Source organism: Mammaliicoccus vitulinus (genome assembly GCF_029024305.1).
In the GTDB taxonomy this organism is placed as follows: Bacteria; Bacillota; Bacilli; order Staphylococcales; family Staphylococcaceae; genus Mammaliicoccus; species Mammaliicoccus vitulinus.
Genome location: NZ_CP118974.1, coordinates 519,043 through 634,385, shown reverse-complemented (window position 1 = coordinate 634,385; position 115,343 = coordinate 519,043). Strand labels below are relative to the sequence as shown.

General features: G+C 32.6%; 116 protein-coding genes (1 of these 116 running past the window's edge). 31 read left to right on the top strand and 85 right to left on the bottom strand.

Annotated elements, in window-relative coordinates:
• The 14 genes from rplE to rpsJ form a co-directional block, all read right to left on the bottom strand.
• Positions 1-42: the beginning of a 50S ribosomal protein L5 gene (gene rplE, locus PYW35_RS03025; RefSeq protein WP_016911104.1), read on the bottom strand. Its footprint begins 498 nt before the window's first position; only the first 42 of its 540 coding nucleotides appear in the window; the start codon lies at positions 40-42; the stop codon falls past the left edge of the window.
• Between the two features lie 25 nt (positions 43-67).
• Complete coding sequence (gene rplX / locus PYW35_RS03020) at positions 68-388, bottom strand: 50S ribosomal protein L24 (protein ID WP_016911103.1); 321 nt, start codon at positions 386-388, stop codon at positions 68-70.
• Between the two features lie 43 nt (positions 389-431).
• Entirely contained in the window at positions 432-800 is a 369-nt protein-coding gene (rplN, locus tag PYW35_RS03015; protein ID WP_016911102.1) for a 50S ribosomal protein L14, read from the bottom strand.
• Positions 801-833: 33 nt separating this feature from the next.
• Positions 834-1,097 (bottom strand): 30S ribosomal protein S17, encoded by a 264-nt coding sequence (gene rpsQ / locus PYW35_RS03010; RefSeq protein WP_016911101.1) that lies wholly within the window; start codon positions 1,095-1,097, stop codon positions 834-836.
• A gap of 23 nt (positions 1,098-1,120) precedes the next feature.
• Positions 1,121-1,336 (bottom strand): 50S ribosomal protein L29, encoded by a 216-nt coding sequence (gene rpmC, locus PYW35_RS03005; protein WP_016911100.1) that lies wholly within the window; start codon positions 1,334-1,336, stop codon positions 1,121-1,123.
• The gene (rplP, locus tag PYW35_RS03000) at positions 1,326-1,760 is read right to left on the bottom strand and encodes a 50S ribosomal protein L16 (protein WP_016911099.1); all 435 of its coding nucleotides are present in this window, start codon (positions 1,758-1,760) and stop codon (positions 1,326-1,328) included. Before rplP ends, rpmC begins: the two co-directional genes overlap by 11 nt.
• Positions 1,761-1,762: 2 nt before the next feature.
• On the bottom strand, positions 1,763-2,416 hold the full coding sequence (gene rpsC, locus PYW35_RS02995; protein WP_016911098.1) for a 30S ribosomal protein S3: 654 nt from the start codon (positions 2,414-2,416) through the stop codon (positions 1,763-1,765).
• 28 nt (positions 2,417-2,444) lie between these two features.
• Positions 2,445-2,804, bottom strand: coding sequence for a 50S ribosomal protein L22 (rplV, locus tag PYW35_RS02990; protein WP_016911097.1), 360 nt, complete (start codon positions 2,802-2,804; stop codon positions 2,445-2,447).
• A 25-nt stretch (positions 2,805-2,829) separates the two neighbouring features.
• The gene (rpsS, locus tag PYW35_RS02985; RefSeq protein WP_016911096.1) at positions 2,830-3,108 is read right to left on the bottom strand and encodes a 30S ribosomal protein S19; all 279 of its coding nucleotides are present in this window, start codon (positions 3,106-3,108) and stop codon (positions 2,830-2,832) included.
• 64 nt (positions 3,109-3,172) lie between these two features.
• Entirely contained in the window at positions 3,173-4,006 is an 834-nt protein-coding gene (gene rplB / locus PYW35_RS02980) for a 50S ribosomal protein L2 (protein WP_016911095.1), read from the bottom strand.
• 30 nt (positions 4,007-4,036) lie between these two features.
• Positions 4,037-4,315 carry a 50S ribosomal protein L23 gene (rplW, locus tag PYW35_RS02975; RefSeq protein ID WP_016911094.1) on the bottom strand — a complete coding sequence of 93 codons (279 nt, stop codon included), beginning with the start codon at positions 4,313-4,315 and terminating at the stop codon, positions 4,037-4,039.
• The gene (gene rplD / locus PYW35_RS02970) at positions 4,315-4,938 is read right to left on the bottom strand and encodes a 50S ribosomal protein L4 (RefSeq protein ID WP_016911093.1); all 624 of its coding nucleotides are present in this window, start codon (positions 4,936-4,938) and stop codon (positions 4,315-4,317) included. Before rplD ends, rplW begins: the two co-directional genes overlap by 1 nt.
• A 29-nt stretch (positions 4,939-4,967) precedes the next feature.
• Positions 4,968-5,630 (bottom strand): 50S ribosomal protein L3, encoded by a 663-nt coding sequence (rplC, locus tag PYW35_RS02965; protein WP_016911092.1) that lies wholly within the window; start codon positions 5,628-5,630, stop codon positions 4,968-4,970.
• 31 nt (positions 5,631-5,661) lie between these two features.
• On the bottom strand, positions 5,662-5,970 hold the full coding sequence (rpsJ, locus tag PYW35_RS02960; RefSeq protein WP_016911091.1) for a 30S ribosomal protein S10: 309 nt from the start codon (positions 5,968-5,970) through the stop codon (positions 5,662-5,664).
• 316 nt (positions 5,971-6,286) lie between these two features.
• Here rpsJ and PYW35_RS02955 point away from each other — a divergent pair, with 316 nt between their 5' ends.
• Positions 6,287-6,655: a hypothetical protein gene (locus PYW35_RS02955; RefSeq protein ID WP_016911090.1), complete on the top strand. Its 369-nt coding sequence runs from the start codon at positions 6,287-6,289 to the stop codon at positions 6,653-6,655.
• A 51-nt stretch (positions 6,656-6,706) separates the two neighbouring features.
• On the opposite strand, the gene PYW35_RS02950 is transcribed toward PYW35_RS02955, so the two are convergent.
• Both PYW35_RS02950 and PYW35_RS02945 read right to left on the bottom strand, forming a co-directional pair.
• Complete coding sequence (locus PYW35_RS02950) at positions 6,707-8,041, bottom strand: NCS2 family permease (RefSeq protein WP_103322225.1); 1,335 nt, start codon at positions 8,039-8,041, stop codon at positions 6,707-6,709.
• 214 nt (positions 8,042-8,255) lie between these two features.
• The gene (locus tag PYW35_RS02945; protein ID WP_016911088.1) at positions 8,256-10,391 is read right to left on the bottom strand and encodes a DNA topoisomerase III; all 2,136 of its coding nucleotides are present in this window, start codon (positions 10,389-10,391) and stop codon (positions 8,256-8,258) included.
• 142 nt (positions 10,392-10,533) lie between these two features.
• Between PYW35_RS02945 and PYW35_RS02940 the strand changes: the two genes are divergently transcribed.
• The 3 genes from PYW35_RS02940 (at position 10,534) to PYW35_RS02930 (ending at position 13,220) form a co-directional block, all read left to right on the top strand.
• Positions 10,534-11,400 carry a GNAT family N-acetyltransferase gene (locus tag PYW35_RS02940; protein ID WP_016911087.1) on the top strand — a complete coding sequence of 289 codons (867 nt, stop codon included), beginning with the start codon at positions 10,534-10,536 and terminating at the stop codon, positions 11,398-11,400.
• A 147-nt stretch (positions 11,401-11,547) separates the two neighbouring features.
• Positions 11,548-12,405 carry a GRP family sugar transporter gene (locus PYW35_RS02935; protein ID WP_016911086.1) on the top strand — a complete coding sequence of 286 codons (858 nt, stop codon included), beginning with the start codon at positions 11,548-11,550 and terminating at the stop codon, positions 12,403-12,405.
• A gap of 29 nt (positions 12,406-12,434) precedes the next feature.
• On the top strand, positions 12,435-13,220 hold the full coding sequence (locus tag PYW35_RS02930; protein WP_016911085.1) for a glucose 1-dehydrogenase: 786 nt from the start codon (positions 12,435-12,437) through the stop codon (positions 13,218-13,220).
• Positions 13,221-13,438: 218 nt separating this feature from the next.
• Here the strand turns inward: PYW35_RS02930 and PYW35_RS02925 are convergent, their stop codons facing one another.
• Both PYW35_RS02925 and ybaK read right to left on the bottom strand, forming a co-directional pair.
• Positions 13,439-14,350, bottom strand: coding sequence for an AEC family transporter (locus PYW35_RS02925; protein WP_016911508.1), 912 nt, complete (start codon positions 14,348-14,350; stop codon positions 13,439-13,441).
• Positions 14,351-14,454: 104 nt separating this feature from the next.
• On the bottom strand, positions 14,455-14,937 hold the full coding sequence (gene ybaK / locus PYW35_RS02920; protein ID WP_103322226.1) for a Cys-tRNA(Pro) deacylase: 483 nt from the start codon (positions 14,935-14,937) through the stop codon (positions 14,455-14,457).
• Between the two features lie 47 nt (positions 14,938-14,984).
• On the opposite strand from ybaK, the gene PYW35_RS02915 reads away from it, so the two are divergent.
• Complete coding sequence (locus PYW35_RS02915; RefSeq protein ID WP_016911506.1) at positions 14,985-15,152, top strand: SE1832 family protein; 168 nt, start codon at positions 14,985-14,987, stop codon at positions 15,150-15,152.
• A gap of 15 nt (positions 15,153-15,167) precedes the next feature.
• Positions 15,168-15,488, top strand: coding sequence for a membrane stabilizing protein MspA (gene mspA, locus PYW35_RS02910; protein ID WP_016911505.1), 321 nt, complete (start codon positions 15,168-15,170; stop codon positions 15,486-15,488).
• A 36-nt stretch (positions 15,489-15,524) separates the two neighbouring features.
• Here mspA and PYW35_RS02905 read toward each other — a convergent pair whose 3' ends face one another.
• From PYW35_RS02905 to PYW35_RS02885, 5 genes are all read right to left on the bottom strand, one after another.
• Complete coding sequence (locus tag PYW35_RS02905; protein ID WP_103322227.1) at positions 15,525-16,685, bottom strand: aminotransferase class I/II-fold pyridoxal phosphate-dependent enzyme; 1,161 nt, start codon at positions 16,683-16,685, stop codon at positions 15,525-15,527.
• 298 nt (positions 16,686-16,983) lie between these two features.
• A complete protein-coding gene (locus tag PYW35_RS02900; protein ID WP_103322228.1) occupies positions 16,984-20,148 on the bottom strand; it encodes an efflux RND transporter permease subunit in 3,165 nt (1,054 codons plus the stop codon).
• Positions 20,149-20,273: 125 nt separating this feature from the next.
• The gene (locus PYW35_RS02895) at positions 20,274-21,524 is read right to left on the bottom strand and encodes a lipid II:glycine glycyltransferase FemX (RefSeq protein ID WP_026023202.1); all 1,251 of its coding nucleotides are present in this window, start codon (positions 21,522-21,524) and stop codon (positions 20,274-20,276) included.
• A 367-nt stretch (positions 21,525-21,891) separates the two neighbouring features.
• Positions 21,892-22,659, bottom strand: a complete 768-nt coding sequence (locus PYW35_RS02890) for a VOC family protein (RefSeq protein ID WP_103322229.1) — start codon at positions 22,657-22,659, stop codon at positions 21,892-21,894.
• Between the two features lie 27 nt (positions 22,660-22,686).
• Entirely contained in the window at positions 22,687-23,886 is a 1,200-nt protein-coding gene (locus tag PYW35_RS02885) for a putative multidrug effflux MFS transporter TcaB (RefSeq protein WP_103322230.1), read from the bottom strand.
• A gap of 150 nt (positions 23,887-24,036) precedes the next feature.
• Here PYW35_RS02885 and PYW35_RS02880 point away from each other — a divergent pair, with 150 nt between their 5' ends.
• Positions 24,037-25,077, top strand: a complete 1,041-nt coding sequence (locus PYW35_RS02880; RefSeq protein ID WP_103322231.1) for an SDR family oxidoreductase — start codon at positions 24,037-24,039, stop codon at positions 25,075-25,077.
• Between the two features lie 94 nt (positions 25,078-25,171).
• Here the strand turns inward: PYW35_RS02880 and moaA are convergent, their stop codons facing one another.
• From moaA to PYW35_RS02850, 6 genes are read right to left on the bottom strand one after another with little or no spacing between them, the layout of a single operon-like run.
• Positions 25,172-26,194: a GTP 3',8-cyclase MoaA gene (gene moaA, locus PYW35_RS02875; protein WP_103322232.1), complete on the bottom strand. Its 1,023-nt coding sequence runs from the start codon at positions 26,192-26,194 to the stop codon at positions 25,172-25,174.
• A gap of 27 nt (positions 26,195-26,221) precedes the next feature.
• Positions 26,222-26,812 carry a molybdenum cofactor guanylyltransferase MobA gene (gene mobA, locus PYW35_RS02870; protein WP_103322233.1) on the bottom strand — a complete coding sequence of 197 codons (591 nt, stop codon included), beginning with the start codon at positions 26,810-26,812 and terminating at the stop codon, positions 26,222-26,224.
• A gap of 7 nt (positions 26,813-26,819) precedes the next feature.
• Positions 26,820-27,053: a molybdopterin converting factor subunit 1 gene (gene moaD / locus PYW35_RS02865; protein ID WP_016911496.1), complete on the bottom strand. Its 234-nt coding sequence runs from the start codon at positions 27,051-27,053 to the stop codon at positions 26,820-26,822.
• Entirely contained in the window at positions 27,053-27,502 is a 450-nt protein-coding gene (locus PYW35_RS02860; RefSeq protein ID WP_016911495.1) for a molybdenum cofactor biosynthesis protein MoaE, read from the bottom strand. Before PYW35_RS02860 ends, moaD begins: the two co-directional genes overlap by 1 nt.
• Positions 27,503-27,510: 8 nt before the next feature.
• Positions 27,511-27,972: a molybdopterin-guanine dinucleotide biosynthesis protein B gene (gene mobB, locus PYW35_RS02855; RefSeq protein ID WP_103322234.1), complete on the bottom strand. Its 462-nt coding sequence runs from the start codon at positions 27,970-27,972 to the stop codon at positions 27,511-27,513.
• Positions 27,969-29,228 carry a molybdopterin molybdotransferase MoeA gene (locus PYW35_RS02850; protein ID WP_103322235.1) on the bottom strand — a complete coding sequence of 420 codons (1,260 nt, stop codon included), beginning with the start codon at positions 29,226-29,228 and terminating at the stop codon, positions 27,969-27,971. The genes mobB and PYW35_RS02850 overlap by 4 nt, the downstream gene beginning before the upstream one ends.
• Positions 29,229-29,296: 68 nt before the next feature.
• Here PYW35_RS02850 and moaC point away from each other — a divergent pair, with 68 nt between their 5' ends.
• Positions 29,297-29,776 (top strand): cyclic pyranopterin monophosphate synthase MoaC, encoded by a 480-nt coding sequence (moaC, locus tag PYW35_RS02845; RefSeq protein WP_103322236.1) that lies wholly within the window; start codon positions 29,297-29,299, stop codon positions 29,774-29,776.
• On the opposite strand, the gene PYW35_RS02840 is transcribed toward moaC, so the two are convergent.
• The 13 genes from PYW35_RS02840 to modA form a co-directional block, all read right to left on the bottom strand.
• Positions 29,777-30,277 (bottom strand): MogA/MoaB family molybdenum cofactor biosynthesis protein, encoded by a 501-nt coding sequence (locus PYW35_RS02840; RefSeq protein ID WP_103322237.1) that lies wholly within the window; start codon positions 30,275-30,277, stop codon positions 29,777-29,779.
• Between the two features lie 11 nt (positions 30,278-30,288).
• A complete protein-coding gene (locus PYW35_RS02835) occupies positions 30,289-31,290 on the bottom strand; it encodes a ThiF family adenylyltransferase (RefSeq protein WP_103322238.1) in 1,002 nt (333 codons plus the stop codon).
• Positions 31,291-31,395: 105 nt separating this feature from the next.
• A complete protein-coding gene (locus tag PYW35_RS02830; protein ID WP_103322239.1) occupies positions 31,396-32,556 on the bottom strand; it encodes a nitrate/nitrite transporter in 1,161 nt (386 codons plus the stop codon).
• A gap of 204 nt (positions 32,557-32,760) precedes the next feature.
• Positions 32,761-33,414 carry a nitrate respiration regulation response regulator NreC gene (gene nreC, locus PYW35_RS02825; RefSeq protein WP_016911488.1) on the bottom strand — a complete coding sequence of 218 codons (654 nt, stop codon included), beginning with the start codon at positions 33,412-33,414 and terminating at the stop codon, positions 32,761-32,763.
• A gap of 16 nt (positions 33,415-33,430) precedes the next feature.
• Complete coding sequence (locus PYW35_RS02820) at positions 33,431-34,465, bottom strand: sensor histidine kinase (RefSeq protein WP_103322240.1); 1,035 nt, start codon at positions 34,463-34,465, stop codon at positions 33,431-33,433.
• The gene (nreA, locus tag PYW35_RS02815) at positions 34,462-34,905 is read right to left on the bottom strand and encodes a nitrate respiration regulation accessory nitrate sensor NreA (protein WP_016911486.1); all 444 of its coding nucleotides are present in this window, start codon (positions 34,903-34,905) and stop codon (positions 34,462-34,464) included. The genes PYW35_RS02820 and nreA overlap by 4 nt, the downstream gene beginning before the upstream one ends.
• Positions 34,906-34,936: 31 nt before the next feature.
• Positions 34,937-35,617: a respiratory nitrate reductase subunit gamma gene (gene narI / locus PYW35_RS02810; RefSeq protein ID WP_016911485.1), complete on the bottom strand. Its 681-nt coding sequence runs from the start codon at positions 35,615-35,617 to the stop codon at positions 34,937-34,939.
• Positions 35,610-36,185, bottom strand: coding sequence for a nitrate reductase molybdenum cofactor assembly chaperone (narJ, locus tag PYW35_RS02805; RefSeq protein ID WP_016911484.1), 576 nt, complete (start codon positions 36,183-36,185; stop codon positions 35,610-35,612). The genes narI and narJ overlap by 8 nt, the downstream gene beginning before the upstream one ends.
• Positions 36,178-37,734, bottom strand: coding sequence for a nitrate reductase subunit beta (gene narH, locus PYW35_RS02800; protein ID WP_016911483.1), 1,557 nt, complete (start codon positions 37,732-37,734; stop codon positions 36,178-36,180). The genes narJ and narH overlap by 8 nt, the downstream gene beginning before the upstream one ends.
• Complete coding sequence (locus tag PYW35_RS02795; RefSeq protein ID WP_103322241.1) at positions 37,724-41,395, bottom strand: nitrate reductase subunit alpha; 3,672 nt, start codon at positions 41,393-41,395, stop codon at positions 37,724-37,726. The genes narH and PYW35_RS02795 overlap by 11 nt, the downstream gene beginning before the upstream one ends.
• Before the next feature lie 205 nt (positions 41,396-41,600).
• Complete coding sequence (locus PYW35_RS02790) at positions 41,601-42,200, bottom strand: ATP-binding cassette domain-containing protein (RefSeq protein ID WP_103322242.1); 600 nt, start codon at positions 42,198-42,200, stop codon at positions 41,601-41,603.
• Between the two features lie 6 nt (positions 42,201-42,206).
• The gene (gene modB, locus PYW35_RS02785) at positions 42,207-42,875 is read right to left on the bottom strand and encodes a molybdate ABC transporter permease subunit (RefSeq protein ID WP_016911480.1); all 669 of its coding nucleotides are present in this window, start codon (positions 42,873-42,875) and stop codon (positions 42,207-42,209) included.
• An 11-nt stretch (positions 42,876-42,886) separates the two neighbouring features.
• A complete protein-coding gene (modA, locus tag PYW35_RS02780; protein ID WP_103322243.1) occupies positions 42,887-43,654 on the bottom strand; it encodes a molybdate ABC transporter substrate-binding protein in 768 nt (255 codons plus the stop codon).
• A 238-nt stretch (positions 43,655-43,892) separates the two neighbouring features.
• Between modA and fdhD the strand changes: the two genes are divergently transcribed.
• The gene (fdhD, locus tag PYW35_RS02775; RefSeq protein ID WP_103322244.1) at positions 43,893-44,687 is read left to right on the top strand and encodes a formate dehydrogenase accessory sulfurtransferase FdhD; all 795 of its coding nucleotides are present in this window, start codon (positions 43,893-43,895) and stop codon (positions 44,685-44,687) included.
• A 59-nt stretch (positions 44,688-44,746) separates the two neighbouring features.
• Here the strand turns inward: fdhD and PYW35_RS02770 are convergent, their stop codons facing one another.
• The 5 genes from PYW35_RS02770 to PYW35_RS02750 all read right to left on the bottom strand — a co-directional run bounded on the left by PYW35_RS02770 (position 44,747) and on the right by PYW35_RS02750 (position 48,324).
• Positions 44,747-45,493 (bottom strand): GNAT family N-acetyltransferase, encoded by a 747-nt coding sequence (locus PYW35_RS02770; protein WP_204107799.1) that lies wholly within the window; start codon positions 45,491-45,493, stop codon positions 44,747-44,749.
• A gap of 14 nt (positions 45,494-45,507) precedes the next feature.
• Positions 45,508-46,059, bottom strand: a complete 552-nt coding sequence (locus PYW35_RS02765; RefSeq protein ID WP_103323555.1) for a biotin transporter BioY — start codon at positions 46,057-46,059, stop codon at positions 45,508-45,510.
• 73 nt (positions 46,060-46,132) lie between these two features.
• On the bottom strand, positions 46,133-46,993 hold the full coding sequence (locus PYW35_RS02760) for an ROK family protein (protein WP_103323554.1): 861 nt from the start codon (positions 46,991-46,993) through the stop codon (positions 46,133-46,135).
• 9 nt (positions 46,994-47,002) lie between these two features.
• Entirely contained in the window at positions 47,003-47,641 is a 639-nt protein-coding gene (locus PYW35_RS02755) for a FadR/GntR family transcriptional regulator (RefSeq protein WP_103323553.1), read from the bottom strand.
• Positions 47,641-48,324: a FadR/GntR family transcriptional regulator gene (locus PYW35_RS02750; protein ID WP_016911817.1), complete on the bottom strand. Its 684-nt coding sequence runs from the start codon at positions 48,322-48,324 to the stop codon at positions 47,641-47,643. Before PYW35_RS02750 ends, PYW35_RS02755 begins: the two co-directional genes overlap by 1 nt.
• A gap of 151 nt (positions 48,325-48,475) precedes the next feature.
• Here PYW35_RS02750 and PYW35_RS02745 point away from each other — a divergent pair, with 151 nt between their 5' ends.
• Both PYW35_RS02745 and PYW35_RS02740 read left to right on the top strand, forming a co-directional pair.
• On the top strand, positions 48,476-49,345 hold the full coding sequence (locus tag PYW35_RS02745) for an N-acetylneuraminate lyase (protein ID WP_103323552.1): 870 nt from the start codon (positions 48,476-48,478) through the stop codon (positions 49,343-49,345).
• Between the two features lie 30 nt (positions 49,346-49,375).
• Positions 49,376-50,884 carry a sodium:solute symporter family protein gene (locus PYW35_RS02740; RefSeq protein WP_103323551.1) on the top strand — a complete coding sequence of 503 codons (1,509 nt, stop codon included), beginning with the start codon at positions 49,376-49,378 and terminating at the stop codon, positions 50,882-50,884.
• A gap of 107 nt (positions 50,885-50,991) precedes the next feature.
• Here the strand turns inward: PYW35_RS02740 and PYW35_RS02735 are convergent, their stop codons facing one another.
• Together PYW35_RS02735 and PYW35_RS02730 are read right to left on the bottom strand one after the other, a co-directional pair.
• Positions 50,992-51,927: an ABC transporter substrate-binding protein gene (locus PYW35_RS02735; protein WP_103323550.1), complete on the bottom strand. Its 936-nt coding sequence runs from the start codon at positions 51,925-51,927 to the stop codon at positions 50,992-50,994.
• A gap of 197 nt (positions 51,928-52,124) precedes the next feature.
• Positions 52,125-52,496, bottom strand: a complete 372-nt coding sequence (locus tag PYW35_RS02730; RefSeq protein WP_016911821.1) for a YbaN family protein — start codon at positions 52,494-52,496, stop codon at positions 52,125-52,127.
• A gap of 143 nt (positions 52,497-52,639) precedes the next feature.
• Between PYW35_RS02730 and PYW35_RS02725 the strand changes: the two genes are divergently transcribed.
• Positions 52,640-53,578: a DMT family transporter gene (locus PYW35_RS02725; RefSeq protein WP_016911822.1), complete on the top strand. Its 939-nt coding sequence runs from the start codon at positions 52,640-52,642 to the stop codon at positions 53,576-53,578.
• A 50-nt stretch (positions 53,579-53,628) separates the two neighbouring features.
• Here the strand turns inward: PYW35_RS02725 and PYW35_RS02720 are convergent, their stop codons facing one another.
• The 14 genes from PYW35_RS02720 to PYW35_RS02655 form a co-directional block, all read right to left on the bottom strand.
• Complete coding sequence (locus tag PYW35_RS02720; protein ID WP_103323549.1) at positions 53,629-54,798, bottom strand: acyl-CoA dehydrogenase family protein; 1,170 nt, start codon at positions 54,796-54,798, stop codon at positions 53,629-53,631.
• 151 nt (positions 54,799-54,949) lie between these two features.
• Positions 54,950-56,341 (bottom strand): L-cystine transporter, encoded by a 1,392-nt coding sequence (locus tag PYW35_RS02715; RefSeq protein WP_103323548.1) that lies wholly within the window; start codon positions 56,339-56,341, stop codon positions 54,950-54,952.
• 167 nt (positions 56,342-56,508) lie between these two features.
• Entirely contained in the window at positions 56,509-57,177 is a 669-nt protein-coding gene (locus PYW35_RS02710) for an ABC transporter ATP-binding protein (protein WP_103323547.1), read from the bottom strand.
• Positions 57,178-57,188: 11 nt separating this feature from the next.
• Positions 57,189-58,109, bottom strand: coding sequence for an ABC transporter permease (locus PYW35_RS02705; protein ID WP_204107798.1), 921 nt, complete (start codon positions 58,107-58,109; stop codon positions 57,189-57,191).
• The gene (locus tag PYW35_RS02700; protein ID WP_103323546.1) at positions 58,106-59,272 is read right to left on the bottom strand and encodes an ABC transporter permease; all 1,167 of its coding nucleotides are present in this window, start codon (positions 59,270-59,272) and stop codon (positions 58,106-58,108) included. Before PYW35_RS02700 ends, PYW35_RS02705 begins: the two co-directional genes overlap by 4 nt.
• A 19-nt stretch (positions 59,273-59,291) precedes the next feature.
• Entirely contained in the window at positions 59,292-60,791 is a 1,500-nt protein-coding gene (locus tag PYW35_RS02695) for a DUF6583 family protein (protein WP_103323559.1), read from the bottom strand.
• Between the two features lie 77 nt (positions 60,792-60,868).
• Positions 60,869-61,477 carry a C39 family peptidase gene (locus PYW35_RS02690; protein ID WP_016911829.1) on the bottom strand — a complete coding sequence of 203 codons (609 nt, stop codon included), beginning with the start codon at positions 61,475-61,477 and terminating at the stop codon, positions 60,869-60,871.
• Between the two features lie 91 nt (positions 61,478-61,568).
• The gene (locus PYW35_RS02685; protein WP_016911830.1) at positions 61,569-61,925 is read right to left on the bottom strand and encodes a transcriptional regulator, SarA/Rot family; all 357 of its coding nucleotides are present in this window, start codon (positions 61,923-61,925) and stop codon (positions 61,569-61,571) included.
• A 341-nt stretch (positions 61,926-62,266) separates the two neighbouring features.
• Entirely contained in the window at positions 62,267-62,620 is a 354-nt protein-coding gene (locus PYW35_RS02680; protein WP_016911831.1) for a DoxX family protein, read from the bottom strand.
• The gene (locus tag PYW35_RS02675; RefSeq protein WP_103323586.1) at positions 62,620-63,672 is read right to left on the bottom strand and encodes an LLM class flavin-dependent oxidoreductase; all 1,053 of its coding nucleotides are present in this window, start codon (positions 63,670-63,672) and stop codon (positions 62,620-62,622) included. Before PYW35_RS02675 ends, PYW35_RS02680 begins: the two co-directional genes overlap by 1 nt.
• Before the next feature lie 416 nt (positions 63,673-64,088).
• Positions 64,089-64,454 (bottom strand): hypothetical protein, encoded by a 366-nt coding sequence (locus tag PYW35_RS02670; RefSeq protein WP_103323585.1) that lies wholly within the window; start codon positions 64,452-64,454, stop codon positions 64,089-64,091.
• Positions 64,455-64,483: 29 nt separating this feature from the next.
• A complete protein-coding gene (locus PYW35_RS02665) occupies positions 64,484-65,032 on the bottom strand; it encodes a tubby C-terminal domain-like protein (protein WP_103323584.1) in 549 nt (182 codons plus the stop codon).
• A gap of 33 nt (positions 65,033-65,065) precedes the next feature.
• Positions 65,066-65,812: a transcriptional regulator, SarA/Rot family gene (locus PYW35_RS02660; protein WP_204107797.1), complete on the bottom strand. Its 747-nt coding sequence runs from the start codon at positions 65,810-65,812 to the stop codon at positions 65,066-65,068.
• Between the two features lie 13 nt (positions 65,813-65,825).
• Positions 65,826-67,835 carry a helix-turn-helix transcriptional regulator gene (locus PYW35_RS02655; RefSeq protein WP_103322669.1) on the bottom strand — a complete coding sequence of 670 codons (2,010 nt, stop codon included), beginning with the start codon at positions 67,833-67,835 and terminating at the stop codon, positions 65,826-65,828.
• Between the two features lie 489 nt (positions 67,836-68,324).
• On the opposite strand from PYW35_RS02655, the gene PYW35_RS02650 reads away from it, so the two are divergent.
• Positions 68,325-69,116, top strand: coding sequence for a CHAP domain-containing protein (locus PYW35_RS02650; RefSeq protein ID WP_016912152.1), 792 nt, complete (start codon positions 68,325-68,327; stop codon positions 69,114-69,116).
• Between the two features lie 55 nt (positions 69,117-69,171).
• Here PYW35_RS02650 and nhaC read toward each other — a convergent pair whose 3' ends face one another.
• Positions 69,172-70,566: a Na+/H+ antiporter NhaC gene (gene nhaC, locus PYW35_RS02645; protein ID WP_103322668.1), complete on the bottom strand. Its 1,395-nt coding sequence runs from the start codon at positions 70,564-70,566 to the stop codon at positions 69,172-69,174.
• 360 nt (positions 70,567-70,926) lie between these two features.
• Between nhaC and PYW35_RS02640 the strand changes: the two genes are divergently transcribed.
• The 3 genes from PYW35_RS02640 (at position 70,927) to PYW35_RS02630 (ending at position 73,535) form a co-directional block, all read left to right on the top strand.
• Entirely contained in the window at positions 70,927-71,490 is a 564-nt protein-coding gene (locus PYW35_RS02640) for a CHAP domain-containing protein (RefSeq protein ID WP_103322667.1), read from the top strand.
• A 117-nt stretch (positions 71,491-71,607) separates the two neighbouring features.
• Positions 71,608-72,006, top strand: coding sequence for a DUF4870 domain-containing protein (locus tag PYW35_RS02635; protein ID WP_192977768.1), 399 nt, complete (start codon positions 71,608-71,610; stop codon positions 72,004-72,006).
• Positions 72,007-72,233: 227 nt separating this feature from the next.
• Positions 72,234-73,535, top strand: coding sequence for a cation:dicarboxylate symporter family transporter (locus PYW35_RS02630; protein ID WP_103322666.1), 1,302 nt, complete (start codon positions 72,234-72,236; stop codon positions 73,533-73,535).
• Positions 73,536-73,576: 41 nt separating this feature from the next.
• On the opposite strand, the gene gmpC is transcribed toward PYW35_RS02630, so the two are convergent.
• From gmpC to PYW35_RS02615, 3 genes are read right to left on the bottom strand one after another with little or no spacing between them, the layout of a single operon-like run.
• The gene (gmpC, locus tag PYW35_RS02625; protein ID WP_016912157.1) at positions 73,577-74,419 is read right to left on the bottom strand and encodes a dipeptide ABC transporter glycylmethionine-binding lipoprotein; all 843 of its coding nucleotides are present in this window, start codon (positions 74,417-74,419) and stop codon (positions 73,577-73,579) included.
• A gap of 37 nt (positions 74,420-74,456) precedes the next feature.
• On the bottom strand, positions 74,457-75,116 hold the full coding sequence (locus tag PYW35_RS02620; protein WP_016912158.1) for a methionine ABC transporter permease: 660 nt from the start codon (positions 75,114-75,116) through the stop codon (positions 74,457-74,459).
• Positions 75,116-76,135 (bottom strand): methionine ABC transporter ATP-binding protein, encoded by a 1,020-nt coding sequence (locus tag PYW35_RS02615; RefSeq protein ID WP_103322665.1) that lies wholly within the window; start codon positions 76,133-76,135, stop codon positions 75,116-75,118. The genes PYW35_RS02620 and PYW35_RS02615 overlap by 1 nt, the downstream gene beginning before the upstream one ends.
• Before the next feature lie 260 nt (positions 76,136-76,395).
• On the opposite strand from PYW35_RS02615, the gene PYW35_RS02610 reads away from it, so the two are divergent.
• Both PYW35_RS02610 and PYW35_RS02605 read left to right on the top strand, forming a co-directional pair.
• Positions 76,396-76,707 (top strand): DUF485 domain-containing protein, encoded by a 312-nt coding sequence (locus PYW35_RS02610; RefSeq protein WP_103322664.1) that lies wholly within the window; start codon positions 76,396-76,398, stop codon positions 76,705-76,707.
• Positions 76,704-78,251, top strand: coding sequence for a solute symporter family protein (locus PYW35_RS02605; protein WP_103322663.1), 1,548 nt, complete (start codon positions 76,704-76,706; stop codon positions 78,249-78,251). Before PYW35_RS02610 ends, PYW35_RS02605 begins: the two co-directional genes overlap by 4 nt.
• Positions 78,252-78,318: 67 nt before the next feature.
• Here PYW35_RS02605 and PYW35_RS02600 read toward each other — a convergent pair whose 3' ends face one another.
• The 4 genes from PYW35_RS02600 to fdhF form a co-directional block, all read right to left on the bottom strand.
• Positions 78,319-79,446: an FAD-dependent monooxygenase gene (locus PYW35_RS02600; RefSeq protein ID WP_016912162.1), complete on the bottom strand. Its 1,128-nt coding sequence runs from the start codon at positions 79,444-79,446 to the stop codon at positions 78,319-78,321.
• Between the two features lie 109 nt (positions 79,447-79,555).
• Complete coding sequence (locus PYW35_RS02595) at positions 79,556-80,323, bottom strand: N-acetylglucosaminidase (RefSeq protein ID WP_016912163.1); 768 nt, start codon at positions 80,321-80,323, stop codon at positions 79,556-79,558.
• Positions 80,324-80,636: 313 nt separating this feature from the next.
• A complete protein-coding gene (locus tag PYW35_RS02590; RefSeq protein WP_016912890.1) occupies positions 80,637-81,107 on the bottom strand; it encodes a helical membrane plugin domain-containing protein in 471 nt (156 codons plus the stop codon).
• Complete coding sequence (gene fdhF, locus PYW35_RS02585; RefSeq protein WP_103322662.1) at positions 81,107-84,046, bottom strand: formate dehydrogenase subunit alpha; 2,940 nt, start codon at positions 84,044-84,046, stop codon at positions 81,107-81,109. Before fdhF ends, PYW35_RS02590 begins: the two co-directional genes overlap by 1 nt.
• 221 nt (positions 84,047-84,267) lie before the next feature.
• Between fdhF and PYW35_RS02580 the strand changes: the two genes are divergently transcribed.
• The gene (locus tag PYW35_RS02580; RefSeq protein WP_016912892.1) at positions 84,268-85,713 is read left to right on the top strand and encodes a carbon starvation CstA family protein; all 1,446 of its coding nucleotides are present in this window, start codon (positions 84,268-84,270) and stop codon (positions 85,711-85,713) included.
• Between the two features lie 214 nt (positions 85,714-85,927).
• Here the strand turns inward: PYW35_RS02580 and PYW35_RS02575 are convergent, their stop codons facing one another.
• A complete protein-coding gene (locus PYW35_RS02575) occupies positions 85,928-86,461 on the bottom strand; it encodes a PadR family transcriptional regulator (protein WP_103322661.1) in 534 nt (177 codons plus the stop codon).
• Positions 86,462-86,579: 118 nt separating this feature from the next.
• Here PYW35_RS02575 and PYW35_RS02570 point away from each other — a divergent pair, with 118 nt between their 5' ends.
• The 5 genes from PYW35_RS02570 to PYW35_RS02550 all read left to right on the top strand — a co-directional run bounded on the left by PYW35_RS02570 (position 86,580) and on the right by PYW35_RS02550 (position 91,922).
• Positions 86,580-87,095, top strand: a complete 516-nt coding sequence (locus PYW35_RS02570) for a phenolic acid decarboxylase (RefSeq protein WP_182475353.1) — start codon at positions 86,580-86,582, stop codon at positions 87,093-87,095.
• A 302-nt stretch (positions 87,096-87,397) separates the two neighbouring features.
• Positions 87,398-88,690 carry a D-serine ammonia-lyase gene (locus PYW35_RS02565; protein WP_103322660.1) on the top strand — a complete coding sequence of 431 codons (1,293 nt, stop codon included), beginning with the start codon at positions 87,398-87,400 and terminating at the stop codon, positions 88,688-88,690.
• Between the two features lie 3 nt (positions 88,691-88,693).
• On the top strand, positions 88,694-89,626 hold the full coding sequence (locus PYW35_RS02560) for a DMT family transporter (RefSeq protein ID WP_016913084.1): 933 nt from the start codon (positions 88,694-88,696) through the stop codon (positions 89,624-89,626).
• A gap of 24 nt (positions 89,627-89,650) precedes the next feature.
• A complete protein-coding gene (locus PYW35_RS02555; protein ID WP_103322659.1) occupies positions 89,651-90,112 on the top strand; it encodes an NUDIX hydrolase in 462 nt (153 codons plus the stop codon).
• 337 nt (positions 90,113-90,449) lie between these two features.
• The gene (locus PYW35_RS02550; RefSeq protein ID WP_016913086.1) at positions 90,450-91,922 is read left to right on the top strand and encodes a catalase; all 1,473 of its coding nucleotides are present in this window, start codon (positions 90,450-90,452) and stop codon (positions 91,920-91,922) included.
• Between the two features lie 529 nt (positions 91,923-92,451).
• Here PYW35_RS02550 and PYW35_RS02545 read toward each other — a convergent pair.
• Both PYW35_RS02545 and PYW35_RS02540 read right to left on the bottom strand, forming a co-directional pair.
• Positions 92,452-93,651 (bottom strand): MFS transporter, encoded by a 1,200-nt coding sequence (locus tag PYW35_RS02545; RefSeq protein ID WP_103322657.1) that lies wholly within the window; start codon positions 93,649-93,651, stop codon positions 92,452-92,454.
• A complete protein-coding gene (locus tag PYW35_RS02540) occupies positions 93,651-94,082 on the bottom strand; it encodes a MarR family winged helix-turn-helix transcriptional regulator (protein WP_016912568.1) in 432 nt (143 codons plus the stop codon). The genes PYW35_RS02545 and PYW35_RS02540 overlap by 1 nt, the downstream gene beginning before the upstream one ends.
• Positions 94,083-94,247: 165 nt before the next feature.
• Between PYW35_RS02540 and PYW35_RS02535 the strand changes: the two genes are divergently transcribed.
• The gene (locus PYW35_RS02535) at positions 94,248-95,441 is read left to right on the top strand and encodes an amidohydrolase (RefSeq protein WP_103322656.1); all 1,194 of its coding nucleotides are present in this window, start codon (positions 94,248-94,250) and stop codon (positions 95,439-95,441) included.
• Between the two features lie 112 nt (positions 95,442-95,553).
• Positions 95,554-96,783 (top strand): ammonium transporter, encoded by a 1,230-nt coding sequence (locus tag PYW35_RS02530; RefSeq protein ID WP_016912570.1) that lies wholly within the window; start codon positions 95,554-95,556, stop codon positions 96,781-96,783.
• Between the two features lie 110 nt (positions 96,784-96,893).
• On the opposite strand, the gene PYW35_RS02525 is transcribed toward PYW35_RS02530, so the two are convergent.
• On the bottom strand, positions 96,894-98,198 hold the full coding sequence (locus PYW35_RS02525; RefSeq protein ID WP_016912571.1) for a Na+/H+ antiporter NhaC family protein: 1,305 nt from the start codon (positions 98,196-98,198) through the stop codon (positions 96,894-96,896).
• A 120-nt stretch (positions 98,199-98,318) separates the two neighbouring features.
• Positions 98,319-101,399, bottom strand: coding sequence for a YhgE/Pip domain-containing protein (locus PYW35_RS02520; RefSeq protein ID WP_239102395.1), 3,081 nt, complete (start codon positions 101,397-101,399; stop codon positions 98,319-98,321).
• 250 nt (positions 101,400-101,649) lie between these two features.
• Between PYW35_RS02520 and PYW35_RS02515 the strand changes: the two genes are divergently transcribed.
• Complete coding sequence (locus PYW35_RS02515) at positions 101,650-102,318, top strand: hypothetical protein (protein WP_103322654.1); 669 nt, start codon at positions 101,650-101,652, stop codon at positions 102,316-102,318.
• Between the two features lie 464 nt (positions 102,319-102,782).
• On the opposite strand, the gene PYW35_RS02510 is transcribed toward PYW35_RS02515, so the two are convergent.
• Together PYW35_RS02510 and PYW35_RS02505 are read right to left on the bottom strand one after the other, a co-directional pair.
• A complete protein-coding gene (locus tag PYW35_RS02510; protein ID WP_016912946.1) occupies positions 102,783-103,622 on the bottom strand; it encodes a helix-turn-helix domain-containing protein in 840 nt (279 codons plus the stop codon).
• A 212-nt stretch (positions 103,623-103,834) separates the two neighbouring features.
• Positions 103,835-105,382: a M4 family metallopeptidase gene (locus PYW35_RS02505; protein WP_103322653.1), complete on the bottom strand. Its 1,548-nt coding sequence runs from the start codon at positions 105,380-105,382 to the stop codon at positions 103,835-103,837.
• Between the two features lie 208 nt (positions 105,383-105,590).
• On the opposite strand from PYW35_RS02505, the gene iadA reads away from it, so the two are divergent.
• Complete coding sequence (gene iadA, locus PYW35_RS02500; protein WP_016912944.1) at positions 105,591-106,736, top strand: beta-aspartyl-peptidase; 1,146 nt, start codon at positions 105,591-105,593, stop codon at positions 106,734-106,736.
• Between the two features lie 90 nt (positions 106,737-106,826).
• Here the strand turns inward: iadA and PYW35_RS02495 are convergent, their stop codons facing one another.
• Positions 106,827-107,198 (bottom strand): winged helix-turn-helix transcriptional regulator, encoded by a 372-nt coding sequence (locus PYW35_RS02495; RefSeq protein ID WP_016912943.1) that lies wholly within the window; start codon positions 107,196-107,198, stop codon positions 106,827-106,829.
• Between the two features lie 118 nt (positions 107,199-107,316).
• On the opposite strand from PYW35_RS02495, the gene PYW35_RS02490 reads away from it, so the two are divergent.
• A complete protein-coding gene (locus PYW35_RS02490; RefSeq protein WP_103322652.1) occupies positions 107,317-108,510 on the top strand; it encodes an MFS transporter in 1,194 nt (397 codons plus the stop codon).
• Between the two features lie 448 nt (positions 108,511-108,958).
• Here PYW35_RS02490 and PYW35_RS02485 read toward each other — a convergent pair whose 3' ends face one another.
• Positions 108,959-109,675 (bottom strand): tyrosine-protein phosphatase, encoded by a 717-nt coding sequence (locus tag PYW35_RS02485; protein ID WP_103322650.1) that lies wholly within the window; start codon positions 109,673-109,675, stop codon positions 108,959-108,961.
• A 197-nt stretch (positions 109,676-109,872) separates the two neighbouring features.
• On the opposite strand from PYW35_RS02485, the gene PYW35_RS02480 reads away from it, so the two are divergent.
• Positions 109,873-110,475: a nitroreductase family protein gene (locus tag PYW35_RS02480; RefSeq protein WP_103322649.1), complete on the top strand. Its 603-nt coding sequence runs from the start codon at positions 109,873-109,875 to the stop codon at positions 110,473-110,475.
• Positions 110,476-110,559: 84 nt separating this feature from the next.
• The gene (locus PYW35_RS02475; RefSeq protein ID WP_016913112.1) at positions 110,560-110,742 is read left to right on the top strand and encodes a hypothetical protein; all 183 of its coding nucleotides are present in this window, start codon (positions 110,560-110,562) and stop codon (positions 110,740-110,742) included.
• On the opposite strand, the gene PYW35_RS02470 is transcribed toward PYW35_RS02475, so the two are convergent.
• From PYW35_RS02470 to PYW35_RS02450, 5 genes are all read right to left on the bottom strand, one after another.
• Positions 110,739-111,305 carry a GNAT family N-acetyltransferase gene (locus tag PYW35_RS02470; protein WP_016913113.1) on the bottom strand — a complete coding sequence of 189 codons (567 nt, stop codon included), beginning with the start codon at positions 111,303-111,305 and terminating at the stop codon, positions 110,739-110,741. The two genes, PYW35_RS02475 and PYW35_RS02470, sit on opposite strands and share 4 nt — an antisense overlap.
• Positions 111,306-111,319: 14 nt before the next feature.
• A complete protein-coding gene (locus tag PYW35_RS02465; protein WP_103322648.1) occupies positions 111,320-112,189 on the bottom strand; it encodes an ROK family protein in 870 nt (289 codons plus the stop codon).
• A gap of 87 nt (positions 112,190-112,276) precedes the next feature.
• Positions 112,277-113,221 carry a magnesium/cobalt transporter CorA gene (corA, locus tag PYW35_RS02460; RefSeq protein WP_016913115.1) on the bottom strand — a complete coding sequence of 315 codons (945 nt, stop codon included), beginning with the start codon at positions 113,219-113,221 and terminating at the stop codon, positions 112,277-112,279.
• 270 nt (positions 113,222-113,491) lie between these two features.
• Entirely contained in the window at positions 113,492-114,334 is an 843-nt protein-coding gene (purU, locus tag PYW35_RS02455) for a formyltetrahydrofolate deformylase (RefSeq protein WP_103322647.1), read from the bottom strand.
• A gap of 114 nt (positions 114,335-114,448) precedes the next feature.
• Positions 114,449-115,315 carry an SDR family NAD(P)-dependent oxidoreductase gene (locus tag PYW35_RS02450; protein ID WP_103322646.1) on the bottom strand — a complete coding sequence of 289 codons (867 nt, stop codon included), beginning with the start codon at positions 115,313-115,315 and terminating at the stop codon, positions 114,449-114,451.
• Positions 115,316-115,343 lie beyond the last annotated feature (28 nt).

The window sequence follows — 115,343 nt, the reverse complement described above, 5'->3', positions numbered from 1 at the left end:
AGTAGAAATTTCATTATTAAACTTTTCTTTTAAACGTGTCAAAGTGGATCCTCCTTTCACTTAATAATTATTCTTGTGATGATTTAATTTCTTCGCCAGATTTTTTAGCGATACGAACTTTTTTACCATCTACTACTTTAAATCCAACACGAGTTGGTTCATTTGTCTTAGGATCAAGTAATTGAACGTTTGATACGTGGATAGTACCTTCTGTTTCTAAGATACCACCTTCTGGATTGAACTGAGTTGGTTTTTGGTGTTTTTTAATAATATTGACACCTTCTACAACTACGCGTTCTTTCTTAGGTAATGCTTCTAAAACTTTACCAGTTTTACCTTTATCTTTACCTGAGATAACGATTACGTTGTCACCTTTACGTACGTGCATGTGTAGGCACCTCCTTAGGAATTTTGTTTTTTATCATTATAGATTAAAGTACCTCTGGCGCTAGAGAAACGATCTTCATGAAGTTACCTTCACGTAATTCGCGCGCTACAGGACCGAATATACGTGTACCACGTGGACCTTTGTCATCACGGATGATTACACATGCATTTTCGTCAAATTTGATGTAAGAGCCATCTTCACGACGTACACCTGATTTAGTACGTACAACAACAGCTTTAACAACTTCACCTTTTTTAACAACGCCACCTGGTGTAGCATTTTTAACAGTAACGACGATAACATCACCAATGTTAGCTGTCTTACGACCAGATCCGCCTAAAACTTTGATTGTTAATACTTCACGAGCACCAGAGTTATCTGCTACTTTTAAGCGTGTTTCTTGTTGGATCATCTTTGTTTGACCTCCCTTATCTTTATACTTCTATTAAATAATTACTGATTCTTCAACAATTTCAACTAGACGGAAACGCTTAGTTGATGATAAAGGACGTGTTTCTGCAATCTTAACGATATCGCCCATTTTTGCTGAATTATTTTCATCATGAGTTTTATATTTTTTTGAATATTTTACACGTTTACCATATAATTTATGAGTTTTGTAAGTTTCTACAACTACTGTAATAGTTTTATCCATTTTATCTGAAACTACTTTACCAACGTAAACTTTGCGGTCATTTCTTTCACTCACAGTAATGAACCTCCTCTACTTGATTATTTATTATCTGCTGCTTTCTCTTCTTCGATTTCTCTTTCGCGAACGATTGTTTTAAGACGAGCAATCGTTTTTCTAACTTTTCGAATGTTAGCAGTCTCTTCAAGTTGACCAGTTGCTAACTGAAAGCGTAAGTTGAATAATTGTTCTTTAGCTTCTTTGATTTCTTTTTCAAGTTCAGTAGTGGTTAAATTTCTGATATCCTTAGCTTTCATTTGTGTCACCACCCAATTCTTCACGTTTTACAAACTTAGATTTAACTGGAAGTTTGTGTGCAGCAAGACGTAATGCTTCGCGGGCTACTTCTTCTTGAACACCTGCGATCTCGAACAAGATACGTCCTGGTTTTACTACTGCTACCCAACCTTCAACTGCACCTTTACCTGAACCCATACGTACTTCTAAAGGTTTTTTAGTATATGGTGTATGTGGGAATATTTTGATCCATACTTTTCCGCCACGTTTCATATAACGTGTCATTGCGATACGAGCTGATTCTATTTGACGAGATGTAATCCAAGCTGCTGTTTGTGCTTGTAAACCATACTCACCAAATGTTACTTCATTTCCGCCTTTTGAACGACCAGTTGTTTTAGGACGATGTTGACGACGGAATTTAACACGCTTTGGTAATAACATTATTATTTTCCTCCTTCACTAGACTTCTTTGTAGGAAGAACTTCTCCACGGTAGATCCATACTTTTACACCTAATTTACCGTAAGTAGTATCGGCTTCTTCATGTGCGAAATCAATATCTGCACGTAGTGTATGAAGTGGAACAGTTCCTTCTGAATATTGTTCTGCACGAGCGATATCTGCGCCACCTAAACGACCAGATACTTGTGTTTTGATACCTTTAGCTCCCAATTTCATTGCGCGTTGGATAGCTTGTTTTTGAGCACGACGGAAAGAAACACGGTTTTCTAATTGACGAGCAATGTTACTTGCTACCAATGTTGCATCTAAATCAACTTTTTTGATTTCGATAACGTTAATGTGTACTTTTTTGTTAGTCAATGCGTTTAATTTGTTACGTAATTTTTCTATTTCAGAACCGCCTTTACCAATAACCATACCTGGCTTACCAGTGTGGATTGCAATGTTGATGCGGTTTGCTGCACGTTCAATTTCAACACTTGAAACTGAAGCTTCTTTTAATGCTTCTGCTATATATTTACGAACTTTTAAGTCTTCATGTAAAAGTGTTGCGAAGTCTTTACCTGCGTACCACTTTGCTTCCCAGTCACGAATTACACCGACACGAAGTCCGATTGGATTAATTTTTTGACCCACTATATTCCCTCCTTAATGATTTAGTTAATTATGCTTCTTTAACTTCTTCTTTAGATTCTTTTTCGCCAACTACTAGTGTAATGTGGCTAGTACGTTTGTTAATCGCACTTGCACGACCTTGTGCACGTGGACGGAAACGTTTTAATGTAGGTCCTTCATTAGCGTAAGCTTCTTTTATAACTAATGTGTCAGGATTTAAATCATAATTATGTTCTGCATTTGCTAATGCTGACATTAATAATTTTTCAACTACAGGTGATGTTGCTTTGTTAGTTAATTTTAAGATGGCAATCGCATCTGCCACTTCTTTACCTCTAATAAGATCTAAAACTAATCTCACTTTACGAGGTGCGATTCTTATTGTTCTAGCAACCGCTTTTGCTTCCATTGTGACTTCCTCCTCTTTTTAGAAATTAGCGTTTAGTCTTCTTGTCGTCTGCAGCATGACCTTTATAAGTACGTGTCGGTGCAAACTCTCCTAATTTATGTCCAACCATATCTTCAGTAATGAAAACTGGAACATGTTTACGGCCATCATATACTGCTATTGTATGTCCGATAAAGTTAGGAAATACTGTTGAACGACGAGACCATGTTTTAATAACTGATTTTTTTTCACCTTCGTTTTGAGATTCAACTTTTTTCATTAAATGATCATCAACGAAAGGTCCTTTTTTAAGACTTCTAGCCATTATGGCGCCTCCCTTCTTATTTATAGCGCGCGGCATCTAAGCCGCACACGTAAATAAGGTATTATTATTTTTTCTTACGACCACGAACGATAAATTTAGATGAACGTTGGCTTTGTTTACGAGTTTTCTTACCAAGTGTTGGTTTGCCCCATGGAGACATTGGTGATTTAAGACCGATTGGTGTACGACCTTCACCACCACCGTGTGGGTGATCGTTAGGGTTCATTACAGAACCACGAACTGTAGGACGTTTACCCATCCATCTAGAACGACCAGCTTTACCAATTGTGATTAATTCGTGTTGTTCATTACCAACTTGACCGATTGTAGCACGGCAAGTAGCTAAGATCATACGAACTTCACCTGATTTAAGACGAACTAATACGTATTTACCTTCTTTACCAAGTACTTGAGCACTTGTACCAGCAGAACGGACTAATTGTCCACCTTTACCTGGTTTTAATTCGATATTGTGAATTGTAGTACCAACTGGAATATCAGTTAGAGCTAATGCATTACCAACTTTGATATCTGCATCTGAACCATTGAAAATTTGTTGTCCTACTTTTAAGCCTTTAGGAGCAATGATATATTTTTTTTCACCATCTGCATATACAACTAATGCAATATTAGCTGAGCGGTTTGGATCATATTCTATAGTTGCTACTTTAGCTGGAATTCCATCTTTGTTACGTTTGAAATCAATTACACGGTATTGACGTTTATGACCGCCACCTCTGTGACGAACTGTCAATTTACCTTGGTTGTTACGTCCCGCTTTTCTCGGAAGCGGTTGTAATAGTGACTTTTCAGGAGTCGTTGATGTAATCTCAGCGAAATCTGAAGATGTCATATTACGACGACCATTTGTAATTGGCTTATACTTTTTAAGAGCCATTGTCGTTTTACCTCCTTAGTGGTAATTGTTTTAGTTAAATAGGTCTATTGAAGAACCTTCTTTTAGAGTTACGATTGCTTTACGACGTTTGTTAGTGAAACCACTGTGACGACCAACACGTTTAGCTTTCGCTTTAACGTTCATGATATTTACAGTGTCTACTTTTACGTCGAAAATTTCTTCGATTGCGATTTTCACTTGTGTTTTATTAGCACGTGTATCTACATCAAATGTGTGTTTATTTAAAGCCATACCTGATGAAGATTTTTCTGTGATTACGGGGCGCTTAATAACATCTCTTGCTTCCATTATGCGAGCACCTCCTCTACTTTATCCACTGCTGCTTTAGTTATTACGACTTTACTAGAATCTAAGATATCTAATACATTTAAACTGTGTGCGTCAATAACTTTAACACCTGGAATGTTACGAGCTGATAATTCAACATTGCTTTCAACTTTATCAACGATGAATAATACTTTTTTAGAAAGTTCTAAATTGCTCATTACATTTTTAAATTCTTTTGTTTTAGGAGTTTCGAAATTGAAAGCTTCTAAAACTGCTAATTCGTTATCACTTACTTTAGCTGATAATGCTGAACGTAATGCTAAACGACGCATTTTCTTAGGCATTTTGTAAGAATAACTTCTTGGTGTAGGACCGAATACAATACCACCACCACGCCATTGTGGCGCACGGATTGTACCTTGACGAGCACGACCTGTACCTTTTTGTTTCCAAGGTTTACGTCCACCACCACGAACTGCTGAACGATTTTTAACTGCATGAGTACCTTGGCGTAATGAAGCACGTTGTAAGTTGACTGCTTCAAATAAAACGTGTTGGTTTGGTTCGATACCAAATACACTTTCATTTAATTCGATAGTTCCTGATTTTGAACCATCTACTTTTAATACATCAATATTAGCCATAATGTTGTTTCCTCCTTTCACATTAATAATTATTTATTACCTTGTTTTATTGAAGTTGTAAGTTTTACTAAACCTTTTTTAGGGCCTGGTACGTTACCTTTAACTAAAATTACGTTATGTTCTGCATCAACTTTAACTACTTCTAAGTTTTGCATTGTAACTGTATTTCCACCCATGCGGCCTGGTAATTCTTTACCTTTAAATACTTTAGAAGCATCTGAAGCCATACCCATTGAACCAGAACCTCTATGGTAACGAGAACCGTGACTCATTGGTCCACGTGAGAAACCGTGACGTTTAATTGAGCCTTGGAAACCTTTACCTTTAGAAACGCCTGTTGCATCAATAATGTCTCCTGCTTGGAAAGTATCTACAGTGACTTCTTGACCTGCCTCGTATGCTGAAACGTCAACGTTTCTGAATTCACGAGTGAAGCGCTTAGGTGCTGAGCCTGCTTTTTTAGCATGTCCTTCAGCAGCTTTAGTTGCATATTTATTAGATTTACGATCTTTTTTATATGCTTTTTTGTCTTCAAAACCGATTTGAACAGCGTTGTAGCCGTCTACTTCTTCAGTTTTAGTTTGTAATACTACGTTTTGACTAGCTTCTACTACAGTTACCGGTATTAATTCACCGTTTTCTGCGAATACTTGAGTCATTCCAATTTTTCTTCCTAAGATTCCTTTGGTCATCGAAAGTCGCACCTCCTGTTATTTTAATGAATTATAATTTGATTTCGATGTCTACACCAGATGGTAAGTTTAAGCCCATAAGAGCATCAACTGTTTTAGGTGTAGGGTTAAGAATGTCGATTAAACGTTTATGCGTACGTTGTTCGAATTGTTCACGTGAGTCTTTATATTTATGAACGGCACGGATTACAGTATAAATTGATTTCTCAGTTGGTAATGGAATCGGGCCAGACACTTGTGCTCCTGAACGTTTAGCTGTTTCAACAATTTTCTCTGCTGATTGATCAATCATGCGGTGATCATACGCTTTTAAACGGATACGAATTTTTTGTTTTGCCATAATTTTCCCTCCTTGTTCGTCTACTTTATAGTGATAGACTTCTCCACGAAAACTCTCTTACACATCGCCATGGCAAAGCGGCCTGGTGTGTCAGTAACCTCTCGCTTCATCGCTTTTTAAAGTCCAACATTAGATATGATACATGATTATTGACTATTTAGCAATAGATAATCAAATATTTTTTCTAAATCCATCTAACACATACCAAAGTATTATAACGAATATTACTTCTCATTTCAATAGATAATATTTAATTAGATAATTTGTAATCTAAATGTTATAATATAACAAGCAATTTTTAACAGGTGGTGAAATCATGAAAAGAGGAATTAAGTCTGTGTTACTTGTTCTTTCTATTATATTAGTGATATCTGAATTTTTATTAGCAACACCATTTCTAGGTGGTGGCATTGTACTTTCAACAGGCTATAATGCTTTAGTACTTAATGGTACATTATATTTTATTGCTACTCTCATTCTATTAATAGATAACCAGAACTCTGTAAAAGTCATTTTTGTCATTCCACTTATAGGGTTAATAGCTAGTTTTGTTGCAATCATTCCAATTATTGGTTGGTTACTACATATTGTAATGGTCGTTCTAATGATTATATTCTTATTTACTATTATAATAGCGCCAGTATATGTACCATCTAAATATTACAAGACGACATATAAAAGTTAATCTCTATATATAAAACAAAACGCCACGTGATTTCACGTGGCGTTTTGTTATTTAAGCATGTACAAATACAAAATATGCGATGAACACAAAGAATAAACCATACATTATAGGATGAATTTCTTTATGTCTCTTTGCTACTATCATTGTAATAGGATAGAAAATAAATCCACATGCAATACCTGTAGCTATTGAATATGTTAATGGCATCATGATCATTGTTAAGAAAGCTGGAACTGCTATCTCAAATTTTTGCCAATCAATTCTGCCTAAGTTACTTACCATAAGAACACCAACAATAACTAACGCTGGTGCCGTTACTGCACTTGTAACGACTCCCATTAAAGGTGAGAACAATAAAGCTGCTAAGAAACACATACCAGTTACAACACTCGCAAAACCAGTTCTTGCGCCTACTGCTACACCTGCACTTGATTCAATATAACTCGTTGTAGTAGAAGTACCAAATATAGCACCTACTATTGTAGCTAATGAATCTGCGAATAATGCTTTCCCAGCTCTAGGTAATTTATTATCTTTCATTAATCCAGCTTGGTTTGCAACTGCAACTAATGTACCTGCTGTATCAAAGAAGTCTATAAATAAGAATGTTAAAACGACAATTAAGAATTGTACATTAAATATTGTTGATAAATCACCAAACGCTTCGAAAGCTGCTCCAAATGTTGGCGCAACACTTGGCATTTTTCCTACAACACTATCAGGCATTGCGATTAATCCTGTAATTAAACCTGCTACAGCTGTTAATACCATACCTATAAATATTGCACCTGGTAATTTTTTAGCCATCAATATAATTGTAATAATAATACCAAATACTGCGAGTAATACTTCTGGGTTATGTATAGACCCTAGTGTAACTAACGTAGATTCTTCTTTTTTAACGATTCCCGCTCCTTGCAAGCCTACAAAAGTAATAAATAATCCAATACCCGCTGATACAGCCATTTTCAATTCAAATGGTATTGCATTTATAATAACTTCCCGTAAACCACTCATCGTTAATAATGCAAATATCAATCCTGAGAATAACACACCTGTTAAACCAGTTTGCCAAGGAATACCCATTGTTAATACTACTGTAAAGGCAAAAAATGCATTTAATCCCATACCTGGTGCCAAAGCTATCGGATATTTGGCAATAATACCCATGAATAAACAACCGACTAACGCCGCTAAAGCAGTAGCAACAAATACTGCCCCTTGATCCATTCTCATTGAATCAGGTACATTTTCTACACTTGCTAAACTTAACATAGATGGGTTAACGGCTAATATATAGGCCATTGACAGGAAAGTTGTTAAACCACCCAATATCTCTCTTTTATAATTAGTTCCCAATTCATCAAACTTAAAGTAACGTTTCATAGTATGACTCCTTTTTTAATTTCAACACTGTACATTGTATTACTCAGCACATTAAAAATCAATACTATCACGAACATTTAATAAAGCTATTTTATTTTCGTTCGTGTTATTGACACATACCTTTATTGCAGTGATGTGATTTCAAGCGAACTATGATCACTATGTAACAAAAAGCACCAGTACTTTCAACTTAAGTACTAGCGCTTTTATGATGTTATAATTTCAAATCTTTTAACGCATCTTTAAATGGATTGTTTTCTACTTCATCATTCTTCATATATTGTTTCATTTCTTTTTTGCCTATCTTACCAGTTTTTCTGTTTTTAAGTCTTTCATCCATATGTTCTTGTGTTTCCGTATGACCACATACACAACGGTAAGTTGCTTTTTTACCTGTACCATATAGCGTTAATTTTTTCTTACAATTTGGACATCTAGCGTTTGTTTGTCTTTGTTGGTTCTTTTTAGTCTTACAAGTAGGATCCTGACATACAAGCATTTGACCATTTTTAGTTTTGACTTTAAGCATGAATTTACCACAAGTTGGGCACTCAGTTGTCGTTATATTATCATGTTTGAATTTGTCTTCGCTATTTTTAATGTCTGCAATGATTTCTCTCGTAAAGTCTCTCATCTCTTTCATGAACGTTCCTTTAGAATACTGTCCTTTTTCAATTTGGTTTAATTTCATTTCCCAATTTGCTGTAAGTTCAGGAGAAGTTAGTTGCTCAGGTGCTAAATTCAATAACTGCTTACCTTTAGGTGTAATTTTAATTTTACCTTGAATCGCTTCTATCACATTAGAACTATATAACTTTTCAATGATATCCGCTCTCGTTGCTACAGTACCAATTCCACCTGTTTCATTTAATGTTTGTGCCATTTTTTTATCTTTAAGTTTAAAGAACAATTGTGGTGATTCCATCGCTTTAAGCAACGTTCCTTCATTAAAGTATGCAGGTGGTTCTGTATCTTTAGTAGAAATGTTTACTTTTTGTATTTTTAGTTGTTGTTGTTCTTTGAAAGGTAATTCTTTAACAATCGCTTTTTCTTGATGAATAGCTTTAAACCCTAATTCAGTTGCTACTTCTTGAACAAGCTTAAACTTCTCACCTTCACATGTTAATTCTACAGTTGTTTCTTCATATTGATATGGTGGTAATAACACTTCTAAAAATCTTTCAGCTACGATCATATAAATTTTTTCTTCTCTTGGTGATAATTGATCCATGTTAGGTCTTACTTCAGTTGGAACAATTGCATGGTGATCTGACACCTTATTATTATCTATGAAATGCTTACCTGCTTTAATTTGTTGTTTTAGTAATGGAACTGCATATGATTTTAGTGATGTTGCACTTAGTGAAGAAACTCTTTCTTTTAATGAAGAAACCATATCATCCGTAAGATAATTTGAATCTGTTCTCGGATACGTTAATACTTTATGTTGTTCATATAATGACTGCATTGTATTTAACGTTTCTTTCGCACTCATTTTATAACGTTGATATGCAGTTTGCTGTAGACTTGTTAAGTCATATAACTTCTGTGGGTATTTCGTTTTCTTTTTCTTGTAAACTTTATGAATCGTTCCAATATTATTCTGAACTTTTTCTTTAATTTGTTCTATTAATTCTGAATCAAATGTTTTATCTCCATTTTGATGAATCCAATTAAATTTGTAACCATCTATATCGATATTCATTTGATAGTATTCTTTCGGTTTAAACGATTGTATTTCATTTTGTCTCATTTGTACTAGATTCAATGTTGGTGTTTGAACTCTACCACATGACAATTGCGCGTCATATTTCGTCGTTAAAGCTCTCGTCGCATTGATACCAACAATCCAGTCTGCTTCACTTCTACATAGTGCAGCTTGATACAAATTGTTATATGCTTCTCCAGGCTTTAAATTTTGAAAACCTGTTTTAATTGCTTTCTCAGTAACCGAACTGATCCATAAACGTTTTAAAGGCTTTTTAACTTTAGCTCGCTCGATAATTAATCTTGCTACAAGCTCTCCTTCTCTACCGGCATCTGTCGCAATGATAATCGAGTTCACATCATCTCGCTTCATTAAATGTTGAACTGTATTAAATTGACTTCTCGTCTTCTTAATAACGACATGTTTCATATATTCCGGTATGATCGGCAATACATTTAAATCCCATTCTTTGAACTTTTTATCATATTCTTCTGGTGTGGCATTTGTTACAAGATGTCCTAATGCCCATGTTACGATATATTGTTTATTCTCAAAATAACCTTTCTTCTGATCATGAACACCTAATGCTTTGGCTATGTCACGACCGACTGAAGGTTTTTCCGCAAGAACTAATGCTTTCATATTATTTCACCCATTCTTTTTTACATTCGTATCATTATAACACGAATAAATACTGTTCTAAAGTTATCAAAAACTTTTATAAAGTTTCATTAAATTGTATAATAGAATATAATAATCGATGAATATTAAAGGAGTGACTGTCATGCAAATACTGCCACTTAAGCAAATCGAGCCTATAGCCTCTTATTTATACGAAAAAAATCTTCAAAACAGTAACTATGTCGAGTATATACCTACAACATTAGAAGATATAAAGTCAGCATTAATGAATAAATTTAATGACCAATCTTTCTATTACATTGAAGACGATAATCATATTATTGGTATTTTAGGATTCGAAAAAATTGATGCTGAGTCTGTCAATGTATGGGGACCAATCGTAAATAATACAAGTGAAGAATATTTAACTGCTTTAAAAGAAACATGGGACACATTATTAAATAACCATCCTGACATTAAATATTGCCATATATCACTACATAAAGATCATATTTTGAATAATAGTAAACTAAAAAGACTGCATGCTGGATATGTCGAAACACAGTACACATTAGAAATTCAACAACCACCACTTCCAATAGATCAACAACATCAAATGACGCCTTTTAGTAAACCTTATTACTATTCATTTGATAAGTTACATTCAAATAGTTTTAAACATAGTGACATTAGTTCAGATGATATCATTCAATCTCTTGGAGAAAATCATGCTTTATATTTATATATAGCTGAAGGGCTTGTTAAAGGATATATCTACCTATCTATAGATACACCTAAAAAATTAGCAACTATACCTAACTTAGCCTCTCACCATGATTATAGAAAACAAGGCATCGCTTTTCAGATGATACACTTTGCAACAACGAAAGCATTTAATCATGATGATGTGGAAACAGTAAGAATTTATGTCGATAGTAAAAAACATGAACAAATACAGTTGCTTTATGAAAAAGTCGGCTTCAAAATTGTTAATGAGACGCACCACTTCAAATATGTAAGAACTTTTTAAACAGTACACATGTACTGTTTTTTTGTTGTAAAATTACGTTTATTTACATATACTTTGAGCTATATGGTTTACAACTAATTTGTTTCACACGTATAATACACGGGTACTGTTTAAAATACAAATAAATAAAGAAAGCGAGTCGTGTGTATGGAATATCTTATAGCTCTGCTACCAGCATTGTTCTGGGGGAGCGTAGTATTAATCAATGTAAAAGTTGGTGGAGGTCCTTATAACCAAATATTAGGTACAACTATCGGCGCATTCATCATTGGATTATGCCTATTTGTCTTCGGTGATGTTCACTTCACATCAACTACAATCATCATCGGTATGGTTTCTGGTGCTTTCTGGGCATTAGGACAAGGATTTCAACTTAGAAGTGTTGAATTAGTCGGCGTTTCAATTACAATGCCTATTTCAACAGGTCTACAATTACTTGGAACAACATTATTTAGTGCTGCATTCTTAGGAGAATGGTCTACTGGTACTCAAGTAGCACTTGGATTATCTGGTTTAGCATTATTAATAATCGGTGTTATCTTTACTTCTGTACAGAAAAAAGGTGCTGGAAATAGTGGTAATACTAAGAAACTTGCTAAAGCCATTCCACTTTTACTTCTATCAACAGTTGGTTATGTTGTATATGTCGTAATCGGTCAAGTCTTCGGAGTTGAAGGATGGGATGCCCTATTCCCTCAATCAATAGGTATGGTAATTGGTGGTATTGTTTTATCATTCAAACATAAACCTACAGTGAAATATACGACATTTAACTTATTACCAGGTATCGTATGGGCATTAGGTAATATGTTCTTATTCATTTCACAGCCAAAAGTTGGTGTCGGAACAAGTTTCTCATTCTCTCAAATGTTAGTAATCGTATCTACATTAGGTGGAATTTACTTATTAGGAGAACAAAAATCAAAACGTCAGATGACATTTATCTGGATAGGTATCGTGTTAATTATATTAGCAGCATTCATTATTGGTGCAGCTAAAGGTTAGATTTAATTAAAAATATAGGAGTGTTTAATATGTATGAAGATTTAAAAGATAAAGTTGTTATAATCACTGGTGGTAACAGTGGTATTGGTAAAGCAACTTCTGAACGTTTTGGTAAAGAAGGTTCTAAAGTTGTGATTGGTTATCTTGATCACGTTGAAGAAGCTGAAAAAGTTGTTCAAACTATTAAAGATGCTGGTTCAGATGCAATCGCAATTAAAGCAGACGTATCAATAGAAGAAGACATCAAGAACTTAATCCAACAAACACATGAAAAATTCGGACGTATTGATGTTCTAATCAATAACGCAGGTTTCGAGAAACCAATCCCAACTCATGAAATGAGCTTAGCAGAATGGTCTAAAGTAATTGATATCAACTTAACTGGTGCATTCATCGGAAGTAGAGAAGTTATTAATTATTACTTAGAACATGACATTAAAGGTCAAATCATCAATACTGCAAGTGTCCATGACGTTATACCATGGCCAAACTACGTCAATTATGCTGCAAGTAAAGGCGGATTAAAATTGATGATGGAAACAATGTCTATGGAATATGGTAAAAATGGTATTAGAATCAATAACATTTCTCCAGGTGCAATTGTTACAGAACATACACGCGAAAAATTCTCAGACCCAGCAACTAGAGAAGAAACGTTAGAAATGATTCCATTAAATGAAATTGGTGAAGCGGATCAAGTAGCTAATATCAATGTATTCCTAGCTTCAGAACAAGCAAGTTACATTCACGGTACAACACTTTATGTTGACGGCGGAATGACAAACTACCCTGCATTTATGGGCGGTAAAGGTTAATATTATAAATTAGCAAAAATAAAAGAGCGCAAATTCTTATTTCCGAAGAATTTGCGCTCTTTTTAATTTATCTTTTGAGTCTTCGTGCGATTTGGCCTTGAATTTATCATGTCAGGCTCCACTTGATAAATAGCAAAAAATCTCTTCACTAGGCTATTACCTAATGAAGAGATCATTTATTTTGAGAATGGGTATTTATATCCCAAGCTCTTCCTAATTTAAACAAAGAAAAATTGATACACATATAATATGACGATAGAAATGACAATACTAAGATTCGTTGCCATTCCCACTATTGGCAGGGTCTTATATTTAAATGTAATGGCATAGGATAATACAGAAACACCTATAGGCAATAACCAACCAATTAATAATGTTGTTTTAATCATTGGATCATCTACTGGTAAAAAGAAATGAACGAGTATACCCATTAATAACCCAAAACCATAATGAAATAATAAATATTTAACAACAATTGGTAAGTATGCTTTTTCTATTTTAAAATTCAAAAATAGTCCGAGTAATATCATAGAAAGAGGCATATTTGCATTAGCGATTACTTCAAAGAAATCTATAGCTTTTCCTGGTATTTTAATACTCATTATATTTAATACAAACATCAACATATATGTCATAAGTGGAACTGTTTTTAATAAATTTAAGCCCATTCGTTTGAAGTCAAATTGATCTCCACCATCATTGAAATAACTTCCTACAAAGTATGTTACACCGAACATAATAATTGCAGTACCTATATCTAACATACCGAAATACAACAATCCATTTTCTGGCCAAATTTGCGCTACCAGTGGATATGCAAATAATCCAATGTTTACAGATGCTGCCATCATACCGACAGTACCTCGTATTTGATTATTATAATTTTTCTTAAATAACCAAATAATTAAAAGTTTCGCGGTAATTCCATATATAAGCATCAAAATAGGTAACCAACCTAAAGATAAATCTAAATCTGATCCATTTAAGTTTACTATTACTAATGAAGGCAAAGTAACATTTAACACAAGTGTTGCAAGTACATTACCATCAGAAGCTTTAAAGAATTTCAGCTTCTTTAGTACGTAACCTAAAGCAATTAATAGTATAATCATTATAAATTTTTCTGTCACTTTATCACTTCTCTCGTTAGACTCACATTTATATATATTAACAACTGTTTATATTCTATGCACACTTTTTGTTTGAAATATTAAGGAAATATACTAAAATGAGTTTAGTTATACTTAATAACATCTTCGAAGTCTACATCAATGACTTTGATTAATTCTTGTGGATTCACTTCTATTTGGTAACCTCGTTTACCTGCACTCACAATAAATGATGATAATGATTGAGCAGTTGTATCAATAATCGTTCGAAATGTTTTTTTCATACCTACTGGTGAACATCCACCTCTCACATAACCCGTTACTTTTGTAAGCTGGTCAAGAGGTAATAGTTCGAGTTTTTTCTGGCCAACAGCTTTACTGGCCTTTTTCATATCTAAATGTTCAACGACAGGTATAACAAAAACAAAGTATTCATTTTTACCATTCATCAATACGAGTGTTTTATATACTTGGTTTTCTGGTTTTTGAATAAATTGAGCTACTTGATGTCCATCCATATGATCTTTTCCTATGCTATATTCATGAGTATGATAAAATATATTATATTGATCGAGGATGCGCATTGCATTGGTTTTTACTTTTTTCAATTTATCACCTACTTCAAGATAAAGTTAATTTAAAAGGAGTGTTTAAAATGGATTTAAACCAACAACTTTCAGAACTGAAATATGATTATGTACGTATACAAAATGATCTAGAAAAAAGAGAGTCTACTGGTCATGCAACTGATTTATTAGAAAAACAACTTGTTCAAATTGAAGAAGAAATCAGCAAAGTCCGCTCTCAACTCAATCAAGATTAACGAAAGGAAAACACTATGTTAATTCTCATACTTTTATTATTTACCCTTATTTATCTTATTATAAGTTATTTAAGTATATTTCAACTACATACAATGCTTACTCAAGCTTTAAGATTCATAATGGGTTTGATGCTAATCGTCTTTCTTGGAAGTATCGTCATTGGATTCGCTACTCAAATTTGGTGGATTTTAGCGGTTCTTGTTTGCTTAGTCATCAATATAGAAATCACAGCATTTAAATACCGAATTAAAGATAAGAAAGCCGTCAAACTCTTAAATTATATGACAATATTTATACTCGTTATTTATGTCATATTACTATTTATCACTTTTTAATAAGACAAAATCGTATGACTCAGTCATGCGATTTTTTTATTTGTATAAATGAGCAAGATTTTGTAATCTTTTAGCACCTTCTGCTAACTCTGAATCGCTCAGTGCTAATGAAATTCTTACATAATTTTTGCCATTATCACCAAATGGGATACCAGGTGCTACTAAAATGGACTGCTCTTGCAATAAATATTCGACAAACGCTTCTCCATCATATTGAGCAGGCGTCTGTAACCATAAGAAAATACCACCTTTCATCGGTTCAAAAGGAATATCCACTTCTCTTAAAGCAGCTTCAAAGTGATTTCTTCTATTTTTGAATATTTCATTTTGTTCAACAAGAAAATCATCACATTCATTTAAAGCGACAGTACTCGCATCTTGCAAAGCCCCAAACATACCAGCATGCGTATGTGTTTGATACTTTTTCAAAGCAGCTATCATATCTTTATTCCCTACAGCAAAACCAACTCTATAGCCTGACATGTTATACCCTTTAGAAAGTGAGAATATTTCTATAGCTGTATCTTTCGCACCTTCAGACTGAAGTATGCTTGGGTTCTTCTTATCAAAGCCGAAAGCACTATATGCAAAGTCATGTACGATATTTGTTTTACTATTCTTGAACTTGTTTATAGTATCATCAAAAAATTGCTCACTTGCAACAGAACCAGTCGGGTTATTCGGATACGTTAAATAAATAAGTTTCGTCTTATCTAAAATTTCATGATCTATGTCATCCCAGTTAGGTAAATAATGATTTTCTGAAGTGAGTTCTAAAGAATATGGATGAGCTCGAGCAAGTAATACCCCCGCTAAATAATCTGTGTATCCAGGGTTTGGTAATAATACATAATCATCAGGATCAACGACGCAAATAGGTAAAGCAACTAAACCATTTTTCGTACCAAATAATATACAAACTTCTTCTTCTTGATCTAATTCCACGTCATATTGCCTTTTATAAAAATCTACTATAGCCTTTTTAAAAGATTCTTTACCATGAAAAGCACCATACTTTTGATTTTCAGGCTTTTGAACTGCATGCTTAAATTCATCGACGATAACTTTAGGTGTTTCACCATCTGGTATACCCACTGCCATATTAATAAGGGGTAGTGAGCCATGTTCAACCTTACGCCCCATCGTCTTTCCAAAGTAACTGTCTGGTATTTCTGATAATAGTTTTGATATCGGCACAATAACGACTCCTCAAAATAAAATTTCATCTAGCTAAAATTATATATGCATATATTCTATCAAAGTATGAAGTACACACAAGTATTTTCTTATTACATCACTAAGAAATAAAAGTGCAAAATTGATTCTTATTACATTATTTAGTGTTGATATTAGAAGTTACATATACGTTTACTACCTTATTCTAAATGAAATATGCTCTAATAAAAATATAAAAACCTTCCAATCCGTAGGTTCATGCCACCGGATTGGAAGGTTTATTTGAGAAAGGATTGTCTATCCTATACTTCATTACAACTTAGTCTATTTGTTCTTTAGGACTTTTAAATATTTTCTTTTTGAATTTCATTATAATTTCATAAGTAATTGGTACGACTAGTAAAGTTAGTATTGTAGATGATACTAATCCGCCTATTACTGTAATGGCTAATGCTTTAGAGATTAATACTGAACTGCCTCCACCAAATAACAGTGGCACTAATGCTCCAATTGTCGCTAACGCTGTCATAAGAATAGGTCTTAAACGTGTACCCGCTGCTTCTATTAATGCTTCTCTTGTCGACATGCCTGCTTGTTCCATATTAATTACTCTATCAATTAATACAATAGCATTTGTCACAACTATACCGATAAGCATCAACATACCGATCATACTTGGTACTGAAATCGTTTCTTGTGTAACTAACAATCCAGCGATAACACCAATGATAGATACTGGTAATGAGAATAATATTGAAAATGGTGCTAATCCACCTTTAAATGTTAATACGATAACTAAATATACTATAAGTATTGCTGCTGCCATTGCTAATACTAACTGTTCGATTGCTTCATTTATATCATCATTTGTACCCCCAACATTTAAATCTACGCCAGCGGGAGTATCCACTTTAGATACTTTTTGATTTACATCAGTTGTCACTTTTGCAACATCGTCAGCAGTAATTTTGGCATCTACAGATACTGAGATTTTATCATTCTCTCTCGTAATCGTATCTGGAGAAGTTGTTTTCTCTAATGTAGCAATATCACTTAATTTAACATCTTTACCTAGAGGTGAAGTGATTTTTGTATTTTCCAATTTATCTTCTGACCAGTCTGTCTCTTCTTTCTTAGTCAGTTTTACATCGATTGATTTACCATCATCATTTAATTTAGTGACTACTTTATTTTGAGTTGTTTGGTTAAGCGTCATAGCGATTTGTCCGGCTGATAGACCTAGTTTACTCGCTTTGTTTTGATCTACTTTTACATCGAACTGCTCATATGACTCAGAAAGGTTTGAACTAACGTTTTCAACACCTTTAACTTTCTTCATTTCTTTTTCAACGTCTTTAACAGTACCTTCTATGGCATCTGTTGTTGGTCCAGATACTTTCACAGAAACTTCATTAGCTGTTCCACCTGTTGAGAAGTCTTGTTGTTTCCACTCACCTTTATGGTTAAATGCGCCTATATGATCCATTACATCTTTACCAACATTATCCCAATCAGGTGTGTCTTTATCATATTTCACCATTAAAGCCATATCATTTTTAGCTGATGGATTGAATGGATTTTCTCCACCTACACTATATTGTACAAATTCTACGTTTTTATCTTTTGATAAATATTTCTCAGCTTGTTCTCCATTTTTAACTACTTGTTCTTCTTTTTCACCTGGAGATGGTTTATATGTGAGGGCTAACATCTTGTCTTCCCCTGTATCAATAAATGATTTACCAATATAAGGCGTAAATACAAGTGCAATACTTGCAACTACAAGTACTAAACTTAATAAAATAACTACCCATTTATGGTTTAAATTCCATTTCAAAATGCCTTTATATTTATGAGCTAACCAATGTCCTTTTTCCTTCTTAGCCTTTTTAATGCCGTTTTTAAAGAACATGTGGGATAACACTGGAACGATTGTTAACGCGATAAGCAATGAAGCTAATAAACTAAATGCAACTGCTAAAGCGAACGGTCTAAACATTTCTCCAATTTGTCCTGTTACAAATGCTAATGGTAAGAACACGACAATTGTAACAATCGTTGAAGACATGATTGGAATAAACATCTCTTTTGTTGCACTTGTGATGAGCTTACTGCCTTTAAGTGTCTCACCTTTATCTGTCATTCTTCGATAAATATTTTCAATAACAACAATAGAATCATCAATAACACGTCCAATTGCGACTGTTAATGCTCCTAACGTTAAGATATTTAAGGAGACATCCATTGCTTTTAATCCTATTAATGCCATTAACAACGACATTGGAATAGAGACCATTGCTATAATGGTTGATTTAATATCTCTTAAGAAGAACATAATAATGATTACAGCAACGATTGAACCAATCAATGCTTTTTCAACCATCGTAGATACTGAATCTTTAATCGTAGATGCTGTTTCCATCAACTGAACAGATTCTATATTTTTATGATCTTTTTTATATGCTTCTACTTCTTTATCTACATTATCTACAACATCTACTAAGTTAGCATCAGTAGCTTTAGTAACTTGTAAAGCTAATGCATCTTTACCATTTGTTTTAGAGATAGAGTCCCGTTTCTTCTCTTTTTTAACATCTGCTATGTCAGATAATTTCACAGATGGAATGCTTTGTGTTGCACTAGATTCTTCGTCACCTGATGATTGACTACTTTGTCCACCTTGTTGTGCCTGGCTTGCATCACCTTGGGAAGCTTGCTGTCCACCACTGGAAGCACCACCAGTCATCGGGATTTCTAAATCGTTTAATGCTTTGATTGACGTAAATCTTCCATCTACGACAATAGATTTCAAATCATCGCCAAATGTGTATAACCCTAGAGGTGATTCTTTCGTAGCACCATCAATATATTGAAGTACTTCATCTTCGGTCATACCTCGTTTTGATAATTCATTTTGATCAAACTCTAAATTGACTTCTTCTAATGTTTGTCCGGATAACGAAACATTTTGAACACCATCTACTTTTTCTAATTTAGGAATTAAGTCAGATTGCATTTGCTTCGTAGCTTTTTTTAAGTCGTTATTTTTGTCGGAAATAGAGTAACTTACAACCGGAAATGAGTACATAGACATACGACTCATGTCAGGATCTTCTACACCTTCTGGTAATTTAAGTGCTTCTAATTTCTTTTTCAATTCTGTTTCAGCTTCATCCATGTCTGTTTGATATGTATATTCCAATGTGATTGCTGAAGCATTTTCTAACGATTGACTAGTTACATTTTGTACACCTTCCAGATTTTGTACTTCTTTCTCCACTGGTTCGGTGACATTTTCTAACACACTTTCTGGAGTAGCACCTGGATATGGTGTTGTAACAGTAATAACAGGTGTTGTTACATCAGGTAATAACTCTAGTTTCATTTTAAATGCTGAATAAATACCGCCTAGTAAAATAATTAATGTCATTAATAAAATCGCAAACTTATTATTCAGCGAAAACTTAATCATTTTTTGAACCACTTAATTTCCCCCTAATTTATCATTTGTAAATAATTGTAATATATATTATTTGTAAATCAAACCTCTACATAAAGAAAGCACTAAAATTTAAATAATTTAAAGTTTTAGTGCTTTTTATTCTATGTTTATTTTCTTTTGATTTTCTTTTCAATCTTACGCTTATAAGTTGAGACAGCAGGTTTAACCTTTTCAATCGCTGTATATAGTGGTTTGTTTAATACATAATCAAACTCACCAATTTTTTCACTTAAGTATGTTCCCCATACTCTCTTAAATGCCCATAAGCCATAATGTTCATGATCTTGATCAGGGTCATTATCTGTACCACCAAAGTCAAACTTATCAGCACCTTTTTCTTTCGCAAAGCGCATCATTTCAATAATCATACGATGGTTTGGTAAGAACTCGCGGTATTCATTTGATGAAGCACCATATAAATAATATGATTTCTTACCGGAGAATATAAGTATGCCTCCAGATAAATAAACACCATCTGGCTTTTGTTCTTTTAATTCTTCCATTTCTTGAATACGTTTCTCAAAATTGCCTAATTTTTCTTCCGCATCATTCAATTGGTTAACAACTTTTTTAGTTTGTCTTCTATTTGTAAGTTTCTCTTTTTCTTCTAATAATGCATCTCTTTCTTTAAACAAATCTTTCAACACATTATCAGGAACAACTTTAACTAAGAATAACTCACAATCACCGTCAGGATGTAAATGATCATAAATATTTTCAAAATATGACACATCTCTCGTTAAGAAATTGTCTCTTTCCCCTGTTTCTTCCATAATTTGTGCAAAGATTTTTAAATCATCACGATTCCCAATAATTAACTCTGTTCCTCGTTTTAAAGAGTTTCTTACACGTGAACGATTTCGTTTATCAAAACTTTGCATTAAATCTTCTTCAGGTTGATCAATTTTCGTAATCATAGTCATACGTGGTTGAATATAAGATTTGCTTAGGCCATCTTCAAACCCTTTATGTTCAAATCCTAAAGATGTTAAATATTCAAGCACACCTTCTGATTGGTCCACTTCTATGTCTGGATCAATTTTGATTGCGTAACTTTTCTCATTTCTCGCCATTTCTTTAGATAATTCAAATAGTACTTTAACAGAAGTTTCATCTTTATAGTCCACAACAAAACCTCTAGATATGTAACATAAAGTATATGGTAATTTTGGCACTTTTTTAAATAACAGTTGTGCGACTCCTGTTAACGTTTCGCCGTCACCAACAGCTATACGACGAGAATACCAACCTGTAAGCTTTTTGGATTCTGCCCACTTTGTAAGTTGCAACATATCACCATTTGGATGTTGCTTTACAAATTCATCATGTTGCTCATGAGTGATATTCATTTTCTTTATCGTCATTTATAAATCTCCTTTTTGTCAATTCGTCTATTAATTATACAATGAAACATACTATAATTTCACGCAAAAGACCAATATTTGTTATACTTGTTAAATAAACCATTATAGTTAGGATTGAAATATATGAGACAATTATTTCTAACGCTTTTTATTCTCCTAAATATTATCATGATTATCATCAGCCTTAATTTTGATATCACTATTAATTATTTAAGTTATCGCATTATCATCGTGGCCTTTACCTTCTTGTTAAGTATCGTTTTCATACTGGAAAATGCCCGAAAATCCGTTTTACTTATAGCGATTCTCAGTGCCATTATAGCATTAATTCATTTAGCACTTATTATTCAAAGTGTTTACTTTAATGTTTATGCAAATTAGGCTTAAATAAGTAGTACGCGCCTTTGTAAAAAGTGCGCGTTTCTTTTTTTATGTGTGCAGAATTTAATGATAACGTCGTATATTGTTCATCATTATTTTTCTCTAACGTAATCACGACATTGTCGTCAGTAAATCCTAAGTTAACATATTGTTCATCTTCTTCAAATACTACTAGACCATACCATGATTGCCAATTTTCACTCGTTTTTTTGATGTTCTTCACTTGAACAGTTACACCCTCTATTGATAAATCATGATGAAAATACGCTTTGAGTGCAGACTTTCTTTCTTCATCGCTTTCACCCCACTGAATAATAAAAGGTAAATCAAGATCACTATCATCATCCAAATAGAGTAATTGCCAATTGATAACAGTGCCATCAGGTTTTGTGCGCGACATTTCTATTGGTCCTACTACATCAAGTTCAAATTGCATAAGGTGTTCTTTTACTTTATGGATATCATTTGTCCTCAAGCATATTCTTTTAAATCCTTCACATACGTTACGCACTTTAAAAGTATTGGCAAAACTTAGTCTACCTTCTTCTGTTTGAGCGTAAGATTGTGCTAAAGGTTGATCAAATACATCAATCCATTCTATATAATGTAAATCGATATAACTCAGCTGATTATAAGTACCTAACTCCGTATGCTTACCACCTTGAATGCTTTTAATATGATGATTAGGAAAATCGATTGATGCTATACCATTTACGTAGTGAATAATATGATCGAAATATAAAGGCATTTATAAAACCCCTCTCACATTCATATATTATGATGCTCTAAAAACTTTACTATTTATGAAATATAATATGATCAGTAAAATAGAAACAATAACAATCGTAAAGACATATGGGAAGACATCATGCTCGCCATTAATACCTACTAATGGTGATACTAGACCACCAAACAAGAATTGAGATAATCCTAATAAACTAGCAGCACTTCCAGCGCCACCTTTATTGTTGGACATAGCTATCGAAAATCCAGTCGCACCTATTGCTGAAACTGGGCTAACAAGTATGAAGAACCCTATCATCAACAACCATATTGGCCAACCATTTATCAGTGTTATTGAGACGATAATGACTCCAAATATTTGAATCATACCGAATAAACGCATTAATAGATGTTCGTCATAATGATCAACTAATTTATTGATGATTTGACCTGATAATATTAATCCAAGTCCATTAAAGGCAAACATCCAACTGAATGACAAAGGTGAAATGTTGTATACAGACTGTGTGATAAACGGTGAAGCAGATATGTAACTAAAGAGTAATACATATGTACAGCCTTGTATAAATAAAGGCATTAAGAACTTTGGACTTTTTAGTAGGTTTTTAAAATCACTTAAAACCTCGCTTATTCTACCTGATGAACGTTTTTCTTCCGGTAAAGATTCTGATAATTTTAATGATGACAAACTAAACATCATTAACCCAAAAGCTGTTAACAAAATAAACACCATTTTCCAAGTTGAAAACGATAAAATAATACCTCCCAATACTGGCGCTAATATAGGCGCTACACCATTGACTAACATTAAAATAGCTAGAAATTTCGTCAACGCTTTACCTTGATATAAGTCGCTTGATATTGCCCGGGAAATAACTGCTCCTGCACCACCTGTAAAACCTTGAATAAATCTTAATGCCATCATAATGTATATATTTGGTGCAAACACACATAAAATAGATGCGATTGTATAAACAATTAAAGCAACCATTAATGGCTTTTTACGACCAATAAAGTCTGAGAGTGGACCAACAAATACTTGTCCAATCGCTAATCCTACCATGAATAGCGTTAACGTTAGTTGAGTATTTGAAGTCGTCGTATCAAAATCACGACTAATTTCAGGTAAAGCTGGTAAGTACATATCAATTGAAAATGGTCCGAAAGCTGTTAACAAACCTAGAATAATAATTAAAAACAGTGACGGCTTTGCCATCTTTTGCTCATTCATGAAATACGCTCCTTTTAGCTCTATTATTTAACATTATATGCCTCTTAAAATTCAAAAGGCAATGTTATATATAATCAATTGTTAAATTGCTTTACTTTCACTATATCATCATTCAAAATATAGTGAGAAACTTAGAATCGGAGTGGAAACATGAATATCTTTTTAACTGGTGCAACGGGATTTGTAGGTGCTGAGTTAATACAATCACTTGCAAAAGATTTACACAAACATTTTTACGTATTATATAGGTCTAATCATAAAAAAATGTTATTACTAGAAAAATTAGACCCATCATTTCATTCAAGAATTCATTTTGTATATGGGGATATAACAAATGAATGTTGTGATGTTAATGATCATGACATTAACAATATACCTCAAATAGATAAATTTTATCATTTAGCTGCATTAGTGAAATTCAACTTTGAATTAGCAGATGAGCTATACCACATTAATTATATTGGAACAAAACATGCTTTGGATTTAGCTGAACGATTACAAACGAAACATTTCCTTTATGTCTCAACCGCTTATACAGTTGGCAAAAAAGACAAAGCTGAAGAAACATTACATTCACTTGAGTCGCCAACACATAACCCTTATGAAGCAACAAAAATAAAAGCAGAACACATCGTGGCACAGTGCACAACTATGGCAACTTCAATCATTAGGCCAGCAATTATTATAGGAGATTCTAAAACTGGAGAAGCGGATTCTAACTTTACTTTATATGGTTTTATGAAAGCATTAAAAGTATTTAAACGTAAAGTTCAAAGACAACAAGACAATAATTCATATAGATTATTTGGAGATGCGAGCCATTCATCCAATTTCGTTCCAGTTGATTACGTTGTTGACGTACTGACTGTAGCGTGTGATTATGCTGAAAATCATAAAATATATCATGCAACCAATAACAATCCGCCATCGAATGATTTTATATTCCAAACAATTAAGCATCATTTAGACTTTCATCAATTAGAAGTTGCGCCTCTTACAGAGATTAATACAATTACAGATGATGAAAGAGTTCTTAATAGTTTCATCGATGTATTCGCACCATACTTCTCAAAGTCCATTGAGTTTAATGATGACAATACAGCAGCAATGATGGAAAAAGCAGGACAAAGCACATTGAACCTTACAGATGATACTTTAGATATGATAATTGGAATGTATTTCAAAAAATAATACAACATACAACAAACCTAAGATGGGCTACATCTTAGGTTTGTTGTTTATTCTGTCAGTCGTTTAGAAAATAATATTACTTGAAATACATTTCTTATCCGCCTATATAATTCATATTAATTTTATTGTTTTTTCGTCTCGCTACGGTAGCTTCTGTACGTTCATCTGAATATTTATCATCTCTAATGTTCCATAAATGTTTCAATATAGATAATATTTCATCGTCTGTTTTACCGCTTCTTAATTCGGACTTAATGTCATATCCATTTTTCTCAGCAAATAAGCATCCGTAAAATTTACCGTCTGATGAAATTCTTGCTCGCGTACATGATGAACAAAATGAAGCAGACACACTCGTAATGAGTCCAAACTGTGCACCGTTATCTTTATGACGATAATACGTTGCAACTTCGCCAAAATAATTAGCATCTACTGGCTCTATTTCAAATGTTGACGCTATTTCATCCAGCATTTCTTTCTTAGTTACTACTTTATCAAAGTTCCATCCATTATCATTTCCTACATCCATAAATTCAATGAATCTCACAATAATATTTTTATCTTTAAAATATTGAACGAGTGGCAATATTTCTTGATCATTAATCCCTTTTTGAATGACAACATTAACTTTAACTTTCAAACCAATAGAGACCGCATAATCAATTTGTTCAAGTATTTGAGATGCCGATATATTTCGATTATTAATAGATTTAAACAACTCATTATCAAGCGCGTCTATACTAACATTGACTCTTCTTAACCCAGCTTGATATAATTTCAAACCATGCTTTTTTAATAAAAGGCCGTTTGTTGTTAAACCTATATCTTCAATACCTTCGATGTTGTTTAACTCTTGAATCAATTTATATAAGTTACGTCTTAATAGTGGCTCTCCACCCGTAATTCTTATTTTTTCAACACCTAAAGTGCTATACATTTTAGAAAGCCTTACAATCTCTTCAAAGCTCAGCAATTCTTGTTTAGGTAAAAATACAAAATCGTCTCCAAATATTTCTTTTGGCATACAATAATCACAGCGAAAATTACAACGATCAGTAACAGATATTCTTAAATCTCTAATCGGTCTTCCTAATTTATCTTTGATAGGTTGATTCATCGTAACGCCTCCTTACCTAAACAATAGCTAAAGCTCCGTTGTTTCTAGGTCTTCAATGTAATTAATATTTTGATACCAATTCGTTGGATCATTAATAAAGTCTACATTTAACCACTGTGAAGGTTTCTTTTGATATATCTCTTTCATTCTATACTCTTCTTGATCTAGAGCATCTTTAATATCCTCTACTACACGATGACTGTAAAAAGCTAATATCGGCATCTTCTTACCATCAGCTTCATATCCAGCAATATCTAGCTGTTCTTCCATTACGCGTGATATGAAAAATTGATACAGATGACTAATTGCTTTTTCTGTTATCTTCGGTGTATCACAAGCGATAACAAAGTAGCATTCTGTATCATATTGTTGCATCACGCTGTATATACCGCCTAAAGGTCCATTGTTCTCATATTCAGGAAGATCTACAACAATGTCTTGATAGTCAAACGAATCTTTCAACTCTTCACTAGAACTAATAACGATTTTTTCGAATAAATTCGTTTGATTTAAAGTTCGAATGATTTTTTCATAAAATACTTCCCCGCTTATTGTTGCTAATGCTTTTGGCGAACCAAATCTACTGGATTTTCCTCCAGCTAGAATTATTGCTATCATTTTCTCTTTACCCTCCACTAACTGGTGGAATAAGTGCAACGACATCTTGATCTGATACAACATTTGTATCTTGCACAAATTCCTCATTTACAGCAATTTGAAAAGTTTCATCCTTTAATTCAGGATGCTTTTCAATTAAATATTGCTTAAATTTTAACACAGAGTATGCCTCGTTAAGAGAGATTTGCTCTTCATTTATGTTCATTATTTCTTTTAAATGAGCAAAATACAATACTTTCATCATTCACCCTCCATTTTAATCGAAGAATGGTATCTTTTTTGACTGCCTTGCCATTCTTCTCCATCTTCCCATATTTCTTTTTTCCATATAGGGACTATTTCTTTAATTCTTTCAATTGCATATTCATTAGCTTCATACGCATCATGTCTATGAGGTGATGAAACACTAATAACAACGGCAATATCAGAAATTTGTAATTCACCAATTCGATGCGCAATTGCCACAATAGTTCCTGGCCATCTCTCGCATATTTCATCACCTATTTGTGACAATTTTTTCTCTGCCATTGGTACATATGCTTCATAAGCTAAATATTCAGTTTTAATACCTTGCGTCCATTCTCGAACATGACCTGTGAATACAACAATTGCACCTTGTTTTTCATTTAATGTCCATTCTCTATATTCTTCTGGATTTATAGGAGCGTGAACAACTTCAAACTGTTTCATATCGTCACCTACTCTTTTTCTAACCAATTTTGAAACCATTTTATAAATATTTTGTTTTCCTCAATATCAAACGCATTTAATGAATATATAACATTTTCCAATTCTTTTTCTAAAGTATCCGCTTCTTTTGTTAATAATACTTTTGGATACTGCTCATGTTTAAATCCTTCGATTAGAAGTATATCTGGTATCACAGATAAATCTTCAGCTATTATTTGTTCTAATGATTTATCTACTTTAGTGACTCTCTCCATTAATTGTTTACCGAGAACTATACTTTCCTGTGCACCATTTTTCATAAAAGATAAACTATCTACTTCTTTATGGTCCATTGAAATATCTTCAACGCCATGTCCATGATGTTTGATGGTCGATACCGTTAGTTGGTTATCATGGCATACTTTAATTAATTTATTAATTAAAGTTGTTTTACCACTATTCTTATACCCTACTATTTGTAAACATTTCATAGATTCAATGCTCTTTCATATGATTGATGATCGGTTAATAATACTTTTACTTTATCACCTTCAGCGTATCCTCTAGTCCCACTCGGTAATATAATCATGCCGTTACTTTTTACAATTGCAACGACTGCATTTGATTTGTTAAAACCAGATGGTGCCGCATATACACCATCGTTAGAGAATGAGATTTTTGCTCTTATAAATCTCGTGAAAGGGTTAGCTTTCTTAAAATCCTCATTAAGTATCGCTTCTATTATGACTGGATAAATTTCTTGAGCTGCCATCATTTTTTGTATAGCCGGCTTCGTAAATAAATGAAACCCTGAATAGCATGCAGATGGATTACCAGATAAACCAAATAATATATGATTATCTTTATACGCTACCGTCGTTACACTACCTGGTCTCATTTGTACTTTATTAAATAACACTTCTGCATCGATTGCTTCATAAACTTTCGGCAAATAATCAAAGTCACCTACAGATACACCGCCAGTTGTTATTACAATGTCATGCTGCATCATTGCCTTTTTCACGATATCTATACACCCTTGAAGATTATCTTCTTGAATTTCATATGTAGTTGTTTCAATATTTATATCACGACATAAGGCTTCTATCATTGGACCATTAGAATTTCTAATCTTTCCTGGTTCTAGTGGGTCTTTTGGACCTACTAACTCGCTTCCTGTTGCAATGATAGCTACTGTAGGCTTTTGAAAAACTTTAACATGTTGGTATCCAAAAGTTGCTAATACAGCAATAACGCCACTATTGATTTGTTGTCCTTTATCCAAGACAATATCCTGTTCTCTACATTCTTCACCTTTAAATGAAATGTTTTCACCTTGTTCAAAAGACTTACGAATGGTAAAACCATGCTCATTTTCCACCGTTTGTTCAAACATGACAACTGCATCAGCGCCATCTGGTATAGGCGCACCAGTCATAATTCGAACAGCTTCCCCATTTTTCAGTTTTACATTTGATGGTGTGCCAGCTCCAATATGGTCAACAACTTTAAACGCAATTCTGTTATCTCCAGTGGCCCCTTGTGAGTCTTGACTATTTATAGCGAATCCATCATATGGTGATTTATTAAACCTTGGAATATCATACGTAGCTTGTACATCTTCAGCTAATATATAATTCAAGCTTTCTTCTACAGATAGCGTAAAGGGTTCTTTATGTTTTACGACTTGAATGACGCTTTCTATTGCTTCTTTAACAGGTATTGGTGTTCGCATTTCAACTGACATTTATTAACGCTCCTTGTCATTTTATCTTTGCTTACATGTTATAATATTTTTTAGAAAGGATGATCATAATGTCTGATTTCACACATTTTAATGAGCAAGGCCATGCAAAAATGGTCGATGTTTCTGATAAAGAAACAAGTACACGCATTGCAATCGCAAACTCTAGTATTAAAGTTAATCAAACCATTTATAACCAAATAAAAAATGCAACTAATAAAAAGGGAGATGTACTTGGTACAGCTCAAATTGCAGGTATTATGGCTGCTAAAAATACGAGCCAACTCATACCAATGTGCCATCCTCTCCAATTAACAGGTATTGATATCGAATTTGACTGGGATAATGAACATTCATACACATTAAACATCTCTGCTACTGTTAAGACAAAAGGTCAGACAGGTGTAGAAATGGAAGCATTAACTGCAGCAAGTGTAACAGCTTTAACGATTTATGATATGTGTAAGGCTGTAGATAAAGGCATGATCATCGGTGAAACGTATTTATCACATAAATCCGGTGGGATAAACGGTGATTTCAATCGACAATAATTATTTATTAAGCTCATGTACTAAATGATTGATTTCTTTAGTGATGAGCTTTTCCATTGCCAATTTAACAGCACCGGTTGATCCTGGAATAGAAATGATGACTTGTTTACCTTTAGTTCCAGCAATTGCTCTAGAAAGCAAAGCTCTAGAACCTACATCTTCTGTGTAACTTAAATACCTGAATAATTCACCAAAACCTTCAATTTCTTTCTCTAATAAAGGTTTAATTGCTTCAATCGTTACATCTCTCTGACTTATGCCAGTTCCACCTGTCGTGATGATGACATCAAGTTCTGCATTTAACCACTTCGTAACTTGAGATTGAATTGATGCGATATCATCTTTAACAATTTGATAATTTTCATCAGAGAGGTTAACGTTTAAAGGCTTTAAATAGTCTTGAACAAGTTGACCACCTTTATCCGTTTCTTTCGTTCTCGTATCACTTACAGTCAATATTGCGACTTTAATATCTCGCTCGATTCTATCAACGATACTCATCCCAACAGCTCCTATCCAAACATATTCTCAACAAATTGTCTTCCTTCTTCAACAGATTCAATATCATGAATTAATAATCTTCCATTACTAAAAGCGACAACTCTATGATCATCATATAAATATTGAATCATATAAGCATTGGATCTATGTAATAATCCATTTTGCGCAACAAACTTTTCAATTGCTGGTCGATTTAATTTTTCATTTATATATTGGACAGTATGACGACCACATAACTCTGTAATTTGTTGATCTGACGCAGCAAGTTTTGAATATGTTGGATGCTCTCCACACGTTTCACAATCATTTCGTCTCATTTGTTCAAAACCAAATGTTTGATGTTCACCATCCCAAACATCACCATAAGTGATTTTAGGCGTAAATTTATAACCAGATAATATTTTTAATGCATCTACAACTTGTAAACTTGTTGCCATCGTTACAGCTGGATTGATGACGCCAACCGTATCACACGTTCGATTGATAACGGGTAACTGAGGTAGTACACAATCAAAACAAGGTGTTTCGCCTGGTATAAATGTAGCTTGAACATAATTAGATTCTAAGCAAGCACCATAAATCCAAGGTATGTTCATTTTAAAAGCAAAGTCGTTGATCACAAGCCTTGTATTAAAATTATCCGTTGCATCTATAATAATGTCAGAATAACTCGCTACTTCTTGTAATAACTTTGCATCACACTGCGCTATATATGTTTTTATTTGGATATCTTCGCGTATCTTTTTTAAATGTCTTTCTGCTGCCACGACTTTTGGCAACATTTCTTTAATATCTTTTTCTACAAATAGTGTCTGTCTCTGTAGATTAGAAGATTCTACATAATCTCTATCAATAATGTTAAGTCTACTTACACCTGATCTTGCAAGCTGTTCTGCAACGTGAGTACCTAATGCACCCATTCCCACTATAGTGACGTTGCTCTTTTCAATTCTTTCTTGTCCTTGTTCTCCAATTTTATCGAATAAAATTTGACGAGAATAACGTTCGTTCATTTTTATCAACCTTTCACGAATCTCTTTAACTCTATTATAGATTGAAAGCACTTTATCCTCAATTAATAGAGAACCTACTCTTCCTTAAAAGAGCAGGTTATACTATTATAATATCTTTTTTTCTAGTTTTGTCATATGCATCATCGTAATAAGTGCAATAATTCCAAATAAAGCTAACAAGAAAAATGCTAAATGATTTGAACCTGTTAAACTCGTCACGAATGTAATGATTAGAGGTGGGAAAAATCCTCCTAGTCCACCCATCATAGAAACAATGCCATTCACAACACCTGCTTCTTTATTGAAATAAGTCGGAACAAGTTTGAAAATCAAACCATTACCTATACCTGCACATATACTGATTGTTAAACACCCTACTGTAAATAATAAGATGTTATTTGAAATCGAAAGTAATAAAGCACCTACAATCATTCCAACAAAGAAAACTTTCAATACATTTAAAGCGTTATATTTATCTCCTAACATACCACCGATAGGCCTCAATAAAGTGGCTATCGCAATAAACACACCTGTTCTAATCCCTGCATCGACTTTATCAATTTCAAAGTGTCCAACTAAAAAGTTTGGTAAAAATAACCCAAAGGCTACAAAAGCACCAAACGTAATAAAATACCAAAAACTAAAATAATGTAGCTTATAGTTATTCATAACTTGTTTAGTTTGTGACATCATTGGAATTTTAACTTTAGCCTCTTCCTTATCACCAAAGATAAACATAAGTACTGCAAATGTTGCCATAACAATTAAATATAATTGCACAGTATGTTGCCATCCTATAGTTCCTGCAATGGGAGGTGCTAAAAATGATGATACCGCTGTACCTAAATTACCCATTCCATATACACCATTAGCAAAACCATGTTTTTCTTTAGGATAATATTTAGGTATAGACGTTACACCCACTGAAAACACTGCGCCACCTAGCCCAATAAAGAATCCAGCTATCATTAACCCACCTGTTGATTGTGCTTGACTCAAATAAAATACCGGGAATAATAAAATAATAAAACTGCTTAAAAAGACTAACCGAGAACCTAATAAATTTGTATAGTATCCAATTGGTATTCTTAAAACGGATCCTAATATGACAGGTATAGCTAAAATTATGGCTTTCTGTCCTTCTTGCACACTAATGTCTTGCGTAATATAAGGCATTAAAGGTGCTAGTATACTCCAAACCATAAATCCTGCCATTAAACTAAAGGTTTGAAGCGGTAATTGAACTTTCCCTATGTTATTTCTCATTTTTTCACCCTTTTTGAACATTGTTAACTTTCATTTCATGCTTATTGTAGGTTATTTGTGAAAAAATGCACATAAGGATATACCCTTAGAAAAATATGTAAACTCCCTATATTAAAAATGCTATCGCATTAAATTAAGACATAAAAAGGCCTGACAACTATAACGAGATTAACATCGTTCATTGTCAGGCCTTTTTAATACATTTTAAAAATCTAATAATTTTTTCTTCATTGCATATTCAACGAGTTCAGGGCGAGATTTCAACTCTAGTTTGTCCATAATTCGTGCTTTATGTGCTTCTATCGTTTTAACTGAAACGAATAATTTTTCAGCTATCTCTTTATTACCATATCCTTTTGCAATCAAAGGAAGAATTTCTAGTTCTCTTTGAGATAATATTTTAAATGGATCTTTAGAGCTATGTTCGCCATTTTGTTTTGGATTCACCAACTCATTTACTAAAGAACTTGTTACTTTTGAATCAATATACATGTCTCCTCTATGGATCGTTCTTACAGCATGTATGAGCTCTTCATCTGGCGCATTTTTTAATATATAACCTTTAGCACCATTTCTCAAAACGTGAAATAAATACTCTTCATCATCAAACATCGTGAGTATTAATATTTTTGTGTTTTTAAAGTCTTCTGATATCTTACCTGTAGCTATTAAACCAGATTCTCCCGGTGGCATACTCAAATCCATAATTAACACATCTGGTTCATGTTTAGCGACCATTTGGTATGCTTCTAGCCCATCCGCTGCTGTAGCTACTACTTCCATATCCTCTTGATAATTTAATATCATTGAAAAACCAGTTCTCACTACAGCATGATCATCCGCAATTACGAGTTTCATGTTTCTTCCCCCAGCATTATACTATTGGTACATTTAATTTTATGTTCGTACCTTTTCCGAGCTTGCTCTCAATATTCACTTTACCACCGACAATTTCAGCACGTTCTTGCATACCGTAAATACCGAGTCCCGAACCTTTAGGCTCACTGCCTAGTACGAATCCAGTCCCTTGGTCAGCAATTTCAACTTCAATAACATGACCATCACACGTCATATGAACATCCACACTGTCTACATTAGCGTATTTTAAAGAATTAAATACGGCTTCTTGTACAATTCTATACACGACAGTTTCTATTTCTGAATTAAAACGTTCTACTGATGAATCATAATGATAATGAACAATGAATCCAAAGTTTTTCTCTAGTTGTTTAAAATATGATTTAAATGCTGCATTTAAACCTAAATCATCTAAAGAAGATGGTCTTAGTTCCAATGATAAATTTCGTATATCGTCAATCAAACTAGACATTAAATTTTCAATTTGGTGTGACTGCGTTTTTAATTGATCAATGTTGTCTTGATACTTAAGTAATCTTAATTCAACACTTACATTTATTAATTCTTGAACAACGCCATCATGTAATTCTCTTGAAATTCTTTTACGTTCATTTTCTTGTGCGGAAATCGTTTTTTGCATCATCGTCTGTTGATGAAGCTTTTGTTGTCTTTCAATTTGTGGAGATACATTTTGTAATGTATAAACTTTAATATCATCTTCTTGACTGATCGTTTGATAAGTTGCTGTAAAAGGCTCAACAGTACCACTATTCGTTTGCATAAACACTTGAAAACTCGTATTTCCAATTTTAGAAGATTCTAAAAAGCAATCTCTACATGATTGAAGTGCATACTCATTAGAATACCCTTCGCAACGGCTACAAATCGGGTGTGTTAATGATGATTGATTATCTTCTGAGATCACTTTTCTAGCAGCTTCATTCATATTAATAATTTGACCTTTACTATTTAAAAACACTATCATCTCGCTTGTTTTTTCATAGTATTGTTTAAGTATATTCGTCAAAATAGATGAATCTTCTGAGCTCATGAATTAATCATATCCTTTCCATAAAATGGTCCAAAACGTTTAAAATGGGTAACATCATTTTCAGGTAATGGTTTATTATCACGTTGTCCAAACAAAAGCACGCCACACACTCTATTTTGTCTCCATAAAGGCATAGCTACAAGTGCCGTTAATTGTTCGCTCTGAATAATTGGATAGTTAAATAACTGATCCTGATATGGACTATTTGTCATATCTTGAATCGTTATTTGTTTACCACTTTTTATGACAATACCTGCAATTCCTCGACCGCTTCTTAATACAATGTTTTTATATCTATGATTCAAATTTCCAGATACATATCGCCATTTTATGTGAAAAGGCGCAGACTGCTCAGAAGACATAGCTAATCCTACAAAATCATATTCATAAGTTGCACGAATTTGATTAAGTTGTTCCTGAAAATTAAAATCATTAGACATTTTAAACACCCCTTCATATTTTAATTATAGTTTAATTCGTTTTATGCTTTCTGTAAATAATATAACTTCTGCTAAAATAGTTTAAAGGAACGCTCCAAACATGTACCAATCTAGTAAATGGCCAAATGCTCGTTATGAACAACCCTAATATAATATGCGCTTTAAATGTCCATGGTACATGAGTCATTAATGCAGCATCAGGTTTAAAAATTAGCAAACCTCTAAACCATACTGATATCGTTTGTCTATAATCGAATTCTGGCGTTGTCGCATTCGTCCATAATGTTGCGACACACCCCATAAATACAATTGCTAGTAATAATAAATTTACAAGAATGTCTGAAGCTGAGCTCAATCTTCTAACATTTTCTTTCGTAATTCTTCTAGCAGTTAACAAAAACATCCCGATTAACGTCACAATACCGAAGATACTTCCGATATATACAGCTCCAATATGGTACATATGATCATTCACACCGATAGCACTTAGCCATTCTGCAGGCACACCTAAACCGACGATGTGCCCAAAAATGACAGGAATAATACCTAAGTGAAATAAAATACTCCCCCACATTAATTGCTTTTTCTCTATAAATTCACTAGATTTTGCCGTCCAAGAAAATTGATCGTATTTAAATCTAAAGATATGGCCAACTATAAATATTGCAACACATAAATAAGGGAAAATAACCCATATAAATTGATTAATCACAATTTGTCACCTTCTCTTGTTCTACAACACATGATTTCAAAGTTTCTCGCAGTGCTTTTATAAGGTGGAAGTATGGACTGTTTTGTTCTCCTAGTGCTTTTAATAATTCATAAGTACCATCTTCTATCACCATCACGACCAGTGTTAAGCTTTCTTGTGCTCTGCTGTCACCTCTCCATTCTGCAGCATACAAAAACTCCAGCATCAGAGGCAAAAAGTCAGATAGTTCACTCTTAGGCATCTCTAAACCAAACATTTCATATAATACTTTTAATCTCGCTAACATTTGTCCTCTTTCTTTTTGTTCAGTTAGTTTATTATATGTCATATATAAAGTCGTCTTTTTTTCAAAATCAAATGTTCGCGTATATACTTCTTGAATATCATCTAATGATATGTCGTGCATATTCTTCCAATATTGTTGAATTTCCGCATAACCAGGATGCTGTTCATCAAATGCGCTTTCAAAGGCTTTAGGATGAAAATCTAATTTTTCTGGATAAGTTAGCTGATTACTGAAGAAGCCAAAGCTTTCTTTTAATTGATATAAAGCATCTAAATTAATCACGGAAAATCCCTCCATAGAAGTTTTCGTTATAAATTTCCTGTCCAGATTTATTTTCTGGTAATCCTTGAACACCACAGCCGTCACAATTGGAACCAAACATTTCTCCTCCGTAGCCTTGGCTACCTTGTGCTCTATACGTATCCATGTATCCTTCTTTATGTGAAGTCGGAACAACGAAACGATCTTCATGCTTTGCAATGGCAAGTAGTCTGTACATATCTTTCGTTTGTCTTTCTGAAAGGCCTACACGTTTTAATCTAGATATATCAAATTCTTTACCGCTAGATTTTGCTCTCATATAACTACGCATCATCGCCATTCTTTGCAACGCTTCTTTAACTGTTTTCGTATCACCAGCAGTTAACATATTAGCTAAATACTGAACTGGTAATCTCATTTCTTCAATTGCTGGGAATATCATATCAGGATTTCTAATTGAATCTTTACCTTCAAAATAATTCATAATCGGACTTAATGGCGGGCAATACCAAACCATTGGTAATGTTCTATATTCTGGATGTAATGGAAATGCTAATTTATATTCAATGGCTAATTTGTATACTGGTGAATTTTGAGCTGCTTCAATCCAGTCTTGAGTTATGCCATCTTTTTCTGCTTGTTGGATAATATCTTCATCAAATGGATCTAAAAATAAATCTAGTTGTTTTTGATATAAGTCTTGTTCATTTTCAGCGGAAGCCGCTTCTTGAACTTTATCAGCATCATAAAGCAATACACCTAAATAACGCATACGACCTGTACAAGTTTCAGAACAAACTGTCGGTAAGCCCGCTTCCACTCTTGGAAAACAGAATGTACATTTTTCCGCTTTATTTGTTTTCCAGTTAAAATACACTTTTTTATAAGGACAACCTGTCATACAATATCTCCAACCACGACATGCATCTTGGTCTACAAGTACTATGCCATCTTCATCTCTTTTATACATTGCGCCTGAAGGACATGAAGCTACACAGCTTGGATTTAAGCAATGTTCACATAGTCTTGGTAAATACATCATAAATGTTTGGTCAAAATTAAATTTGATTTCTTCTTCTATTTTTTGAATGTTAGGATCAGTTGGTCCAGTTACATGCGCACCAGCTAAATCATCTTCCCAGTTTGGTCCCCATTTAATATCTAACTTCTTACCAGAAATAACAGATTCTGCTTTTGCTACTGGAGAATGCTCGCTTTCTTTAGCTGTCGTTAAATGCTTATAGTTATATGTCCATGGTTCATAATAGTCTTTCATTTCAGGCATATCTGGATTGTAGAATATTTTACCAAGCGCAATTTTAGACAATTTACTACCTGATTTTAATTCTAATTTCCCTTTTTTATTAAGCACCCAGCCACCTTTATATGTTTCTTGATCTTCCCAACGTTTCGGATAGCCTATCCCTGGTTTCGTTTCTACGTTATTGAACCAAATATATTCAGCACCAGGTCGGTTCGTCCATGTGCTTTTACACGTTACACTACACGTATGGCACCCGATACATTTATCTAAATTCATTACCATAGCTACTTGTGCTTTAATCTTCAAGCCAATCTACCTCCTTCATTTTTCTAATCGCAACATATACATCTCTTTGGTTACCGATAGGACCATAGTAATTAAAACCGTAACTAATTTGCGCATAACCACCGACTAATTGTGTTGGTTTCAAATGTATACGGGTTGGTGCATTATGAGAGCCTCCACGCGTATCTGTAATTTCAGAACCTGGTGTTTCAATATGTTTATCTTGAGCATGGTACATAAACATTGTTCCTCTTGGCATTCTATGTGATACAACTGCTCTTGCCGTTACAACACCGTTTCTGTTATATACTTCGAGCCAATCATTATCATTAATATCATTTGCCATCGCATCTTCTTTTGAAATCCATACTGTCGGTCCACCTCTAAACAGCGTTAACATATGAAGGTTATCTTGATATGTTGAATGTATATTCCACTTTCCGTGAGGCGTTAAATATCTCAATACAAGCGTGTCAACACCGCCTTTTATTTGTTTGTCTTTCGTTCCAAACACCATTGGAGGCAATGTCGGTTTATAAACAGGTAAGTTCTCTCCAAACTGTAAGAATACTTCGTGATCAATATAATAACTTTGTCTTCCAGTCAATGTTCTAAATGGTACATAACGTTCAATATTCGTAGTAAATGGCGAATATCTTCTACCTAATTTATTTGACCCTGGGAAGACTGCTGTAGGTATCACTTCTCTAGGTTGAGCCGTAATATTTTGGAATGTAATTTTTTCAGAAGCACGTTCAGCTGAAATATCTTTAAGTGTCATGCCTGTTTGTTCTTCCAAGTCGTCGTATGATTTTTGAGACACTTTCCCATTTGAAGCTGATGAAACGTTTAATATAACGTCTGCTACTTTTCTTGCTGTATCCATTTTTGGCAAGCCGTTTTTAACTGTGTCATCTTCCCAAGTATCTAACATAATTTTTAATTCATCATACTGTTCTTTAACAGAAAAGCTTATGCCGTGAGCGCCAATTTTCCCTTTTTCTAATAACGGTCCAACAGAAATGTATTTATCGTATATAGCCGTATAGTCTCTCTCAACTACTGCAAATCCAGGCATCGTTTTACCTGGTATTGCGTCTATTTCACCTTTTGACCAGTCTTTTACGATACCGTATGGTGTTGAAATCTCTTGTTTAGAATCATGCGCTAACGGTGTTGTTACAACGTCTTTAAATGTCCCTTTCATATGCGTCTTAGATAATTCTGATACAGATTTAGATAAAGTTTTGAAAATATCCCAATCTGATTTAGATTCCCATAACGGATCGACTGCTGGGTTAAATGGATGAATAAATGGATGCATATCCGTTGAAGAAATATCATGCTTTTCATACCAAGTTGCTGCTGGTAGAACGATATCTGCATATAAAGGTGTCGCTGTCATTCTGAAATCTAAAGCAACTAACAAGTCTAATTTGCCATTTGTTTCTTCTCTCCAAATAATTTCTTCTGGCTTTTCAGTTTCATTAGGATTTGCTAACAAACCAGATTTAGCACCTAATAAATGCTTCATGAAATATTCTTGTCCTTTGGCAGAACTTGAAATTAAATTTGAACGCCAAACAAATAATGTTTTAGGATGATTTTGTTTCGCATCTGGATCTTCTATAGCAAATTTTGTCTTTTTCTTTTTCACAGATTCTACAGCATTTTTAATGATTGTGTCGTTTGAATCGTCACCTGCTTCTTTCGCTTCTTCGCCAAATAATAAGCTATTACAATCAAATTGTGGATATGATGGTAACCAGCCTAATCTCGCTGCCAACACATTGTAATCTGCAGGATGCTGATGCTTTAATTCATTTGATAACGGTGATTGTAATTTATCGACACCCGATTCTTCGTATTTCCATTGGTCAGTAGCAAAATAAAACCAACTTGTCGCATTCTGTAATCTTGGTGGACCTTGCCAATCTTTTGCAAAGGCAATTGTTGACCAACCTTCTATAGGTCTACACTTTTCTTGTCCTACATAGTGCGCCCATCCACCACCATTTACACCTTGGCAACCACACAGCATAACGAGGTTTAAAATCGAACGATATATTGTATCTGAGTTAAACCAATGATTGATGCCAGCTCCCATAATAATCATTGAACGCCCTTGTGTATCAATTGCATTTTGAGCAAACTCTCTTGCAACTTGAGTGACAACAGAAGATTTAACACCTGTTATTTTTTCTTGCCATTTAGGTGAATAGAATGAATTTTCATCTTCATAACTTGAAGCTTCAAGAGGATGATTAAATCTTTTTACACCGTATTGGCTTGTCATTAAATCATATATCGTTGCTATATAAATTTTTTCACCGTGTTGATTTTCAATTTCTTTAGCTAAAATCGGTCTTTCAAAAATGCCATTTCCTGTATTATCAAAATAAGGAAATTGAATCGTCATCAATTTTGAATTGTGTTCTTTCAACGTTAATGCTGGATCAATCTTTGAACCATCTTCGTTTTCTAAGTTAAGATTCCACTTAACGCCTTCTTCATATCGTTGTCCCATTGTTCCATTAGGTATCACAAGCTTTTCAGTATTTTGATCATATACAACAGGTTTCCATTCAGCATGTTCAGTTTCCATACCTAAATCACTGGATCTTAAAAATCTGCCTGCTTTATATCCTTCTCCATGCTTTTCTAATTGAATAACGAAAGGCATATCTGTATATTGTTTCGAATAATTTATAAACATTTCTTCTTGCTTATCTTCATAATATTCTTGAAGTATGACGTGTGTCATCGCTTGAGCCAATGCTGCATCAGTACCTGGATTTGGAGCTAACCAATTATCAGCGAATTTCACATTTTCAGCATAATCCGGTGCTACTGATACAACTTTTGTACCTTTATAACGAACTTCAGTCATAAAATGCGCATCAGGTGTTCTTGTAAGTGGCACGTTTGAGCCCCACATAATAATATAACCAGCGTTATACCAATCACTAGATTCAGGTACGTCTGTTTGTTCACCCCATATTTGTGGAGATGCAGGTGGCAAATCGGCATACCAGTCATAAAAGCTCAACATTTCTCCACCTAATAAAGAGATAAAGCGAGCTCCAGAAGCATAACTGATCATAGACATCGCAGGTATAGGCGTAAATCCAGCTATTCTATCAGGACCAAACTTTTTAACCGTATAAATAATTTGTGCGGCGATGAGTTGTGTAACGTCTCTCCAATTAACTCTTACGTGCCCACCTTTACCTCTAGCGCTTTTGTATATTTCCGCTTTGCTTTCATCTTCTACAATAGATGCCCAAGCAACAACAGGATCACCAAATTCACTTAAAGCAGCTTTCCATAATTTCCAAAGTTTCCCTCTAACATAAGGGAATTTCACACGTAACGGGCTATATTCATACCATGAAAAAGAAGCACCACGAGGACATCCTCTCGGTTCAAATTCAGGCATGTCAGGTCCACATGAAGGATAATCAATCTGTTGATTCTCCCATGTTATAACACCATTTTTCACGAAAACTTTCCACGAACATGATCCAGTACAGTTAACACCATGTGTAGTCCTAACCACTTTGTCATGACTCCATCGCTCTCTATACATCTTTTCCCATTCTCTACTTTTCTCTTCTAAAATCGACCAGTTACCATTAAATTTTTCAGTTGGCTTAAAGAATTTCAAACCTAATTTAGACATCGATAGAACCTCCTAATAATTGCCCTTTATTATCTAAATTAATTGTATTTTTTTTCACAAACTTTTTATATTAGGGGATTACCTATAGTTCCTTATGAAATCCCTATTCTCATGATTTTGTATAATGCTGTCTGAGGAATACGTGAGCAAAAAAAGACTGCCGACAAGTTCACTTTAAGTGACTTTATCGACAGTCTGAGATTTTTTATTTTATTTCTATTATTTCATCTGCTAATGTTTGAACTTCTTTTTTAGAATGAGATACAAGAATAATTGGAATTTGCCACGTCCTAAATATAGATTTTATAAGTGCCATTCCTTCTTCTTTAGTCTCATCATCCAAACTCGAAAATGGCTCATCTAATAACAGCAAGTTCGGCTTTACGCTTAATACCCTACATAATGCTACTCTTTGGGATTCTCCACCCGATAACGTTGAAGGGTATTGATTTAAACAATTACTGATTCGTAACTGATTGATCAACTGTTCCGTTTCTTTGCTTGCTGACTTCATATAATGAATATTTTCTTGAACGGTCATATGTGGAAATAGTTGATAGTCTTGAAATAAATATCCAATTTTTCTTTCTTGAACTTTTATAAGATGGTTACCGTCACTTAATGTTTTGTTCTGTATAATAATTTTACATTCATCTGCTTCTGTCAGACCTGCAATGATATTTAACAAAGTAGATTTGCCAATACCAGATTTACCTACAACTGCATAAATTTTAGGTTGTGAAGACTCGATATTTAATTTGATTGTTCTATCTTTAATGGATTTTTTTATAGAAATATTAATCATAAATATCTACTCCCACTTATGATGCTTTTGATTTAATAAATTAATCGTACTTATTACACATATAGCAAAAGTTATCAATACTATTACCCATAGCCATGCCTTATGTTCTTCGCCTGACTGCACTAAGAAATATATTTCTAAAGGAAGCGTGTTCGTTAATCCTGGAATGTATCCAGCAATCATAAGTGTAGCGCCAAATTCTCCGAGTCCTCTAGCAAAACTCATGACAACACCTGAGAATATAGACCGCTTCGCCAAAGGTAATACAATCGTTCTAAATATCTTTCCTTCACTCGCTCCCATAGTTCTAGCTGAGTTGAGCATTTTTGGATTTATCGCTTGAAAACCATTGATAACATGTTGATACATTAAAGGTAAGCTCACAATAATGGCTGCAATGACAGCACCAATCCACGAAAAAATGACATTAATATGAAATACATTATCTAACAGTTGTCCGAAAAATTGATTTTTTGAAAATATAATAAGCAATATAAAACCCATAACAGTTGGTGGTAATACAATTGGTAACATGATGACACTTTCGATAATGGGCTTTAATTTACCTTTATAGTTAAACATCAGTTTAGCCAGAGTGATACCTAGGATACATACGATGATCGTACTAATTAATGTTACTTTAACGGATATCCATAATGGTGTTAAGTCTGGCATAGCTTTATCTCCTAACCTTCAAAGTGATATTCTTTTAAAATTTCTTTCGCTTCTTTAGATTTTAAGAAATCAAACCATTCTTTCGCTTCTTTATTATCTGTAACGAGTCCTGCTCTATATATAATTGGTTCATTTAAAGGTGCATCTGATAATTTAACAACATTATCTGCTTTTTTATCTTTTCCTTTATATAAATCAGTTTCATATACAAAGCCAGCTTCGGCATTTTCTTTTTGAACATAATTCAATACTTGTTTCACGTCTTTAGCAAATACAAATGTACTTGTCATACCTTCATATAAATCTTCTTTTTTCATATACTCAAGAGCATAATGGCCTGCTGGCACACTTTTTTCTTCTCCAAGAGCCACTTTTTTAGGTGAAGTAATATCTCTCAATTCTTTTATATCAGAATTTTTATATTTTATAATAATTAATTTGTTTTTAGCATAATCATAAACTTCAGATACTTTATCATTATCTTGTAGTTTATCGACATCTGATGTATTTGCTGACATTATCACGTCTACATCTGCTCCAGCCTCTACTTGTTTACGTAAACTTCCTGAACCACCATAATTAAATTTAATATGCGTATTAGGATGCTTTTTATTGAATTCCTTTTCTAGCGCTTTCGATACATCTGTTAAACTTGCTGCTGCCGAAACTGTTAAAGTCTTACTTTCAGTTTCTTTTTTAGCTTTATCCTGATTAGATTCCGTACTACAACCAGCTAATACAAGAAGTAATGCTACGGCAAATATTAATAACTTTTTCATTTTCTCGTTCCTCTCTCATGTAAAATATGTATAAACTTAATTTACACCTTTCAATATATTAATGAAAGCCTTGTGTTTATTTTTTCACAAATACTCCTTAATTGATATAGCTTATTTATAAAACAAGGGATATCCCCTACACATTTATTGCATCGTTCGAAAGTGCTTTCACTTTATATATGCTTCTTTTAACAGTAAAATTAATATATATTAATTAATGACTAAGTGAGGAATTCTTATGAAGCATAATATGGCTTACAATCAACCTATTTTAAAATATCAAAACAATAAGTTTATAGAAACAACCGATTGCTACGTTACAGAATTTCCTCTCACAATCATGATAAACGGTGAAGAGTTTGCGACAATCATATGTTCTCCAAATAATTTAAGAGAACTCGTTATAGGTTTTATAGCATCAGAAGGCGTCATCATGAAAAAAGATGAAATCAAAAGAATCACAATAGACGATTCAAAAGGATTTGCACATATAGAATTAACTAAAATAATAGATCCTAATTATAAAAAGTACACACAAAGAATGATTTCATCATGTTGCGGAAAAAGTAGAGAATTCTATTTTAATAACGATGCTGCTACAGCCAAAATATCTCATTCAAAGTTAAAAATAAATCCACAACAAATTATCTCAATGATGGATAAACTGCATACAGAAAGCAAAACATTCAAAGAAACCGGTGGATTACACAATGCGGCAATCAGTGATGGTGATAACTTTTATGAACATCGCTCAGATATCGGCAGACACAACGCTCTCGATAAATTGTATGGACACTGTATAGAATACAATATTCCGATTCGAAATAAAGTGCTCATTTTTAGTGGTCGTATTTCCTCGGAAATATTGATTAAAGCTGCGAAAATTGGCGTAGGCATTATTCTGTCTAAATCCGCACCTACTAACTTAGCAATTGACTTAGCAGACGATTTAAATATCACATCTGTCGGTTTTATTAGAGACGGTAGCTTCAACGTTTATAGTCATTCAGAAAGAATCATTAGAAGTCTTTAAATGAATCAAACAACTAAGCGCCTACTAAACCCTATAAAGGTAAAGTAGGCGCTTATTTATTATTCATTTTCTTTTAAAGCTTCGTATTGATAGCCACTATATACATAACCTTGTTTCTTGTACATATCTTTTGCGGTATCTTCTCCATCTGCTACTAATATAATCGGCTTGTCTTGAGCAAAGTCCGCAACGAAAGCTTGCATCTTAGTACCGATACCGAGCTTTCTATAAGGTTCTCTTACTGTAAAACTATCTAATTCTACATATTTCTCATGGTTCCAAATGAGTAATGTACCAACTGGCTTGCCTTGATAATATGATAATACTTGTACAGGATTATCTTCATATAATTGTTTTTTACTCACTTCAATTTTAAGTTCTGCATAATCTGTACCGTACTTCTTATCATATTCATAAGATACATTTAAAAAATCTACAAGATTATCTTCATTAGTTGTTACAACATCTATATCGTCATTATCTTTACTCACAAAATCTTTATCTACATTAATGTATAATTCAATCCAACTATATTCATAACCATTTTCTTTTAAGTATCCTTCTAATTCAGAATCTATTGAATGATTTTCAGGAAACACAAATTTTAGAAAAGGTTGTTTATGTTGCTCATGTAACGTTTTCAACATCTGTTCGTCTTTTTTAAAAGTATTTAAATCAGGTATAACTTTGTACACTATTTTATTAGAGTCATACTGAATACGTTTATTCAAAGTATGATATTGGATATATCGATCTGTCTCATTCAATATGTCTCCATCTGTTACTATGTCTATAAATGAAACCATGTTAAGTCACCTCATTAAGTTTTTCTTAACCTTTTAATTTCAGGTATATTCTTCAAACTAAATAATAACATAGTTGCCAATATTGCTTTAACAATATCCCCAGGAAGGAAAGTAGCTGCTAGTATATATCTTTTAGAAATTGATATATTCATGAATTCTCCCATGAAATAACCACCAACTAAGTTGAGTAATAACACACCAATAATGATATTAACGGTTAATGCATATGTAAATGTTAGCTTATTCCATTTTTTATCTATCAATAAACCTATTAAAAATGCCACAACTGGATACCCAAATAGATAACCTGCAGAAGGTCCGAAGAATACACCTAAGCCGCCTCTTCCTCCAGATAATAACGGTAGACCAGTAGCTACAAGTAGTAAAAATATAACAACGCTCAATGTACCTCTCTTATAGCCTAGTAAACAGCCAGCCAATATAATTCCAATATTTTGTAATACAATTGGCACTGGCATAAATGGTAATGGTATCGGTGGTATGAATGCCATTACTGCAATAAAAGCTGTAAACATTGCTATCATAACGATATCTTTAGTCTTCACTTTCTTCACTCCTAATATTAAGATATCGTAAATTATACCACATTGTTAACCTATTCGTAACATAAGTTAACAATTAATCGAAAAATGTTGAGACTGCTCCATAGAGTGCCGAATCATTACCTTTAGAAGTTGTTTCTATTTTTGCATGCCCATATGCTTCTGGAAGGAAATTATCGATAAATGGTTCAATTAAACTTATTAATTTCCCTTCCTGTTTAGAAATACCGCCACCAATTAATATGACTTCTGGATCAAACATTATTTGAACTTGAGCAATACCTTCAGCAACATATTTAGCCCATTCGTTTAATATTTTCAGCGCTTTGTCATCTTGTTCATATGCTCTATCAAATAAATTTTCAACCGTGACAACTTCTTTATAATGTTCTTGAATTAATGCTTTCAAAGCGGTAGTTGACCCTCTATCTTCATATGTCTTATCAGTTTGTTCATCATATAATAAGTATCCAATTTCACATGCTCTATATTGTTTGCCTTCTAGTAATTTATCTTCGTAATAAGCGCCCCCGATACCAGTACCTATTGTCATTAAAAATATAGATTTTACATCTGTACGATATTCTAACAATTCACCTAGCAATGCACTAGAAACATCATTATTTATCACAACATTTCCTGCTATATCTGCTAAAGATTCTTTGAAATTTGTGCCATTATAATATGGAATTGTAGGTCCTGCATATGTAATTTCACCTTTTTCAGAATCAACCACACCTGCTGTAGAAATACCAACATCTGGGTTATTTAAGTGAAAGGTTTCTTTATAATCTTGAATGATGCGTATAACCTCTTGAAGAATACCACCATTTTTATTGTGAGGTGTCTTTACTTTCTGATAACCATGTAAGCTTTGAGATTTATCTATAACACCAGACTTTATAAAAGTGCCTCCAATATCAATTGCAATTTTCATAATATCCTCCTATTTAGACAAGTGCTGTGTCATGAGTTCTTTCGCTAATTTAACATCTTTATTCGATATGGCATCTACAATTTGTTTATGTGTTTCGTTTGTTTGAATATAATCTATATCCTGCCCTTCTTCTTCAATATGATAAAAATATGAATGAATAACTGAACTCAATTGTTCAAACAATACATTGCCAGTCGAATGCAAAATAGATTGGTGGAATGCTTTATCGTTCTCATAATGATTTGTAACATCTTCGTTAACGATAGCTTTCATCTGACTGATGTCTTTATTTAATTTTACGATTTCTTCGATAGCAGCACATTCAAAAATAATTCTTAGCGAGAGCAAATCTTTTTTCGATCCATTCGCAACTCGGAAACTAAATAAGAAACCTTCTACTAAACTGGAAACATCAGGTGCTTTAATTAACGTGCCTCTACCTTGTACCGTCTCGATAACACCAGTATGTTCAAGATAACTCAACGCTTCCCTTACAACCGATCGACTGACGCCATACATTTCCGTAAATGCCCTTTCTGTCGGTAATCTATCCCCTTCAGTTAAACCTTGATCTAAAATATATTGTTTGATTTCTTGTAAAACTTGAGTCTTTAAACTTTGAACTTCAATTTTATTTAATTTTCCCATCATTTTTGCTCCAATTCTTCTATCCATTCAATAACTCGAGACAGATGTTTATTAATAATTGTATGTGCTAAAGACAAATCTCTCGATTCTATTGCTTGTATAATATCCCTATGTTCTTTATAAGATTTTTTGATATCTTCCTTATCAACCACTTGATTGAATTGATTTTTTACAAAGTACTCTTTGATAACTTTACTCATTGTAATTAACGTTTGATTTTCCGTGAATAATATAATCGTTTCATGAAAAGCTGAATCATATTGAGCTAATTTTTGAGAATGCTCTATAGATTTATAATAAACTTCATTTATTTCTTTTAACTTATTGGCATCTATCGGAATTGCATTTTCGATGAGTAGACGTATCGCACCTAGCTCTAATATTTTACGAACTTCTAACAACTCTTTTATTTTGAAGCCGTGTACTTTCATATGTGACTCAAATAACATAGATAAATGTTTATTTTTCTCTGTAATAAACATACCGCTTCCTGACTTAACTTGAATAAGTCCACTTTGTTGCAAACGACTAATAGCTTCTCTTACTACAGTTCTACTAACACCTAATTGGTCTATAAGCATTTTCTCTGAAGGCAGTTTATCCCCATTTTCAAATTGATGTTCAGCTATATATTCTTTTAAATTTTCTACTGCTACATCAACTAACGATGTTCGTTTCATCATGATTTTCTACCTCCCTTTAATAATTTATTTTATCATAATTGCCATGACAAATAATAAAAACGATTGACATAGACAAATGTATTCGCTTACAATATGATTATAAATTGGTCTGACAATATTATCAATATATAAATAAAAAGGAGTTTTTTAAATGAAAGGTTTATATTCAGCGTTATTAGTACCATTTGATGAAGAGGGAAATATTTTAGAATCAGGATTAAGACAAATCATTCGTCAAAATATCGAAGAACAAAAAATTGATGGCTTATATGTAAACGGTAGTTCTGGAGAAAATTTCTTAATGAACACTATTCAAAAGAAAAAAGTATTTGAAATTGTTAAAGATGAAGCTGGCAATGAAATAAAACTTATTGCACAAGTTGGTGCCTTGGATTTAAAAGAAGCCATTGAATTAGGTCAATATGCGACTGAATTAGGTTATGATGCTTTATCAGCTGTTACACCTTTCTACTATCCATTCAACTTTGAAGAAATCAAATATTATTACGATGCAATAATTGAAGCAACTGGTAACGATATGATTATCTATTCTATACCTGCTTTAACAGGTGTTAACTTATCTATTCAACAGTTTGATGAATTGTTTAAAAATGAAAAAGTTATTGGAATTAAATACACTGCAGCTGACTTCTTCTTATTAGAAAGAATTAGAAAAGCATTCCCAGATAAACTTATACTTTCTGGATTTGATGAAATGCTCATACAAGCAGCTGTTTCAGGTGTAGATGGTGCAATTGGATCTACTTATAACATTAACGGTCGTCGTGCTAGACAAATTTTCAACTTAGCAAAAGAAGGAAACATTCAAGAAGCATATGAACGCCAACACGAAACAAACGATATCATCGAGCAAGTCCTAGCTTTAGGTATCTATCCAACATTAAAAGCTGTTCTATCAACTAAAGGTATTGAAGCTGGCTCTGTAAAACGCCCATTAGCACCATTAGACGATGATTCATTAGAAAAAGTTAAAGAACTCGTTTCTAAATACAACTTATAATTTATTGATGAACGAAGGGGATGTCATACTATGAATGAAGTAGGTTTTGGTACAGGAAACTGGATAGCGTTATGCATCTATTTATTAATAACGTTATTCATCGGTGTATATTTCTCGAAAAGAGCCGGGCAAGATACAGAAGCATTTTTCAAGGCAAAAGGGAGAGTCCCAGCTTGGGCAGTAGGTTTCTCTATATATGCGACAACTTTAAGTGCTATTACATATATGGGAACACCTGAAAGAGCATTTAATACGGATTGGTCATATGCGGCAGGTAATATAGCAATCATAGCTATTATACCTTTACTTATATACTTCTATATTCCGTTCTTTAGAAAGTTGGATGTTACAACTGCTTACGAATATTTAGAAGAAAGATTTGGCATCGTTATGCGTGTCATCGGTTCACTCGCATTTACTTTATTCCACATTGGTCGTGTTGCAATCGTTATTTATTTACCAACACTCGCCATTACATCAGTTTCAGATATTAATCCATATTTAATCGCTGCATTAGTAGGATTACTTTGTATGATTTATACATTTATGGGTGGTATCGAAGGGGTTATCTGGAGTGATGTTATTCAAGGGATTATTTTAATCGGTGGTGCCGTTGCCGTGATTTTCTTAGGCGCATTTCAAATCGACGGAAATTTTGCAACGATCGCACAAGAAGCTATGCAAGATAAGAAATTGATATCAGTAGAGAATTGGAAATTTGGAACAGCTGCAGCTGCCATTCCAATTATATTCATAGGCTCTATCTTTAATAACTTACATCAATATACAGCCAGTCAAGATATCGTTCAACGTTATCAAACAACTGGTTCTATATCATCAACAAATAAATCATTATGGACTAACGGATTTCTAGCTCTTATTACAATTCCAATTTTCTATGGAATGGGAACAGTACTGTATTCTTTTTATAATAATGTTTCTTCATTACCAGAAGGATTTAACACTTCAGCAATCGTACCGTATTTCATTTTGACACAAATACCACCATTTGTTGGAGGATTATTAATAGCAGCAATATTCGCGGCAGCACAATCTACAATTTCATCAAGCTTGAACTCAATTTCAGCTTGTGTTGTAGTAGACTTGAAACAAAGATTTTCTAAAAATAACAACTCTAAAAATGATGTGCTATTAGCTAGAATCATCATCATTATCGCAGGCATTTTTGGTACGTTAGCATCATTATACTTAATCAATCAAGAAACAAACGAGACATGGGATTTATTCTTACTTGTAACCGGATTATTCGGAGTACCAATTGCCGGAGTATTTGCAGTAGGTATCTTTACTAAGAGAGCAAATACGTATGGTGTTATAATCGGATTAATCGTAGCAGCAATCGTATCTTACTTTATTGGAAAAACTGAAATCACACCATTTACAGTATCCGTGATCGGTTTCTTCATAGCTTTTATCGTAGGATATTTAGCAAGCTTACCATTCTCAAAACACAATAAAAATATCGTAGGTTTAACTATTTATACAATTAATGATCAATACGTAAAAGAAACTAAATAGCTTTGATTATACCGAAAGAAAAAACAGAGAAAATCCTTGTTCTCCCAGGATTTTCTCTGTTTTTGTATATTTATATTTGAGACTGGATTGTTCAACCTCATAACACTTTATTTATCAGCGTTTTTAAGTAATTGTTCTTTTAAGTATTTACGTTGCATTTCTAATGAGTACGGATCATTGTACCAGAATGTTTGTGCATCTAATTCTATTACTTTGTCATTCTTAACTGCAGGTATAGATTTCCAAGATTCTGTCTTAGTGAATTCTGGTTTAGCTTTTCCTTTAGTTAATGGTAAGAATAAATAGTCTCCTGAGTATTTTTCAATTTCTTCTTGAGATATTTTTTTCCAACCATCTTTCTTAACGTCTTTTTCTACACTTTCAGGCATTTTCAAATCAAATGCTTGGTATAAAATTTCTGTTCCTCTACCCCAGTTTTCACCATAGCTGTAAATATCTTTTTCGAATGCTTCAATAACTGAAACTGTTGTATCTTCACCGATTTTTTCTCTAATTTCTTTACCGTCTTTAGCTGTTTCTTTTTTCCATTTTTCTACCCATTTTTTGGCTTGATCTTCTTTACCTACTAATTTACCAAGTTCTACTTGCATATCTAAGTAGTTATGTTTTACGTAATCATATGGAATGGTTGGTGCTATTTTTTCATATTTTTTTAAGTTTTTATCTGCATTATATGTAATGATTAAATCTGGTTTTAATTCTGCAACTTGCTCAACATTATCTTCACTGACTTTCTTAATGTCTTTAATTTTATCTTTAAGAATCGGTGTTTGCTCTGTTGAAGCTGGAACCCCTATTGGTTTAACGCCTAAATGTAATAATCCACCAACATATGATGGTGCTAAAACAACAATACGTTTAGGTTTCTTCGGTATATCTATTTTTTTCCCGTCATCTAATTTATAGCTCACTGTTTCTTTGCTTGATTTAGTCTTGCTATTGCTATCTTTATCTTCTGATTTGTTCCCGCATGCAGCAACCATCAAAGCTAAAGCCATAACTAGCATTAAAATTTTTCTCATAATTGTCCTCCCAATTGATAATGACTCTCATTTTCATCTCTGTTTATTATATAACCCTTAATCACTTATAGCAATAACATTTTTTAATTTACATTTTATTTTAACGATTCATTTATTTTACAATCTGCTTCTCGCAAAATAATCCATAAAAAAAAACTGTCCACAAAGTTATAAACTTCATCGACAGAATATGAAAACTATTTATTTTTGGCAGGCAATGTTTTAACAAAAGTAAATAAGACGACTGTTTGGAAAAATAGCATAATGCATAATCCAATTCTAATATAAAAATGATCGATCATCCAAATTGAAAAACCTACTACGATATATACACTTATTAACAATTCGAATTTCTTCTTTAACGTATAACCTCTATATTTTTGAAAATCTTCTACATATTCTTTATACACTTTAGTACTTACAAGCCAACTATGAAATCTATCAGAACTTTTTGCGAAACAAAATACTGCCAATAATATGAATGGCGTTGTTGGTAGTAAAGGCAACACTGCGCCTATAAAACCTAGAACAGTTGCAAGTATACCTACCGATATTAACATGAATTTCATGTAGTAACCTCTCTTCAAACTCATTATGTTCATTATAAGAACGCGTAATATGAAATTGCAAGCAAAAGAATTTCAACTTATTGTTTCTTAATATTTCCAATGCTAAAATTAATTAACATCATTTAGAATTGGGGGGACTATCATTGCAAAATAATCAGTTGAAAGGTACCTTGCTCGTTATGCTTGGTGCTACATTTTGGGGATTAGGTGGCACTGTTACAGAGAAGCTCTTTACCGAATATAGTTTGCCTGTTTCTTTATTTGTAGCTGTACGATTAATTTTAAGTGGATTTTTCTTATTATTAATTGCTAAGTTCATCCAGAAACAATCTTTATTACATATTTTCAAAGTTAAACATGCCTTATTACAACTTATCATTTATGCCTTATTTGGTATGTTAGGTGTGCAATATACTTTTATGGCTACGATTGATAAAGGAAATGTTGCGATTGCCACGCTCCTACAATTTTTGGCACCTGTCGTGATATTGATTTATTTACTTTTGGCTAGAAAAAGTAAATTTAGATGGACAGATATTATGATTATTTTATGTTCATTATTTGGTACAAGCTTACTTTTAACAAATGGTGACTATTCAACTTTATCAGTTCCTCCAAACGCGATTTTTTGGGGATTATTAACAGCTTGTGCAGCTGCTTTTTACACAGTTTACGCAGTGAAATTATTTTTGAATTGGCCGTCGCTCGTTGTAATAGGATGGTCCATGTTTATAGGTGGCATCGCATTGTCTATAATCAATTTAGATTTCTCATTCCCATGGTATTTGCTTGATTTAAAAGGGGCTATTTACTTTAGTTTTGTCATTACCTTTGGAACGATGTTCGCATTTTGGATGTATTTAGAAAGTGTGAAATATATAAGCCCTCAAACAACTGCATTATTTGGTGTGCTTGAACCTGTCACGGCTGTTATTTCTTCTGTTCTATGGTTGAAAGTTCCTTTTGGTATTTGGCAACTCATCGGCATGATCGTGATACTCATTGTCGTACTTTACATGTCGATTGGTATGAAACCTAGACGTAAAAAACGATTAAAGGCTACGCAAAACACCGGATTATAATAATAAAAAAGACGAAAAATTATTTAATGTTAATTTTTCGTCTTTTTTGATTATTGAGCATTGCTTCTTTCTTCTCTAGCTTTCTTAGCTAATTTCGTAATAGTTACATCATCCATAGGTGGGTTATGTAAGCCAGCACGAATATCTCTATAATACCTTTGTAAAGGTCTTTCCATTTGCAAACTTTTCGCGCCTACGATTCTCATTGCAATATCGATTATTTTAATCGAATGATTCACGACAACATGTTTAGCTGCTCCAAGTTCAACATCTATTTGTGCATCCGTTATTGAAGGATTTAAATACTTATCAATCACGCTATAAATATAATGTCTTGCTGTCGTTAACTCTAATTCCATATTACCTATATTTTGTTGTACTGCTGGAATATCAGCTATAACACCTTCAACACTTCCTGGGCTATATTCATTCGCAAAATCTATTGCATAGTCACGTGCTGCTTGACCTATCCCTAAATAAACTGCAGGTATGTGAAGATTCCAAGGATTTATATTGTTTCCTCTTGGTCCATTAGCAACTTCTACTAAATATTTTTCATGAACTTTAACATCATTTAATACTAAATCATGACTTTCAGTAGCGCGCATGCCAACCATATTCCAATTTTCAGCAATTGATAAGCCTTCTGCATCTCTAGGAATTAAAAAGAATCCTAACGCTTCTTTTTCAGGAACATATGCTCCTACTAAAAAGTGCGTTAATCTTTGACTCATTGTCGTAAATGTTTTCACACCATTGATTATATAGTGTTCTCCTTCTCGATCAGCGTGTGTACTTGGTCTTGCACCTCTCGTCGGACTACCAGTGTCCGCTTCACTTACAGCTCTATTAACAATTGCTCCATTCATAACTTCTTGAGCAAATTCATCTAATAATGCTTTAGTCCATAATTTTTCTTGATAAATTTGTCCGACTACACCCATGTGCCAACCTATTGCTAAAGCTGTAGCACCATCCATTTTACCTAATGTTTCTTGAAATAAAATGACATCTTCTGGTGTTGCGCCTTCTCCACCATATGCTTTTGGAAGTACAATTTTTGTGTATCCTTCTTCTATTAGCCAATTAATATTTTCATATGGAAATTCTGAATTCAAATCATTTTCCTCTGCATGTTTCTGTAATGCTTCTTTATGATTCTCTATTTTGTCGACCCATTTTTTCTGGAATTCATTTTTAATAAATAAATCTCTACTCATCGTGTCCACACTCCTTAATAACACTTTATCATTGTACTTATTTGCTTTCAATATTATTCCGACTGTATTAATAAGTTTTTTAATAAATAAAGGCAAACTTGATAATGCTTATGATTATCGCAGTTTGCCTTTTATATACAGTATTTAAATATTAATAAGACTCTCCTAATTCATTGAAGTCTTCTTCATTATATTTTTCTTCATCTAATTGTCCAGTGATTTTAGCAGTAGCTGTTCCAGCTAACATTGAATCATTAACATTTAATGCTGTTCTACCCATATCAATAAGTGGTTCAACTGATATTAATACACCAGCTAAAGCAATTGGTAAATTCAATGTAGAAAGAACAAGTATAGCAGCAAATGTTGCACCGCCACCTACACCGGCTACACCAAATGAACTAATGACAACGACACCTATTACAGATAAGATAAATGGCAAGTCAATATCGATACCTACACTTGGTGCAATCATCATAGCTAGCATAGCAGGATAAATACCCGCACAACCATTTTGTCCAATAGATAATCCGAATGAACCAGCAAAGTTAGCAATACCTTCTGGAACACCTAAACGGCCTGTTTGCGTTTGAACATTTAACGGTAATGTTCCCGCACTTGATCGAGATGTGAACGCAAATAACATTGCTTCACCTGTCTTTTTAACGTAAGTCACAGGGTTTAAGCCCACTACTGAAACTAAAATTAAATGGATGATGTACATCGTAATTAACGCTGCATAAGAAGCTAAAACGAATTTACCTAATGTCCAGACAGCCGCAAAGTTACTTGTCATAACCGTTTTAGTCATAATCGCTAAAATACCATAAGGTGTTAATCTTAGTACAAATGTTACGATCCCCATAACTAATGCATATATTGCATCAACACCTCTTTTAAGCAAGTTGCCTTTTTCAGGCTCTTTTCTCATAACACGTAAGAAGCTAAATCCTACAAAACCGGCGAAAATAACGACAGCTATTGTAGACGTACCTCTAGCTCCAGTGAAATCTAAGAATGGATTTGCAGGTAACAATTCTATAATTTGTGTTGGTAAATTGTTTGCTTCCATATCTTTAGATGTTTGTTCAATTTCTTGACCACGATTATTTTCAACACTTCCTAAATCAATTTGTGAAGCATCCAAATTGAATAACATAGCATATATAATACCTACTAAAGCAGCAACTGCTACAGTGCCTATTAAGAAAGTGAATATCCATGCACCAACTTTAGCAAAATTTTGTCCAATCGTAATTTTTGTAAAAGCTGATACAATTGATATGAATATAAGTGGCATTACAATCATTTGTAAAAGTTTGACATATCCTGTACCAACGACATCAAACCATGATGCTGTCGTTTCGGTTATTTTAGAATCAACACCATAAATAAGGTGTAACACTAAACCAAATACAATCCCGATACCTAGACCAATAAGAACTCGTTTAGAGAACTTCACATGTTTTTTTGTTAAATATCCTAATAAACCTATAAATAATAAGAAAACAATAATATTAATGACAATCCATAGTGTTTCCATTAACAATCCTCCCAAAACATTTAATTCCGATACATTAAATAAGAATACACTTTAAAAATATCATTTGCAATACGTTTTTATATTTCTAAATTTTTAGATAAATCAAGAAATATAAAAAACAAACACCTGTTAAATTATCGTTAACAAGTGTTTGTTTTAACTAGTTTTTAGTTTGTTAAACTATCCTCAAATGCCCATCCTTTTTCCGATAATATATTACGATAAAAAGGATCTTTACCAATTAGCTTGATTTCATCTGCTAAACTTTCAACTTCATCTAAATGATGTGTCGTTAATATAATGAGTCTCGACTGCTTTAAGCTATTTAATAACTGATGAATATCATATCTAGATTTCAAATCAATTCCAACAGTCGGTTCATCTAAAATTAAAATACTCGGGTTACCTAACAAACCAATTAATAAGTTTACTTTTCTTTTAGTTCCACCAGATAAGGCAGAGACTTTTGCTTTTCTTTCGAATAGATTAAGCTTTTCACAGTAGTCTTCTATTAACTCTGACGAAATGGGATGTTTATTAAGCGCTTTGAAAAAATCAATGTTTTCATTTACTGTCATATGTTCGAATAAAGCAATATCTTGTGGAATATATCCAATTTTACCTTTAATATCTCTGTTGCTTAATACCTCTCCAAAGTACCGAATCGTACCACTATCAGCTGTTTCAAGTGCCGTTATAATTCTTAGCAATGTTGATTTACCCGCACCATTTTCGCCTAGCAAAATAGTAAGTGTCTTGTCCTTAAATGTCGTATTAAAATTCTGGAATATTTGCTTATCTTTATACTTTTTATTTAAATTTTCTATTGTAATCATCAAGACACCTCCTAAATTTGAGTGTATAAATACAAACAACTCATCGCAATTGACCATATGATAGCCATAAACAATTTATGACTGAGTGTATTGATTTTAAATAATAATATACTTAAACCAAGTTCATATATGATTAGAACGATTACTGTTGTGATATAAAATATCATGCTGAGCGACCATGCTAATATTAAGTTTAAAGATAAGATGAGTAAAAACAATAACAGAACATGAATAAAGATGTACAAGGTGTATAACTTTAATTTTGTTCCATTAAACATCAACATTCTTTCTAATGCAGCATTTTGCTTAAGACGTTGATGAAATACGATTTGACTACAACTCACTAATAATAAGAGTGCAATAATAAGCCCAACACTTATGGAAACATCCGCATTTTTTTTGAGTGCATGGTGCACCATTTTTGAGTGTGGTGTATCTTTATTGTATTCTTCTTTAATTTCATCCAAACTCACTTCTTGGTTGGATTTTTCCAAGTGACTATGAATGATAATTGGTATTTGCTGTTGATACAATGCTTTACTTGTAACTTCTAAAGCAATTTCACCAATAAAGTCATCTTTATAATAGACTGGTATTGCATCTCTTAAATGATTCTCTTTTAATTTCTTACTAAAATGTTCTGGAATTTGCAAACTTACGATTGCTTGTTTTTTTTGAATAACACCTTCAATATATGGTTCTTCTTTAGGAATATGAATCACTTCTAAATACTTCGTTTGTTCTAAATTATGAATCAATTCTTTCGAAGATTGTGACTGATCCATATCCTTTACGGCAACTGGCATTTTAAATATTTTGTTTGTCGTTGCTTGAGTCATCAAGATAACTAGGATTGTGATAACTAATATTAAAAGTAAAGCCATATATTGTTTCCATTGCTTCAAAACAACTAAATTGAATATCGATTTCATTGGCGATACCTCCAATATACAGAAGTAATGAGTAAAACAACGATTATAACAATATTCCAATAGAACATTGGATGTGTATCTATAATGTAATTATTGAGAAGTAGCTCAATTAACTGATTATAAACGATTGAAAATGGTAATCCTTCAATCAATCCCCCACTCAAACCTTTTAAATAAATTATAGGAATAACTGCACCTGAGAAGAGCAATATAACTAATGTTAATAATATTTTCAATATATAATTAATCGCTGTCCTAAAAGTAATATCTATTAAGACAAATATGCTTGTTAAAAAGAATAAATAGTATGATAAGCACACTAATAGCGCAGGTAAATTATACATCTCAAACTCAGGCTTGAGATACTTTAATATCATCCATAACCCTAATGCACTCCATAACATTGTATACAGTAAACTAAATAGACCTCGTACAATCGTCAGTTTTTCATATGAGAAATGAAACATGCTTAATCTTTCTTTTAAAGCATCTTTTTGGTTCATTTTTAAAATACTAAAAATAGAAAAGAAGAAGAAAAAGATAGAAACAAAATAAATAGAAATCGTATAATAGCTTGTTGTGTCAAATACTTTTATTGCGTGTTCATCAAATGAAGCGCCTCTATTTAATCCCGTGAATAACATATCGGTCATCATAGTTAATAGTTCGTTTTCTGTAGCATTAGGATAAAGAGATGCATAAGACATTGCCCCTCCCATAGATAACATTAAACGACTATATACCGAATCAGTTAGCTGTAAAATAATAATACTTTCCACTGATTGTGCGTCATATGTATTAACAACGATTGGTAATTCTCCATTTTTATAAAATGCTTTCGTCATACCATCTTTAAACAGAAAATAACCATCGATTTTCTTACTTTTTAATAATTCACTCGCCCTTTTTTCATTATAATGATTAATCAACAAATCATTACCTAACGATTGACCATCTCCAATAGCATTTAAAATCAATTTCGTTTCTGTAGAATGATCTTTATCAACTATTCCAATTGTAAAGTTATCTTCATCCTGATTCATTTGGTTAACACCAATAATAATGCCTAATACCGCTATAAATAATAATAAAATATATGCAATCAAATACCACTTTTTAATTAAAAAAGAGTGGTATATGTTGAACAATTTGATTGTCGACATATTACCACTCCTCTCTTATCTATTGAAGATTTTCAACAAGGTCTTCACCAATTTTTTCTCCACTATCTTCAATTTCTTTAGTTAAATCATCAATTTCTGATTCTGATAAACTATTAAAATCAATAGCGCCATCTTTTTTGAACTTAATGTCTTTCTTAAGTTCAGATTTTCCATCCATTATTAATTTAATCTTTTCTCCAGATACATCGAAATCAACATTTAATTTTTGTTTTTGTTGATTATTTTTAGTATCAGTCGTTAAATTATGATCATAATTTAAGTCAAAGTTTTGACCATAAGACTGTCCAAAAGTAACTTTACCTTTATCAGTACGTTTATCGCCATCAACTTTAGATTTATTATCTAATTTAAGTGTTGTTTTAGTATAAGAATTTTCTTCAAATGCTAATTCATATTTATCACTAATTTCATCACCGTTAGTAGATTTACCTTTTAATGTGAATCCACCTTCTTCACCAGGTGCTGAAACTTTGTAATCTACTTGAACACCGTCATCGATAACATTTGTACCTTCGATTTTAACTTTTTCATCATCTTTATCTGTGATTGTTAAATCACGTTTTAATATTTCTTTACCATCTACATAAATAATAGATTTTACTTTAGGATATTCTGATGCATTTTCATCTTTTGCATCTTTCAGTAAATCTTTAATTTCTTTATCATACTCTTTTACATTACCTTGTTTTTCAACAATGTTCTTTAAGTCTTCGTCTTTTTTAGCTTCTTCAAGCATCGCTACAACGATTTTCTTAGTATCTTTTGAACTTAAGTTCATTGTTACTTTTTTCAATTCTTTTTCATCATCAAAGATTTTAACTTTTTCTTTATCTTTTTTAAAGTTGTCATCATCTAATTGATCTACAAACAAATCACTATATTTTTTAGATATTTTATCAATATCATCTTGTGAAATTTGTGAACTTGATAAAATTGTATTTAAGTTTAATGAATCATTTGTGATGTCTTGTCCATCAGCTGTATCTAAAGACTCACCTGAAGCTTTTTCAACACCTTTTTTAATTTCATTATTTTTCACTTTATAAATATCTTTAAATAATGGTGTTTCTATGTATTGATTATTTTTATCTGCACTCCATTGGAAATTACCAATTTTATTATCCGCAATTGTTGGTTCAATACCTAATTTCGAATTTTTCTTCTTAGGATCGTGCCCTACATTAAGCACTAGATTTGTAGAATCTACTACTGATTTTGGGATACCCATTTGAGAAAGTAAAGTATCTGGTACTTCTGCTCCAAATTTCAATGAAGACTCATATGATTCATCTTTCATTTTCTCTTGAAATTCTGCTTCGTTTTTAAATCTATCATTGAAATACTCTTTCCATGATTTTGCTGATTCTTGTTCACTTAATAAATATGTATTTTTAGGAGTGTTTGTTAAAAAGTAATATGTTGCTGCTCCACCAATTCCTACTACTGCTAATAATAATACTACGATTCCTACAATAAGTAATTTTACCTTATTAGACATTCAAGCACCTCTTTTTCAAATTTATATTAATATCATAACAAATGTTACAAGATTATGACATAATATTTAAGAAATAATTATATTTTTTTGAAAATGCACATTTTCCCCGGTTTATTATAACTTTCTTGCATTTTATTTTTTTGAATTTTAATAACTTGGGAATTAGATGGCCAAAGTGCTGGAAATATCATTTTACCCTTAAACTGTTTCCATAAAGGATCTATATAATAATAGTAATGTTCGTCAAAACCAATTAATAAAGTGACATGTATATTTGTTACAAACTCTTTCTTTTTATTCCCTATTTTGAACATTTTCTTAACCGGGGACTGACCTAACGTAGTATGATAAATAACTACAGGATGACCACTTTCGATGATCTTTTCTAAATCCTTTAGTTCTGTACCCGTACCATCAACTATATCATTATCATATTTATTCAAAAATAATGCTAATACATTTGGGAATATTGTTTGATGATAACCAAACTTAATTAAAAAGTGATTTCCAACATAACCTTTTTGAGGATTATCTGAATGAGTTGGCCAGTTACGCATAATTGTTGTCGCATCAACTTTTTTATTATAGTAATTTAGTAACATTGAACATGAAGTACCTTCACATCCCATTACCATTGGAATAGGAAACAACTGGCTTTTTGGTTTAACATTTAATAATACGCGCATAAAAGTTCTCCTTAATTTTTTACGACATGATATATGAAAGTAAGTTAACATAATTAAAGTGCACCACAATGATGCACTTTACTCAATACTATTATAATATTTCTGCTTCAATTTCCATCAATAAATGCTTTATCTTTTTATGTTGTAGTTTTGAGACTTGAATGGCTACTGTACGTTCATCTTTATCATTTCTTTTTTTAGAAATTAAACCTTTCTCTTTCAAGTGTTGTACTGCTTTTGAAATATAATATGGTTTAAATTTAGATTGTTTAATAATGTCTTTAACATTATAACAATCCTTCTCTCCTTTATATATATACACCAGTATATACAACTCTTCAAAAGACAACACAAACTCACTTTTTATTTTAGAGAGATGATCTTTCGCCTTTTTACTAACAGATACTAACTCAACGATATTTCTAATTGGTACTGATACTGTTTCCATTGCAAACAACTCCTCAAGTTAAAATAGCTAGTTGTTGAATTGGTTTATTGTGCAATCTTTAGTATCTATAGCATATTTTTCCTTTTCAACACAATGAATTAATAATATTTATTATTTTATAATGAGTTTTAAAAACATTCAATAAATTTTCAAAAATCGACTTTTCAATATTCACATTTTTTATGTAAAAGCTTTAATACCAACGCTTACCACGTTCAATCCTTAAAATTATCACCTATGTTCAATATTTGTATTTTTTATATTTTAAAAGTTAATTACTTTTAAAATATAAAAAAGAGCCAACAAAGTCATGGACTTTGTTGGCAGTTTTAAAAAATATATTATTTTTTCTTACCTAATGTATCAATAAAGCTTAATGCTGATAAACCTAACAATGTTAATGCATTTTTAGCACCTTTAAAACCATGACCAGCTTCATAATGTTTATATGCTGCGACTGTCATAACTGAACCTACAAGAACTGAACCTAATCTTGATAAAGATTTATTACAAGCACTTAAGAATAAGAAAATCGATCCTATTAATTCTAATCCGCCTGCTAATTTCATTGAATTTCTTGAAAGACCGAATCCTTCTTCAAATTGTTGAGCCATACCGTCGTCATCTTTCACTTTTGGTTGACTTGATTCAAAAATTTGTTTACCTACATATACATTTAATAAGTATCTTAACATTACTTCATTTCCTCCTTGTTTTTCATATATTCATCTATTATTGGTTTTACTTTTTCACCTAATAGTTGAATAGACTTTAATACTTTTTCATGTGGCATAGAGCCTACTGGTAAATGTAACATAAATCTATTAATACCTAGATCTTCATGAATTTTAATAATTTTTGATGCAACTGTTTCTGGACTACCAACAAACAATGCACCATGAACAATTTCTTGTTCAAATTTTTCAATTGAATACTGTGGCCATCCACGTTCTTGACCTAATTGATTAATGACATAAGCGCTAGATGGATAATATTCTTTTTTAGCTAATTCATCAGTATCGGCAACATAGCCCCATGAGTGAGTCGCAATAGGTAATTGTGACGTATCAAAACCGTTAGATTCTGCTACAGCTTTATACATCGCGATATTACGCTTAAAACGACTCGGCGCACCACCTATAATAGCATAAGTAATTGGCAATCCCAATTTTCCTGCTCTCATAGAAGATTCAGGGTTACCACCTGTAGCTAACCAAATTGGTAATTTATTCTGAACAGCTCTTGGAAATACCTTTAAATTATCAATCGAAGCTCTCGTTTCCCCTTGCCAATTCACTGTTTCATTTTCATTGATTTGTAATAATAAATCCAATTTTTCTTTATAAAGTAAATCATAGTCTTTCAAGTCATAACCAAACAATGGAAATGATTCTATGAACGAACCTCTGCCCGCCATGATTTCTGCTCTACCATTACTGATTGCATCTAATGTGGCAAATCTTTGATAAACTCTTACAGGATCGTCTGAAGATAGAACAGTTACAGCAGAAGACAATCTAATATTTTCAGTTTGACTAGCTGCAGCAGCTAATACTGTAACTGGATCAGATACTGCATAATCTTCTCTATGATGCTCTCCTAATCCATATATATCTAAACCGACTTGATCTGCTAATTTAATTTCTTCTACGATTTGATTGATTCTTTCATGAGCAGAAAATGGTTCTTCTACACCATTAATAGGAGAGATTTCAGCAAATGAGGATAATCCTAGTTCGAATTTCATGTTCTCACCTCGATATAATTATTATACTAGATATAATTATAATACTAAAATGAAAATTGTCAATATTTATATATCAAAATCTTACGATTTTGAAAGTGCATGCTTGCCTGGGGGTATGGTTCGAGCCTGTAGTCTCTCTCTCATACTATTCCCCCGGGCGTCAGCACTTCACAAAATCGTGGAGAATATTTATTTTTCTTATATTTTTTTGTTTGTTCTATTAAGTATATGCTGTATGTTGCAAGACTCACCAAACAAGCAACATTCACACTCCGATCCAGCTCAAAATAAAAAACAACTCATTTCACTGATTTATTCAGCTAGAAATGAGTTGTTATTTTTTTAAATCTTCGATTTTGTTCGTGCATGCTTGCCTCGGGATACGATTCCCTCAATTTAATAAACACTACTATTTATTAATCTTCATTTTCCAATTCACAAATTTTTAAAATTGCCTGTTTCAAAGGCATTTCTTGTTCATATATTCTCAACTGATCAATCATTTCCGGATTTAAATAAATACATTTAACGGGTTCATCATTATGAAAAGCTACTATTGCTTCACCATCATCTGTTCCTTCAAACATTCTATCTACATCTGTAAAATACTGTTTTAAAACATATATTAATGCATCACTATATCTTTCTCTATCTGTTTTATATGCTTCAATCTGACTATTTTCAATGTAATATGCATCTACAATGGTCATGCCATCTATATTAAGTGGTTCTTTATTATTAACAGTCCCTAAATGTTGTTTCTTTTTTAAAAATTTAAACATTGCCAACAACTCCACCCTCATTACACAAATTAATTTGATTTACTTCTTTGATATTCTTGATATTCAAAGAATACTTGAAATAACATAATCAACATTGCAGGATGATATTGGTCGCTCATGACATTAATATCATGATTAGAAGCAATCTTAAACCTTTCAGATTTGGTTTCCATAATAACTGCATCTTGTTGATCCGTAACTTTAACTGATCTAGAAATAAACCCAGACTCAAATTGTAAAGTATCGTTTTTAACACCAATAAAAATAATTTTAGGCTTAAGGCCAAATCTCGTTTCAAACGTACCTATTTTAGTATCATTTTTATAAACTTCCCAAACCGTTTTAAATGGTGTCTTAAGTTTACCTTCTATTGAACGTTCTTGTATAACTTTGTATGATCCACCATCAAATTCGATTTTGAAATTATGCTTTTTTCGTCCTAGCAATGCAAATGTTTCTTGCTTACTAGATGTATAGTATAAACTCATCATATAAACTGGATTGTTTTGTTCATCATATATTTCAATAGGTTTAGTTGATGCTCCAAAAAAGTTCTCCTTAAAATGAAACAGTGCCATATTAGCCTCCACAAAATTACTTATTTAATAAGCTCATTTTACCATAGCTAAATTTTGTTCACCATAATTATCCTTGTACTGAAGTATAATGTCTTCAATCATATGTTTGACTTCTGACTCAACATTTTTATGAATAGATACTAACACTATTCTTTCATCATGTTCATCTCTTTTTTTATTTACATATTTTAATTGAACAAGTGTCTTTATCGATTTATTTATTTTAACTAAATCCCATCCGAATTTGTTTTTTATATCCTTTAATGTACAAGGTTGTTGTTTAGCGTGCTGAATAAACAACAATATCATAAAGTGATCTATATTTAATTTATAGTTGTTATTAATGGTATTGTGTATATTTGAAATATACGAATTTATTTTCACAATATAATCAATTAAGCTATGTTCTTTACTATTTAAGTTAAAAGTATTTAATTTATTAAGCATGCTTCTTTCAATACGATTAATTAACTGTGTAATTTTTGTTTTGTGACGAGTTTCTACTATTATAATTATTTTTCTCTCATCTTTCTTAGATCTCTCTTTTTTATAATAATTCAAGTTATGTAAATATGAAATAACATGCGTTAACATTGTTTGATTAATCTCAAGTACATGTTTAAATTCCGATGCCGTAAAAACTTCTTTATCGCTATAGTCATTGATGTATTTTAAAACCTTTAAATGATAGATGTTTAATGAGTACTCATTTTTCAAAACTTTCTTTGCTTGTATATTCAAATAATGCAATTCTAATAAATGATTAATTTTATTTTCCATTGATCATACCACCTTAGTTTATTTTTTGTTTTATATAAATATGCTTTATAGCATATGGAGAAGTATAAAATTGAACAATCAACTTTCCGATTTCTCTTTTAAAACTTACTTCAGCCATGTTCTGATGAGTATCCCCATCACTATTAATGATGAGTTGATTATTTTTGATGAGAATATCATGGTGTCTATATTCTATTTCTCCTAGTTTAAAGCCATTGATGTTAATTCTTTGATGCAACCTATTAAAAATCTTCATATTTGGAAAAATTATAATCTGATACTCATTGAGATAATGTGTCATAAGTATCAAGCCATTAAAATACACAATATCTCCTCTTAAACGTTTTAAAGTTAATATCAATTCGAATAATTGATAATGACTTTCCTTATTTAATTGTAGTTCTTTAATCATGAGATGGGTGCTTTGTGAAGGAATCATACTATCTAACCATGTGTCATCAATAATCATAGAAATATTTTGGTTAAACGCTATACTCCATTTAAAAATTGATATGAGTGATTCTATTCGGTTAGGGATGTTAGGCTGATATAAGATGTTTAAAGAGGGATTATTTTTCAAGATAGATGTTATATCTTTGTCGGAGTCTATTTCATGATGCACTTTACATGCTATTTGTTTATTGTCATTCACCTTATGAGACATGCGTTTTGCTAAATAATTGTTTTGCTTATTAAGTACTAATATTACCTTAGATTCTTTTAAGTTATCTTGGATGATTTTAGAAATACGATTAAATTGATAATATGATGCATCAATATAAAATTGAAAACTACGTTGTCCATAAAAATATGTGCAATCTGTTAAATAATTTAATAACCTCTTAAAAATTAGAGTGAACTCTTCTATATTTTGATTTTTTCCTAACTTCACTTCGAAAGAAATATCAAACTGATGTTCCAATGAAAAAGAGAACATTTGATGCACAAGCTTATTATTTTCAAAATTCGACTGGTATAGCTCATAAAATAATTGGTGTGAAAATAATAATCCAAATAAACCAATTTCCCTTCTCATCGATAACAACTTAGACTGTTGAAAATTATTCGTCAGTGTTTCTATATCCCTAATATATATTAATAAGTTTGGTGTCGAAATCTTTGAACGTATTTTATTTTTCATATTTATATCAATACTTACATAATCTACATCACGATCTGTTAAGTATTTGATTTGATCATTAATATGTTCAAAGCTTCTGAGTAACGTTGTATTTTTATTATGAAAAGGATAATAATGGTCATTTTCAAGTTGTTTTCTAAACTTTGCTGGTGTTATATGATATTTATCTCTGAAATGCGTTATAAATCCTGATTCATTAGTAAAGCCATTATCGTTCGCAATTTGTGATATTAATTTTTTAGTATACATTAAATCAAATGCACTATACGATAATCGAATGTTCCTTAACAATTCATTAAATCTCATACCCGTCACTTCTTCGAGCTTATTAGAAAACCTTCTAACGGATAACAGGCACTGTGTCGCTACTTTCCCGATATATAATTTTTCTTTGTAATGCTCGTACATATAATTAATGCCGCTATAGACATCAATATTATTGGAAATTATTGTTCCATCTAACTTTCTGTATAAATGGAGTGTCATCACGAGCTGGTTAATATATTCCAAGATTTTATTTTGCTTTTCATTTTCACTTTGATCATTCACGTAATTAACGATCAATTTATTCATGTAAAATTTAAGCACACTCAAATCTAACTTATCTTTATTAATGTAATACTTCTTATTAAATCGAAAAAATTTATCAAGTTCTACTCTTGATAAAAATAGACATGCAATAACACTTTTCTTACTTGATAATATTCGATAATGATCTAAGTCATTAATAACGATCATATCATTCGATTTGTACATGTTAGTTTTACCATTAATAGAAATATTACTACTTCCTTCTATTATATATAGTAAAAGCAAACCTATATTAAATTCTGATTGAACATTTAAAGTTTGGTATATTTTTAAATTACAATCATACATCATATTGAACACCTCTAATCAACTTGAAACATCTTTATTTATAAGTAAGGATAATTATAATTCAATAAATATTATTAAAAATACTTTATTCTTGACTTTTTATAATGAAATTTTGTACTTATTTTAATTCCTTAAAAGCTATAACTTTTTTGTGAATCGATAATGATGATAAATATTAATTAGCAAAGTCAAATATTTTATTATGTCTTAAATATTACAAACGTGTAACAAAGAAATTTATTTAATAACTGAATAGCTTTAAAAACACCGTTGTTACAACGTTTTTCATTCCGTGTGAAATGTTCGGAATTATTACATGAATTCATTAGATATTTAAATTAAATTACAAAGCTTTAACATTCAACACAAAGCAATCTATTTCTGATAAAGTAGATTTTGTTGATTAACAGCGAAGAAAAAAACTTATGAGAAAAAAAACATAAAACATATACGAAAAAATATTTTTAAATTATCTAGGAGGATTTACAAATTATGAAAAAATTAGCAACAGCAGCAATCGCTACGGCAGGAATTGCAACATTTATGGCACATGACGCAGACGCAGCAGAAAACAATCAAGGATATAATCCAAACGATCCATATTCTTATTCTTACAATTACACAATCGATCAAGAAGGTAATTACAATTACACTTGGGAAGGTAACTGGAATCCTTCATCTCAATATGGTAACCAAGCTCAACAACAAGTAGCTAACACTACACCATCAAATAATACAGCTTCTTCAAATAACGAAGCAGCTTCAAATACAAATTATTCACAACCAGCATTCAATGCTGCACCAAATGGTGGTGGTTCAGGAGAATCAAGTAATGCTTCTTCAAACCAAAATAACGTTCGTGTAACAACTACACAAGCACCTACATCAAGTAACCAAGCAACTACATCAAACTCAAGTTCAAACGTTAGCACTACAACTACATCAACTTCTCGCCCATCAACTGGCGGAGGCGCTAACTTATACACTTCTGGACAATGTACTTATTATGCATTCAGCAAACGTCCTGATTTAGGTAGCACTTGGGGTAACGCAAATAACTGGGCTAGCGCAGCAGCTCAATCTGGTTACACTGTAAATAACAATCCATCATCAGGAGCTGTTTTACAATCTACAGCTGGTGGATATGGTCACGTAGCATACGTTGACAAAGTAAACTCTGACGGTTCTATCCAAGTTTCTGAAATGAACTACCAAGGTGTAGGTGTTGTATCAACTCGTACTATCTCAGCTTCAGCAGCTGGTTCTTACAACTACATTCACTAAGAACAATATAAATGCAAAAAGAGCAATCATATGATTGCTCTTTTTTTTTGCTTTCTTATGCTTTTACCTTTTTTATACCTATACCTGTCATACCATAAAATGCTGCGAAAAATACACATAAGTAGCATGGTACTGCCCACCAGAAAAAATCTCCTAATGAAACATGTAATAAATCTCGGTAATAAATACCTGAAGTTCCCCATGGAATAAATGGTAATACCATTGTCCCACAATCTTCTAGTGTTCTAGATAAATTTACGCGATCTAACTTTCTTTCATTATACATATCCATTAGCAAGACACCAATCATGATAATGACAACTGAAGCAACGCCAGCTGCAAATACAAGTATTAAACTTCCTGCTATTGTCACTAATATAAGATGTGAGTCTTTTGAAACTTTACTAGATATGGTCGTTAATATCACTTTCAAACTCCCCGATGCTTCAACTATTCCTGCAAAAGCATATCCACAAAAAATAGTAACAACTATTTCAGTCATACTCATAATGCCACCACGTTTAACAAGATCTACCATTGAATTTGATGCATCACTACTTGCTAAATTAGTCATGCTTATGTCAAAGCCATTCATCGTTACATTAAATGCATCTACAATATCGAAGCCATTATTGATAACACCGACCAACATGGCTACTAAACTTGATAACAACATCATTGGTACTGTTGGTTTTCCTATACTAATGCCTGCAACAATAACAATTACAGGTAGCCATACCCAAAAATTTAAATTAAAAGCTGTATCGATATTATTTAATAATGTATTAATGCGTTTACTTTCAACATTATCAGAATTAAATTGTAATCCAGCAATAAACCATACAATCAATCCGATTATTGATGCTGGTATAGTCGTCCACATCATATGCTGAATATGCTTAAAAATATTAACTTTCGTTACTAATGCAGCTAAATTTGTCGTATCAGATAATGGTGACATTTTATCACCAAACACGCCACCTGCAATTACAACACCTGCAACCATACCTAATGGAATATTCATTTCAGTGGCAATAGCCAGTAAAGCAATCCCTGCAGTTCCAACTGATCCCCATGCAGTACCAGTTGCTACAGATGTAACTGCTGTAATGATAAATGCTGTTACTAAAAAATATGTCGGATTAATCATTTCTAATCCATAGTAAATTAATGCAGGAACAGTTCCTGAAAACATCCACGTCCCGATTAAAATACCTACTGAAAAAATTATGTATATAGCTGGCATAGCAGTTGCAAGTCTTTTAGTAATACCGTCTTGTAAATCTTCCCACGATAAACCCACTCTAATCGCTATGAAACTGGCATATACGGCAGCAATGATTAATAATGGCTGAATTGGATAATGCAATATACCAAAACCAATCAATACAACTAGCCCCATTACGAATATAGTAGAAATAGCTTCCAATAAAGTTGGTAATCTTTTCATAAAAATCCCCCTCTACATATAAAATCCATTAATAAAAAAGTAGTTGCAAATTTTGCTAACTACTCATTTTCTTATTATTAATAACGTAAATGAAATATTACAAGAAAATGACAATCATTTTCTCACAATTAACCGTAAAATCCCATAATGGTACGATTAACCTTATATTACTAGATGTCATAATATCCCGTAAATATTACTAAATGATTGTATAGCATTATGATTACGTAACAACTGTATGAAATTGAACACAAACATAAAATCATCTGTTAAAGTAATGTTTGTCGTCGGAAAACGACACACTTAAAAACTTAAATTATAAATTAAAACATATACGAAATTTACGGAGGAATATTTAAAATGAAAAAATTAACAACATTAGCAGTATTAACTACGGGATTAGCAACAACAATTATAGGGAATGGAGAAGAGGCTTCTGCAGATACTTTCAATAACACACAAGCCCCTCAACAAACTCAAACACAAAACTATAATAATAACTATACTAATAACTATAACCAAAACTACAATACTTCAAACATGAGCCAATCATTTAGTTCATCAGTAACACAAACAGCAACTCAAAGCACGAGTTCATCAGCTAACTTATATACAGCTGGTCAATGTACTTATTATGTATTTGACAAAAAACAAGCTGACGGAGACCCAATAAGCTCAACTTGGGGTAATGCTAACCAATGGGCAGCAAATGCAGCAGCTGACGGTCACACTGTAAACAACACACCTAAACAAGGTTCAATCTTACAATCAAATTCAGGTGCAATGGGTCACGTAGCTTACGTTGAAAATGTAAACTCTGACGGAAGCATTGAAGTTTCAGAAATGAACTACCAAGGTGAAGGCGTAGTATCATCTCGTACAATCTCAGCTTCAGAAGCTGGATCATACAACTACATTCACTAAGAAAATGATATTTCAAAGCAGCTATTATTAACGTAATAGCTGCTTTTTTTGTAATGATTTATCATTGCTATTTAGTAAGAAGATTGTATACTTAAATAGTTAAGGAGGGATAATATTATGACTAATACTGAACAAAATCCATTTCAACATTCTACTTTAGATGATGATAATGCTCAATTGAATGAAAATACAAATACGAGTGATGATGATCGATTATTTGGTATGCTTATATACCTTACGAGTTTCTTTGGTAGTTTTTTCGCACCACTTATCATTTGGCTAATTAAACGAGATAACTCGCCTTTTATAGATAAGATTGGCAAAGATTATTTGAATTTCTTTATTTCGTATACTATTTGGATCTTCGTTTCAGGTCTCTTATGTATCATTTTAATTGGCTTGATTTTAATACCTATTTTGTCTGTTTTACTATTTGTATTTACGATTATAGGTGCTATCAAAGCATATAAAGGTGAAACATATTTACCACCACTATCCATTCAATTCATAAAGTAATATTTTATTGAACACTTTTTCTATAAAAGTGTTCTTTTTCCATTTTAGTGAAAAACTGGATAATTACTTCAATTTCAAAAGATGCTAAAATTACGTATACTCTTATACTTGTAAGAGTTGCTTCTTTTATGAATCCCCTTTTTAAACGTTACTTGTGCACTTCCATAAATGGAAAGGCATAATTTTTTTTGTATTTTATACTACAGTGCTTTAAAGGAGGAATTTTTATGAATCAAAAATTAAAAAAACCGAGAAAGAGATATATAAGCTTACCTACACAAATATTAATTGCTTTAATATTAGGTGTTGTTGTAGGCTATTTTTTAAATGGTCAGGATCATCTGATTAAATTTATAAAACCTGTTGGCGACATATTTTTAAATCTTATCAAAATGATTGTTATACCAATCGTTTTCTGTTCATTGGCATTATCAATATCTAATGTTGGTGATATGCACACTGTCGGAAGATATGGTTGGAAGACACTTTTGTACTTTGAAATTATTACAACAATCGCAATTGGTTTAGGAATCATATTCGGAAACTTATTTAAACCTGGTCTAGGTATAGATGCGACTAAGCTTCCTAAAGGTGATATTTCCAAATATGAACAAACTGCTGATGCAGCAGAAAAATCTACATATGGAAATCATATGATAGATACGATCGTTGGTATTATTCCAACTAATATCTTTGAAGCGTTGACTTCCGGAGCATTACTTCCGATTATTTTCTTTGCTGTATTCTTCGGTTTAGCGATAGCTGCAATAGGAGAAAAAGGTCAACCTGTTAAAGATGTTCTAAATGGTACTTTAGAAGCTGTATTCTGGATGATACATAGAATTTTAAGATTAGCGCCTTATGGTGTATTTGCTTTTATCTGTGTAACAATCATGACATTCGGATTATCTGCTTTAATACCATTAATGAAATTAATGGCTGTCGTAGTTGGTGCTATGGCCTTCTTTATTATTGTAGTGTTAGGAATAGTTGCTAAAATTTGTGGCATTAATATATTCTCTATCATTCGTATCTTAAAGGATGAATTGCTATTGGCATTCTCTACTTCAAGTTCAGAAACAGTATTGCCATCTGTAATGGAAAAAATGGAAAAGTTCGGTGCTCCTAAAGATGTCGTATCTTTTGTTGTACCAACTGGTTATACATTTAACCTTGATGGCTCTGCTTTATACCAATCAATTGCAGCGTTGTTTGTAGCACAAATGTATGGTGTTCACTTAACGCTTGTAGAACAATTGATATTAATGTTTACATTGATGATTACATCTAAGGGGATGGCTGCTGTACCTGGTACTTCAATCGTTGTTCTAATTACAACTTTAGGTTCTATGGGACTTAACCCAGAAGGATTAGCATTAATTATAGGTATAGATAGACTGCTAGATATGATGAGAACATGTGTGAATGTTGTAGGTAACGCACTTTCAACAGTTGTTATATCTAAGTGGGAAAATAAATACGATCACGAAAAAGGTCAAGCATACCTTAAAACATATAAAAAAGCATAACAAAAAAGATTCGGCTAAGGGGAGCCGAATCTTTTTTTGTATTATTTTAAGGAATCTTGAATTTTTTTGATTTCATCTTCTTTTAAGTCAACAACCATTTCTCCGTCTTTAGTATCTTCTTTCAAAGCTTTTTTAGCTTCTTCTGAATGATACAAGTCTGCTACTTTTTTATAAGTCTTATTGTCTTTATCTTTTGTATTTGCAGCAATGAAATTAATATATGGTTTAGCTGCGTTAGCATTAGGATCTTCTAAATAGATTGGATCTTTCTTAGGATCTAAACCAGCTTTAGAAGCAACGCCATTGTTAATAATAGAAATGTCTACCTCGTCTATTGCTCTAGCAGTTTGTTGCGCATCTACAGCTTTAATATTTAAGTTCTTTTTATTTTCAACGATATCTTTAGGACCACCATCTAAACCGAAATTCTTATCAAGTTTAATGTATCCTGCTTTTTCAAGTAATTTAAGTGCTCTAGCTTGGTTAGAAACATCATTAGGAATCACGACTTTAGCACCGTTTTTCAACTTTTTGATATCTTTAACTTCTTTAGAATAAATGCCTAATGGTGCAAATACTGTTGTTCTAATTGGTGTAATATCTGTATCTTTATTTGCTTTTTCAAATTGATCTAAGAAAGCAAAGTGCTGGAATGAGTTTAAATCAATGTCTCCATCAGATAACGCTTTATTTGGAACGTTATAATCAGAGAATTGTTTGACTTCAATATCTATCCCATCTTCTTTAGCAAGTTCTTTTACTTTATCCCAGACCGCAGTATCATTTGAAGCAATACCAATTGTTACTTTTTTATCATCTTTTTTATCTCCACATGCTGCCAATAATAAGACTAATGCAGCTAATAATGCTAAAACCTTTTTCATTCAAAGCACTCCTTTATATTTGAGTATCATATTCTCTTTAGCTTCTTCTAACAATTCTAGATAATACATTACCTAGCGATTGGATGAGCTGTACCATAATAACTAATATAACAACCGTAATAATGATAACGATCGTATCAAACCTTTGATAACCGTATGCAAGTGCTAAATCACCTATACCGCCACCACCAACAGCTCCAGCCATTGCAGTAGCACCAATCAATCCTATTATTGAAGTCGTTAAAGCTAAAATTAATGAGCCTAATGCTTCAGGTAATAAGAAATGGCGAATAATTTGAAACGGTGATGCCCCCATTGAATGTGCTGCTTCAATGACACCTGAATTGACTTCTAATAATGAATTTTCTACTAATCTTGCTATATAAGGTGCAACATACACTGTTAATGGCACAATTGCTGCTGATGTACCGATTGATGTACCGACAATTAATTTAGTGAATGGTACGATTGCAATTAATAAAATAATGAAAGGTAAAGATCTAAAAATATTAATAATTGGATTCAGTATGTAATATATAATTCTATTCTCCCAAATACCATTCTTTCTTGTGATAACAAGAAATATACCTAATGGAATACCTATTAATGCACCGAGCACTAAAGATACTGTTACCATATATAATGTTTGATATATCGAATCAAATAATTGAGATGAATCTAATGATGATCCAAACATTATGCATCAACCTCCTCAAACTCAATATTTAATTCATTTAAATATTGGTAACTATTTTGAATTGCTTGTTGCTCACCTTTTAAACGTAATGTTAAATATCCTACTGGTGTACCTTGGATATCAGACATTGAGGCAAATAAGACATTAATTTGAACTTGGTATTTAGTAATTAAATCATTGATAATAGATTGTGTAACTTGCTCACCATCAATATAAAGTTTAATATCTGTCGCATTTTGCTCTTCTGGAATTAATTTACGTAAATTTGGCGATATATCTGTTGTAATGACAGTTGAGACAAAGTTCTTTGCTGTAGCAGTCTCTGGATGACTGAAGACGTCTAATACTGGCCCAATTTCTATCACTTTACCATTTTCCATTACAGCAACTTTATTACAGATTTTTTGAATCACACTCATTTCGTGTGTAATTAATAAGATTGTAACGCCGAACTGTTCATTAATTCTTTTTAATAACTTTAATATTGAATCTGTTGTTGCAGGATCAAGTGCACTTGTAGCTTCATCACACAATAAAATTTCAGGATCAGTTACAAGTGCTCGAGCGATTGCTACTCTTTGCTTTTGCCCTCCTGATAATTCGTTTGGGTATTGTTTACCTTTATCTTCTAACCCTACGAATGCTAACAATTCATCAACTTTTGCTTTAATTTTATTTTTACTTATTCCTTGTAAAATTAAAGGCATTGCAACATTATTAAATACAGTTTTTGAATTCAATAAATTGAAATGTTGAAAGATCATACCTATGTTCTTTTTAACACTTTGTAATTCTTTTTTAGAATATTGATTTATGTCATGGCCATTAACGATGACCTCTCCCGATGTCTTTTCCTCCAACACATTTACAAGTCTTATTAAAGTGCTTTTCCCGGCACCACTATATCCTATAACACCGAATATATCTTGTTCTTCTACTTTGAAACTTACATCTTCTAAAGCTTGTATTTCAGAATTCTTTTGTTGGAAAATCTTATTAACATTTTTAAACTCTATCATATTCATTATCCCTTCCGAATTCTTATTAATATGATAAGAATTATATTGGTGTTTACGTTTATCGTCAACACTAAATATCAAATTTTTCTAAATATTCAATCTCAAATATTGTATTTTTGCACATAAATAATTTATTAACAATATAAAAATACATTCTTAACATATGAAAGCGTTACCAAATATTTATTGACAATTTTGTGACATATCAATAAAATGAAACTTAAGATGTATATTTACAATAATCAAAGGGGGTTACTTTAATGGCAGATCATGATTTTAAACGTATTGCCGCAGATCCAAAGTTTAAAGAACTCGTTAAAAAGAGAAATAGCTTTATTTTTCCTATTTCTATATTTTTTATTTTTGCTACACTTCTTTTTCCAGTCTTAACTGGATATACAACAATTTTAAATAATATTGCGTTTTGGAATATATCATGGGCATGGATATACGCATTGTTACTATTTATTATGGTATGGACACTCGTAACCATATATATGCGTAAAGCCAAATCTTTTGATAAAGATGCTGAAGCATTATTAAAAACTTATAGAGAGGAGCAGCAAAGATGAATCCAATCGTTGTTATAATGTTTTTAATATTTGTCAGCATTACATTATTAATTACATATTTCGCATCTAAAAGAACACAATCAACTAATGACTTTTATACTGCCGGTGGAGGACTTACAGGTTGGCAAAACGGTTTAGCTATTGCTGGAGATTATTTATCAGCCGCTTCATTTTTAGGAATTGCAGGCGCTATCGCTTTATGGGGTTTTGACGGTTTCTTCTATAGTATAGGTTATTTAACAGCTTATCTTATCGTGCTATATATTGTTGCAGAGCCATTAAGAAATCTTGGTAAATACACGTTAGCTGATATGATCGCTGCAAGGTTTGAACTAAAAAAAGTGAGAGCCATGGCAGCAGTATCATCAATCACAATCGTTATATTTTATATGTTGGCACAACTAGTTGGTGCCGGTGCTCTTATCCAATTACTCTTTGGTATTCCTTATACACTTGCTGTTATTTTAGTGGGGATTATGATGACAATTTATGTGTTATTCGGTGGTATGACGGCTACAAGTTGGGTACAAATGGTTAAAGCCGTCTTGCTTATGATTGGTACAGTTATCATAACGTTTTTAGTATTGTTACACTTCAATTTCAACATTGCTACTATGTTTGGAGAAATGCAAAACATTAAATCAGCTGACTTTAAAGGTGAGTTCATTAACCCTGGGTCACAAGGCAAACCTCCATTAGATAATATATCGTTGATTATAGCGTTATTATTTGGTACAGCAGGACTACCACATATCCTTATGCGCTTCTTTACAGTTAAAGATGCAAAAACTGCAAGATCTTCTGTAATGTGGGCAACTTGGATTATTGGTATTTTTTATATTTTAACAATTTTCTTAGGATTTGGTGCAGCAGCCTTATTAACTCGCGAAGAAATTATTTCTGCTAACCCAGCAGGTAATATGGCCGCACCTTTATTAGCTGCTAAATTAGGGGGAGACTTCTTAATGTCATTCGTTTCTGCGGTCGCATTTGCTACTATCTTAGCTGTAGTTGCTGGTCTTGTATTGACGGGTGCATCTGCTTTTGCACATGATATTTATGGAGAAGTTATTAAAAAAGGGGAAATAACTGAACGAGAACAAATGAAAGCAGCTAAATTAGCTTCTTTAGCTGTTGCTGTAATTTCAATTGTATTAGCATTATTTGCTCAAAACTTAAATGTCGCATTTTTAGTATCTTTAGCTTTCTGTGTTGCTGCGAGTGCAAATCTACCTGTTATCGTATTTACGATATTCTGGAAAAGATTTAATACGCAAGGTGCAATTATTGGAATAGCAGTCGGATTAATTGTTTCTTTAGTACTCGTTATTTTAAGTCCAAATGTAATGAATCCAAACGGTACTGCCTTTATAACGATGTCACCGTTATTCCCATTATCCAATCCTGCCATCATTTCAGTACCAGCAGGTTTCTTAGCAGCATTTTTAGGTACATTCTTAGGTAAAACTGAATCTCAAGATAAATTCCGAGAAGTACAAGTTAAATCTGCTACAGGCATATCAACATCAGACACTACACATTAATATCGTATTTATTTAAAACAAAAACTGGTGAGCAATCATTTTCTACAATGATCACTCACCAGTTTTTTTATTTTAATTTAGCTTTCTGTAAAAATCTCACTTTTCTACTTAATGATTTTGATGACAATTTCTTCAACATTTTATTTCTTATTTTGATCTTCAACGTGCTTGAAGTTTGTGCAGATTTGCCAATCTTTCTTGATTTCAAAATCACCTTTTTAGTATGTTTCGTTCTGATTTTATCATAACGTGTTAAAGCAGATTCAATATCTCTATCACTTATTAAGTTTGTTAAAGTTACAGCATCTTCTATAGCTTGTCCTGCACCTTGCCCCATATTCGGAGTCGTAGCATGAGCTGCGTCGCCTAACAAGACAACTCTACCTGATACAAATGATTTTAAAGGTACTAAATCATACATATCATGTTGCAGTATACCTGTTTCTTCTTGAGCGTCTAATACTTTTCTCACTTCATTAGGAAATTGATTAAAGTATGCTTGCAAATGTGGTTTTTCAAATGATTTAAATTGCAGATCATTTTCTTTAGCATTCATCGTGCAGAACCAATATAATTCGTTATCTTTTAAAGGTACAATTCCAAATCTACCTTTATGCCCCCAATATTCTAAAGCTTCATCTTGTTCAAGATTTAATTTTTCATTTACGACACCTCTAAAGCAAGTGTATCCTGCATATTTAGGGGTGGATTTAGGATAAATATTCGTTCTAACAACTGAATGAATACCGTCAGCTGCAATAACTAAATCGAATTGTTCTTCAACACCATTTTCAAAATAAAGACGTACAGAGTCTGGCGTTTGTTTAAACTCTGTTAATTTATGATTTAATAAAATACGCTCTTTAGGCACGTGTGTTTTTAAAATCTCATGAAGTACATTTCTATGAATTGTTACATTTAGATTGTCGTCTTGATTCATCATTAAGGCATTTAGAAATTCATCTAAATCAGATTTAATTTCTATTTTTCGTAACGATTGACCTTCTTGTTCAATAGCATAAGCCATTTTGTATTGTTTCAGTGCTTTTAACACATTGCTTCCAATGCCTACACCAGCACCTACTTGATCTAAATTATTACGCTTTTCATATACATAAACATCATGCCCAGTTTGGCAAAGTAATCCAGCAGCAGTTAAGCCACCTATGCCCGCACCAATTACAGCAATTTTCATTTTTGTTCACTACTTTCTTTGAAATAAAAGTTAATTATATAACTACATTTTAACACGAACAAGTATATATAAATAACCCCAGTTCTATTTACAGAACTAGGGTTAAAAGTTATTTGTAATAATCTTTATATATTTTCGATTTTTTTAAATCATGTTTATCGTAATAACTTTCCATTATCTGACCTATACTTGTTGCCCAATTGACATCAGTTGCATAAAGATGTTGTCCAGGATTATACGGATTCCATCTCATTTTGTATAACGTATTTTGTTCGTTATTTAGATACTCTTTCTTTACAAACTCTGCTCCCCCATGTATTGCTTTCTCTGGAGAAGTCCAACCTTTTTTACGTGCGTAACTGCTACCTGTCTCAACTGCATCTTGGTCGAAAGCACCTATACCATAAAAATTATAAAATTTCTTACCGTTGGACATTTTCACGCCACTTGCTAATTCAGAATTACCGTTACCAGTTTCTATAAAAGCATGACTCATCAAATAAATTACGTTCACATCATATTTTTCTTGAGCGTTTATAAAAGCTTTTTCTTTTCCTTTGAGGACACCTTTATCTTTCAAAATATCTTTAACTTGTTTTTCGGAAATATCAACTTTCTTAGAAAGGTCCATGAATTGTAAATCTGTTTTACTTTTTTCAATATCCATGTATTTATCTATATCTTTTTTATCAGCGTACACAAACTTATTATCCTTTTGTGTCACAGCAGGAGAGTCACTCTGCGTATGAATTTCAAGCGCTTCTTTATAAGTATGTGTTTGATGTTCCTTAAAAAATGGAGACTCAAAAATAAATAGTAAAACAATAAAAATAATAATAATAACGAGTCCTAATATTAAAGAAAACCTATCTTTCAAAAAGTTAATAACACTCACACCTTTTCTATTTATATAAGCAATGTTACTGTTTAAACTTATCTTATATTTTCTCACATTTCAATAAAATAATATATGAGACTATAAATATGCTCACGAAAGTATAATGATTTTGTAAAGTGCATGCTTGCCTGGGGGTATGGCTCGAGCCTGTAGTCTCTCACACATACTATTCCCCCGGGCGTCCGCACTTTACAAAATCAGAAATATAAAATCACCCAATCCGAAGATGATTCCAACGGATTGGGTGATTTATTTTAAGTTGAGATTTATATCCTAAACGCTTCAAAAATATTTATTCTGTTCTACTCATACCCTTTAAGAAATTAAGCAGTAACGTGACACTTTGATTAATTTCTGGGTCTTTCAATGCGCCTAACAAATCTGTTACTGACGTTTTTTTGTTCGGATTTGCTCGGTTGGCAACTTTCATGCCGTTATTTATTCTTTTCACAAATGTTGAAGTTTCTTCTATATCTAATTCTCCTAGTAAAAATAACACTTGGCCAAGATTGCTCAAAATGCCTTCATATTGTTCTTTATTGAGTTCTGTTACTAAATTTCCAGTTATGACTTTTCTTTGTACAATTGCTGCATGAACTGCATCTAATGCTTGGGCTTCTTCGAGTGCATCTAGAATATCAATCCCTTTTTCTATCGCCAATTTACGTTCAGCTAATTGTTCTTTTATTTCATTAATATTCTCTTCGACTTTATATGCTTTACTTTTATTAATACGTTTAATGACTTTAACTCTTTCAGCCATTACGCATCGCCACCTTTACCTGGGAATGTGTAGCTTGATTGATTCCATTTATCTTGAACCCTCACGCTAATTTGTGGCTGTCTAGTTCCAAAACGCGAGTTATGTTTAGGTATTGGAGACTCACCTTTTTTGCTGATCACTTCTAATTTAGCGTAATTATCTTTATATGCAGGTGTGTTCGTATCTTTATCTACATCACTATCGGTAATAAAGTTTGGTGCCCCTTCATTTTGGTCATTTAGTGGGATATAAATATAATTGCCTGTTACTCTATCTGTTACTTGTACATTCACTTCCGTAGTGCCTACTTTAGATGTTATTTTCACTCTCGCACCATTTTCTATTCCATGTTCTTTAGCAAGTTCTTCTGAAATTTCACAGAAGTTTCTTGGTAATTTGTATTTTAAACCTGGCACTTGATAAGTCATATTACCTTCATGAAAATGTTCTAACACACGTCCATTATTGACATGTAATGACATTTCCTCTGTCTGTTTAGATTCAATATTGAATTCTAATGGGTAAAGTTTAGCTTTGCCATCAGGGAAATTAAACCTTTCAGTATATAATAACGGTGTATCTGAACCGTCATCGTTCATAGGCCATTGTAAGCTGTCGAAACCTTCTAATCGATCATACGTAACACCTTTTACTAACGGCATTAATTCCTGAGCTTCAAACCAAATTTCACTTGGATGTTTATAATCCCAATCTACACCAAGAGACTGAGCGATTAATTGTATGATTTCCCAATCTGGTTTAGAATCACCAAGTGGTTCTAATGCTTTGTTGATTCTCTGAATACGGCGTTCTGTATTTGTAAACGTACCGTCTTTTTCTAATGAAGGCGATGCTGGTAACACGACATCAGCAAATTCTGCCGTTTTTGATAAGAATAGATCTTGTACAACTAAGAAATCAATCTTCTCAAATGCTGCTCTAACATAATTTATATTGGCATCTACCACACCTGTATCTTCACCTTTAATATACAGTGAGTGTAATTTACCTTCATGAATGCTATCGATCATTTCATGGTTATCTAATCCTCTTTCAGAGTCTAATGAAACGTTCCATGCCTTTTCAAACTTATGTCTAATTTCATCATCTGATACATCTTGATATCCAGGGAATGTATTTGGCATACTTCCCATATCGCTACATCCTTGAACATTATTATGTCCTCTTAATGGGTATGCACCCGTTCCTGGTCTCATATAGTTTCCTGTTACTAGTAACAAGTTAGAGATAGCTGTACTCGTATCACTACCGATACGATGTTGCGTCACACCCATTGCCCAACAAATGGAGAGCGTATTAACTTCTGTAATTTGTTTAGCGATATGTTTCAATTCAGCCTGACTTATACCCGTTTTGTTTTCTGCATATTCTAAAGTAAATGGCTCTAAACTTTCATAATATGTTTCAAAGTCATTAACCCATTCTGAAATAAATGCTTTATTATGCCAATCTTGGTCGATAATATATTTTGTCACTGCAGATAACCAAACTAAATCTGTTCCTGGATTAGGTTTGTAAAATTTATCTGCACGTTCTGCCATTTCATGTTTTCTAATATCAAATACATATAATTTTTGTCCCAACAGTTTATGCGCTCGCTTAATTTTACTTGCTATTACTGGATGTGCTTCTGCAGTATTTGTACCTATAGTAATGACCATCTCTGCTTTTTCAAGATCTTCTATTGAGCCTGAATCTCCACCATAACCTACAGTTCTGAACAATCCTTGTGTCGCTGGAGCTTGGCAATATCTAGAACAATTATCTACATTATGCGTACCGATAACTTGTCTCGATAACTTCTGCATTAAATAAGATTCTTCATTTGTACATTTCGACGAAGATATAAATGCTAAAGCATCTTTGCCATATTGATTTTTAATTTCAGAGAACCTATTGCTGATTACGCTTAATGCTTCATCCCATTCAACTTCTTGGAAATATCCATCTTTTCTCACAAGAGGTTTTTGCAATCTTTCTTCAGAATTCACATAATCCCATGCAAATTTCCCTTTAACACATGTTGAAATGTGATTGGCAGGAGAATCTTCATGAGGTAAGACTCTTAATATTTCTCTATCTTTCGTCCACACATCAAACGAGCAACCTACACCACAGTATGTACACACTGTTTTCGTTTTCTCAATCGTTTCTTCTCTCATAGCTGCTTCCGAATCAGATATCGCAAATAAAGGTCCATAACCTGTTTCAGCTTTTTTAGTTAACTCAATCATTGATCTTAATAAGCCTGGTTCTTGGTTGGTCATATATCCTGCTTTACCTAACATATTATTTTCCATTAATGCATTACAAGGACATACTGTTACACATTGACCACAATTGACACAACTTGATTCATCAATTGCTTTATCATTATCCCAAATTACCCTTGGTTCATTTCTTTTCCAGTCAATTGTTAAAGTTTCATTAACTTGAACATCTTGGCATACTTCAACACATCTACCACATAAAATACATTGATCAGGATCATATCTATAAAAAGCACCATAATCCTTTTCATAGCCTTTTGATTTAAATGGATTTGATTGATGTTCTAAACCAAATTCACCCATTGTATTATGAATCTCGCAATTTCCATTATTATAATCGCAAACTGTACAATATAATTCATGATGCTCAAGCACTCTGTCCAGTGCTTGCTTTTGAGCTGACTTTACTTTCTCAACTTGAGTATTTACAACCATTCCATTTTCAATCATTGTGCTACACGCACGTTGAAGTTGTCCATTGACTTCAACAATACAAGAATCACATGTTTCTATTGGTCCGAGAGATTCGTTATAACAAATCGAAGGGACAAAGGATAATTTTTGCGCTTTTATAAAATCTAAAAGTCTCATTCCTTCTTCTACAAGAAAATCTTTACCATCAATTGTTAACACTTGATGTGCTTGCATGGTGATTCCCCCTTTATTAAATTATGCCTATAAAAGCCATATTTTATAAAAAGCTTATTTATACGACTTACTTTTGATTATAATTTTGTGATTTTACAATTGCAAATAATACTCGAGAAACCTACCTTTTATAAATTATCAGAAATTTCAAAATTCTTATTGCTAGATTGCTTATTTTTTGCTAATCTATTTTTATTCTCATCTGAAAGAAGGTTTTACTAATGATTACATTTATCTCTAGTATTATCATTTTAATTTTGGGATATGTTTTTTACGGTAAATACATAGAACGTGTCTTCGAAATATATCCAGACAAAAAAACACCTGCATATTGTAAGCAAGACAATATGGATTTCGTTCCATTGCCTGCTTGGAAAGGTTGGATGATTCAGCTCCTTAATATAGCTGGACTTGGGCCGGTCTTTGGCGCAGTAGCTGGCGCTTTATACGGGCCGGTCGCATTCATATGGATTGTAATAGGATGTATTGTTGCAGGTGGTGTTCATGATTACTTCTCAGGAATGTTAAGTTTACGTCATGGAGGCGCACAGTTCCCTATGCTCGTGCAACATTATTTAGGAAAGGTTATAAGAGTATTTACAGATGTTGTTTCGGTAGTATTAATGGTGCTAGTTGCTGCTGCATTCGTTGCTGGACCAGCACAATTATTATCGAGTAAAACACCGATATCTTTCTTTGTAGCATTGATTATCATATTTACTTACTTTATACTTGCAGCAATTTTACCTATAAATAAAATTATTGGCAGAATTTATCCTGTTTTTGGGGTTATTCTAATCGTTATGGCTGTTAGTATCGCAGCTGCACTCATATTCAGTGGAAAGCATATTCCAGAAATTACTGTTCATAATCTACATCCAAAGGGTCTTCCAGTGTGGCCGTTACTAATGGTGACAATATCATGTGGTGCAATCTCCGGATTCCATTGTACTCAAAGTCCTATTATTTCTAGAACGGTTAAAAATGAATCAGAAGGTAGAAAAGTATTTTATGGCGCTATGATTTCAGAAGGTATTATCGCATTAATATGGGCAGCAGCAGGCATGACATTTTTTGGCGGTACAGAAGGTTTAGCTGCTAAATTACAATCAGTAGGACCAGCTGGTGTTGTAGATCAAATATCAATCGAGTTGTTAGGTCCATTTGGAAGCATTCTTGCCCTATTAGGTGTTATTATTCTTCCTATTACAACTGGTGATACAGCACTAAGAAGTGCAAGAATGATTATAGAAGACTTCATGAAAGGTAAAGTAAACATCAAACCAAAAGCATTAATGATTGCAGCAAGCTTTGCTGTAGGTTTACCAGCATTTATACTTTCAATGATAGATTATTCATTTCTATGGAGATATGTAGGATTTACAAATCAAATAGTAGCAACAGTCATGCTATGGGTTAGCGTTTGTTACTTATTGAGATATAGTAAGAAACATTTAGTAGCAGGCATACCAGCATTATTTATGACAGCTTCTATAAGTGTATATGTATTATATGCACCAGAAGGACTAGCTCTCCCTTATCAAACTGCATTAATCGGTGGATCAATTGTATTTCTAATAGTCTCATCATTATACGTACGCACTATATTAAAATACGCAAAACCAAATTCAATGCCAGCACCTGCAAGAGACTTATACACATCATAAAAATTAAAACTTCCGATAGAGTTTATAACAACTTTGTCGGAAGTTTTATTGTATGTTTAGGTTATACTATTTTCTATTATATTTATTATTGGTTATAAAGGTAGAATAGTTAGCGTACTTAATTATATTTTCACTATATCATTTGTAAATAAAAATTATTCATTAAGTGATGGTGGTGATAACTTAATGATTTTATTACTTCTCTATCTATTGTTTAATGATAATGGTGATTCAACCAAGCTATATGATGTTCTTCTCTTTGAATCGCATAGTCTAAAACAAGATAGTGACCATAATTATTTTCACGATTTTTTTGATTTTCAAATAATATATCACGTCGTTCTTTTAAATTCATTAACTTAGTTTTATGCAAATGAATTTGCTCTTGGAGCATGATAGGTAATATGGAATCATCTTTATCAGAAACAAAATATAGTTTTAAGTGAAATTCATTTTTATTGATTGACAGTTCAGGTGTTGGAGAAATTAGCCATTCATTTAACGATTGAAGACCTTTATGAGTGATAAAGTACACCTTTTTTTCTAACTTTTCTCCTGCTATCACTATTTTTTTATCAATTAAAGCACGTTCATTTAGTTTTTTAAGTTGGGGATAAATTTGGCTGTGATTTGCTTGCCAGAATTCTCCAATATCTTTTTCAAATGCCTTTTTAATATCATATCCAGACAAACTTTCATTTTTTAAAAGCCCTAGTAATACGTACTGCAAAATATTTTTTTGAGCCATAATACACCCTCCTTGACGATTTTTCAAAATAAGTATAACATTTGTATGTAAATAATAACATGTAATTAATTACATGATTTCTAAAGGAGAGTTTTTAATGACTAATAATTTTAATAAATTGAATGATTTTTTAGGTACACATTTAATTTATACTTATGATAATGGTTGGGAATACGAGATGTATGTAAAAAATGAAAATACAATTGATTATCGTATACATGGTGGTATGGTTGCAGGAAGATGGGTAAGAGATCAAGAAGTGAATATTGTTAGGTTAACTGATGGAGTTTTCAAAATCACATGGACTGAACCAACGGGGACAGATGTTGCTTTGGACTTTTTACCTAATGAAGGTATTATGCATGGTACAATTTTCTTCCCAAAATGGGTCGAAGAACATCCAGAAATAACAGTTACTTATCAAAATGATCATATTGAACTCATGAAAGAGTCTCGTGAAAAATACGATACTTATCCTAAATTGGTAGTACCTGAATTTGCAAAAATTTCATATGTCGCTAATGCTGGACAGAATAATGAAGACGTAGTTAGTGAAAAACCATATGATGGTATTTTAGAAGAAATAAGAAACGGTAGTTATTTTAACGAAAATTACAAACGAAATAATAAATAGAGTCATTGAATTTATCAAGTGAAGGCCCACATGATAAATAGCAAACAATCTTTATAATTTGTCCTTTACGATTTTGCAAAGTGCTGACGCCCGGGGGAATAGTATGCGTGAGAGACTACAGGCTCGAGCCATACCCCAGGCAAGCATGCACTTTCAAAATCGTAAGATTTTAAAATAAACTCAAAAAATGTTCGTTTATAAAGCACACCCTCTTAATTTATTAATAGGGTGTGTTTTATTGTATGATTAGGTTATACAATAAAACACACATAACAAAATATTTTAATAAGGAGAGATGAATCATGTCTATAGACATTCAGTCATTAAAAAATAAATTCCCTATTATTTCTAATATAGCTCGTGGAGAACAAATATTTTGGAAAAACCCAGACTATTTAAATAAATACTCTCTCCCATTTACATTGGATGATGTAGTTGATGCTGAACAAAGGTTGTCACGTTTTGCGCCATATATTGAAGAAGTTTTTCCAGAAACTCACAATAACCAAGGCAAAATCGAATCACCCGTTTTACAATTAGAACAATTCAAAGAGACTTGTTTCCCCCATTTAAAAGGTCAACTTTTATTAAAAGGTGATCATGCGTTACCTATTTCAGGTTCTATTAAAGCGCGTGGTGGAATTTATGAAGTGTTAAAATTTGCTGAAGAAACAGCTATTAAAGAAACTGCTTTTACTGAAGATAGCGACTATCGTCTTTTAGCGACTGATTCATATAAAGAACTGTTTTCAAAATATCGTATTGCAGTTGGCTCAACTGGCAACTTAGGCTTAAGTATAGGTATTATGAGCGCTCAATTAGGCTTCAAAGTTACCGTTCATATGTCTCAAGATGCGAAAGAATGGAAAAAAGACCTTCTCAAATCTAAAGGTGTAGAAGTTGTAGAGCATGTACAAGATTATGGTTATGCGGTGAAAGAAGGTAGAAAAGTCGCATTAAATGATCCATATTGTCACTTTGTTGATGATGAAGCTTCTAAAGATTTGTTTTTAGGTTATTCTGTAAGTGCCTTACGATTAAAAGAACAACTTAAAGCGATCAATATTCAGGTTGATCAGAACCACCCTCTATTTATATATTTACCATGTGGTGTTGGTGGCGGACCTGGTGGTGTCGCATTCGGTTTAAAACTAATCTTTGGTGATCATGTTCACCCTGTCTTTATAGAACCGACAGAAGCACCTTGTATGACTTTAGGCATGATTACAAAGTTACACGATGTCATATCCGTCCAAGATATCGGACTATCTGGCAAGACAATTGCAGACGGCTTAGCAGTTAGTCGTCCTTCAAAACTAGTTGGAAACATCATGACGTCTCTTCTATTTGGTTCTTGCACAGTTGAAGATAATCAATTATATCGTTATTTAAAAGCTTTAAAAGATACCGAAAATATATTTATCGAACCTTCAGCCACTTCAGGTTTTCAAGGTTTAACATATATTCATGATTTAAATTATGATACGCCAAATGCTACACATATCGTTTGGTCTACTGGAGGTAATATGGTTCCTGAAAAAGAGCAATCTATATATTACCAACAAGCTACAGATATAGAAAAAAAGGAGTTATAAAGATTGATATTATTAATTATATTAGGTGTTCTTGCTGGATTATGTGTTCCACTACAAACATCAATCAACACAAAACTAGGTGGCTATACTAAATCGCCTATACTCGCATCGTTTTACTCATTTTTGATTGGGACAATCGTGCTTATCGTTATAAATTTAATCATGAATCCACAAAAGTTAACCCCTTCATTTATGATGAATCAAGAATATTCATATGTATGGTTTACAGGTGGCTTACTTGGTGTCATATTCTTAACAGGTAATTTACTACTTTTACCGAGAATTGGTGCAGCATTAACCGTCGTCATGACTGTATCAGGCCAAATTATTATGGGAATCATAATAGACCAATTCGGATTATTTAATGCTGATGTTCATACAATAAACTTAGGTAGAATTTTTGGCGTAATGATTATGTTAATGGGTATATTATTAATGAATTACAAAAAGAAATCTGCTCGAATCATTACAACAAAGTCTCAACATACAAATTATTGGATGATACTAGGTATATTTACTGGTTGTCTGCCACCTATTCAAACTGCAATAAATAGTGCACTAAGATATGAAGTTCAGTCATTTTATTTATCTGCATTAATTTCATTTGCTATAGGTACTATCGCATTGTTCGTTCTTTCACTCGTACTTGTTAGAAGAATTAGCTTTAGTCTTACACATCCTGAACAAGGTAAAATTAAACCTATTTACTTTATAGGTGGCGCATTAGGCGTAGTATTCGTTACGACAAACATTCTATTAATGCCTGAGCTTGGTGCTGCACTAACACTTATGGTAGTTATTTTTGGTCAAATGTTAATGGGATTATTAATCGATCACTTTGGGTTGTTTAATACACCTATATTCAAAGTGACTTCAAGACGTTTAATTGGTGCAATTTTAGTTTTCGTTGGGATTGTCATACTTAAGTTATTCTAATCTTTTTATAAAGGAGGACTATAAATGGATCTTTCAATAAAATCTGGAGAAGGCATGCTGAACATTCGAGTCGGTGCTATCATCAAAGACAAATATGGTTATTGCTTTCATTACGATAAGAAACGCGATTATTATGCCTTAATTGGCGGTAGAGTTAAATATTATGAAAGTTCTGATTCTGCTATTAAACGTGAAATTAAAGAAGAGCTTGGCATTCAATGTGACAATATTCATTTTTTATCTACGATTCAAAACTTTTTTGAATATGAAAGTACGTCATATCATGAAATTTTATTTATTTATGACGTAACGATAGAAGAATCTTTAAATGATTTAAACATTCCTCACAATCAAAAAATTGATTATGTCTCTGTCAAACTTTCAGATATTCCTGAAATTAATCTTTTACCTGAAAAAGCTAAAGAAATTATCTTGAAGAAAATAGATGTCCAACCTCTATTTATAAACAGAGGTAAATCTAAATAAGATTCATTTCTATCTAGAACGCTTAATATTAGCGTTCTTTTTTTAATTAATTATAGTTCTTATAATCAATTAACAAGTTAAATTCTCATTTTCCTTTTAAAACATTAATATTTATTACATAAAATCCAAGAGATAACATAGCTGAAATCATGTGAAAGTAGCTATATAATGTTTATAATTTACACTTTTAGGATATTAAGTATAAATATAAACTGAAGTATCAAAAAGAATGTTTCGAGATTATTTATTCTTTTACTTGTCTCTTTGGGCACTTTAAATTATAATTAGTATGAAATTAGAATTATTATAATTAAGAATTCTTGAGGAGGATAATTATATGAGTAATAAATCAAAACTAACGGGACTATTTGGAGCACCTGTTTCAGATCGTGAAAATACAATGACTGCTGGAAAACGTGGTCCTATATCAATGCAAGACGTTTACTTCTTAGAACAAATGGCACATTTCGATAGAGAAGTAATCCCTGAGCGCCGTATGCATGCTAAAGGTTCTGGTGCATTTGGTACATTTACAGTAACACATGACATTACACAATATACAAATGCTAAAATTTTCTCTGAAATCGGTAAACAAACTGAAATGTTTGCTCGTTTCTCTACAGTAGCTGGTGAACGTGGTGCTGCTGAAGCTGAACGTGATATCCGTGGTTTCGCACTTAAATTCTACACAGAGGAAGGTAACTGGGACTTAGTTGGTAACAACACACCAGTATTCTTCTTCCGTGACCCTAAATTATTTGCAAGCTTAAATCACGTCGTTAAACGTGACCCTAAAACGAACATGCATAATGCACAATCTAACTGGGACTTCTGGACACTTTTACCTGAAGCGTTACATCAAGTAACAATCTTAATGACAGATAGAGGTATTCCAAAAGGTTTCCGTAACATGCATGGCTTCGGTTCACATACTTATTCAATGTACAATGACGCTGGAGAACGTGTATGGGTTAAATTCCACTTCAGAACAGAACAAGGCATTGAAAACTATACAGCCGAAGAAGCTGAACAAGTTATAGCTAAAGACCGTGAATCAAGTCAAAGAGACTTATTCAACTCAATTGAAGAAGGCAATTTCCCTAAATGGAAAATGTACATTCAAGTTATGACTGAAGAACAAGCAAGAAACCATAAAGATAACCCATTTGACTTAACTAAAGTTTGGTTCAAAGATGAGTATCCATTAATTCCAGTTGGTGAGTTTGAATTAAACCGTAATCCAGAGAACTATTTCCAAGATGTTGAACAAGCTGCATTCGCACCTACAAACATCATCCCTGGTATAGACTTCTCACCAGATAAAATGTTACAAGGACGTTTATTCTCTTATGGCGATGCGCAACGTTATCGCTTAGGTGTAAACCATTTTCAAATCCCAGTAAACTCAGCTAAAGGTGCAGCTAACGTTTGTCCATTCTCTAGAGACGGTCAAATGAGAGTTGATGGTAACTTAGGCGCTGGCGTTAACTATTATCCAAACAGTTATGAAGCACATGAATCTCAACCAGAATTCAAAAAACCAGGTTTACCAGTTGAAGGCGAATTATACGAACATGACTTCCGTGAAGATGACGATAATTACTACGAACAACCAGGTAAATTATTCCGTCTACAATCACCAGAGCAACAACAACGTATATTCCAAAATACTGCAAACGAAATGCAAGGCACGACTGACGAAGTAAAACACCGTCATATCCGTAACTGTTACAAAGCTGATCCAGACTATGGTAAAGGCGTAGCAGACGCATTAGGAATTGACATTAACTCAGTTGATTTAGAAGGTTAATATATAAAAGAGCGTAAATTCTTAAGAATTTACGCTCTTTTTATTTTATCTTTTGAGTCTTCGTGCGATATGGCCAGATTTCACTTGAATCGCACAATATCTTTTGAGTCTTCGTGCGTTTTATCCAGATTTTACCAAAATCGCACGATATCTTTGGAGTCTTCGTGCGTTTTACCCATATTTTACCAAAATCGCACAATATCTTTGAGTCTTCGTGCGTTTTATCCATAATTTACCAAAATCGCACAATATCTTTTGAGTCTTCGTGCGATATGGCCGTGAATTTATCATGTCAGACTCCACTTGATAAATAGCAAATATCTTTATAATATTCTGCACGATTTTGTGAAGTGCTGACGCCCGGGGGAATAGTATGCCGCGCGCGACTACAGGCTCGAACCATACCCCTAGGCAAGCATGCACGAACAAAATCGTAAGATTTGTAAACATAAAAATATCTCTTCACTAGGTTATGAGCTAATGAAGAGATATTTTTTTATAAATGAGTATTTATTCCTATACTATTTTTTTACGAGTAATAATTCACTTCTTTTTTCGCTTTAATCATATGCAAGAAGTAGAATGCTACTAAACCGAGTAATGCAACTAGTGCCATTGCTAAGTATAAACCTGAATATCCGATAGAATTTGTGAAGTTACCTAATACATATGGTCCAAATCCTAATCCAAAGTCTAAACCTATGAAATAAGTTGATGTTGCTAATCCCATTGCTTCTACTGGTGACACTTTCACTACGAGTGCTTGGAATATAGATTGTAAGTTACCAAATCCTAATCCTACAAACGCTCCAGCTATTAATAATACGACACCATTACTCGCTATACTAATTAAAAATAAACCGAGAACTAAACAAATAAATGCTGGTATTGCAACGATATTTTCTCCACGTTGATCCATAATTTTTCCTGTAAATGGTCGCGTTAGCAATACCGCAATTGCATAGACAACAAAGAAGAAACTTGCTGCATCTACTAAATGATTTTCTTGTGCAAAAAATTGTATAAATGATAGTACTGATGAATAAGCAATACTTACAATTACCACTACTATAGCAATTGGTAATGCATGTACAGAATAGAAATCAGATAATCTGAATCCTTTTTTCTCTTCATTTGTGTTGGCCATTACTGGCGTATCAATTTTCATGAATATTGACATAACAAACGCGATAACGATTAATATCGTACAGATTGTAAATAGCCCAGTCATTGGAATATGTTGATATAATAATAAGCCTATAAATGGTCCGATTGCAGTTCCTAGAACCATACTTAAACTATACATACTTATTCCTTCACTACGACGTTGTGCTGGTGTGATGAATGCAGCTATCGTTCCTGTAGCTGTACTTGCTACCCCGCTAGCAATACCATTTAAAATACGTACGATCAGTAAAAGTGCGAATGATGATGCTGATACAAAATATAGGCCATTCGTGATGACAAGTAATATCCCGCCTATTATTAACACTTTCTTAGTGCCTACAATATTGATATATTTACCTGTTAAAAATCTTCCTATTAAAGATCCTACGATAAAAAGCCCCGAAGCTAAACCAGCTAAGCTATCTGAAACGCCAAATGTTTCTTTACTATATCCACCTACTGTAACGAGTAATAAATACATAGATAAAAATATGACAAAACTTACAACAAAGTTAAATATGAAATCTTTTGTCCAAATTGGTTTTTTTAATTGTTCACTCATTATTCTGTTACCTCCTCTATTAAATGTTCTCTAATTTTTTCTAATAATTGCTGTGCTTGTTCAAGCTCCTCATCATCTGCTCCAACAGCTTGTAGACAATTATTTTGAAACTCTACAATTTTTTCATGTATTTCATTAAACTGATTTTTCCCTTTCTCTGTTAATGTAAGAAATTTTTCTCTTTTGTCTTCTTTACTATTAACAGCTTGAACAAGTTCAAAATCAATTAATTTTTTTATAATTTTACGAGCTGTAGGTTTTTCAATAAAAGAACGTTTAGATACTTGTACAAGCGTTGTAGGCTCATTGTTCGCAATATCATGGAGTACTTTGTATTGTGCAGCATATAAACCATAAGGCTCTAATATGGCATTAATGTGATGAATATACGGTCGATACAAATTCGTGTATGTAAATAAAAAACTCTTCATTGTTTTCACCTTTTCTCATAAAATAAGGTTAGCTTTGCTAACTAATACTTGACCATTCTACTCTCGTTTATTTATCGTGTCAATATAAAATTCGTTCTTCTCACAACATATCCCTCTATTTTTCAACTATAATAAAGATAAATATTTTATGAGGAGGAACATGATATGCTAAATGATTTCTATGAAAGATTATCGAAAAAGGAAGACAAAATGATTGAAATCAGAAGATATTTACATGAAAATCCTGAATTATCTTTTGAAGAAAAAGAAACTGCCCAATATATTGCAGATTTTTATAAGGATAAAGATGTTACCCTCCAAACTCATATTGGTGGAGAAGGTATATATGGAATTAAAGTGACGATTGATTCTGGAAAACCAGGTAAGACGTTGGCACTTAGAGCAGACTTTGATGCTTTACCAATTAAGGAAGACACTGGCTTAGAATTCAGTTCAAAAAATGAAGGCGTTATGCATGCATGTGGTCATGATGCACATACTGCTTATTTACTGATTCTTGCTGAAACTTTAATAGAGGTTAAAGATCAACTTAAAGGAAAAATTGTTATTATCCATCAACCTGCTGAAGAAAAACCACCAGGTGGCTCACAATATTTAATTAAAGATGGCATTCTAGATGGTGTAGATAATGTGATTGGTGTTCATGTTATGAGTGCATTAGAAAGTGATCACGTTTATTATCGTGAAGGAAATGTTCAATCCGGACGAGATATATTTAAATTGAACATTACAGGTCGTGGTGGACATGGCTCTTCTCCGCATTTAGCAAACGACCCAATCGTTGCAGCAAGTAGCTTTGTCATGTCTGTACAAACAATCATTTCTAGAAGACTTAACCCATTTGATATGGGCGTCATTTCTATCGGTTCATTTGACGGGAAAGGACAATTTAATATTATTAAAAATGAAGTCACGCTTGAAGGTGATGTTAGAGGCATGAACGAAAAAACATTAAATCTAATAGAAGATGAAGTTAAACGACTTTCTAACGGATTAGAAAAAATGTATGGTGTTCAATGCGAATTAGAATATACAAAAGATTATCCCGTACTATACAACGACCCTGAATTAACGAAACAAGTTGCTAAAGCAATTGAAGCAGCAAATATTCCTGAAGTTAAAAGTGTTGAACGATGCGAACCACAACCACCTTCTGAAGACTTTGCTTATTATGCTAAAGCATTACCTTGTACGTTCTTCTATGTTGGTGCTAGTCCAAAAGATAAAGAAACATTCCCACACCATCACCCTAAATTTGATATAGATGAAGGTTCATTACTGATTGCAGCTAAATCTGTCGCAGCAGTTACATTTGATTATTTAGGTATTAATGATTAATCTATTCCATCTATGTCATATAACATGACACACAGTGTAAATTTACCTGACTCATATTTCTTATTTCTTATTTTATATTTTATACTTTAAAAAAATAAGGAGTTGAGGGAAGATGAGTCAGACAGATACACTTTTATTATTTGGTTGTACGTTATTAGTTTGGTTAATGACACCAGGATTAGCGCTATTTTATGGCGGATTAGTTCAATCCAAAAATGTGTTAAATACATCTATGCACAGCATTTCAGCAATTGTAGTTGTAACATTCACTTGGGTTTTAGTTGGATTTTCACTGAGTTTTGGCGGAAACAACTTATTTATAGGTGATTTTTCTCACGCGTTATTAAATGGCGTTGGTTTTACACCGAACGGTCAGTTTAGTGAAACAATTCCATTTGCACTGTTTATGCTTTTTCAATTAACATTTTGTACAATTGCAGTATCCATTCTCACAGGGTCAGTCGCAGAAAGAATGAAATTCGGACCATTTTTAATTTTTATGGGATTATGGGTAATATTCGTATACAGTCCAGTAGCGCACTGGGTGTGGGGCGGAGGTTGGATACACAAACTAGGTGCGATAGATTTTGCAGGTGGCACAGTCGTACATATTTCCTCAGGTGTATCTGGACTCGTACTTGCCCTACTACTCGGATCAAGAAAGCCTATTAACAAAAAGCCACCGCATAATTTAGTGATCACTTTAATCGGTGGTATTCTCGTTTGGTTTGGATGGTTTGGCTTTAATACAGGATCAGCATTAACATTCGATTCAATTGCCATGTTGGCTTTTGTAAATACCATTTTAGCATCATGTGCTGGTATCGCAGGTTGGACTATATTCGAATATTACCAAAAGAAAAAAGTTACTTTAATAGGCACTTTATCAGGCATGTTAGCTGGTCTCGTCACGATCACACCAGCAGCAGGTTTCGTTGGATACGGAAGTTCGATGATACTCGGTATGTTAGGTGGATTCGTATGTTACTACGTTATAACTCATTTAAAAGTATTGCTTAATTATGACGATGCACTTGATGCATTTGGTTTACACGGATTTGGAGGCGTCGTTGGTGCAATCGGTACAGGCTTCTTCCAAAATTCAAACGTCAATTCAAGTATCTCTGATGGCGTATTTTTCGGTGGTGGATTTATGCCAGTTTTAGTACAAATTATAGCCGTAGTTGTAACAATCGCATTCAGCGGTATTATGACTTACATCATAGCTAAAGGCATCAGCATCTTTACAACATTAAGAACTGATGAAAAATCAGAATTAGCAGGTTTAGATACAGTATTCCATGGAGAAACTGCATATGGATATGAACTAGAAGGAAAATAATTTTGTAAAGTGCTTGCCTGTGGTATGGACTTTATAAAATTAAAAATATAAAAATCACCCAATCCGAAAATATATACAACGGATTGGGTGATTTATTTTGAGAAAAGGCGTTATGTCTTAAGCCCTTTTTTATTTCTAGGATATCCTATCAATATCGATACAATGCCACATATGCCTAATAAGTAAGGATAAAATGAATATGGTAACAACGATACTGTTGAAATACCCGCTACACTAGTGGCAGCCAATACTTGAGCACCATATGGAATGATACCTTGAATCGTACTAGCAAATATATCTAGAATACTTGCAGACTTTCTTCGATCAATTTGGTAATCTTCTGCTATTTCTTTAGCTAAAGGACCAGTTGTAATAATGGAAATTGTATTATTAGCTGTTGCTAAATTCGTTACACTGACTAAACTTGCTATTCCAAATTCTGCGCCTCGTTTAGATTTCACTTTACTTGTAACAACGTTTAACAACCATTTTATACCTCCATGGTATTCAATCAGACCAATCATACCGCCGATTAAAAGTGCGATCATTGAAATATCTTGCATACTAATTAAACCATCAGATATTGCTTTAAGATTATCACCTAAAGTAAATGAGCCATCAGAGAGTCCGATCAAGCTTGCAACGATTACACCTAGCACTAAAACCATGAGGACATTCATTCCACATAGCGCGCTAATTAATACAAATAAATATGGAATAACTTTGATTAAACTATAACTACCTTGAGCGGCATCTGTCATACCAGAATCTTTAGTCATGAACCATAAAATAACGACTGTTAAAATGGCGCCTGGTAATACGATTAAGAAGTTCATCTTAAATTTGTCGCTCATTTTTGTTTTTTGAGTTCGTACTGCAGCAATTGTAGTGTCTGAAATCATAGACAAGTTATCACCAAACATCGCGCCGCCTACAACTGTTGCAATTGTTAACGCTAATGATATATCAGTTGCTTCAGATATACCCACTCCGACAGGGGCTAGTGCAGCTACAGTCCCCATAGAAGTTCCCATAGCTACAGATATAAAAGCACCTACAATAAATAATCCAGCTAATAAAAACTGTCCTGGTATTAATGATAATCCTAAGTTAACAGTTGAACTCACTGCACCCATACTTTTAGCTGTTTCACTAAAAGCACCCGCCATTAAGAATACAAATACCATTAACAATATATTAGGATGTGCAGCGCCTTTAGTAAAAATGTCTAACTTTTTAGCTAAAGGCGTCTTTGGATACATGGCACAAGCAAATACAGCAGCAATAAGTATCGCAACATTTAAAGGCACGAAATTAAAATCATGCATGATTAATCCTGCACCAATAAACAGCACTACAAATATAATTAACGGTAGCAATGCTATGAAAGACCCTTTTTTATCTATTTGTTCCATTATTTTCTCCTTATTTATATCTTGAATACTTTAAAAGGTTACAAGACAATATTGTTCTCGTCAAATATAAAATTTACTAAAAGTATTCTTTATTGATACAAATAGGATGAAATTCGCTCATTACTCCATTAAATAACTATCTTCTGCACGTTTGATTGTCTTGTTTTTCCATGGATCAAGTTTAGGTTTAACAATAAATCCTATCGTGAATATGACAACACCAAACAATACTAAAAACATTAAATTATAAATTAATATTTCTGGCACTACGCCTCCTACCGCTTCTCGTAATGCATCTACAGCATAAGTAAACGGTAAAAATGGATGAATCGCTTGGAAGAACTTCGGCGTAACTTGTATTGGGAATGTTCCCCCGCCTCCAGCAATTTGTAAAACCATCATGACCATCGCAAGCGCTTTGCCGACATTACCGAATAATGAAACAAGTGTATAAACAATACTGATAAACACGATAGACACAAGAACAGATAGTAGTACAAATAACCATCTATTATCTATATCAGCACCTAATATAAATATATTTCCTAAAGATACTATGATTGACTGTACAACACCTATAATTATAAATATGAAGCTCTTTCCGACAAAAATTTCTCTTAATGAATATTTATGTTTAATTTTAGGATTTTTAATATCAGTTGTTAATAAATTAGATAATAGTAATGCACCAACCCACATCGCCAAAGATGTATAGAATGGCGTACTTGCTGTTCCATAGTTAGAAACACTGAACAATGCTTCTTCTTTTAGTTCTATAGGATGCGCTATAACATCTGCTTGTTTTTTCAAATCATTTTTCAATAACTTAATCAGGTCATGAACAGTATCATCTTCATCTATTTCTCTCGCTTTATTCGCTGCTTTTTTAATATCTTTTTCAATACTTGGTAAATCATTTCTAGCAAATTCTGCTAAATCATGAATTTCTTTTTGAGCTTCTGGTAGATTTCCATCTATCAATTGTACAGCTCTATCATATTTATCAATCATTGCAGGTAAATCTTCATTTGAAAATTGTGCTATATTTGCTATTTCAGACTGAACATTTGGCAGTTCATTTTCAACATAATTTGCACCTTTACCTACTTGTTCTTTGAATGCAGGGAAGTTAGTTTGTGCAACTTCATTAATATTATTAAATTTCCTTTCAAGTTCTGGCAATTCGTTGTTAATACTCACTAATAAATCATGTCCATTTTGCAATGAACTTTTCCCATTTTGAATAACATCTTCAATCATATTCATTGAATTTCTTATCGTAGATATGTCGTCTATACCTTTAATTAATGCCGAGTCTATTTGATCAACACCTTGCATTAAAGTGGATTTAAAGTCATTGCTACTATATTTAATTAAATGATCTAAAGATACTAAATTAGAATCTATAAGTTTATCCAATGACAATACTTGTTCTTTTCCAGACTGTCCATTGCTTAAAGCGTTCATAAGGCTATCTTGACCATCAATTACATTTTGTAAATCTTTATTCACAGATTCAAATTGTGAAATGGCTGTTGACGTATCCATTCCTTCAGATTTTTGTAATTCACTTAATATATTAATCATCGAATGATTAAATTCTACACCTTGTTTTAAGCGAGATTGATTGTTTTTCACTGTATCTGTCAGCTGTTCGCTATCTTGACTTATCATTATACTTTGATTAATGGCTTTCATACTATCTAAATCTTTTTTATTCATTGTTGCTTGTTCATTGCTATAGTCAGCTAAAGCTGTTAAAGACTCACTAAGTGCAGATTTCATATCTTGAATATCTTGATCATTTAACACTTCTTTAGACTTGTCCTGATTTTCAGCGTTATCTTCCTCATATGCTTGTTGAGTTGTGACGATGTTGTCTTTATTAAACGCTGTTGATGCTGTTTCATCTTCTGAAGTCTCTGATTCTTGTTCATTATTTTCTTGTTCATCAGAATTTTGAGTGTCATTTTTATTTTCTTCAGATTGCTCTTCAGTTTGTTCCTTAGGTTGTTCATCAGATTGCTCTTCAGTTTTGTTTGCAGATTTATTCTCTTCGTTTTTATTTTGCTCAGTATTAGCATCTTCTTCAAACTGATTAGAGTCCTCTTTACTGTTTTTATCTTTTGAAGTTTCCTTATTTTTCTCTTCTGCTTTAAGCTTGTCATTCGCTTTCTCAGTTTTTTGTTGAGCTTTCTTTGCATCAGCTTCATATTTGTCCAATTTATTATTTAATTTAGGCAAATATTGTTCGGCTTGATTTAAAGCTACTAATGCTTTTTCAGTTGCTTCAATACCTTGAGGTACGCCTTTGTTAATTTTCGGAAATTGTTCTTGAACTTTTGAAACTTTTGATAATGCACTTTCAATTTCAGGCATTTTAGAATTGAGTGTCGTAATTAACTGTGCAGCTTGGTTAATTTCACCCATCTTACCGTTTACTTCGTTAATTTTTTCTACACCGTTATTAATATCACCTTTGTAGTTCCCTAATGATTCAAATTCATTTTTATAATGATCAATATCACCTTGATGTTCATCTATTTCTATAACTTTTTCTTTAAATTCTTCTATTTCAGGAAGATTATCTTCTGCTGTAAAAATCGCATTTTTGATTTTACTCATAGTTGGTAATTCATTTTCAATATCTAATCCGACTTGATTTGCTTCTTTTAATAAGGCTTGTGTCGCATTCTCCCCGAACTCTTTATTTAATGAATCTACAATTGATGATGCACCAGCATTCGTCATTTTCGGAGCAATCGCATTTGATTTTTCATTTACTTTATAATCGATTACTGCTTTTTTAGGTTTCTTATGGTAAATACTTGTAACTTCTTCAGAAAAAGTTTTATGTAAATAAATAGAAGCATAATAATCACCTTTTTCCACACCATCATCAGCTGTTTTACGATTGACGAAATCCCAACCAAATTTATCATTGTCTTTTAGCTGTTTGACGAGTTGATTACCTACATTAATATTTTTACCATCTAATTTTGCACCCTCATCTTCGTTAACGACTGCAATTTTAATCCCTTCCGTATTATTATATGGATCCCATGACGAACTCAAATTAAACCATGCGTAAAATGAAGGTAAGATTGATAATCCTAACAACAATATAATGACAAATGGCACACGTTTAATATTTTTAATATCTTCTCTAAAAATTTCAAAAGGTTTCTTCAAAATAACCACTCCTAACTAATTAGTACACGACGTGTACTATAATTATCAATACCGTCATCATAACCTATGTTCAAAATCAATTCAATACCCTTTTACTATATCAGTATATTTATATAAGGTATTTATAACCTTAAATAGCACGATATAGGTATATCGGTATAATTAATTGAGCATATTTTATGTCCTGTTATGATTAAACAATAAATTTTAGGTAATATAACGTATAATAAGAATAAAGAAGATATTAAGGAGTTATATTATGATTATTAGTAATACAATAAATGATTTTTTTAATAACTTTCATTTAAATGAGCTGTCACTTAAAACATATTACGAAAAATATCGATCTGAATTGCAACATGCAGAACAAGATATGCAATATCTTAACGACAACTTATCGACGACCCTTTCTAAATTAGAAACAGATACTGCCAAAATTCTAAAAATAAATACAAAGTTAGTACATATTGTTTTTGATGTAAGGTGGCAATTTTTAAAACAATACGATGCTTACTTAAAGCCTGATATTTTCTTTTTAATCGGTGCATACAAACAAGATGCGATGATTAAAACCGAAGAAATACCTCATGTATATTTTTTCATCGAGTCATTATGCCAGCACTATGATGATTTATATGACACGATTGCCTATCATTTCACAAAGTTATTTTTAAGCCATTTAATGCAATTAAACGCTACAAAAGAATCTGCCATAACATATATTAACGCCGATGTTTCACTCTTAGAAGAAGCGGTCACTTTACATATTTTGAAAAGTTTAAACCTTACATATCCGCATACAACAACTCACGATTTTCAACTGATCCAAAACTTAGAAACAAAATTAAGTGAGCAATTTCAAACAAAATCACTTATCAAATTATTCATAGAAAATGATCATCTTGAAACACTGGAAAAATATTCATAAAAAACATACTAAAATTAGTAGTGAAGTCTAGGACATAAATGTCTTAGCTTAATGTCGATAGCCATTTAGCTCAAGAAATTTATTTACTGTAGATCTTTTCACCAAAATCGCACGATATCTTCCAAGTCTTCGTGCGTTTTACCCAGATTTTACCAAAATCGCACGATATCTTCTAAGTCTTCGTGCGCTTTATCCAGATTTTGCCAAAATCGCACAATATCTTTGAGTCTTCGTGCGTTTTACCATGATTTCACTTAGATTATTCTCCACGATTTTGTAAAGTGCTGACGCCCGGGGGAATAGTATGAGTGAGAGACTACAGGCTCGAACCATACCCTAGGCAAGCATGCACTTTCAAAATCGTAAAATTTTAAAATATAAAAAGATCTCTTCATTAGGCTTAACTAATGAAGAGATCTTTTATTTTAAGTTAGGATTTATGTCCCAACCTCGTTTGATTTTGATTATAGTAATTTCATCAAGTCTCTTAATAATATTGTAATGTTATATTTTTTAGACTGTTCACTTAAATAAAGCGCTACTTCTAATTGTTTTTTATCACTGTCGTTATTTATGTTCATTTCTATGCGTGAATTCACAATATTATATACTAATTCGCTATATAGCATATATTGATTTGATTTAATCGTAATATCTAATGCAGTTTGTGCATATGCTAAACATCTGTCATATGCTTTTTCACTAGAATAAATATTAGATAATGTATATAACAATTTAATTTGATAATTGTCCTCAACATTCAATCGTTTAGCAATGTCTAATCCTTGCTCTAAAGATGATTTAGCTTTCTCATTTTCATTTTGTCTATAGTAGAATATCGCTCTTGTATTACAGATCGATACTTGTAATTTTACATACATATTACTATTAATTAATTGATATGCTTCTTCAATCAACTGAAGTGAATGTTCAATTTCATCATGTTTATAATATGCGATAATTGATCTTACCCACTTAGAAGCTGCAATTTCATCAGTAGATCCATTTGATAAATAATTACCATCGATAATCGGTATTAATGCATCATAATCACGATCTTCTAATAATCTTTCTATTACTTTTAATTTTTGTTCTAATTGTGTATCTAATTCATCACCTATATATAAGAAATCCATACTACAGTTCAGTCGTCTAGAAATATTAAAAAGCAGTTGTGATCCTGGTTGTAACTCGTTCTTTTCAATTTTAGATATTTGACTTTGTGTAGCGATTCCTTTGGCTAACCCTTGTTGAGAAAGCTTTAAATCCATTCTCCTTTGTTTAACACGTTCTCCTAATTTCATATATAACGCTCCCCAAATTCTTTTATCGAATTAACATGTTTATAAACCTATACATGCATATCATAAGGTATAGTAAGTGTGCATATAATTATCCCGTCAATCATATGTTTCCAGCACTTACGTATACACTTATACTTGTAATAGATTTATTAATCTTCATGTTATAATCCTCTTCTTTATTTTAATGCTCAATGTGTGAAAATACAATTATTTTATCCGGAAACGCCGACTGAATTCCATGCATTTACAACTTCTTGTTCTTCAGTTGAGTTTGCGCCATAAATATCTGAGGCTGCTTGTTTTAATGCAAATTTCGCATCTAAGAATGAAGCATTAGAACTTAAGTATTGTGTCAGTGCTCTATAATAAATCGCTTCTGATTTTTCTTTACCAATTTTAGAAATAGTTAAGTATGCAGCTTTATTTGGTATACCACTATTAATATGCACACCACCGTAGTCTCCTTGTTCAGTGTTTGGTAAGTCTTGGTAAGCATTCATGTGAGCAGGTTGGTTATACTGTTCAGGGTTTGAAAGACTTCTTAAGCCGTCTCCATCTTTACCTGGTGTATAAACATCCTCACCCATTAACCAATCATCTGGATCTACAAAGTAACCAAATACATCTGACATTGACTCATTTAATGCACCAGGTTGATTTTCATAAACAAGGTGGGCGCTATGCTCAGTAACAGCATGTGTTAATTCATGCGCAACAACGTCATCTGCTGCAGATAATGACGTGAATGTTTGACCATCTCCATCACCATAAACCATATACTGCCCATTCCAAAAAGCATTATTATAATTTTTATCATAATGAACAATGGAGTTTATTTCCGCTCCGTTACCATCATAGCTATCTCTTTGATGTGTATTTAAATAATAATCATATGTTTTAGCTGCATTAAAATGCGCATCTACACCAGCTGCTTGGTTCTTATCATTAAATATCGTATCACTATCAGTCATTAAAGTTGCATTGGATGTGCCATTTTTAGCATCATACGTATGGATTGTGCCGGTATGTGTTTCATCTTGTAATCCATAGCCGTTACTGACTTCTGTTAAATTTAATGGTTTTTTAGTATCTCCATTAACACCTACGCCACTTCCAGCTATATGTTCTATTTTATTCTTCTTGCTTAATACTTTTCCAGTTTCTGCATCAATTTTAATTTCCCAACGTGCAGGTTCTGGATCTAAGTATATGATTTCGACATTATAAACGAGTTTTTTCTTTTCAGCATTGATGACTAGTTCTTCTTGATTAATAACATTTTGACCAGCAATATTTTTTACTTCATTTTGATTTTTACCAATGCTTTCAAAAGCTTTATTAATAGCATCATCTTTAGATAAACTTTGTTTATTTGTATATGTAACCGTTTCTGTATTTACATCACCATTAACGAGTTCTAGCTCTTTATTGTTGTTAGTATGTATTTTAACTTCTTTATCTTCAACAACGATATTATCAACTTTAGGTTTTAATGTGTAATGTGTATATCCTAAATTATCTTTAAACTCATTTGTAACTTCAAATTGTTTATAACTCTCTTTAATATTCGGATTTCCTGGTAATTGGCTTAACACTTCTTGCGCTTCCGTTTTTGAACTAACTTCTTGTTTAGGTAATGCTTTTAATTCTTTTTGATCTAATGGACTACTTTCTTTAGCAATCGCGACATTTGATAAACTTAACGATAGCACGACTACTGAAGCAAATCCTGCTGTTAAAACCTTTTTTGTATTGTACATAAACTCCACCCCTATATATATTTTTCGAATAAGTACAATTTAATTATATATACTAAAAGAGGTAAAGTCACGATAAAAAGTGTAATTTTATATTACATTTATATTACATATCAAATATCGCACTTTATTAAATAAGTTCACTACATTTTGCTTTCATACTCAAATTAATTTAGAATATGAAACAACGATGCTTTACAGGAGGGGAATTATGTTTACGATTATAAAAAACGGCGAAGTATTTTCACCAAAAAATATCGGCCAACAATCCATACTCATTCAAGGTAAAAAAATCATCAAAATAGGTGATATCGATATCGAACTATTAAAACAACTTGATCCCAATTTAAATATTATCGACGCTGAAGGACATTTAGTTATTCCTGGAATTATAGACCCACATATACATTTACTTGGGGGTGGCGGAGAAGCAGGTTACATAACGCGTACACCTGAAGTTAATTTATCCGAACTTATTAAAAGTGGCATAACAAGTGTTGTTGGTTTAATTGGGACAGATGGATTATCACGAACATTAACGAATCTATACTCTAAAGCTAAAGCACTGGAAGCGGAAGGCATCTCTACATATATGTATACTGGAAACTATCATCTCCCTGTTACAACTATTACAGGTTCAATTAAAGGAGACTTATTATTAATCGATAAAGTAATAGGCACAGGAGAAATAGCGATTAATGATTTCAGATCATCCATTCCAAATACAGAAGAACTTGCTAAGGTTATAGCAGAGACTACTGTCGGAGGAATGTTAGGTGCTAAAGCAGGTGTTACCCACTTCCATATTGGAACTGGTAAACATAAATTAAAACAAATTCACGAGCTACTTGAAAATTACGATGTTAAACCAAATAAAATCTACGTCACACATTTTGATAAAGGATTCGATTTACTTGATGAAGGAATCAAGCTAAGTAAAAAAGGCGTATATGTTGATTTAACTGCAGATGTCAATACAGTAGAATGTGTAGAATACTATCAATCTCATAATGGAGATATGGGCAGACTTACAGTATCTTCAGACGGTCACGGAAGTCTACCTAAATTTGGTAAGAAAAATAAACTCGTAGGATATGACGTCGCCAAATGTAGCACGTTAACAAACCAACTATTTAATTTATTAGCTCAATATAAAAATTGGGAAGACATCATACCATTGTTTACTTCTAATGTTGCAAAAGTATTAACATTGCACCATAAAGGACGTATAGTAGAAAATTATGATGCAGATATTTTAGTAATAGATACAAATAAATACGAAATTAAAGATGTCATGGCCAAAGGGAAAATAATGTTAGCTGATTATAAAGTCATTAGAAAAGGTATGTTTGAATAAAATTAAAATACCAATTTATCATATATAGACAGAGCGTAAATTCATCGAAAAATAAGAATTTACGCTCTTTTTAATATCATTATAAAATCTTTAAGCTTGATCGATAAATTCTACTGAATCTAACTCTATTAATTCTCCGTCTTCTTTTCTTTTTTTAATATGAAACTCTCCCCATTTACATAGGTGTTCTAATAAATCATTTAAAGAACTACCATATTCAGATATTTCATATTCTACTTTTGGTGGTACTTGTTGATAGACGATGCGATTAATAATGCCATCTTTCTCTAGTTCTCTTAATTGTTGTGTTAGCATTTTTTGTGTTATATGCGGAATAGCTTTTTTAAGCTCAGATGTTCTCATTGTTCCGTGTTTTAAATGACATAATATAACGGGTTTCCACTTACCTCCAATTACATCTATTGTCGCTTCTACACCGATATTATATTCTGTTACTTCCATGTGATTTCCTCCTTAAGGTACTTTTCGGTACCTATATGACTTTAAAGTGCGTACTTCCTATTTGTTTACTTACGTCTTAAAATAACACATATCTTAGAACAAAGGAAGGAACTTAAAAATGAAGAATAAATTTTCAAATCAACTTGCTCTTATCTCACTTGCTATATCTGCTTTTGCTATAGGTTCTACTGAATTCATCAGTGTTGGCTTATTACCTTTAATAAAAGACGCTTTTGACGTCACAATATCTCTAGCAGGATTAACTGTATCTTTATATGCTATTGGAGTTACTGTAGGTGCGCCTATTTTAACGCCTTTAACGAATAATATGAAAAGAAAAAAAGTGCTCATACTTATCATGATTGTTTTTATAATCGCTAATGTATGTGCAGGAATGGCTACATCATTTACTTTATTATTAGCAATGAGAGTTCTCAGCGCTTTCTCTCATGGTGTGTTTATGTCGATTGCTACAACTATAGCAGCAGATTTAGTACCGCCACATAAACGTTCTAGTGCAATTGCGCTTATGTTCACAGGTTTAACAGTCGCTACAATAACTGGTGTCCCATTCGGTACATGGGTCGGCCAACATTATGGATATGAAATGTCATTTTATACAATTGCTATTATTGGACTCATCAGTTTAATCGCAAATATATCATTTGTCCCTAAAAATTTAACTGAATACAAACAAGCACCTATCAAAAAACAACTTGCAGTATTTAAGAACAAACCACTTATGATTATTTATTTAATAACTGCACTAGGCTATGGTGGGACTTTTGTAGTCTACACATATTTAACTGAAATTCTCACTCATATTTTAGGTTATGAAACGAACAGTATCGTGCTCATTTTAATTTTATATGGAGTTGTGGTTGCGATTGGTAATACTTTAGGGGGTAAATTAACGAATCATGCGCCTACTAAAGCATTAACCATCATTTTCTTACTGCAAGCTTTCACACTATTGCTTGTAGGTTTCACACTTCACTTCCATGCTGTTGGATTAGTAAGTATTTTATTAATGGGGCTGTTTGCTTTTATGAACGTACCTGGTCTACAACTCATCGTCGTATTATTTGCGGAGAGAAATAGTAAAGAGACAGTCAATTTTGCATCTAGTTTAAACATATCTGCATTTAATGTTGGTATTACACTAGGCTCAGTTATCGGTGGATTTATATTAAATCATTTTTCTTTATCTTTCACACCTTACTTTGCATTCATAATGGTTATGATGGCGAGTATATTAATGTTTGTCGTCAATAAAAATGAAACAACTGAATCGCTTCAAACAACTTGTTAATCAATAAAGAAGTTGGGATTTTTATGAAATCTACGATTTTGTTCGTGTATGCTTGCCTAGGGGTATGGCTCGAGCCTGTAGTCTCTCGCTCATACTATTCCCCCGGGCGTCAGCACTTCACAAAATCGTAAGGAATATTCATTTTTCTTATATTTTTTCGTTTGTTCTTTTAAGTACATGCTGTATGTTGCAAGACTTACCAAACAAGCAACATAGAACGTCTGTATGTTGCAAGACTGGCTAAACAAGCAACATAGAAAGCCTGAATGTTGCAAGACTCATCAAACAAGCAACATAGAACGCCTGAATGTTGCAAGACTGGCTAAACAAGCAACATTCAGACCCCGACGTCATCCAATTATAAAAAGATGAGACATAAATTCCAGCTCAAAATAAATAACAACTCATTTCACTGATTTATTCAGCTAGAAATGAGTTGTTATTTTTATTAAATATTTTCGTTATTTAGCACTTTTCGAGCATTTTCTTTTAATTGATTTACTTTATCGATTCCTTTAGTACGTTCAATATAATCATATGCCTCTTTTATATGAAAATTTCTATTTGAAGTGTTATGTGCATCACTTCCCACAATATGAATAGCATCTTGATCTAATAAATAATCAGCAATTCTTTTAGCGTCTTCACCATATTTATCGACTAAAGAACCTGCCGTTACTTGGCAAAGTGCACCTCTTTCGATTAAATCAAATAAAATTTGAGGATTATCTTGTATAGGAATAATACGTTCTGGATGGGCTAACAAAGGACGATAACCTGCATCGAACAATTGGTCAAATGTTTTATTCGCAAAGTCTGGAACTGAAAAGAATGGAAATTCAATTAATACATATCTTGATCCTTCAGTAATAGGTAACAATTCTCCTGATTTCAATCCAGCTAACTCATTACCAAACATATGAATTTCCTGGCTAGGATACACTTTTATATCAATTCCATTGTCATTTAGTATCGCTTGTACTTCTTCTGTTCTTGCTGTGACGATGTCTGCACTATTTTTAAAACGATGTTTGATATAGTGAGGTGTTGCAACTAAATCAGTTATTCCTATTTTTTCAGCTTCACGTGCTAACTCAAGCATACTTTCAGCATCTAATGGACCATCATCTAATACATATAATAAATGATTGTGAATATCTATCATGTGCACCGCTCCTTTAGTCAATAAACTATCATACAACAATAAAAAAATCTCTTATTACTTATATTGTAACAAATATACCTTTATAAATTATATTAAAATGACTCCCTTATTTATTTTTTGCAAATAAGCAGAAAATTTGTATTTATCACTTTTTTATATGAACATAATAATATCGAAGTATAAGGAGTGGGAAAATAATGGAATTAACGAAAGTGTTAGAGAATAGACGCTCAGTAAAATCTTATGAGCAATATCATTTAGATAGAGAAACCATTTATAATTTATTAGACAAAGCTGCACTATCACCATCAGCTTGGAACTTACAACAGTGGAAAGTAATTGTTGTAGATACTGATGAATCTAAAGAAAAATTATATCATGCAGCTAATAAACAAATTAAAATAAAAGAAGCTAGCGCAACATTTATCATCTTAGGAGATTTGAATGCACATGAAACAATTGGAGATGTAGCTGATGACTGGATTGAACATGAACATATCCCAGCTGAAAAAAGAGAAGGTTTAATTGAAACTGTTAATCGTTTCTTTGAAAGTGAGACAAACAAGCGAGATGAAGCTGTACGAGGTGCATCTTTATTTGCGATGAGTTTAATGTTAGTGAGTGAAGATGCTGGATATGCAACATGTCCTATGATTGGTTTTGACAAACAATCTGTAATAGACGCTTTTAATATTGAAGACAACTTCATACCAGCAATGCTCATGACAATTGGTAAAGGTGAAATGACTAATGAAAGAGCATCTCGATTGCCCGCTTCATCATTTGCAAAATTTGAATAATGAATGTTCTAATTTTGTAATAATATTATAATACGACTCATAAAAAAAGTATTATAATTGAAGTAACAAAGTGAGGTGTTTAAGATGAACAAACGTTATCAAAAAGTTCTAGTACTTTACTTAATATCGACGTTAGTACCCTATACGTTATTCAACAAGAATAAAGATATCTCTTTAACAAAGTCATGGTTACCTAGCTCTTTAGTAGGTTATGGCATATTCTCATATGGATTAAAAGTACTCACTAAAATGAAAAAAGCAGCTTAATGAGCTGCTTTTTTCATTTCTTCATATTCAGTGTTAGTCATCACATATATTGCGTCGTCTACTATTTTTTCTTTATGAATTCTATTTTTAGGCATGACACCTATTTTTTTCATACCTAATCGTTTCATAACTTGTCCTGATTTAGGGTTAATGGTGCTATGTAAAGCTTTTACTTGATTTAATTTTAATTTATCAAAAGCTAAGTGTAATAACTGTAATCCCGCTTCTGTCATATAACCTTTACCAGCATAATTTAAATTAAGCACATAACCTATTTCCCCTCTTTTATGTGCAGGCTCAATTCTTAAATCAATTGTACCTATTAATTTATTTTCCTCTTTTAAAACTATTCCATATTTACCAAGTGGTGCTTTTAAATAATAATTTGCTATGACTTCTTTTGTTTCTTCTGTTGATAAATGTGTTGGATACACATGAGAAGTATTTTCTATATTCGACGCATATTCATAAAGTGATGCTGTATCGTTTAAACTCACTGGCCTCAATATAAGTCTTTCTGTTTCCATTGTTTGGTGTTCACCTAATATCACGAACAAATCCATACGATACACCTACTTTATTCTTTAATTTCATTTTGCGCTAAAGCTAAACAACCTATTATACCTTGATCATCATTCAAACTTGGCTTAACAATATACTTTTCTGCTGGTGGTAATGCAATATAGTTGTTATTTAGCGCCTCAAATTGTGCATGTACTTTTTGCAATAAATGCGTTTGATGCATGACGCCTCCTCCGAATATAATTTTTTCAGGAGATAACATGAGCGCTGTATTCAATGCAGCTTGAGCGATATAGTAAGCAACAATATTCCAATCGTTTGAATCTTCTTTAATATCTTTTGCAGATATTCCTGCTCTTTTTTCAATAGCTGGACCAGATGCTAAGCCTTCTAAACAAGTAGCATGAAACGGGCAATTACCTGCAAAATCATGATCATCTTCATGTATTTTCACAGACATATGTCCCATTTCTGGATGACTCAACCCTTGCACAAATTTACCGCCTACCATAGCACCACCACCGATACCGGTACCAATTGTATAATACACAGCTGAATTAACATCTTTAGCTATACCTTTTTTGAACTCACCGTATAATGATGTGTTTACATCTGTCGTAAAAGCAACAGGAACATCAAATACCTTTTTAATTGTCCCTACAAAATCATAATTTTTCCATGCTGTTTTAGGTGTGGAAGTTATAAAACCATATGTATCTGATTCTTTATTAATATCTATTGGACCAAATGAACCAATTCCAATACTAGCGATATCATGCTTTTTAAAGAACTCTATAACTTTCGGCATTGTTTCAGTTGGTACAGTCGTTGGAATAGAAACACGCTCTATAACAGATAGACTGTCATCCCCTACTGCACATACAAATTTTGTTCCGCCCGCTTCAATCGCTCCAAGAAGTTTCAATGACCCCACTCACTTTCTAAGTTTATATTTATGTTACATATTACCTATTAAACGTCAGAACATCAACATAGATTCTTGCAATGATCTTTAAAACCATTTTTTCTTTTTAAAAACGGCTAACATAATCAACGCAATTACAGCCATAATAATAAGCACAATATAATAACCATCATGCCAATTAAGCTCAGGCATGTTCTTAAAGTTCATACCATATATCCCTGCAATCAAAGTTAAAGGCATAAATACGACTGAATATATCGTTAAAATTTTCATAATATTATTCATTTTAAAAGAGTTAAGAGAAATATAATTATCTCTTATATCGCTCGTCATCTCTCGAGAAGAATCAACCATTTCCATTTGCTTTATAAGATGATCGTTAATATGCGTAATATATAACAACTGTTGTTCATTTAGATGTAGCACTTTACCTTCTCTCATGCGATAGACTAAATCTTTCATCGGCTGAACCGTTCTTTTAATAATTAACAACTCTTGTCTTAAATCGAAAGTATCATCAATTAAAGATTTTGTTGAAATATCTACATTATGACGATCTTCAAAGTTAAATACTTTATCTTCAATATCATAAATAAATGGAAAATAATTATCCACTATTTCATCTAGAAGATTTAACAAAATATCTTTAGGTTCGTTTATATGAATTGTATGATAGAACAATTTTCTTCTAATTGCATCAATCTCTTCAAATTGTACTTTATGATATGTAACAATAAAACCATCACCGATAAATATGTCCACTTCTTCTGATTCAAGTGTTTTTAAATCTAAAGCATGGAAGACGATAAATTGATAATCATCATACTGTTTAAATTTCGGCCTTTGTAGAACAAGTGTCGCATCTTCAATTGATAATGGATGAAAATCAAAATAATCAACTAATACTTCAGACTCTGCTTTAGTAGGTTCATTTAAATCCACCCAAACCCATTTCTTGTCTTCTGTTATATCATTCGGTGATGTTGTTTCTTTAAGTTCATCGTTTAAATTGACGTAATAAGTTTTAATCATTATTTTCACACCAAATTTCATTGTATTTTATACATATTATACAACTAAAAAAGCAGTGAGCAAATATACTCACTGCTCAATGTGTCGACAAAGTCTTAGACTTTGCCAGCATTTTTTTATGCGCATGCTTTCCGCGGGCATGCACGAACAAAATAGCAAGATTTTAAAACATATCACGCTGTTTACTAAAAAACCGCCAACAAGTTCACTTTATGTGACTTTGTTGGCAGTCTGAGCAGTGATCAAATTTACTCACTGCTAAACAGTCATTTATGTAAAGACGACTGTTTTATTTCCATTTACAATCACTTTATGTTCACAATGCCACTGTACAGCTCTCGCTAGTACTTGAGATTCCACATGTCTACCAGTATGTTTCATATCTTGTGCTGAGTGTCTGTGATTAACTCTTACAACATCTTGTTCAATAATTGGACCTGCATCTAAGTCCTCAGTAACATAATGACTCGTTGCCCCAATTAATTTCACACCTCTTGTATATGCCTGTTTATACGGATTTGCACCTATAAATGACGGCAAGAATGAATGGTGAATATTAATGATTTTCAGATGATGTCTTTCAACAAAGACTTCTGATAAAATTTGCATGTATTTCGCTAGTACGAGTAAATCTACATCATAGCTTTCACATATTCTCGTAATTTCATCTTCGCTTTCACGTTTCGTTTCTTTAGTCACTTTTACATGATGAAACGGTATCCCCAAATCTTCAACGAATTTACGGTTATTTTCATGATTGCTTATCACACAGCTTATCTCAATCGGAAATTCCTGACGATTTGCACGCAAAATAATTTCACTTAACGCATGATCTTCTTTAGAAACAAGAAGCGCAGTTTTCACTTTTTCTTCTGCATCAAATATTTGGAAGTTGATATTTTTCGTTGTTAATTCTTTTTCTAAAAGTGATTTCACTTCATCATTCTTATCAAATTCAATACGAAGATATAAATGATTTTCATTCTCTTGTACATCTGTGTAATGATCTAAATGAAATATATTTGAATTCGTGTCTTTTATAATTGTTGATATTAGTGATGTAATCCCGATTTCATCTTTACAATCAGCTAATAAAATATAATGCTTGCTCATACATCTCATCCCTTTATTAATATTGGAAATATTCTTACAATACTAACTATTATAAAATTTAATTTAAAAGAAAACAATAAATTGAGTAACCTATATTAAATGTAAACGTATTCATTATTTATCTGTACTTAAATACATAAATTGATCTAACTGCAATGCTTCCAATGTTTCACGAATCAATCTCTTACGGTCATAATAATTCATGCCTTGGTTCTCCAATTCTGTTACTTTACCTTCATATACATATGCTCCATTAAATAAAGTCTTATCTTTAGTCACTTTAATTGTAGACATCGCACCTTCTTTAGGAGATACAAACATGGAATCAAATATTTTATAAATAAAGTCTCCAAATTTTTGGTTATATTTAGTTTTTCCTAAGTTTGTAGAGACTGCTCCAGGATGTATAGCAGTCACATTCAATCCACAATGATGAAACTGCTCATACAACTCTTGCATGAAATATAAAGTTGCGAGCTTAGATCTACTGTATGATTTTATTGGATTAAACCTTAATGGGTAATTGAAGTTATGATGACCAATATGAGCATATTTATACGCACCAGAAGAGACAATAATAATTTGTTTATCACGGCTTCTCATAATTGACTCGAATAACATATGCGTTAATAAAAAGTGACCTAAATAATTTGTACCAAACATTAGTTCATAACCGTCTATCGTTTTTTGTCTCGTTATTGAAACTACACCTGCATTATTAATTAAACAATCAATATGTGGATAATGATCTAATACTTGTGTAGCGGCTTTCATGACATTTGCTAAATCTGACAAGTCACACTTTATGACTTCTACCTGTATATTTTTATGCTCTTCTGTTAATAGCGTCTTCAAATGTTCGCCTTTTTCTATATTTCTGCACAACAAGATAATAATGTCATAGTCATTTGCTAATTCTATAACTGTTGATTTACCTATACCTGATGTTGGACCAGTGATTGCTAGAATTCTATTCGACATTGTATATACTCCTTTTGTTTATTCTATT

Bases quoted from the DNA above. Each gene is read 5' to 3' on its own strand.
- rplX (WP_016911103.1), bottom strand. From the start codon at position 388: ATGCACGTACGTAAAGGTGACAACGTAATCGTTATCTCAGGTAAAGAT.
- rplN (WP_016911102.1), bottom strand. From the start codon at position 800: ATGATCCAACAAGAAACACGCTTAAAAGTAGCAGATAACTCTGGTGCT.
- rpmC (WP_016911100.1), bottom strand. From the start codon at position 1,336: ATGAAAGCTAAGGATATCAGAAATTTAACCACTACTGAACTTGAAAAA.
- rplP (WP_016911099.1), bottom strand. From the start codon at position 1,760: ATGTTATTACCAAAGCGTGTTAAATTCCGTCGTCAACATCGTCCTAAA.
- rplV (WP_016911097.1), bottom strand. From the start codon at position 2,804: ATGGAAGCAAAAGCGGTTGCTAGAACAATAAGAATCGCACCTCGTAAA.
- rpsS (WP_016911096.1), bottom strand. From the start codon at position 3,108: ATGGCTAGAAGTCTTAAAAAAGGACCTTTCGTTGATGATCATTTAATG.
- rplB (WP_016911095.1), bottom strand. From the start codon at position 4,006: ATGGCTCTTAAAAAGTATAAGCCAATTACAAATGGTCGTCGTAATATG.
- rplW (WP_016911094.1), bottom strand. From the start codon at position 4,315: ATGGAAGCAAGAGATGTTATTAAGCGCCCCGTAATCACAGAAAAATCT.
- rplD (WP_016911093.1), bottom strand. From the start codon at position 4,938: ATGGCTAATATTGATGTATTAAAAGTAGATGGTTCAAAATCAGGAACT.
- rplC (WP_016911092.1), bottom strand. From the start codon at position 5,630: ATGACCAAAGGAATCTTAGGAAGAAAAATTGGAATGACTCAAGTATTC.
- rpsJ (WP_016911091.1), bottom strand. From the start codon at position 5,970: ATGGCAAAACAAAAAATTCGTATCCGTTTAAAAGCGTATGATCACCGC.
- PYW35_RS02955 (WP_016911090.1), top strand. From the start codon at position 6,287: ATGAAAAGAGGAATTAAGTCTGTGTTACTTGTTCTTTCTATTATATTA.
- PYW35_RS02950 (WP_103322225.1), bottom strand. From the start codon at position 8,041: ATGAAACGTTACTTTAAGTTTGATGAATTGGGAACTAATTATAAAAGA.
- PYW35_RS02945 (WP_016911088.1), bottom strand. From the start codon at position 10,391: ATGAAAGCATTAGTTCTTGCGGAAAAACCTTCAGTCGGTCGTGACATA.
- PYW35_RS02940 (WP_016911087.1), top strand. From the start codon at position 10,534: ATGCAAATACTGCCACTTAAGCAAATCGAGCCTATAGCCTCTTATTTA.
- PYW35_RS02935 (WP_016911086.1), top strand. From the start codon at position 11,548: ATGGAATATCTTATAGCTCTGCTACCAGCATTGTTCTGGGGGAGCGTA.
- PYW35_RS02930 (WP_016911085.1), top strand. From the start codon at position 12,435: ATGTATGAAGATTTAAAAGATAAAGTTGTTATAATCACTGGTGGTAAC.
- PYW35_RS02915 (WP_016911506.1), top strand. From the start codon at position 14,985: ATGGATTTAAACCAACAACTTTCAGAACTGAAATATGATTATGTACGT.
- mspA (WP_016911505.1), top strand. From the start codon at position 15,168: ATGTTAATTCTCATACTTTTATTATTTACCCTTATTTATCTTATTATA.
- PYW35_RS02890 (WP_103322229.1), bottom strand. From the start codon at position 22,659: ATGCCTTTATATTTCGATCATATTATTCACTACGTAAATGGTATAGCA.
- PYW35_RS02885 (WP_103322230.1), bottom strand. From the start codon at position 23,886: ATGAATGAGCAAAAGATGGCAAAGCCGTCACTGTTTTTAATTATTATT.
- PYW35_RS02880 (WP_103322231.1), top strand. From the start codon at position 24,037: ATGAATATCTTTTTAACTGGTGCAACGGGATTTGTAGGTGCTGAGTTA.
- moaA (WP_103322232.1), bottom strand. From the start codon at position 26,194: ATGAATCAACCTATCAAAGATAAATTAGGAAGACCGATTAGAGATTTA.
- mobA (WP_103322233.1), bottom strand. From the start codon at position 26,812: ATGATAGCAATAATTCTAGCTGGAGGAAAATCCAGTAGATTTGGTTCG.
- moaD (WP_016911496.1), bottom strand. From the start codon at position 27,053: ATGAAAGTATTGTATTTTGCTCATTTAAAAGAAATAATGAACATAAAT.
- PYW35_RS02860 (WP_016911495.1), bottom strand. From the start codon at position 27,502: ATGAAACAGTTTGAAGTTGTTCACGCTCCTATAAATCCAGAAGAATAT.
- mobB (WP_103322234.1), bottom strand. From the start codon at position 27,972: ATGAAATGTTTACAAATAGTAGGGTATAAGAATAGTGGTAAAACAACT.
- PYW35_RS02850 (WP_103322235.1), bottom strand. From the start codon at position 29,228: ATGTCAGTTGAAATGCGAACACCAATACCTGTTAAAGAAGCAATAGAA.
- moaC (WP_103322236.1), top strand. From the start codon at position 29,297: ATGTCTGATTTCACACATTTTAATGAGCAAGGCCATGCAAAAATGGTC.
- PYW35_RS02840 (WP_103322237.1), bottom strand. From the start codon at position 30,277: ATGAGTATCGTTGATAGAATCGAGCGAGATATTAAAGTCGCAATATTG.
- PYW35_RS02835 (WP_103322238.1), bottom strand. From the start codon at position 31,290: ATGAACGAACGTTATTCTCGTCAAATTTTATTCGATAAAATTGGAGAA.
- PYW35_RS02830 (WP_103322239.1), bottom strand. From the start codon at position 32,556: ATGAGAAATAACATAGGGAAAGTTCAATTACCGCTTCAAACCTTTAGT.
- nreC (WP_016911488.1), bottom strand. From the start codon at position 33,414: ATGAAACTCGTAATTGCGGATGATCATGCTGTAGTGAGAACTGGTTTT.
- PYW35_RS02820 (WP_103322240.1), bottom strand. From the start codon at position 34,465: ATGAGCTCAGAAGATTCATCTATTTTGACGAATATACTTAAACAATAC.
- nreA (WP_016911486.1), bottom strand. From the start codon at position 34,905: ATGTCTAATGATTTTAATTTTCAGGAACAACTTAATCAAATTCGTGCA.
- PYW35_RS02795 (WP_103322241.1), bottom strand. From the start codon at position 41,395: ATGTCTAAATTAGGTTTGAAATTCTTTAAGCCAACTGAAAAATTTAAT.
- PYW35_RS02790 (WP_103322242.1), bottom strand. From the start codon at position 42,200: ATGATTAATATTTCTATAAAAAAATCCATTAAAGATAGAACAATCAAA.
- modB (WP_016911480.1), bottom strand. From the start codon at position 42,875: ATGCCAGACTTAACACCATTATGGATATCCGTTAAAGTAACATTAATT.
- modA (WP_103322243.1), bottom strand. From the start codon at position 43,654: ATGAAAAAGTTATTAATATTTGCCGTAGCATTACTTCTTGTATTAGCT.
- fdhD (WP_103322244.1), top strand. From the start codon at position 43,893: ATGAAGCATAATATGGCTTACAATCAACCTATTTTAAAATATCAAAAC.
- PYW35_RS02770 (WP_204107799.1), bottom strand. From the start codon at position 45,493: ATGGTTTCATTTATAGACATAGTAACAGATGGAGACATATTGAATGAG.
- PYW35_RS02760 (WP_103323554.1), bottom strand. From the start codon at position 46,993: ATGAAAATTGCAATTGATATTGGAGGCACTTTTATAAAGTCTGGTGTT.
- PYW35_RS02755 (WP_103323553.1), bottom strand. From the start codon at position 47,641: ATGGGAAAATTAAATAAAATTGAAGTTCAAAGTTTAAAGACTCAAGTT.
- PYW35_RS02750 (WP_016911817.1), bottom strand. From the start codon at position 48,324: ATGATGAAACGAACATCGTTAGTTGATGTAGCAGTAGAAAATTTAAAA.
- PYW35_RS02745 (WP_103323552.1), top strand. From the start codon at position 48,476: ATGAAAGGTTTATATTCAGCGTTATTAGTACCATTTGATGAAGAGGGA.
- PYW35_RS02740 (WP_103323551.1), top strand. From the start codon at position 49,376: ATGAATGAAGTAGGTTTTGGTACAGGAAACTGGATAGCGTTATGCATC.
- PYW35_RS02735 (WP_103323550.1), bottom strand. From the start codon at position 51,927: ATGAGAAAAATTTTAATGCTAGTTATGGCTTTAGCTTTGATGGTTGCT.
- PYW35_RS02730 (WP_016911821.1), bottom strand. From the start codon at position 52,496: ATGAAATTCATGTTAATATCGGTAGGTATACTTGCAACTGTTCTAGGT.
- PYW35_RS02720 (WP_103323549.1), bottom strand. From the start codon at position 54,798: ATGAGTAGAGATTTATTTATTAAAAATGAATTCCAGAAAAAATGGGTC.
- PYW35_RS02715 (WP_103323548.1), bottom strand. From the start codon at position 56,341: ATGGAAACACTATGGATTGTCATTAATATTATTGTTTTCTTATTATTT.
- PYW35_RS02710 (WP_103323547.1), bottom strand. From the start codon at position 57,177: ATGATTACAATAGAAAATTTAAATAAAAAGTATAAAGATAAGCAAATA.
- PYW35_RS02705 (WP_204107798.1), bottom strand. From the start codon at position 58,109: ATGAAATCGATATTCAATTTAGTTGTTTTGAAGCAATGGAAACAATAT.
- PYW35_RS02700 (WP_103323546.1), bottom strand. From the start codon at position 59,272: ATGTCGACAATCAAATTGTTCAACATATACCACTCTTTTTTAATTAAA.
- PYW35_RS02695 (WP_103323559.1), bottom strand. From the start codon at position 60,791: ATGTCTAATAAGGTAAAATTACTTATTGTAGGAATCGTAGTATTATTA.
- PYW35_RS02690 (WP_016911829.1), bottom strand. From the start codon at position 61,477: ATGCGCGTATTATTAAATGTTAAACCAAAAAGCCAGTTGTTTCCTATT.
- PYW35_RS02685 (WP_016911830.1), bottom strand. From the start codon at position 61,925: ATGGAAACAGTATCAGTACCAATTAGAAATATCGTTGAGTTAGTATCT.
- PYW35_RS02680 (WP_016911831.1), bottom strand. From the start codon at position 62,620: ATGTTAAGATACTTATTAAATGTATATGTAGGTAAACAAATTTTTGAA.
- PYW35_RS02675 (WP_103323586.1), bottom strand. From the start codon at position 63,672: ATGAAATTCGAACTAGGATTATCCTCATTTGCTGAAATCTCTCCTATT.
- PYW35_RS02670 (WP_103323585.1), bottom strand. From the start codon at position 64,454: ATGTTTAAATTTTTAAAAAAGAAACAACATTTAGGGACTGTTAATAAT.
- PYW35_RS02665 (WP_103323584.1), bottom strand. From the start codon at position 65,032: ATGGCACTGTTTCATTTTAAGGAGAACTTTTTTGGAGCATCAACTAAA.
- PYW35_RS02660 (WP_204107797.1), bottom strand. From the start codon at position 65,812: ATGGAAAATAAAATTAATCATTTATTAGAATTGCATTATTTGAATATA.
- PYW35_RS02655 (WP_103322669.1), bottom strand. From the start codon at position 67,835: ATGATGTATGATTGTAATTTAAAAATATACCAAACTTTAAATGTTCAA.
- PYW35_RS02650 (WP_016912152.1), top strand. From the start codon at position 68,325: ATGAAAAAATTAGCAACAGCAGCAATCGCTACGGCAGGAATTGCAACA.
- nhaC (WP_103322668.1), bottom strand. From the start codon at position 70,566: ATGAAAAGATTACCAACTTTATTGGAAGCTATTTCTACTATATTCGTA.
- PYW35_RS02640 (WP_103322667.1), top strand. From the start codon at position 70,927: ATGAAAAAATTAACAACATTAGCAGTATTAACTACGGGATTAGCAACA.
- PYW35_RS02635 (WP_192977768.1), top strand. From the start codon at position 71,608: ATGACTAATACTGAACAAAATCCATTTCAACATTCTACTTTAGATGAT.
- PYW35_RS02630 (WP_103322666.1), top strand. From the start codon at position 72,234: ATGAATCAAAAATTAAAAAAACCGAGAAAGAGATATATAAGCTTACCT.
- gmpC (WP_016912157.1), bottom strand. From the start codon at position 74,419: ATGAAAAAGGTTTTAGCATTATTAGCTGCATTAGTCTTATTATTGGCA.
- PYW35_RS02620 (WP_016912158.1), bottom strand. From the start codon at position 75,116: ATGTTTGGATCATCATTAGATTCATCTCAATTATTTGATTCGATATAT.
- PYW35_RS02615 (WP_103322665.1), bottom strand. From the start codon at position 76,135: ATGATAGAGTTTAAAAATGTTAATAAGATTTTCCAACAAAAGAATTCT.
- PYW35_RS02610 (WP_103322664.1), top strand. From the start codon at position 76,396: ATGGCAGATCATGATTTTAAACGTATTGCCGCAGATCCAAAGTTTAAA.
- PYW35_RS02605 (WP_103322663.1), top strand. From the start codon at position 76,704: ATGAATCCAATCGTTGTTATAATGTTTTTAATATTTGTCAGCATTACA.
- PYW35_RS02600 (WP_016912162.1), bottom strand. From the start codon at position 79,446: ATGAAAATTGCTGTAATTGGTGCGGGCATAGGTGGCTTAACTGCTGCT.
- PYW35_RS02590 (WP_016912890.1), bottom strand. From the start codon at position 81,107: ATGGCTGAAAGAGTTAAAGTCATTAAACGTATTAATAAAAGTAAAGCA.
- fdhF (WP_103322662.1), bottom strand. From the start codon at position 84,046: ATGCAAGCACATCAAGTGTTAACAATTGATGGTAAAGATTTTCTTGTA.
- PYW35_RS02580 (WP_016912892.1), top strand. From the start codon at position 84,268: ATGATTACATTTATCTCTAGTATTATCATTTTAATTTTGGGATATGTT.
- PYW35_RS02575 (WP_103322661.1), bottom strand. From the start codon at position 86,461: ATGGCTCAAAAAAATATTTTGCAGTACGTATTACTAGGGCTTTTAAAA.
- PYW35_RS02565 (WP_103322660.1), top strand. From the start codon at position 87,398: ATGTCTATAGACATTCAGTCATTAAAAAATAAATTCCCTATTATTTCT.
- PYW35_RS02555 (WP_103322659.1), top strand. From the start codon at position 89,651: ATGGATCTTTCAATAAAATCTGGAGAAGGCATGCTGAACATTCGAGTC.
- PYW35_RS02550 (WP_016913086.1), top strand. From the start codon at position 90,450: ATGAGTAATAAATCAAAACTAACGGGACTATTTGGAGCACCTGTTTCA.
- PYW35_RS02545 (WP_103322657.1), bottom strand. From the start codon at position 93,651: ATGAGTGAACAATTAAAAAAACCAATTTGGACAAAAGATTTCATATTT.
- PYW35_RS02540 (WP_016912568.1), bottom strand. From the start codon at position 94,082: ATGAAGAGTTTTTTATTTACATACACGAATTTGTATCGACCGTATATT.
- PYW35_RS02535 (WP_103322656.1), top strand. From the start codon at position 94,248: ATGCTAAATGATTTCTATGAAAGATTATCGAAAAAGGAAGACAAAATG.
- PYW35_RS02530 (WP_016912570.1), top strand. From the start codon at position 95,554: ATGAGTCAGACAGATACACTTTTATTATTTGGTTGTACGTTATTAGTT.
- PYW35_RS02525 (WP_016912571.1), bottom strand. From the start codon at position 98,198: ATGGAACAAATAGATAAAAAAGGGTCTTTCATAGCATTGCTACCGTTA.
- PYW35_RS02515 (WP_103322654.1), top strand. From the start codon at position 101,650: ATGATTATTAGTAATACAATAAATGATTTTTTTAATAACTTTCATTTA.
- PYW35_RS02510 (WP_016912946.1), bottom strand. From the start codon at position 103,622: ATGAAATTAGGAGAACGTGTTAAACAAAGGAGAATGGATTTAAAGCTT.
- PYW35_RS02505 (WP_103322653.1), bottom strand. From the start codon at position 105,382: ATGTACAATACAAAAAAGGTTTTAACAGCAGGATTTGCTTCAGTAGTC.
- iadA (WP_016912944.1), top strand. From the start codon at position 105,591: ATGTTTACGATTATAAAAAACGGCGAAGTATTTTCACCAAAAAATATC.
- PYW35_RS02495 (WP_016912943.1), bottom strand. From the start codon at position 107,198: ATGGAAGTAACAGAATATAATATCGGTGTAGAAGCGACAATAGATGTA.
- PYW35_RS02490 (WP_103322652.1), top strand. From the start codon at position 107,317: ATGAAGAATAAATTTTCAAATCAACTTGCTCTTATCTCACTTGCTATA.
- PYW35_RS02485 (WP_103322650.1), bottom strand. From the start codon at position 109,675: ATGATAGATATTCACAATCATTTATTATATGTATTAGATGATGGTCCA.
- PYW35_RS02480 (WP_103322649.1), top strand. From the start codon at position 109,873: ATGGAATTAACGAAAGTGTTAGAGAATAGACGCTCAGTAAAATCTTAT.
- PYW35_RS02475 (WP_016913112.1), top strand. From the start codon at position 110,560: ATGAACAAACGTTATCAAAAAGTTCTAGTACTTTACTTAATATCGACG.
- PYW35_RS02470 (WP_016913113.1), bottom strand. From the start codon at position 111,305: ATGGATTTGTTCGTGATATTAGGTGAACACCAAACAATGGAAACAGAA.
- corA (WP_016913115.1), bottom strand. From the start codon at position 113,221: ATGATTAAAACTTATTACGTCAATTTAAACGATGAACTTAAAGAAACA.
- purU (WP_103322647.1), bottom strand. From the start codon at position 114,334: ATGAGCAAGCATTATATTTTATTAGCTGATTGTAAAGATGAAATCGGG.
- PYW35_RS02450 (WP_103322646.1), bottom strand. From the start codon at position 115,315: ATGTCGAATAGAATTCTAGCAATCACTGGTCCAACATCAGGTATAGGT.